The sequence below is a fragment of the Laceyella sacchari genome, assembly GCF_024927925.1.
Classification (GTDB): Bacteria; Bacillota; Bacilli; order Thermoactinomycetales; family Thermoactinomycetaceae; genus Laceyella; species Laceyella sacchari.
Genome location: NZ_CP103866.1, coordinates 2775464 through 2889626, shown reverse-complemented (window position 1 = coordinate 2889626; position 114163 = coordinate 2775464). Strand labels below are relative to the sequence as shown.

Below are 114163 nucleotides of genomic sequence, written 5' to 3'. Positions count from 1 at the left end.
CCAGTTGGAGAATAAGCTATAATGAGATGGACTATGCCTCGGACCAAACGGGGTCGGGAGGGAAACAGGAATGGAAGTAGTGAAAATCACACCGCGCGGATACTGCTATGGCGTGGTCGATGCCATGGTTTTGGCTCGGCAAGCCGCCAAAAATCTGGACTTGCCGCGTCCGATATACATTTTGGGCATGATCGTTCACAACAGCCATGTCGTGGACGCCTTTGAAGATGAAGGCATCATCACCCTGGATGGAGAAAATCGCTTCGAGCTTCTTGATAAAGTGGACAAGGGGACGGTGATCTTCACGGCTCACGGCGTTTCGCCAGAGGTGCGCAAGAAGGCGCGGGCCAAAGGGCTGACGATTGTGGACGCCACATGCCCGGATGTAACTCGTACCCATGATTTGATTCGCGAAAAAGTGGCTGACGGATATGAAGTGATCTACATTGGGAAGAAGAACCATCCGGAGCCGGAAGGAGCCATGGGCGTCGCTCCGGGGCGTGTGCACCTGATTGAGAAGGAAGAAGATATCGAGAAGCTGGAGCTGAACACAGATCGGCTGTTGGTTACCAACCAAACGACCATGAGCCAATGGGATACAGCTCATTTGATGAATAAAGTGCGCGCCAAGTTCCCGACGGTTGAGATTCACAATGAAATCTGCCTTGCAACGCAAGAGAGACAAGAAGCAGTTGCCGAACAAGCCAGAGAGACAGATTTGGTGATTGTGGTAGGAGATCCGCGCAGCAACAATTCTAACCGCTTAGCACAGGTGGCCAAAGAGATCGCCGGCGTAGAGGCGTACCGGATCAGCGATGTGACGGAATTGAACATCGAGTGGCTGAAAGGGAAGAAAAAAGTGGGCGTGACGGCGGGCGCATCCACCCCGACGCCGATTACCCGCGAAGTGATTCAGTTTCTGGAGCAGTTTGATGAGAACGATCCCAGCACTTGGGTGATTGAGCGCAAAGTGGACATGAAGAAAATCTTGCCGCCAGTGCGAGAGAAAAAGTTAAATCAGCAAAAATAGAAAACCGGGGTAACCCCGGTTTTTTGTTGGATGGATGTGCTTGATTATTCTAACAATTAGGTGAAACGTAAGCATGTCATCTTTGTTGGTAGCGGGTAGCCATGAAGTCGTAGCATTGGTTCATGGTACCGCGGAATTCCACCTGATGATCCTTTTTCATGGGATTATACCAGGCGAAGTAGTTGTCCTCGTGAATGATGGATGGTGGTAATTTTTCAGAATCTCTTATGACATAATACATCTTTTTGAACACACCTCCTAGATGTAGTATGTTCAAAAAGACGAAATTTAACCCGGATTTGCCAAAAAAATTAACTTTTTAGCACGGCCAAGGGGAGAGCGACCAATTCTTCAGTCCCTTCCCAATTCCCCCAAGCCATCACCCCGTTGAGATAATCCACATAGAAGCGGCGCGTTTCTCCTTCCACCGCATACCATTGTTTCGGAGGGATGGTGGCGGGATCGATTAAATACGAGCGGGCCAGTTTGCGTTTTTGGCTGATGATATTTACTTGGCTGTCTAATCCGTGTTCTCTCGCCCACTTCTCTTCCTGTTCCAGCTGGCGAATCGTTTCGGCAAGGGTTTCTTTGTCCATCTGGCTGAAGCGCATCTTCGTTTCCTCCTTTGTATTACAATCACATGTTACAATGAAAAAGACTGGAGGTGAAGGGGATTACTGTTTTCTTGCTATTTGTCGATGGAGTAGGGTTGGGTGACGATGCGGAATACAATCCTTGGGTGACTGAGCCGACGCCGCATATCAGAAGCTGGTTGAGCGGAATACCCCTTAGCCGTGCGTCGGTTGGTGTACATGGAAAAGAAGTGCACCTGATTGCGACGGACACCCGGCTCGGGGTGGAGGGATTGCCGCAGAGTGCAACAGGCCAAGCAGCTATTTTTACCGGTAGAAATGCGCCGCAAGCAATGGGGATGCATATGGCCGGGCTGCCGTTTCGCCGGTTGCGCGAATGGGTTCAGGAAGATAATATCTATAAGCAATTTGCCCGCAAAGGTTGGAAAGCGACATTTGCCAATAGCTACACGCAGGAATATTTTGAGCGACCAGCGACCAAACGTGGCTGGATTTCCGTGTCAACCGCGACGATGCTTTCAGCGCAGATGCCGGTTCGATACCTGCCAGATTTGTTGCGGGGAGAAGCGGTATATCATGATTTGACCAGGCACACGTTGAAGGAGCATTTGCCCGAGGTGGACGAGATTACGCCCGAAACGGCGGCCGAACATCTCACCCGCTTGGGACGCGACCATGATTTGGTGGTGCATGAATTTTTTTTGAGTGATCGCGCGGGGCACAAGCATGATCCTGAGCTGGTGCGGTGGGTGGTGGAGACATTGGACCGGTTCCTGGGAGCCATGCTACGGTTGCGTCAACGCCAAGATACGATTGTGCTGGTGAGCGACCATGGGAATATGGAGGACTTGCGCGTGCGCACCCATACCATGAACCCGGTTCCGACATTGGTGGCCGGAGATATCGGGGCGATCGAAGACGGGCAAGTGGCTGAGTGGAATTTATGCTGTATTGCACCGCTACTGCAGCGGTTGGTGGAACGGTGCCAGAAAGGAGAAAGCTAAGATGTCGACAAGGTATATTCCACAGATTCGGCAGGCAGTCATACCGGAAGACGGAGGATGGGCGGAATTGAGTAACGGCGCAGTGCTGATATTGTCCATTCCGGAATGGACGGAATCGAATCAGGCACTGACCCGGGAAATGCAATCCGTCTGGTTGTATGATCGGGCGAATGACGCTTATTTGTATTGTTTCAAATTGGCTGACGGCCAAGAATATGCAATTGCTTTTGCCAAAGAACACGCCGGGGTGCTGTTGGCGGACGAGCGGACAAAGGAGCCGTTTGCTATGTTGATCACGGCACAGCCATTAGCCGCTGAAGAATATTCCCCTTACTTGCTGATCTCTGACGTGGTGTTGAAAAAACACCCCAAGGCTGGATGGTGAATCAGCGGATGATGACAGTGGTGCCGATCGGAACCAAGCGGGCTAATTCGTTTACATGATGGTTGTACATGCGAATGCAACCTCTGGAAACCCGTTTGCCGATCGAAGACGGGCGGTTGGTGCCGTGAATGCCATAATGGGGCCGAGACAGTCCCAGCCAGTATGTGCCGAAGGGGCTAAGGGGTCCGCCGGGATAACTGTTAGGGTAGGGGACTTTGTTGATGATGCGGTACGTGCCTTCGGGGGTGGCGCTGGCCGCCCGGCCGATTGCGATGGGATAAGATCTGATCAGCTTGCCGTTTTGGTATAGGTATAACCGAAATCGTTTTAATTCAATCACAATCAAATACATAATAAAATCACTCCTTTTCTACAACATACGAAGAAAAGGAGTGATGCATGCTCCTATGATTTTAGCCATCGTCCATGTTGCAGAGGAAACCGTTAAACAACAAGATTTCCCCTTCTCGTTCATGTTCTTCTCGCAAGCGATCCAACAATTTTTTATATTCATTTGCGCGCGGCTCCATCGCCAGCACTTTAATTAGCGCCCGAATGACGATACCTCGCTCTCTGGGGGATAAGTACATCGTTCAGCCTCCTGCGGTGAAGGATGTGCGTATGGGGCGAATTCTGCGAATCCGATTACCCTAATGCCTTATCCTTCCCGTTTCAAAGGATTTTAGACATTCGGGACTAGAGGTGTGTCTGATAAATAGGCCAGCGGCTCCCAAACCATTTTCTTATTTACTTCACTGGTGCATCGGCGCTCCTTCCCCACCAACTTGATTTAACAGACACCTCTTGGAATCAATATAGATCAAACATATTGACGTTGTAGTGCAATTCCTTTAAATACTCAAAGAGTTGGGAACGATGATGGGACAGGTGGGTCAAAATTTCGATCAGCCATTTGGAATAGGAAATGCCTTCCTGGCTGTAAAACGGTTTGCCCGTTTTGTGGACAAAGTCCTCGACGGTTAAGTCCGCCATGTATGATTTTAGGCGGTCTGCGCCGGAGTGCAAGAGATTCAGCAGTTCCACCGCATTGTGGGTAAACAGTTCCTTTTCCAGTTTACGTATGGAGATTTCGTCTTGTTCCTGAATGATGGCTAAATCGACAGTGGGGATTTGGACGAGATGATTGACAACTTCAAGGAGAGTGCGCATCGCGGATTGCGGTTGGTAATGCCAATCCTTGTCTTCGATTTTTTCAATCAATGCAGCAGTGGTGCGAACCATTAAATCCAACTCTTCAAAGAGGTGTTGCCTGATTTGGCAAATGGCGGTCAATGCTCCTCATCCTTTCTGTTGTGTATTGGAAATGGCAAAATGGTTAATCGGATTTATTCTCTGCCAGGAGCATGAAACCCTTTGAAAGCAAACGGCTGAAATGACATTAATTTACAATGAAGACGGGATGAGTGTGTCCATCTGGTTGTGGTAAAAAACGGGGCAGGAGTGAGATCATTTTTGCCTAAAATAACTGTTGCAGTTCATAAAGAGATGTGTTAAGTTAATGATTGTGACATTGAGCTAGTAGGATCCAGGATTCACTTAAAGGGTTGGGACCTCACTGGACTAACCTTCCCCCGTGGTGAACAAGCAGATCCTAGCGGAATTTGGCTCACACCAACTTTTTGCTAGGAAGGGGGCCGAAAGATATGGAATTTTCTACTTTCGGAAGACATGTAGCGATGGACGCGTGGGGCGTTGACTTTGATCTGATCAATGATGTTGCGTTTTTGGAGCATCATATGAAAGAAGCTGCCAAAGCATGTGGGGCGACGATTTTGTCTGTACAATCCCAACAATTTGAGCCCCAGGGGGCCACAGTGCTTGTGATGCTCTCAGAAAGTCATCTGACGATTCATACCTATCCGGAAAAAGGGTTCGCTGCCCTGGATTGTTACACCTGTGGTCACACTGTTGATCCCATGATCGCCATCAAATACATGATCGATGTGCTGAAGCCGACGCAAGCATTTTCGAAAGTGCTTCGCAGAGGTGTAGGGCCGATTGAGGTCATCCAACCAGACGTAGCTACGTTGACTAGAGAAGAAGTGACTGTTTGAACATAGAAAACATGTGGTAGCCGACTAAGGTCTCACGATGGGAGATTTTAGTCGGCTTTACTTAATTTTGCGCATGAAGAAATAAAAAAACCGACTCGCTAGCGAGTCGGTTTTTTTATTTTTATTGTTGGGAATGAATCAGTGCGCGGACTTGATCGCCATCTTCCAACTGAAGGGCTTTGTCCGCCAGCGCTTTGGCTTTGGCGCTGTCGATGAGGCGCACGCGTTGCTTCACTTCCGGAATCGCGGATGCGCTCATGGACAGCTCATGCAATCCGAGACCGACCAAGATTTCCGTCATGGTTACATCTCCGGCCAGCTCTCCACACATGCCTACCAAGATACCCGCTTGATCGGCAGCGTCACAAGTCATTTTGACCAAACGCAACACCGCGGGATGGGCAGCGTCGTACAGATGGGCCACTTGCTCATTGCCACGGTCTGCGGCCAAGGTGTACTGAGTCAAGTCATTGGTGCCGATGCTCATGAAGTCTACTTCTTTTGCCAAGAGATCGGCGGTCACGGCTGCAGCCGGTACTTCGATCATGATGCCGACTTTGATGTCGTCGGCGACCTCTGTCCCTGCACTGGTGAGTTCTTGCCGGCATTCTTCCAACAAGGCTTTGGCTGCACGGATTTCAGACAGGTTCTCGATCATCGGGAACATGATCCACAAGTTACCATGTACGCTTGCCCGCAACAGCGCCTTCAATTGCGTTTTGAAGACGTCTGGGTTGGCTAAGCAATAACGGATGGCGCGGTGGCCGAGGAAAGGATTCTCCTCTTTCGGCAAATCAGCATATGGCAGGTCTTTGTCCCCGCCGATATCCAAGGTACGGATCACCACTGGTCGTCCGTTAAAGGCGGAGAGCACTTTGGCATAAGCTTGGTATTGCTCTTCCTCGGTTGGCCAGTGATCGCTTTCCAAGTACAAGAATTCGGTGCGGAACAAGCCGACTCCCTCGGCATGGTTTTTGACTGCCAGCTCGATGTCATTCAAGCTGCCGATGTTGGCGAATGTTTGAATCCGTTTGCCGTCTGCCGTATAGGCATCAGCTGCTGCCTCTTTCAAAGCGGCTTCCCGTGCTTCTTTTTGGGCGGCGATGAGTTTGCGAGCCTCTTGTTCTTCTGCTTCGCCAGGGTTGAGGATGATCGTACCTTTATCCCCGTTCACGATCAATTTGTCGTCATCTTGAATGTGGTTAATCAATGCACCCAACCCTAGCACTGCCGGAATGCCCAAGGTGCGAGCCATGATTGCCGCGTGCGCGGTTTTGCTTCCTTTGGCTGTCACCATGCCGGCGATGCCTTCCGGAAACTGTGCGGTGTCTGATGGGGTTAATTCTTCGGCGACAACCACATCTCCCGCTTTCAACTGCGAGGGGTCGAACGGCTTTTTGCCAAGCAGGTTCAGCAACAACCGAGAGCCCACATCACGGATGTCGTCGGCACGGGCCTGCATGTATTCGTCATCGAGCGACGCCATCAACGCGCTCATCTCTTCCGTCACTTCTTGGCAGATCGCCTCTGCGTTTTTTTTCTGGCTATGGATGCGGTTTTCCATTTCACCGGTGAAACCGGGGTCGTCCAAAAACGCCAAATGAGCGTCAAACACTTGCGCTTCTTCCTCGCCCATGCGCTCCGCCGCTGTTTGGCGCAAAGTGTTGATTTGCTCTTTGGTTTGATTGATGGCTTGTTTCAACTTTGCCGTTTCCGCTTGCGTGTCGGCAACCGTTTTCACCGTGACTGTGGGTTGCTCTTTGCGCCACCATACAGCGGTACCCAGATTGATGCCCGGTGCGGCGCCTACGCCTTGGATGGTTTGGCTCACTGTGGAATCCCCCTTAATCATTACGAAAGCGTTGCGATGATTTCCGCCAATTTATTGACAGCTGCTTCTGCATCTTCGCCTTCAGCGCGGATCGTAATCTCATCATTTTGTTTGGCAGCCAAGGACATTACGCCGAGCAAACTTTTAGCGTCTACTTCTTTTCCGTTTTTCACTAATTTGATAACGCTTTTGAATGCGGAAGCCTCTTTCACCAAAAGAGCTGCTGGACGTGCATGCAATCCGCTTGCGTTGGTAATGGTTACTGTTTTTTCCATAGGTCTTCACAAATCCTTTCTTACGGTTTATTTGAATGGGGCGTACGGCCTTCCCGAGAATGGCTCGCATGCCTGCCAGAATGGATGCCCCCGTTTGGCGGGAAGATCCGCGATGTTTTTTTCATCTTCTGGCGCTGTTTGTGACAGTTTAAGGTGTCAGATGAAACAGCGTTTTTGTTGTACGCTTTCATTTGTCTGTGTGCCAAAGGCGTTATGGTTCAAGAGGAGAAAGGAATGGGGGCGAGCGCCATTGCTTGCTCCAACACTTTTTCGCCGTTCATGGTGGCGAAGGCTACCGGGTTCACCATGGCCAAGGGGATGGCATGGGCATCCGCCTTTTTTTGCAGGTCACGCTTATGATGTCCGATTTGCGGCTCCAATAAAATCACATCAACCAGCGGCAACTTCGCTTGGCACTCATGGATCCCGACGGCTTCAGCCACTAATGGAACCCCTTTGTCCTGCGCGGCTTCATTGATTTTTCGACAAAGCACGCCGGAAGAGGCGCCCCAACTGCACACAAGCAATAAACGGATGGTGCGACCCATCGGTTTGTCCCTCCCCGGTGACAGGTTTTTTACTTCAAGATGGAAAAACCGTTTTCGGGGGATGGCACCCATATGACGTGCAATTTTGATGCCAACCCTCGTAACGGGCGGTAAATGAAGATGAACCGGGAAAGTGTGCAAAAACAGGTTGCACACTTCACACGGTTCATGAAGAAATGGGTCTGTTTGGTGGTTCAGCAGACAAACGAGCCAGTTCATGCGCGGCGGCGGGCGGAAAACGGACACCCATGTCTTGTTCCAATTGTTGCAGAAAACCCTCCCACAGCGTCAGATGGGCGGTAGGCGGTTTGGGAGCAGGTGGACTTTGGGTGGTCACTTTGGCTTGCGCCCGGTGTAATTGGGCAGCGAGGAGTTGATCCATGTAAATGCCCACGTGCATCCACATGCCCATCTCCCGTTCGGGCGTCCAATCGAACAGTTCCCGAAAGCGGGGCGCTTCTTGCTCAATCAATCGCACCAATCGTTTGGGGTTATAATGGGTTATTGTGTCCAAAAGCCCTTGAAGGATGAGTTCGGGCACCCGTTTCGGCGTCAACGGGATTTCCGATTCTTGCACCAACTGTGGTTTGCGGGTCTTAGCCAAATGGTGCGTCAACTTGCGGAATCCTTCTGGTTGGTACAACTCCCATGCCGGGAAATAAGGGATATCCGTCAAAGCGGGCGGAACCGTGCCTACGATGGCGATCAGGTCATAGGTTTCCTGCAGTTGTACTAACCCTTGGGACCGGCGCGTAAACGGATCGATTTGCGCCGAGCGGATGACCACATCGCTGTCGGCGGCCGGCAGGCGCTTTTTTAACCAACTTTCCAGCGTGGACGCGGCTCCTTCCCCGGTGAGACAGACTGTGGCGATGCACCGCTGTTTGGTCTGATCGGTTTGTCCATCCAGCGAGAAAAAGAGGGCGATCAAGTCCAATTCATATTCAGGCAGGCGCAGTCGGTAATGCTCTTCCAAAGCACGGCCGATTTGCCGCGCTATTTTTTTGTGCAGAGGCAGGACAGGCAAGTCGGATGGCACGGGTTGGGCTGGGCGCCGTTCGGGTTGCCGGATGAAGGCTTGGATGTGCAATGCCAATGCTTTCAAGGGAAATGACTGTGCCGCTTGCGGGAGTTTGTCACGCCACGGTGATAGTGTCCGCTCCAACAATTGGAGCAATTGTGGGTCTAGCGGCGGTTCGCTTTCCTGGGAATCGCCCGGCTTGAATGAGGTGACCAAGCGGCGGATGTAGGAATTGACAGTTTCCTGAAGTTCCCGTTCCATTTCCAGCGGTGTCGCTCCTTGCTGTGACAACAGGGCATGGCGATGCAACAGTTGCTCATAAATATTGTCTGAGGGTACCTGTTTCAAGCGGGAAGCGATGGCCGTGGTCACCGGCCCTTGTTGGCGCAAGTGTGTCGGCAAATCGTTGATGGTGACGATCACTTGGTCTTTGCGGTGACCAAGCTGACGCAAAAAGGCCCTGGCGCAAGCGATTTGAATGTCACTTTTCAATTGGCCGATATTGCCCGGGCAGGGATAAGACAAAAAACGGGCCCGGCATTCCTCTGTTACAGTCAAGGGTACTCCCATTTGGGTTTCTTCCTCTTTTAAGAAAGTGGAGAGTAGTTTCGCCCGTTCTTGTGGAGGGCGTTCACGCAGCGGAGGAATGGTCAGCTTGACTGAAAAACGGCGCATCAATGTGGGCAGTAAGGCGGTATCTGGTGCTTCCGTGGTAGCACCGATCAGGCGGATGGCCACCGTTCGTTCAGCATGGGTCTCCCCTAGCCGACGAAAGCTCCCCTGATCCATTAGGGAGAACAGCATTTCCTGGCCCGATGGGGGAAGGCGGTGGATCTCATCCAAAAAAAGAATGCCGCGATCGGCTCGTTCCACCAAGCCTGGCTTGTCTTCTACGGCTCCGGTGAAGGCGCCTTTTTTCACCCCGAATAGCTGGGCCAGCAAGAGTTCCGGATTTTGGGCGTATTCGGCACAGTTGAAGGTGATAAACGGTGTGCCCGGCGATAAGTGGCCTGCTTCCGTGGCCACTTGAACCAGTGTTTGCGCCATGTGCGTTTTTCCTACCCCCGTTTCACCAGTGAGCAAGATGGGTAATCCGTGTGGGGGATACAATAAAGCCGCCAATGCTTCTTTCAACAGGTCGGCGATCCCGGAATGGGCCGCTTGCATCGGGAATGGAGCCTCTGGCTGGGTTGGACGGTACAAAACTGGTCGTCCGGCAATTTTTTCCGCTAACCCTTGTTTGACAAGTTGGTTGAGGTAACGACTGACGGTTGAACGGTCTAAGTCCAACTGCTTTGCCAACTCTCCCGCAGTGGTTCCTGCTGGCTGTTTGCTCAGTTGTTGATGGATGGCATCAAGTTTTTTCATACTTCTTTTCGCTCCGTGTAAAAGTTGGTGATTTTATCATACACACTTTGCACAGTAATTGTCGATTGGATTCCTTAGGATTGATTGGCAAGTTAAGGGATTAAGAAGCGCTGTTTTCTGCGGAAATCATTTCGAGAGCAGGAAGAATGTCTTATATGAAGAAATTCAATTAAGAATGACCGATTCAGCGCATAAGATAAGAGAGGGAACAAAATGGAAAAGAAATGGCAAGAGTTGAAAAAGCGGCTCAAGGAAATTTATGATTTGCAATCTGTGATCGCACTGTTGGATTGGGATCAAAATACATACATGCCCCATGCGGCAGGAGGTGCGCGGGGTAGCCAATTGGCGACATTGGGGCGAATTGCGCATGATAAGCTGACTGATCCCCGCTTGGGTGAACTGTTGGAAGAACTGGATGGTCAATGGCCGTCTGACTCCCTTGAAGCGGATTTGATCCGTGCGGCAAAAAGAGAAGTTGACAGGGAAACAAAGGTGCCGGCTGATTTTATTTCCCGCTTCTATCAAAATTCCGCCGAAACGTATCAGGCTTGGGTGGCCGCCCGGGAGGAAAATCGTTTTGACAAGGTGGTTCCGCATCTGGAACGGACATTGGAGCTGAGCCGGGAATACGCCCATTATTTCTCCGGGTTTGATCATGTGGCTGATCCGCTGATCGACCGCACCGACTATGGCATGAAAGCCAAAGAGCTACAAGCGTTGTTCGGGGAGTTGCGCAAGCAGTTGGTACCATTGGTGGAGCAGGTGACAGCCGGTCCGGAGGTGTCGCAAGCCTGCATTAAACAGCACTTTGCTAAAGAAAAGCAATTGGCTTATGTGAAGCAACTGATCAGCGCTATGGGATTTGATTTTAACCGTGGGCGGCTTGACTTGTCACCTCATCCGTTCATGATTCGATTGGCACACGATGATGTGCGAATTACAACGCGGGTCAATGAAGAGGATGTGACGGAGGTGCTGTTTAGCACCATCCATGAAACGGGTCACGCCTTTTATGAGTTGGGCATAGACGCTGATTTGGAAGGAACACCGTTGCACAAGGGAGCCTCGTCAGGGATCCATGAAAGCCAATCCCGCTTGTGGGAAAATGTCGTCGGCCGAAGCCGGGCATTCTGGCAAGCGCACTATCCTTCTTTACAAGCCGCTTTTCCCTCCCAGCTGGGGAATGTTTCCTTGGATGACTTCGTGCGGGCGATCAACCGGGCGGAGAAGTCGCTTATTCGCATTGAAGCAGATGAATTCACATACAATCTGCATGTAATCATCCGCTTTGATTTGGAATTGGCCATGCTGGAAGGAAAACTGGAAGTCAAAGATTTGCCGGAGATGTGGCGCTCCCGCTTCCAAAGCGATCTTGGTATCAGTCCGACGGATGATAACCACGGAGTGCTTCAAGATATTCATTGGTACGCAGACTTCATCGGCGGAATGTTTCAAGGATACACCCTTGGCAACATCCTCAGTTGCCAATTTTATGAGGCCGCATGCCGCGTCCATCCGCAGATACCGGACGAAATCGCGGACGGAAACGTATCGACCCTCCATGGTTGGTTAAAGGAGAACGTATACCGCCACGGAAGCAGGTGGACGGCGAAGGAGTTGGTGCGGCGAGCGACCGGTTCTGAGATGACGATTGCTCCTTACATCGCTTATCTGAAGCGGAAAGCAGACGAGTTGCACCTCGGGCGTTAAGCCTCGCCCCATCCCTGCGCATCATAACTCGCGGGGGTGGGGCAGTTTGGTGCTGGGCCGTCTTCGTCTGTGTGCGAAAAATATACACAAATCGTTTAATTGATCGCGAAGGTTGTGAATTGACGCCGCTTAAAATTAAGTTTATCGTGGAAGATAGATTATTGACGGTAATGTTTACAAGCTTGACAATCGGACTTCCACAAGGGGAAAGATAGGTTGATCAATAATGGAGCAGATGAATATAAAAAAGTGGATCAAGCCAGCGGTGGAAGCTCTTCCGTCTAAGCGGGTGATTCTGCTGGCGTTTGCCGTGCTGCTGGTGTTTGTGATGGTAGCTATTCCCTTGTTTAATCGCTTGATGTATCCGCTTGAATATGAAGAGTACATCTTTGATAGTGCACAAGAGACGGGAGCGGATCCATTTCTGGTCATGGCGGTGATCCGCCAGGAGAGCAAGTTTGATCCAGACAAGAAATCGGCGGTTGGCGCGCAAGGGCTGATGCAGCTTATGCCGTCAACAGTCAATGATATCATTCGGGACGGACATTTTTCGCCAGCTGTTCGCGACTATGTGTTTGACCCAGCGACGAATATCCGGTTGGGTAGCTGGTACATCAAGTTTTTAAGTGACCGTTACAAAGGGAATTATGTAGCTGTGATTGCCGCGTACAATGGCGGCTTGGGAAATGTGGACAAATGGATAAGCTCCGGGGTCTGGGACGGGACGAGGCAAAACCTCGATCAGATCAAATACGGTGAGACACGCCATTATGTGGCTCGTGTAAGCTATTACTACGAAAAGTACAAACAGTTGTACAAGGATAATTACGAAGAGTATCTGAGAGAACAGAAGGAGAAAAAACAGAAGCAATAATAAAAATCCGGCTGGGATTCCACCGGATTTTTCCCTTTTCGGCGGAGTGCAGGAGATCAGAGGCAGATGAAAGAAAAGTTATCCCGTCGGCAGGCGATCTTGTTTCTAGCGACCCTTGGGCGGGATGACCCCGGAGAAGCTGCTGTAAGCGGCTTGAGCATTTGGTTGCCGCCGAAGATGGCGACAAAGGTGTCAAAAGGGGAGGAGAAGCCGGTGGATAGGGAGAAGGAGAAGCAACAGCGCGTCAATCGCTTTAACCGGGCTTCGCTCATTTATGACGATTATGCGGAGAGTTACCGGAAAGTCGCTTGCCGTCTGCTGATGCAACTGGATCGCCATGGGTGGCCGCCACCGCGTAGGATATTGGATGTCGGATGCGGGACGGGCCATATGACGCAATTGATTCTGGAGGCATTTCCGGAAGCGGAGGTCGTCGCTCTGGATATCGCTGACCGCATGGTGCGGGCCACCTGTGAGAAGGTGGGGGATGATCGCTCCCGGCTGAAAGTGGTGGTCGGCGATGTGGAGGATGTCGACTTGAGCGGGTTGGGGCCGTTTGGTCTGATTGTGTGCAATGCGGTGTGCCATTGGTTTCGGGAGCCGCTGAAGACGTTTGGCAGATTGGCGGATAATCTGGAAACGGGCGGCCGCCTGCTAGCTTCCATTTACGGGCCGGACAACTGCGCTGAATTGGGTGCGCTGTTTGGCCAAGTGGAGGAAGAATGGAATCTCCCTCGCGAGCAACACTTGTTTCCCACCCGTTCATCGAAAGAGTGGGAAGAGTTATTGACGGCAGCTGGACTTGCCAAAATCGACTCGTGGGAGAGTTGGATGCGCTTGGAATATGCGAACGGCCTTTCCTTTTTGAAAGCGATCAAGGCGGTGGGGGAAGCGGCTGGTCGGACAAGCCATCCCCTTTGGCTTCAACGGCGCATACTTCTGGAGGTGATCCGGCGTTATGAACGGGCACACCGATGTGGAAGCGGAGTGTATGCCACCATACATTTTTTGCAGTTTCTTTTTGAAAAGACAGATGACCCATCAGAGGTAATGCTGTTTAAATAACATGAATTTATGATAGGATTAGGTTGAAAACATCGAAAGGGCTGAAAATGAATGTTAAAAAACATCTTTGCTTCTTTTGGGTTCGGCGCTGCAAAGGTCGACCTGGTATTAGATGATTTTCGGCTGAAAATGGGACAGCCTGTGACAGGGAAAATCGTCTTGACCGGAGGGCAGGTCGAACAAGCCATCGAAGGGTTGGAAGTGGAGTTTCGCTTGGCTTCCGCTTATCAGCGTGGGGACAATATCGTCAATGTCAACGAAACGATCGCAACCATTCCGGTTACCGAGGAAACCTTTCAGGTGGCCCCAGAAGAAACGAGAGAGTATCCATTCACTTTTGTTTGCCCAGAATTTATTCCGGCGTCATCAGTGAATACGCGATATTATTTCCAAACCAATCTGGAGATCAAAAGCGGCATTGATGCGCAGGATCGCGACTTTGTGGATGTTTACCCATCCGGCCTGCAAGAATATTTCTGGGATGGGTTTAACAAGCTCGGCTTTGTGCCGCAAGAAGAAGGTTACACCGGTAAGAAAGGCGGCGGCTTCCAAATCATCCAGTTCCGGCCGACGGAATGGTTGCGCGGCGAATATGACGAGATCGTCTTTATGTTCCAGCCGGCACATACGCAAAACGGGGTGGCTGGCTTTTTCGAGCTGGACAAAAAGGGCAAAGGCTTACTCGGTCTGTTGGCTGATGAATTGGATTTGGATGAAAAGAAGGGACGGTTTGTGTTCACCAAAGCCGATCTCACTTCTGGCGAGTACGCCGCGGAAACGATTCGGCAGTTTATCAATCACCACTCCAAAGACTTGATCGGCTAACTGGCTAAGCGGCCAGCACAAGATGCCGACAGGCGCTGATAAAGACGCAAAAACCAAGCCATGTGAGATCAGGCTTGGTTTTTGCTTTTTTCTACGCCGCTTATCACATGGTATTTTACGTTGTTTGGGAGAGTCATGATGGAAAGGCACCTTGCAAATGGGTGGCTTTTTTGTGCGTATTACGGGACAAGGAAAAGGGGTGATATTTACATCCGTAGCCAAGTGGACGGGAACGAAGATTTCGGTTTGGCTTCCTTAGCTGACAGTACAACACGGAGATGAAATTGTATCTCGCCTACACGGAAGGCACCTGTTTCATTCATGCTCATTTGGAGAGTGGTTGGTTAACGATTGTAAACTTAATGATGTAATCTTGTTGACAATATAGCGGAATCATTTCTATCATTAATGTAAACCTTTTGTTTGTTTTTGGTTTACAAAAAGGGGGATGGTGGCTTGGCGACGTGGAGTTATGACGAGTTGCTGGAGAAAAATCGGCGCTTTCTATGGAATCCATTTACACAGATGAAGGGGTATTTGGAAGATGAGCCCTTGATCATCGAACGGGGAGAAGGGGTTAAGCTTTACGATGTGCGGGGCCGGGCGTATTACGATGGCAATGCGTCAGTATGGCTCAATGTGCATGGCCACGGGCACCCGAAGCTAAATGCTGCGATTCGAGAACAGCTGGATCAAGTGGCCCACAGCACGTTGTTGGGGATGTCAAGTGTCCCCGCGTTGTTGCTGGCGGAGAAACTGGTGCAGTTGACCCCGGAACGGTTGCAAAAAGTGTTTTATTCCGACAGCGGGGCGGAAGCGGTGGAAATCGGGTTAAAAATGGCTTACCAGTATTGGAAATTGCGGGGACGTCCGGAGAAACAAGTGTTCATCAGCATGAAGAACGCTTATCACGGCGATACGGTCGGAGCGGTGAGCGTAGGAGGGATGGATACGTTTCACGCCACGTTTTCCGGGATGCTGTTTCCAACGCTGAAAGTGTCTTACCCATATCCGTATCGTTTTGATGGTTCACCGGAGGCCTGCCGGCAAGCCTGTTTGGATGAGTTGGCTGGCGTGTTGGCGGAACATGGGGACAAAGTGGCAGGATTGATCGTCGAGCCAATGGTGCAGGGTGCGGGAGGCATGATCATGATGCCGCCAGGAACGCTGGCCGAGATTGAAAAGCTTTGCCGGGCGCATAAGGTGTTGTTGCTCATTGATGAAGTGGCTACCGGATTCGGACGGACTGGGCGGATGTTCGCCTGTGAGCACGAAGCGGTGCAACCGGACATCATGATGGTCGGCAAAAAGCTGACTGGCGGATATCTGCCGGTGGCAGCGACACTCACCTCTGATGAGGTGTATGACGCTTTTTATGGCGAACACCATGAAGGTAAAACGTTCTATCACGGACATTCTTATACGGGAAACCAGCTGGGATGTGCGGTGGCGTTAGCCAATTTGGCATTGTATGAAGAAGAGCGTGTGCTGGAGCATGTGGCTAAGGCCAGCCAGCTTCTGGCGGAGTTGCTGGAGCCGATGAAGGCTCTGCCCCACGTCGGAGAAGTGCGCCAACTCGGCTTGATGGTCGGCATTGAGCTGGTGAAGGATAAGGTAACCAAAGAACCGTATCCGTGGGAGGAAGCGATCGGGGCGCGGGTTTGCCGGCGGGCACGGGAACTGGGTCTGATCACCCGGCCGCTGGATCATGTCGTCACCTTTATGCCACCACTAGCTACCCCCTTCGCCGATTTGCAAGCGATGGTTGGGATTCTCGAACAGGCGATCAGGGAGGGGACAGCGTGATTCCGGGCAGCGGCTTGTTTATCACCGGAACGGGAACGGAAGTTGGCAAGACCGTGGTCACGGCAGCCTTAGCGTGGGCTCTGCGGGAGCAGGGACTCCGCGTCGGAGTGATGAAGCCGGTGCAAAGCGGAGGCCGTTTGACAGACCCTGACACGGATGGGATGCGGTTGAAGACGTGGCTGGATCTTTCTGAACCAGTGGATGAGATCGTCTGTTACCACTTTCCCGAACCGGTGGCACCAGGGCTGGCCGCTGAATGGGCCGGGGTGGAGATTACGCGCGAGTCGATCTTGCACAGGCTGGCAAAACAGGTGCGAGCATGCGATGTGATGCTGGTTGAGGGAGCGGGTGGATGGCTGGTTCCGCTTGGCGCGGATTGGACCATTGCCGACTTAGCTGCTGAAATCGGGTGGCCGGTGGTGATCGTTGCGCATGGACACCTGGGAACGGTCAACCATACGGCGTTGACGGCCTTAGCTATTCGCCAGCAAGGTTTGACGCCGGCTGGGGTCATCTTAAACGGCTGGTCTGCGGGGCTGGACGATCCGAGCGTTGCGGACAATCCGCGCCTGATCAGGCAAGTGGCGAAACTCCCTGTCTGGGGAAGTCTGCCTTGGCTTGCGGGGAAGCTTACCGGGGCAGTGCTTAAAGAAGCGGGGTGCGCGAACCTGGATGTCGGACTGGTCATGGAAACGTTAAAAGGGGGAAACACAAATGGGTAATTGGGAACGGCTGGCGGATAAGGCTTTGGCGGGAGAAAGATTGTCGTTGGAGGAAGGGTTGTCGGTGCTAAAAGCGCCGGACGATGAGGTGTTGCCCCTGTTGCAGGCGGCCTTCCGCGTGCGCCGGACGTATTTTGGCAAGAAGGTAAAGCTCAATATGATCATGAACGCCAAAAGCGGTTTGTGCCCTGAGGATTGCGGCTACTGTTCGCAATCGATCGTTTCCACGGCGCCCATCGAGAAGTACACCTTGCTAAAGAAAGATCAGCTGATCGCAGGGGCCAAAGAGGCGCAACGCCGCAAAGCGGGAACTTATTGCATTGTAGCCAGCGGCCGGGGACCGACCAAAGGAGAATTGGAGGAAGTCATCGCCGCGGTGAAAGAAATTAAGCAAGAGATGCCGTTAAAGATCTGCGCCTGCTTGGGAATTTTGTCTGAAGAGCAAGCTCAACAGCTGAAAGAAGCCGGTGTGGACCGATATAATCACAACTTGAATACCAGCGCCGGACATTACGCCAACATTACGACTACCCATACGTATGAAGACCGGGTGCGTACGGTGGAGATGGCCAAAGCGGCCGGAATCTCCCCTTGTTCGGGTTGCATTATCGGCATGGGCGAGACGATGGAACAAGTAGTTGAGATGGCGTATGGGTTGAGGGAGTTGAATGCGGATTCGGTACCGGTCAACTTCTTGCACGCCATCCCGGGTACCCCGCTTGGACATTTGGATGAGCTCAACCCGCTCTATTGCCTCAAAGTGCTGGCTCTGTTCCGCTTCCTGTTGCCCGACAAAGAGATCCGGGTATCCGGAGGGCGCGAATCCAATTTGCGTCAGTTGCAACCGTTGTCTCTATACCCTGCCAACGCCATCTTTGTCGGCGATTATTTGACGACGGAAGGGCAAGCTGTTTTGACTGACCATCAGATGATAAAGGACATGGGTTTTGAGATTGAGGAGTGCGCACAGTGAGCGAGAGTTGGGAGAGCACGTTACGCGAAGAAACGGGGGCGTGGGCGGAGCGGCATTTGCTCCGTACGCTCATCCCAGCACAACAGGCGGGCCAAACTGTTCTCATCCGAGAGGGGCGGCGACTCCTTAATTTTTCTTCTAACAATTACCTCGGCTTGGCCACTCACCCAAAGTTGGGGCTGGCTGTGGCTGAGTCGGCATCCCAAGGGGTTGGCGGGGTGGCATCCCGGCTGATTATCGGTCACAACGAGGAAACGGAGACGCTGGAGCGGGAAATCGCCCGTTTCAAAGGGACCGAAGCGGCCTTGTTGTTTCCCAACGGGTACATGGCTAACCTGGGTTTGTTGTCCGCCTTGCTGAAGCCGTCAGATGCGGTATTCAGCGACCAGTACAACCATGCCAGCATTGTAGACGGGATTCGGTTGAGCGGTGCCCAATCATACCGTTACCGTCACCTGAACCTGGAACATTTAGAAGTTCTGTTGAAGCGGGCCGATGCCAAAGGAGCCAAGCGCAAGCTGATTGTCACCGATTCGGTGTTCAGCATGGATGGCGATGTGGCACCATTATCCGATCTGGTGCAATTGAAGCGGAAGTATAACGCCGCATTGGTGTTGGACGAGGCACATGCTGCAGGGGTGTGGGGACCCGGCGGGGCGGGTATGGCCCACCATCTGGGGGTGGCGGAGGACGTCGATCTGCATATGGGGACCTTTAGCAAAGCGTTTGGCGTGTACGGCGCATATGTAGCTGGTAAAAAGGAGTGGATTCAATATCTAGTAAACCGTTGTCGCCCATTAATCTACACCACCGCCTTGCCACCGGTGTTAGTGGCGGCGATCCGCACGTCCTTGCGTCTGGTTGAAGCGGGGGACAATCTGCGCCGCGATCTGCATGAACGAAGCGCGTGGTTTCGACAAAAGTTGCAAGAGGCAGGCCTATCCATCGGCGGATCGACTACCCAGATCGTCCCGTGGATTGTGGGCGAGAGCGAACAGGCGATTAAGCTAAGCCGGGCTTTAGCTGAGGAAGGCGTGTTGGCTGTAGCCATCCGTCCGCCGACTGTGCCGGAAGGGCAGAGCCGCCTGCGGTTTTCTCTGATGGCCACCCATACGAAGGCAGAGGTGGAACAGGCGGTAGCGGCGATCCGTCGGGTGGCTGAACAGGGGGCGGTGCGATGAATCAACGGGTTCGCTGTGTTTGGCTGGCGGGTTGGTCGGCCGATGAGCGCTGTTGGCAACCAGTCATCGAGCGCTTGCCAGAGGCTGAACACCAGGTGATCTCTTTTCTTGATATGCCGCCCTCTGCGGAGGAGATTGCGCGCCGCCTTCACATTGCACCCCCGTTTGTGCTGATTGGCTGGTCTATGGGTGCTTTTCTGGCGCTCCAGTATGCAGCCGCATATCCGCAACATGTGACGGAGGTGTGCGTGGTCAGTGGTGCAAGCCAATTCATCACACAGAAACGGGAGGCGCGCCTGCTTGAGAGGATGATGCGCAGAGTGACTGAAGACCTGGAGCAGGTGTTGCAGGAGTTTGACGGGCGTTTGTTCACCGCTATGGAAGTCAAGTGCATTTCCGCTACCAAACGAGTGATTCGCGGCTGTGTGCCTGATGCGAAAATGTTGCTGGACGGCCTTGGCTATTTACGGACGGTTTCCGTTCGTAAACTTGCGCCTTGGCTGCCATTTCCTGTTCACTTGCTCAGTGGAGCTGCGGACCCGATTTGCCCTGTGGCTGGCGCAGAAGAGTTGGCGGAACTGTTGCCGCAAGGCGATCTGACAGTCTGGCCGGAGGTGGGGCACGCGCCATTTTTGAGCCAACCGGATCGATTTGTCGCATGGATGAAGGAGAGGTGCAACATTGATTGACAAACAACGAGTCGCCCGCAGCTTTAATGCGGCCGCGGCCACTTACGACCGATATGCGGACGTGCAACGGAAGATGGCTCGCCAATTGCTCGACTCTGTCATACAAGGGGGTCCATCGCCTCAGCGGGTGTTGGAAGTGGGGTGTGGAACGGGGTATTTGACGGCGTTGTTGGCGGAGGTATTCCCGAAAGCAGAGTTGGTGGCGCTCGATTTGGCCGAAGCGATGGTGAGCGAGGCGAAACGGCGGATGGCGACTGATAGGGTTACATTTATTGTGGCCGATGCGGAAACATGGTCGGCTACAGCCAAGGGAAGCTATGACCTGATTATCTCCAATGCCGCCATTCAGTGGTTTACCCAGCCGCAAACGGTGCTTGAACATTGGTTCCGCTTGTTGTGTCCGGGTGGGCGGATGGTTGCGGGCACATTTGGGTCAGATACATTTGTGGAGTTGCACCGCATCTGTGCCACAGTTGAAAAAGAGTGGGGCTTGCCGCTGCAGACGCATGGTTTGCCGCTGTTGTCGGCAGCGCGTTGGAAAGCGTGGCTAGATGGTGCTGGCTGGATGGAGACGGAGGTACGGGAAGAGAGGGTAACAGTGGAGTTCGCATCTTGTCGCCAATTTTTATCAACGTTGAAAAAGACGGGGGCCAGCCACAGCCAATCTCGCTTACCCTTGGCGACCGAACGGCGGTTGCTCAAAGAAGTCATGAACCGGTATGACCGCGAATATGCGGTACCAGACGGGGTGATGGCCACTTATCACGTGTTGCTGTTGGAAGGGAAAAAAATGGATAAAACATGCCAAACAAGCCGGGTGGTGCGTTAAACACTACCCGGCTTGTGTTGTGATAAAAAGGATGATAAAGGCTCGTAATAGGCTGCTGTGATTGCCACTTGCTTTTGCGGAGAAAATTTGTTATTTTATTAAATTGTATTTTGTTTTTCCCTTTTCTTATAAATGTGTTGGAATCGGTGTGAAATTAACGGATTAAAGCAGGAAATCAGTCAAAAACAAAGAAGAGTGTATAGTACTATTTTAAATAATAACTTTCGCATCGGGGTGATCACATGACCTATCTCTTGCTCATCATCCTGACCTATCTGATGATGGCCGCGAATCGCCGATTGTTGGGAATCCCCGGCTTTTTCTATTACAACTGTGTCCGTCCGTTTCTGAAACTGGCCTATCGTGACCGAGTGAATCGGGTGGAAGAGGTGTACTATTGGGATATGGCGGAAGCAGTTGGCGAAAAGGCACAATGGGCCATCTTGCCTTCCTACTTGATTGCGATAGACATCTTGCCGCAGATGGAATGGTGGATACACGCCATTGTTTTTTGTTTGATTCATTATCTGTGGTGGGTCTTTTTGTCGTTTCAGCAAATGAAAAAGTACATCCCACAAACACCTGCCTTGCGGCCGCGGACGTCACCTTCGCGGGTGCAACAAGCGTAAGGAAGGGATTGGATGGGCAGATTCAGGAAAGCGCGCCAGAGAGAGGGGGTCTTACCAAACAGGTAGAACCCCTTTTTTTTGTGCTCTGTTTCCACGCTTGACGCCTTCACGCGGTCCAGCGAAGCAGTGAGCTCATGTGAACAAATCCTCCTCCAAAGCCGGACAATAACAACAAATCCCCTTGTTTCACTTTGCCTTCATCTATTCCCATTTGCAATGCCAGCGGAATCGAAGCAGACGAGGTGTTGCCATAATACTCCGCGCTAAACAGGGTCTTTTCGGTCGGATAATCAAGCCGCCCACAGACGGCGTCAATGATGCGCAAATTGGCGCTGTGTGGCACAAACCAATCAATGTCGTCAAGCGTGTAATCTGTTTGTTCCAACAAGAGCGGGATTTCGCGCGACAAGGTGCTGACGGCGATCTTAAACACTTCTCGTCCGTTTTGGATCATGTATCCGTTTTTGATGATCTCCTGCCCCCGTATATGGGTGGCGAGGTCGCTTTTGTACAAATGGATGCCCGCTGATCCGTCTGTTGTCATGCGGGTGTGGATAAAACTCGCTTGGTCGGCTGGACAGGCTTCAACCATGACTGCGCCGGCGCCATCACCCAGCAGGATGCAGGTGTTGCGATCCGTGTAGTCTGTGATTTTGGTCAGTGTTTCTGCGGCGATGACGAGGATTTTGCGGTGAAGCCCTGATGTGATCATGCCATTGGCGAGGTGAAGGGCGTAGACAAAACCCGCGCAAGCGGCAGAGATGTCAAGGGCTCCTGTGTCGGGCAGCCCATAATGGTCTTGGATCTGGCAGGCGACACTTGGAAAAGTGGTGTCAGGCGTCGCAGTGGCGACCAAGATCAGATCGACCTGGTTCAAGGTGACTGGATAACGTGCCAACATATTGTCCACCGCTTTGATTGCCAGATGGCTTGACCATTCATCAGGTGCCGAGACGCGCCGCTCTCTGATGCCGGTGCGGGGGACGATCCACTCATCAGAGGTGTCAACCATTCGCTCCAAATCGGCATTGGTGAGCCGCTCTTCTGGCACATGTGTACCAATGCCGGTGATTTTCGCTAGGGAATGCATCATGGGGCCTCCTTGATACTTGGTATTAGTACCTTATATTAGTACCAGGTTATAATTTATACGCCGAGTATACCTCATTCCTGTGCAAAGGAAAAGGGGCCTTTCCAAGGTGTGCGACAAGCCGCTAAACCGATAGGAGGTGTGGGATGTTCGTGCTGATTTTACTAGGGCGTGTCTGATGAATAGGTCAGCGCATCAAAACCATGTTCATCATTTTGCCGCTTCTTTCCCGTCCACTTGATTTGCCAGATACACCAAAGAGATGATGTTTTGGGGAAAGAGGATATACCTTCAGCGGCAAGGGTTTTTGTTTATTCAGAAAAGAAATTGGCAAAAAATTTTTATTAGCCCCTTGACGCATGAAAAAAACAGAGAAATAATATTATTAAATGATATAAAATTTACCCATTTCTAAATGATAACGCTTACTCGAAACTCTATCCGGTTGGAGGGGTTTTTTTCAGACCTCTTAATGAATGACTGTTCATTCAGATGAGGGGCGGACTTTGAGAGGAGGAATCATCGTTGGCACGCATCAAAAAAGCGGCAGTCTTGGGCGCAGGCGTCATGGGGGCAGCCATTGCCGGCCATCTCGCTAATGTGGGCATCCCCACCTTGCTCTTGGACATCGTGCCTCGCGAGTCGGTGGAGAGCAAGGATAAGAAAGAACGCAATCGGTTGGCGCAAGCAGGAAAAGAGCGCTTGTTCAAGGAGAAGCCTGCACCGCTCTATACCAAGGACGTAGCGGCACTGATTGAAATCGGCAACATGGAAGATGATTTCGACCGATTGGCAGAAGTTGATTGGATCATTGAAGTGGTTGTGGAGAATCTCGCTATCAAACAGGGCTTATACGAACGCCTCGAAAAAGTGTGGAAACCGGGAACGGTAGTTAGTTCTAACACTTCTGGCATTTCCATCAATAAGATGGTGGAAGGAAGAAGCGAAGCGTTTCGCCGCCACTTTTTGGGGACACACTTTTTCAATCCGCCCCGCTATATGAAGTTGTTGGAGATCATTCCCGGAAACGATACAGATCCTCAGATTGTTGAAGAGATGAGACACTTTGCCGAAGAGGTGCTGGGCAAAGGAGTTGTCCTTTGCAAAGATACGCCAAACTTTATCGCCAACCGCATCGGTACCTACGGCTTACAGATCACCTTGCAAGCGATGGTCGATCTGGGCATGGGGCCGGATGAAGTGGATGACGTAACCGGACGGGCAATGGGCCGTCCCAAGAGCGCCACGTTCCGCACACTGGATTTGGTCGGCTTGGATACCTTTGTGCATGTGGCAGGCAATGTCCATGAAAACGCGAGTGATGAAGAGGAGAAAGCAGCGTTTGAAGTATCCCCCGTCTTGAAACAGATGGTGGAGAAAAAATGGCTGGGTGAAAAGGCGGGCCAAGGCTTCTATAAGAAAGTGAAAACCGAGTCCGGAAAAGAGATTCACGCATTGGATCTGGCGACGATGGAGTATCGTCCGCGCAAGAAGTTGAAAACGCGCTCATTGGAGCAGGCCAAGAAGGCTAAAAGCTTGCCGGAGCAATTGCAAGCACTGGTGTACGCCGACGATGTGGCGGGCAAATTGGCTTGGACCATCACTAAGAAAGTGTTGCTGTATTCCGCCAAGCGCTTGGAAGAGATCGCCGGTGACATCGTCAGTGTGGACCAAGCGATGAAATGGGGCTTCAACTGGGATTTGGGTCCCTTTGAAACCTGGGATGCGATCGGATTGGTAAAATCGGTAGAACGGATGAAAGAAGAAGGAGAGACCATTCCGGCTTGGGTAGAGGCGTGGATTGCGGACGGAAACACCCGCTTCTACGAAGTGAAGGAAGGCAAGCGGCATTCCTTCCATATCGGCGGCAAGTGGGGTGAAGTGGAAGAAAACGAAAAAGTGATTTCCCTCGCTCGCTTAAAAGAGCAAGGCAAGCTTATCAAAGGCAATCGCGGGGCCAGCTTGATCGATATCGGGGACGACATCGCCTGCCTGGAATTGCATCCGCTGAAGCAGGCCATCGGTGCAGATGTGATCTCCATGATCAACGCTGCCGTCAAAGAAGTAGCCGCCAATTACCGGGGATTGGTCATCTCGGCGGAAGCTGCCAACTTCTGCGTCGGGGCCAACATCATGATGATGCTGATGGAGGCGCAAGATCAAAACTGGTTTGAACTCGATCTGATGGTGCGCCAATTCCAAAACGCGATGGGTTCCCTGCGTACCTTGGATCGTCCGGTTGTGGCTGCTCCGTACGGCTTGACGCTGGGTGGCGGTGTAGAAATGTGTCTGCCTTGCGATCGCATTCAAGCGGCGGGAGAAACGTATATGGGATTGGTGGAAGTCGGCGTGGGTCTCATTCCGGGTGGCGGCGGCAACAAAGAGATGTTGCTGCGCTGGACGGAAGGGGTTGATCCGAAAGATCGCATCTCGTTGCAACCGCTGGTTAATCACATCTTTATGGCTATCGGTCAGGCCAAAGTGTCGACAAGCGCCTTGGAAGCGCGGAAGTATAAGTTCCTTCGCGCATATGACGGCATCACCGCCAATCGCGACCATCTCGTCCACGATGCGAAACAAGTCGCCCTGGGTCTATATAAAGCCGGTTACCAAGCTCCGAAGCCGCGCATGATTCCCGTAGTCGGCGAAACGGGGTACAACGTCTTGAAATTGGGTGCTTACGGCCTGCTGAAATCCGGCCACATCTCCGAACATGACTATAAAATCGCAGATAAGCTTGCGTTTGTCTTATCCGGAGGCAACGTGCCGGAAGGAACCTTGGTGAGCGAGCAATATCTGCTTGATATTGAGCGGGAGGCGTTCCTCAGCTTGATCGGGGAGCCGAAAACGCAGGCGCGGATGCAATACATGTTGAAAAAAGGCAAACCGTTGCGCAACTAGAGGGAGAAGGAGGAAAGATTATGCGTGAAGCTGTGATTGTCGCCGGGGCGAGAACGGCGGTCGGCAAAGCGGGGAAAGGGTCTTTGAAACATGCCCGCCCAGATGACTTGGCCGCAGAGGTGGTAAAAGATTTATTGCGCCGCGTCCCGCAGGTGGACCCGAAAGAGATTGAAGATGTGGTGTTGGGGTGTGCTTTCCCTGAAGGAGAGCAAGGCATGAACATGGCTCGGCTCGTCGCTTTGCGTGCCGGATTGCCAAACGATGTGCCGGGGATGACAGTAAACCGGTTCTGCTCTTCCGGTTTGCAGACGATTGCAATCGCTGCGGAGAGAATCATGGCCGGTTTCGCCGACATCATCATCGCCGGTGGCGTGGAAAGCATGAGCATGGTGCCGATGGGTGGCTACAAGCCAGCACCCAACCCTTATTTGATGGAGCACTTGCCGGAGGCGTACATGTCCATGGGACACACGGCCGAGGAAGTGGCGAAGCGGTTTAATGTAACCCGTGAAGACCAAGACCGGTTTGCGCTCGCCAGCCATCAAAAAGCGTATGCGGCCATCCAATCGGGCAAATTCAAAGACGAAATCGTACCGATCACGGTGAAAGAACATTCCTTCGATGCCAAAGGCAAGTTGCAGTTTACGGAGCGAGTGTTTGACACCGACGAAGGGGTTCGTCCGGACACCAACTTGGAAACACTCAGCAAGCTGCGTCCCGTTTTCCATGTGAATGGCACGGTGACCGCGGGAAATGCATCGCAAACCAGTGACGGCGCGGCAGCGGTAATCATCATGTCCCGTGAGAAAGCGGAAGCATTGGGTGTGAAGCCGCTAGCCATTTTCCGCGGGTTCGCTTTGGGCGGAGTAGCTCCGGAGATCATGGGAATCGGACCGGTGGCAGCTGTACCGAAGCTGCTCGACAAAGTGGGAGTCTCCTTGGATGAGATCGACCTGGTTGAACTGAATGAAGCATTTGCTTCGCAAGCGGTAGCGGTGATTCGGGAGCTGGGCATCAATCCGGAGATCGTCAATGTCAACGGTGGTGCCATTGCGTTGGGCCATCCGCTGGGATGTACCGGAGCGAAGCTGACTGTTTCCATCATAAACGAGCTTGAACGGAGAAATGGAAGATACGGAATCGTAACCATGTGTATCGGCGGCGGTATGGGCGCGGCCGGCTTGATTGAACGGGTTTCGTAACACAGACAACCATGCCGGCGCGACAGCACGGCGCCGGCAAACGCCAGCATATCTTATATTCACTTTGACTATGGGAGGATGACAAAAGTGGCGGATAAAAAAGTAAAAGGCGGCGCTTTTCTGCTGGAACAGGCGGACTTGCAAGATGTGTTTACTCCGGAAGAGTTTAACGAAGAGCAAAAGATGATTGCCAAAACAACAGAAGACTTCGTTAAAGATAAAGTGTGGCCAGTGTTGCACGAAATCGAAGAGCACAAATTTGAGCACACGGTGCGCCTCTTGGGCGAAGCGGGCGAATTGGGTTTGCTTGGTGCCGATGTGCCGGAGAAATACGACGGACTCGGCTTGGATAAAATCAGCTCCAGCCTCATTACCGAAAAGATCTCCCTGGGTCGCGCTTTCGGCTTGTCCCACGGTGCTCATGTCGGAATCGGTACGTTGCCGATTGTGTTCTTCGGTAATGAAGAACAAAAGAAAAAATACCTGCCCGGCTTGGCTACGGGACAAAAGTTCGCCGCTTACGCCTTGACCGAGCCGAGTTCCGGTTCCGACGCGCTGGGAGCTAAAACCACTGCAGTGTTAAGCCCGGACGGCAAGCATTACATCTTGAACGGTGAAAAGCAATGGATCACCAACTCCGGCTTTGCTGATGTATTTGTCGTGTACGCCAAAGTAGATGGCGACAAGTTTACCGCTTTTATCGTTGAGCGTGATTTCCCGGGCGTATCCGTCGGTCCGGAAGAGAAGAAAATGGGGATCAAAGGTTCCTCCACGCGGACACTGATCCTGCAAGATGCGCAAGTGCCTGTGGAAAACCTGCTCGGTGAAGTAGGCAAAGGGCACAAAATTGCCTTCAACATCCTGAACATCGGCCGTTATAAACTGGCTGTAGGTACTTTGGGTTCGGCTAAGCGGGCATTGGAGATCTCCGCCAAATACGCTAAAGAGCGCAAACAGTTTAATATTCCGATTGCCAAATTCGGCTTGATTCGTGAGAAGTTGGCGACGATGGCTACCAAAATTTACGCGTTGGAAAGCTTGGCCTACCGGGTGGGCGGCATGTTTGACGCCGGACTGGAAGGTGTAGAAGACGCTGAAGGTGCAGCTGTTGCTGAAGCGATCGGAGAATACGCCATTGAGTGTTCTATCGCCAAAGTGTTCGGTTCGGAAGTGCTGGACTATGTGGTGGATGAAGGGGTACAGATCCACGGCGGTTACGGCTTCATGAATGAGTATGAGATCGAAAACATGTACCGTGACGCGCGGATTAACCGCATCTTTGAAGGAACCAACGAAATCAACCGCTTGCTCATTCCGGCGACCTTGATGAGAAAAGCGATGAAAGGCGAGCTGCCGCTCCTGCAAGCGGGAATGGAACTTCAAGAAGAGCTGCTGTCCATGATGCCATACATCCCAGAAGAAGACGCTCCTGCTTTGGAAGCGGAAGAGCATCTGGTGGAAAACGCCAAAAAGGTCTTCCTGATGGTCGCAGGCTTGGCCGTGCAAAAATACGAGGCCGAATTGAACAAAGAACAAGAGATTCTGCGTGACATCGCAGACATCGCGATTGAGACGTTCGCTATGGAAAGCGCGCTGTTGCGCACCAAAAAAGCCATCTCCAAAAATGGCGAAGACAAAGAGCAAGCCAAAATCGATTTGACTCGCGCGTTCATCTACGAATCGTTCCAGCGGGTGGAATCGTTCGCTCGCCACACCCTGGCAGCGTTGGAAGAGGGAGATGTGTTGCGTACGCAACTGTCTATCCTGAAGAGACTCACACGCCTCGAACCGCTGAACGAAGTGGCGTTGAAACGGACCATTGCTGCGCGCATCTTGGATGCGGAAAAATACGTTGTATAATTGAACGAGAAAAAAGAGCAACCCCTCGGCCCAAGGCTGGGGGTTGCTTTTTTACGGAAAAATTTCTTCCTTTCCGCTCAGACGATGGATCCAGCGGTGAAAGAACCATTCAATCGCGCTATAGATGATGGAAACCGTCAGCGAAAGCTGAAAAAGCGGGATGTTTTGAAGCTTATACAATTGCAGTCCGATGTCGCTATCAAATGTGTAGGTGCCGATCAACCAGACCAAAGTGAAGCTCACAAATAAATCGGAGAGGGTTGAAAACAGATTGCCGATCCGCGGCAGGAGATAGACATCCATTGCATAGCCCGATAAAGTCAAGGCAATGCTGGTGAGCAAAATCCATGCGGTCGGGACATGATAGGCAAAGCCCAATATGAGGTAGAGAATGAGACTGGTATAAATGAATTTCACTAATAACTGAAACGGATGGCTCATCAACCTTCGCCCCTTGCGTTTGTCATCTCCTTCTATCATGCCACGGATGAAAGTACCTTATACCCGTTCCCCAGACAGAATCAATCGCCCAATTCCTCGTCAGCGAGCCAGGCGGTGCATCAGCAGAATCCGCCTATACGCTTTGGCGCTTAAGTTTTTGAACACCAAACCGCCCGGCTTGATATTAATTTCATAGATCCACAGGTGACCATTGCCATCGATGCCTATATCCAGTCCATATTCCGGCCATTTGGGATAACGGGCGGTCATGACCGCAACAGCCCGACGGGATAGCGTGATCATGTCGTCAATGGTCGCCAGCGCGGCGTGGTGTGTGTATCCCATGCCTTTGGTCAGGAGGGGATAGACATGAACAGATTTCCCGCCGCTGTAGGCGTTGGTGGCGATCCGGCGATGGGGTGCGACGCGTCCGACGATCCCTGCCACCACCCACTTGCCGTGCACACGGGACAAGTGCACGCGGATGTCTACCATTTGCCCAGTTAATGTCTGGCTGCGGATTCCGCGCTGAATCAAATAGCGACGGCGCATTTTATGTTTGAGCAGATCAGTGTATAGGGTGTGAAGGGATTGGTAGACACGGGGGCGGTGCTCTTCGCGTGAACGCAAGGCGTAATGGAAAGGGTCGAGGCGGTCGACACGAAATAACCCTTTGCCTTGGCAGGAATTATCCGGTTTCAAATAAACAAAAGCGTACCGTTTTAGCATGTCATCGAGGTTGGACAAAGTGAGGGGGAGCGTCTTGGGTAGGTGGGGAGCCAAGAGAGGGTCTTGTTGCAGCAATCGTTTGTTATGCTGCTTGCTTATGATTTTGTCCATGGCGGTTATGTTCCTCCCCTAAGAGAATATTGGTATTGCTATATCCTATGAGGGGAGGAACATGAAGTGTGGTGGAATGACTAGGGGGCCCGCCTAATTTTCTATTGGGCGGCAACGGGGTTTTTTAATTTCTGATACTTGTGCCAGCTTATGCAGATAATAGCATTCTTCTCTGTACATGTGGTCGGCCATCAGCGGGGCGAGGGTGCCCAACAACTTGTTGCTGAGGCGAAGCTCTTCTACCTCTCGCAAAAATGATTGAAACACTCGGATCTCCAAATCCACTTCCTTGTTAAAACGGGACAAGGCGGGGAAATGAGCCAGCTGGGTGCGTAAATACCCGGTTAACTCGATAGCTTTTATGTAAAATTCCTCAAATTTTTTAATGAAATAGCGTTGTTTGCGTTTAAATTCTTTTTCCGTACCATCCGTATTGATTTGAATCCCTTCCGCGTGTCCGGCCGCGTCGGGCAACCAAAGCAGGTGGTGGTGCAAGGGATGCTCAAGGGGCGGAACTTGATTGTTGATCAGGCATCCCAAAATGCGTAGATACTCATCGATTTCGTTCACCATATGATTGATGAAGGTTGGCGGCAAATGAAAGGTGATGGATTCGGTTAACAAGCGGCGCAAAAGATGGAGTTTCAGCTCTCTCAACGATTGAGCGGCTTCCTGTGACGCGTTTAGGTCAAAGGGGGTGTGGTCAGCCAAATGGGTAAACCGTTGCAACAGCGCCTGCGCTTGGGCGATTTCTTTCTCCTCGGAGGGGCCGAGTGCATCAAGAATGAATTGGCAATGATCCCGCAACACAGCCAGCCAAAACCGCTGTTCAAAATGTGTGGCCTGTTTGATATCGGACATGTTTGTTCCTCCTTGCATGCGATTTCCGTACCATGTTATGCGGAGAAAATGGGCAGTAGTCGCGGGAATAAAGCGAATGTTTATGCAATTTATTGCATGATTATAAAATTTTAAAGACAGATGATAATATTATTTTGTGGAGAGAGCGAATTGGTTTGATGGAATACCGGATGGAGGAAAATGGAATAAGAGGGTGAGTGAAAAGTGGAAGCGACAGCCTTGATGGGGAGCCAGCCTTTTTTATTGATGGGTGCTTAAATTGGAGCGGTCACAGGTTAAAGGAACTCTTACTTTCATTTGGAATTTTATTATTGTATAGTATTAGGTGAAAAGGTCTTTTTATTATATAGTTTGAAATAAAAATAAACAAGGCTCGTTTTGCCCGTCGTTTCATGGTAGGGTGGGTAGTGGGCTACACTATCAAGGAACGATCAAGCTATAGGAGGTTATGAAATGATCGAGTACCGCAACGAACCGTTTACGGATTTTTCCCAAGAAGCTAATCGTCGCGCTTTTGAAACCGCTTTAAACAAAGTGAAGTCTGAGCTGGGCAAAGAATATGACATCATCATCGGCGGCGAGCACATCAAAACCGATCGCAAAGTAAAATCGATCAACCCATCCAATGTGGATGAAGTGATCGGGATTGTGTCCGAAGCCAATACCGAATTGGCTGAAAAAGCGATGCAAACGGCTCTCACCGCTTTTGAAAGCTGGAAAAAAGTGAGCCCGGAAGCACGCGCGCGTGTGCTGTTTAAAGCTGCTGCCATCCTGCGCCGCAAAAAGCATGAATTCTCGGCTTGGATGGTATTGGAAGCGGGCAAAAGCTGGCCAGAAGCAGATGCGGATACAGCGGAAGCGATTGATTTCATGGAGTTCTACGGCCGTGAAATGATTCGCTTGAGCGAACGTCAACCGCTGACCCCATTGCCGGGCGAAGACAACAACCTTTACTACATCCCGCTTGGCGTGGGTGCGATCATTCCGCCATGGAACTTCCCGCTCGCGATCACAGTAGGTATGACCACCGCCGCAGTAGTGGCAGGGAACACCGTCGTGCTGAAACCAGCGACCCCAACCAACGTGATTGCTTACAAATTCATGGAGATCCTCAAAGAAGCTGGCCTGCCTGATGGTGTAGTCAACTATGTACCAGGACCAGGCAGAGAAGTGGGAGAATACTTTGTGACCCATCCGAAAACCCGTTTCATCTCCTTCACCGGTTCCCGTGAAGTCGGCTTGCGCATCAACGAGTTGGCGGCCAAAACCGTGCCAGGCCAAAAATGGATTAAGCGCGTAGTGGCTGAAATGGGCGGAAAAGACTCCATCGTAGTAGACAGTGACTGCGACATCGATTTGGCAGTAGACAGCATTGTGAAGTCGGCATTTGGTTTCTCCGGCCAAAAATGCTCCGCATGCTCTCGCGCCATCATCCACCAAGATGTGTATGATGAAGTGTTGGAAAAAGTGGTTGCCAAAACGAAAGAACTTAACGTTGGCGAAGCACAAACCTTGGGCATTGACTTGGGTCCGGTTGTGGATGACAAAGCATACAACAAAATCCTTGAATACATTGAGATCGGTAAACAAGAAGGCCGCCTGATGGCTGGCGGTGGCAAAGCCGAAGGAAACGGTTATTTCATCCAGCCGACCGTGTTTGCGGATGTGGCACCTGATGCACGGATTGCCCAAGAAGAAATTTTCGGTCCGGTGGTGGCGTTCATCAAAGCGAAAGACTTTGAGGATGCCTTGGCAATTGCCAACAACACCGATTACGGTTTGACCGGTGCCGTCATCTCCCGCAACCGCATGCACTTGGAACGCGCACGCGAAGAATTTTTCGTGGGTAACCTGTACTTCAACCGTAAGTGCACGGGTGCGCTGGTAGGTGTTCATCCGTTTGGCGGATTTAACATGTCTGGTACGGACTCCAAAGCAGGTGGCCGTGACTACCTGTTGCTGTTCACCCAAGCAAAATTGGTATCCGAAGCACTGTAAGCTTGTGCAAAGAACAAGCCGTCGGGCATCGACCCGGCGGCTTATTTGTCGTATCGCCCCGCAATCAGGCGCGCAAGCTTTTTTCCGTCTGTTTTTCTTTCTCCAGCAATCCGGTCAGCACCTTGCGGGCGGTTTCCATCGGTCCCATGGGAAAGCGTCGGAGCCATAAGCAGGCGAAAAGCAGTTGAAACAGGCAGACCGCGATCCAAATGACGATGACCGCAAGTGAGTTGAGATTGCCGCCCAAGCCAAATCCCCATCCGTAAAACAAAATGGAGCACACGATATTCTGCAATACATAACAACTCAAAGACATTTTACCTGTGTTCTCCAAGAAGCCCCACAGAGACAAGGAACGAAATTTGTCTACCAACCACCCGATCAACCCCATGTAACCGAGCGACAGAATCGGGGCGAATAGATATCGCACCGGAAAGTCGAAATAACCGCCAGGAACAAACCACAACATATTGAGAGGCAAGCCGACGAGCAAACCGATTTTCATCAATTTTCTCCGCAGGTTCCGTCCGTTGACGTCATCTTGGAAGGCCCCTTTTCGCATCAATTTGACACCGATCAAAAACAGAAGGGCGTTGTAAGGAATGGCGTAGATCGCTTCGAGGCGCAGAAGCCAAAAATCACTGAGCCGATATTGCACCTGTTCCCACCAGGTTCCGCTTTGATAGAGGGTGAGCACTGCTTGGGGAGTGGACATTGTGTCGGCGTTGACTTGATGAGACAGCACCCCCAAGCTGACGAAGCCGATGAAGAAAGCGTGAATGACCGCGAAGACGATCATGGCGATGCGTATGACTTTTTCTCCCCCCTTGACGATGAAGGCGACTAACATCGCCGTCACGGCATAGGACATCAAAATGTCGTACTCCATCACCAAGGTGAAGTGCAGAAACCCTTCCAACAGCAAAATGAGTGAAATCCATATATACATGCCCGGCCAGGGGCGTCCCAATCGCTGCGCTTGTTGATATTTCAACTCTAATCCGATACCGAACATGATTGCTAACAAACCGAGCAATTTTCCGTTGACCAAAGCAAGCATCAAGATGCGCAAAAACGTGTCTGCTGAGGACCACCATTCGTTATGGGTAAAGGTTAAAAGATAATTTAAGTCACCCAAATACGCAAAGAGCCAGATATTGGTCCCCAATGTGCCTAAGATCGCCAACCCCCGCAAAATATCCAGCGTTTTGATTCGCTTGGCGTGTGCCATCTTTTATGCTTCCTCTCCAATCCTTTGGTTTTATTTCGTACGATAGTACTGAATAAACATTAGCACAATTGTGCTAAATAAATCAAGTATGCTATAATCAGGTCATGCCAAAAAAAGTGGATCACGAAAAACAAAAACAGAAAATCGCGGAAGCTGCTTGGCGGGTCATTCGTAATGAAGGGCTGGAGCAATGCACTGTGCGCAACATTGCCAAAGAAGCGGGATTGCCGGTCAGCTCGATGCGCTATTATTTTTCCAACCAGTCGCAGCTGTTCGTGTTTGCCACCAAGCATCTGATTGACCGCATCGCGCATCGGTTGGAAACCATCCCTTACACGGGAGTTCCCTTCAATGACCTCAAGCTGTTGCTGGAGCAGTTCATCCCATTGGATGAGGACAGGCAATTGGAAGTGGAAGTGTGGCATTCGTTTTCAGCCAAGGCGCTGCATGATCCTGAGCTACAGCCGCTGAATGAAGAGATGTATGAAGACTTGCACCAAATTATTCGGGGAGCGTTACGCTTGCTGACGCAGGTGAACTTATTAAAACCTGATCTTGACCTTGATTTGGAGACAGAGCGGCTGTATGCGTTGGTAGACGGATTAGCAATACATAGCATTCTCCGACCGGACAAGTTTCCGCCAGCCAAGATTGACGCCATTTTGACGCATCATCTGGAACCTTTGTTTCTTTACAGGGACAGCCAGGATCATTTTGTGATGGAGGAGATCTCAAAGGCTTTAAAATCATATCGATTAGGTTTGCTCAACTGAATAAAGAGGAGGGATGGTGACGTTCACATTACGCCTCGCGAGCGACTGGGTTGGCATTGGCATGCCTCCTTCATCACACTGCGGAAGACCCTGAATCTCACCCGTGCAGGTGGGGTTCGGGGTTTATTATTTGCCATGGAAAAAAGAAATGGCGGCGAATTGTAACTTATTGTAGCGATTTGATGTTTTTTGAAGCCTTCAATGTAAGATGAAAGCATAACCGGGTGACCGGAATAAAGGATTGAATATTGCTGCTGTTTTTGCAATGAAGGGGGGATTAGCCATCATCCGTTTTAAGGGAGTGAATAAATGGTATGGCGACTTTCAAGTTTTAAGCGATATCCATCTTGAGATCAAAGCCGGTGAGGTGGTCGTCATTTTGGGCCCGAGTGGTTCGGGCAAAAGCACGTTGTTGCGTTGTATCAATCAGTTGGAGACGATCTCGGACGGAGAGCTGATTGTGGATGGATGCAATGTGCAGGACAAAAAAACGGACATCAATCGCTTGCGCCAAGAAATTGGTATGGTGTTCCAGCATTTTCATTTGTATCCGCATAAAACAGTGTTGGAAAACATTACGTTGGCACCCCGCAAAGTGCGCAAAATGCCCAAAGAGGAAGCGGAACGCATCGCGTGTCAATACTTGGCCAAAGTGGGCATTCCGGAAAAGGCGAACAGCTATCCGTCTCAGTTGTCAGGCGGACAGCAACAACGCGTGGCTATTGCCCGTGGGTTGGCCATGAAGCCAAAGATCATGCTGTTTGATGAACCGACATCGGCACTGGACCCCGAAATGATCGGTGAAGTGTTGGATGTGATGCGAACGCTGGCCAATGAAGGGATGACCATGGTTGTGGTGACACATGAGATGGGATTTGCCCGTGAAGTGGCCGACCGGATTATTTTTATGGACGGGGGCCGTATCTTGGAAGACGCTACTCCTGACCAATTTTTCAATCACCCGAAAGAAGAGCGGACACGAATCTTTTTGAGCAAAATCTTAAAACATTGAGCCACGCGTGGGGCAGGACGTGTTATAGGAACAGTGGAGTGGAGAGAAGGCACATGAAAAGGGGAGATTGGCATGCGCAAATGGTGCGCTCTTTTACTGATCGTCGCCTTGGCGTTGTTTGGCGCCGCTTGCAACGGAACCGGCGGTGGAGGAAAGGGAACCGATGACAACTCGCTCGAACAGATTAAGCAACGTGGAAAGCTGGTTGCCGGTGTCAAATACGATACGTACCTGTTTGGATATAAAGATCCTGCGGACGGACAGGTCAAAGGGTTTGAAATCGACTTGATGAAAGAGTTGGCTAAGCGCATGCTGGGCGATGAGTCCAAGTTGGAGTTAAAAGAAGTGAATTCCAAAACGCGGATCAAGCTGCTCAATGGCGGAGACATCGATCTGATCTGCGCTACAATGACGATTTCGGAGAAACGAGAAAAAGAAGTCGATTTCTCCCGCGTTTATTTCATGGCTGGTCAATCGTTGCTTGTTCCCAACAACAGTTCCATCAAAACAGTGCATGATACCAAAGGGAAAAAAGTGGCCACGGCCAAAGGGGCGACCAGCGGAAATAACCTGAAGTCAGTGGAGCCTGGCGCGCAAATTCAATTGTACGAAAATTATGCTGATGCGTTTACTGCTTTGCGCGCGGGTCAAGTGGACGCCTTGACCACGGATGACAGTATATTGATGGGTATGCAACAACAAGATCCTAATTTCAAATTGGTTGGGGGCCAATTCACCAAAGAGCCTTACGGCATTGGCTTGAAAAAAGGGGCGACTGAGCTACAAGCTTATGTCGATCAATTTCTCGATCAAATCATCGCGGACGGTACCTATGCCAATCTGTACATGAAGTGGTTTAAACAAGCGCCGCCTAAAGATCTGCCCCGACAGGCGGTACAAGCTTCGCCTGGGAAATAGAAGCGGGAGCAAAGGAAGGAAAGGATGTTTTCCAACGGTGTCACTGATCTGTGTTCGGAAAACATCCTTTTCCGCTGAAATGATGTGAAAGTTGCTTTCAGCCGAGCGGGAATGAGAAAGGAGTGGTGTGCAGGTGGATTTCAGTTTTTTGGAGTTTTATCAGCAAGAGTTCTATGATGGGTTGTGGACAACGATTTCCGTTAGTTTGTTCGCACTGGTCTTCAGCCTGATCTTAGGTACGGTGATTGCCGTGTTGCGCATCTCCGGTGTTAAGGCGTTGGCTGGTTTTGGAACGGCGTATGTTGAGTTCATCCGCAACACCCCCCTCGTCGCGCAGATTTTCTTTGTCTTTTTCGCTTTGCCTGCGGTGGGGATCAAGCTCTCACAGTTTGCGGTGGGGACGATTGGATTGTCCATTTACACCAGTTCTTATATTGCAGAAGTGATTCGGGCCGGAATTCAATCCGTGCCGTGCGGACAGATGGAAGCGGCCAGGTCGTCGGGAATGACTTATGTCCAGGCGATGTGGTACGTTATTTTGCCACAGGCGTTTAAGCTGATTGTCCCGCCGCTTGGCAACCAGTTTATCAATCTGGTGAAAAACTCGTCCGTGTTGGCGGTGATCGCGGGTGGAGAACTGATGTATTTCACCGATGTGGCGACGACGGAAGCCGATGTGACGCCCGTATATCTTTTTGTTGCCGTCGTTTATCTGCTGCTCACTGTTCCGCTCAGTCTGTTGGTCCATTTTTTAGAACGACGTTGGCTGGGCAGGAAATCAAGTTAGATGGAGGGGGAAGCGATGGATTTTTCTTTCTTGACGCGCGCCGACATCATGAAGACATTGCTGGACGGGCTGTTGGTCACCTTGGAAGTCGCCTTGTTTTCAATTTTGTTTAGTTTCATCTGCGGCATTGTTTTGGGGACGCTACGCTACACCAAAATACCCGTGTTGTCCCACTTGGCGGCACTATATATTGAAACGGTTCGCAACCTCCCGCTTTTGTTGATCATTTTCTTCGGTTTTTTTGCTTTCAAAGAATGGGGCTGGGAATTGCCGATCACCATATCGGTGATCATCAGCATGACCATTTTCACATCAGCGCTGGTCGGGGAAATCGTGCGCGGTGGCCTAAATTCGGTTGATAAGGGGCAAATCGAGGCAGCGCGGGCTTCCGGTTTGACTTATGTGCAAACCTTGTGGCACATTGTGTTGCCGCAAGCATTGCGACGCATGATACCGCCGATGGTGAGCCAATTTGTCTCATTATTGAAAGATACTTCACTGGCGGTAGCCATTTCATTGCCCGAATTGATGCATAACGCACAAATCGTGTACAGCCGTTATTACAACATGACCGTTCCATTGCTGATTTTTGTGTCGTTGGTCTATTTTGTGATCAATTATGGTCTCTCGCAAGCAAGCAGACAGTTGGAGAAAAAATTAGCAGGATAGACATATTTTGGATATTCAGGTTATTATATAATATACATGAGATTGTCGTGCGGGTTGGGAAGGAGCCGATCGGTAACAAGGCTTTTGTAGAAGGTTGATGATAGAAAAGAGAAGCGTAAGAGAATAACTAAGAGGGTTGGGGCTGATGGTTATGGAGGAGATCAAATCGCTCATCTATGCGGTGCTTGAACGATTAGATGTCCAAGGAGCGAGCGTGGAGCAGTTGAAGACGGACATGAACCGGATGCATGAAGATATGGTGCGGTTGGAACAGCGTTTGGAGAAGTGGGAGCGACATTGGGTCGGATTGGAAAAGGACATGAAGGAGATCAAGCAGGAGATCGCGTCGATGCAACATCGGCAACAAACATTTGATGAACAGCTGGCACGAGAGGAAGAATGGCAATCTAAGATCATGCAAGCGTTGGCGCTCTGCTCGCCGGAGCAAAAAAAGGAGTTGTCCAAGCTGATGGACAAAAGCGTGGGTTGATGTGAAAAGCGCTGTTGGACAGTGCTTTTTTTGTTTAGGTGAAGATTTAAAAGGAAAAGCCCAGTGCGAGGGGAAAATAGGCTTTTCTTTTCTATTGGTGGCAAATAGCTGTATAATACAACTGAGCATGTGCCCGATCTTTTTTGCCGGAAGGAGGGAAATCATGGGCATCAATGGGATCGAGTGGATTCTGATCTTTATCGTGGCCTTGATTCTGTTTGGGCCGAAGAAGTTGCCGGATTTGGGACGAGCCCTTGGCAAGTCGATTCGCGAGTTTAAAAACGCGACCAATGGCTTGATGGATGATGACGACAAAAAAGAGAAGCCTCAGGCAATTGAGGCGACTGTGACGGAACCTGCTTCCGCTAAAGCCGAAGTGAAGAAAGAAGAAGTGAAGAAAGAAGAAGTGAAGCCGCAAACTAACTAAGGGATCTGATGCGCCGGCAAACAAAAAGCCAGACAGCCATATGGCCGTCTGGCTTTTTGTTTAACAGCACCGGCGAATGCTCCCGCCGCCATATTTCTCATCGGTGGCCCGACGATGGAATTCCGCTTCGGTAAGTGGGGTTTCTCCAGGATGATGCTTGTGAAAATGCGCGAGATACCGCTCATAGTCTGGTACCCCGGCCATGCCGTTCAGATAGGATGCCAGCGCTTTCAACATTTTAAGCCAGATTGGGCAAGTCGCTTGTTTCTCCATGACTTTCCCTCCCTTATACTCCAGGTTGGCGTGGGATATAGGGTGCCTCCTTCAGCGGAAGGTTTTCTCGCTTGACCAGCACTTTGTACCAGACGCGCACCGCATCGAAAATGATGATTGCCACCAAGGCCATGAAGAGGATGGTCATCACCGCGTCAATGTGGTTGTTGAACGCGATGCGCTCCATCTCTGCAATGGATTTGGCCGGTGCCAGCACTTGTCCGGAAGCGATTGCCTGCTCGTATTTATCGGCTGCCTGCAAGAAACTGACAGAGGGGGAGTCATGGAATAGTTTTTGCCACCCCGCGGTCATCGTCACCGTTGTGAGCCAAACGAGCGGAACAAAACTAACCCAAGCATACACCGCTTTACCCATTTTGATGAGAATCGTCGTGCCTACCACCAATCCCACAACCGCCAACATCTGATTGGCGATGCCGAATAGCGGCCACAGGGTGTTGATGCCGCCCAGTGGGTCAATTACGCCCTGGTACAAAAAGTAACCCCATCCGGCCACGACCAGACCGCTGGCCATGATGTTGGCGGGATACCAGTCTGTTTTTCCTAACTTGGGATGGAAATGCCCCAGCAGATCTTGCAAAATGAAACGGCCGACCCGTGTGCCGGCGTCAATTGTCGTCAGGATGAACACCGCTTCAAATAAGATGGCGAAGTGATACCAGAAGGCCATGAGTGTCTTTCCGCCGATCACGCTGGAGAAAATGGTCGCAATACCAACTGCCAAGGTGGGGGCGCCGCCCGTGCGTGACAAGATCGACTGTTCACCGATGTCGTTGGCCAAATTTTGCAGGTCGGCCGGTGTGATCGTGAATACTTCGCCGAATTTGGAAACCGTAGCAGCAGCGGAGGCTACGTCGGTGCCGATGATGGCTGCCGGGCTATTCATGGCCATGTAGACGCCTGGTGTGAGCAGGCAGGCGGCGATCAGTGCCATCACCGCGACGAGTGACTCCATCAGCATGCCCCCGAAGCCGATCATCTGCGCATGGGATTCGCGCGTAATCATTTTGGGAGTGGTGCCAGATGACACCAGGGCGTGAAACCCGGAGATGGAGCCGCAAGCGATGGTGATGAAGACGAACGGGAAGAGGTCGCCGGCAAACACGGGGCCAGTGCCGTCGATAAATTTAGTGATGGCGGGCATTTGCAAATCAGGAAGTACAAGCAAAATACCGAAGGCCAGCGCGAAGATCGTGCCCACTTTCAGGAAGGTGCTCAGATAGTCGCGGGGAGCCAACAATAACCAAACCGGGATAACAGAAGCGATAAAGCCGTAAATAATCATGAGCCAAGCGATGGTGGTGCCTTCCAGGGTGAAGTAGGCGGCTAGCGTCGGATGGGTGGACACCCATTGCCCCAGATAGAGAGAAAGTAGGAGCAAGGCAAATCCGATCAATGAGGTTTCCAGCACTTTCCCCGGCCGCAAATAACGCATATAAACGCCCATGAACAAGGCGATGGGGATGGTCATGGCGATGGTGAACATGCCCCAAGGGCTGTCGGCGAGCGCTTTGACGACTACCAAGCCCAGCACGGCGAGTAAGATGATCAGAATGCCGAGAATGCCGATCAGGGCGGTGAAGCCCCCGACGGGCCCGATCTCTTCCTTGACGATGTCGCCGATGGATTTTCCGTTTCTGCGCATGGAACCGAAGAGAACGATAAAATCATGCACGGCGCCACCGATTACGACCCCGACAATGATCCACAGGGTGCCTGGTAGATATCCCATTTGCGCGGCCAAGATCGGACCGACGAGCGGGCCGGCGCCAGCGATTGCTGCGAAGTGGTGCCCAAACAAGACCCATTTGTTGGTGGGGACGAAATCTTTGCCGTCATTGTGAACCTCGGCTGGCGTTTTGCGATTGTCGTCCAATTCAAATACTTTTCTGGCCAAAAAACGGCTGTAAAAGCGGTAGCTGATGGCATAAGAGCAGATGGCAGCCGTCAGTAGCCAGATGGCGTTGACCGATTCACCGCGTTGTAGTGCAAGGATGGCGAAAGCGGCGGCGCCAAGCACAGAGATGCCTGTCCATAGCAGATAAGAAAGCCAACGAGAACGGATCATACCCTACCTCCTCAAGAGAGCAGTGTTAAAATAGAGATTTTATTCTAATTATATATACAATTTTTAAAATGGCAAATCGTATTTGCATCGTAATGATGCATACTGTGAGCGGTAAAGAGAAAAGAGGGAAGGGAAGCAAAGTTAAAAAGGTGGTTTTCGGAACCGATGAGGATGTCACGGATGCCAGAGTCCGCCCACTTGAAGATCGCATTGTTCATAGCGGTTTGAGATCACTTTTGGATAAGTTAAAGCCATGCTATCCACTTCCATTATACGGAATATTTAAACAATTATTTTGCGGTTGCATTATAATGTTTAAATTTATTTATGTTAAACTATTAGTGTTAATAATAGATATCAAAAAAAATCATACACAGGTGATGCTGGGACATGAATATCAGTGATTTGGAAGTATTTAAATCCGTGGCCACCCATAAAAGCATCAGCAAGGCGGCCGTCCGCTTGAATTATGTTCAGGCCAATGTCTCCAACCGGATCAAAAAGATTGAGTCGGTGTTTCAGACACAGTTGTTTTACCGAACAGGTCGGGGCGTGGAATTGACACCGAAGGGAAAAGATTTTTTGGAATACGCCAAAAAAATTCTAGCTCTTTATGAAGAAATGAAACAGTCCATCCATCACCTGCCACCCGCCCCCGATTCTTTGGCTGTTGGTGCGACAGTCATTACATCCAATCTCCACATGTCACCCATCATCTCCCTTTACCATCAATTGCATCCCCAAGTAAACCTATCCTTGTCGACCGGCACCACCGAAGAGCTTACCAATGCCGTGCTTGCCAATGAATTGGATGGCGCGTTGGTGATTGACTTCGACAAAGAAGTGAAGCTCGCCAAAGAGTACATTATCGACGAAGAATTGGTTTTGATTATGAACGCTTCTCATCCCCCGTTGACCTCGTATAAAGACTTGCAAAATCAAACGTTGCTTCTTTTGCGGCAGGGATGTCGATACCGGGCCAAGTTGGAACGGTGGTTGACTGAGGAACAGATCATCCCTCATAAAAAAATAGAATTTTATACGATTGAAAATTTGCTGGGGTGCATGCGCTCTGGAATGGGAGTGGCGCTCGTTTCTCGTTCCATGAGCGACAAATTGATGCAGGAAGGATGGATTCGCATCTATCCCATCCCCAAACAATACCGAAAGGAGAGCATCGTATTCATTTGCAAAGAGGAAGCAGTGGAGACACTGGAGCCGTTTGTGGCGATCATCAAGGACTACTTCCGCCAATACTGAACATAATTTCACAAGCAGACAAGCTTCGTCAAGAAGAGATGGAATATTTCGATTGTTATTGTGTAAAAGGTGAATCAGGCTGTTGCCGACATTCCTTTGCGAGTGTTCAGATGGTAGACAGCCCGCTTCAGGGCACTTTGTCATCCGTCTCGGCACTCCTTAGTGAGTGTTGGCTTTCTTTTTGTGCTATACTGTGAAAAGATTTGACTTATGATGCAAGGTTTATTGTTTGCGGAGGTGAAGAAAATTGTCTATTTCCAAAGAACAAGTGCAAAAAGTAGCGATGCTGGGCCGATTGAAGTTGTCCGAGGAAGAAGCGGAACAATACACCACCCAGCTTAACGATATTCTTCAATTTGTGGAAAAGCTGAACGAGTTGGACACAGAAAACGTGGAACCGACGAGCCATGTCCTGCCCATGCAGAATGTGCTTCGGGAAGATGAGGTTCGGCCTTCGCTTGAGCGGGACAAAGCATTGGCCAATGCGCCGGAGCAACAAGACGGCATGTTCCGTGTGCCAGCTGTATTTGAATAATAGGGGGGAAAGGGAATGTCTTTATTGCGTGACTCATTGAAGGAAATACATAAACGACTTTCCACTCGCGAATTGTCGGCAAGTGACTTGGTTGAAGAGTCCTTGGCGCAAATTGCGAAAGTGGACGGCGACGTGCGCGCTTTTTTGAAAGTAGATGAAGAAGGGGCGCGCAAACAAGCAGCAGAGCTGGATGAAAAGTGGGCTAATTCCTCCACACGCGGCTTGTTGGCAGGATTGCCGGCCGGGCTCAAAGATAACTTGTGCACGGAGGGGCTGACGACTACTTGTGCCAGCCAGTTGCTTGCCAACTACAACCCGATTTACAATGCCACCGTTGTCGATAAGCTTGCTGAAGCTGAATCGGTGACTGTCGGCAAACTGAACATGGATGAATTCGCCATGGGTGGCTCTACGGAAAACTCCGGTTTCCATCCTACATACAATCCTTGGGACCTCTCCCGGGTGCCGGGTGGTTCTAGTGGCGGTTCTGCGGCAGCTGTCGCTGCGGGAGAAGTTTATTACGCTTTGGGCTCTGACACAGGCGGATCGATCCGGCAACCAGCGGCGTTTTGCGGCGTGGTCGGCCTTAAGCCTACCTATGGACGGGTTTCCCGGTACGGTCTTGTCGCTTTTGCTTCATCGCTGGATCAGATCGGTCCGTTGACCAAAAACGTGGAAGACGCCGCTTATGTGTTGCAGGCGATTTCCGGGCATGATGCCAAAGACTCTACGTCGGCCCAAGTGGACGTGCCTGACTTCTTGTCCGCCTTAACGGGCGATATCAAAGGGCTCAAAGTGGCAGTGCCCAAAGAGATGATGGGTGAAGGGATCGATGCGGGGGTTAAAGAGCGCGTTCAAGCGGCGATCAAGAAGCTGGAACAAATGGGAGCGGTGGTGGAAGAGGTGTCGTTGCCTCACTCCGACTATGCCGTGGCTGCTTATTATCTGATCGCTCCAGCGGAAGCATCGTCCAACTTGGCCCGTTATGACGGGGTTCGTTATGGTGTGCGCAAACAAGGGCAAAACCTGTTGGACATGTACCTTGAAACGCGTAGCCAAGGATTCGGCTCGGAAGTGAAACGGCGGATTATGTTGGGTACGTATGCGCTTAGCTCGGGTTATTATGATGCGTACTATTTGAAAGCGCAAAAAGTGCGCACCTTGATCCGTCAAGATTTTGAACGGGTATTCGCTGACTATGACGTCATCGTTGGTCCGACGACGCCGACGACAGCCTTTAAGATCGGAGAAAACATCAACGATCCGTTGACGATGTACATGAACGACATCTTGACCATCCCTGTCAACCTGGCTGGATTGCCCGCGATCAGCGTGCCGTGCGGCTTGGCTGAAGGTTTGCCGGTCGGCCTGCAAATCATCGGCAAAGCATTTGACGAAGCGACCGTACTCCGTGTGGCACACGCGTTTGAGCAAGAAACGGAACGACTGCCTGTTCCGCCGTTGGGAGGGAAACAAGCATGAGCAAATATGAAACGGTGATCGGACTGGAAGTCCATGTGGAGCTTTCCACGAAAACCAAGATTTTCTGCGGCTGTTCTACGGAATTCGGGGCTCCGCCAAATAGCCACACCTGCCCGGTGTGCCTGGGACATCCCGGAGTGCTGCCGGTGCTTAACAAAGAAGCGGTCAACTTCGCGATCAAGGCTGCTATGGCCTTGAACTGCGAGATCGCCGAATACAGCAAGTTTGATCGGAAAAACTACTTCTATCCAGACTCACCCAAAGCGTATCAAATCTCGCAGTATGACCAACCCATCGGGCAAAACGGCTGGATTGAGATTGAGGTGGACGGGGAGAAAAAACGAATCGGGATCACACGCCTGCATTTGGAAGAGGATGCAGGAAAGCTGAACCACCTGGAAGAGGGAGAAGGCTCTCTCGTCGATTTCAACCGGGTCGGAGTGCCATTGATCGAGATTGTATCAGAGCCTGATTTGCGCTCTCCGGCGGAAGCCAGAGCATATCTGGAGAAATTGAAGCAGATCATTCAGTACACCGGCGTGTCCGATGTGAAGATGGAAGAAGGATCGCTTCGCTGTGATGCCAACATCAGCTTACGGCCGGTGGGACAAAAAGAGTTTGGCACCAAAACGGAAATGAAAAACCTCAACTCGTTCCGCAATGTGGAGCGGGCGCTGGAGTATGAGCAAGGACGCCAAGCGGAGATGTTGGATCGGGGCGAGAAGATCACTCAGCAGACCTTGCGCTGGTTGGAAAATGAAAATCGCACCAAGTTGATGCGCAGCAAGGAAGAAGCGCATGACTACCGCTATTTCCCAGAACCGGACCTGGTGCGCCTGCATATTTCAGAGGATTGGAAAGAAGCGATCCGTCGCGAGTTGCCGGAGTTGCCGGATGCTCGTAAGGAGCGTTATATGACAGAATTCCAACTGTCCGACTACGATGCCACGATTCTTACCAATACCAAGGCAGTTGCCGATTATTATGAGCAAGTGGTTGCGGCCAATGTCGACCCCAAATTGGCCTCCAACTGGGTGATTACTGATCTGTTGGGCTACCTCAATGCGGAAGGGAAAGAGATCACGGACATCGTGATGACGCCCGCTCATCTGGCTGGCATGATTCAACTGATCCAAAAAGGGACGATCAGCACCAAAATCGCTAAAAAAGTGTTTAAAGAGATGCTTGAAACTGGTAAAGAACCAAATGTGATCGTCGAAGAGAAGGGCCTTGTCCAAATCAGCGACGAAGGGCAGTTGCGTGAGGAAGTGACCAAAGTGTTGGCGGCCAACCAAGAGTCGGTGGAAGACTTGAAAAACGGCAAAGACCGCGCACTCGGTTTCCTCGTGGGTCAAGTGATGAAAGCGACCAAAGGGAAAGCCAATCCGCAACTGGTCAATAAATTGATTAAAGAAGAAATCGGACTATAAAAGGTTGGGGAGCTCGCCTTTCAAAGAGGCGGGCTCCTTTTAAAAAGGGGGCGACAGAGATGTTGGGCTTTTACCTGATCATCGCTGTCTTGTTTCTCGGCGGAGGGCTTTATCAACTGTTTGTCGCTCAATTGCCCGTCTTTGCCGTACATTCATTTTTGGTAGCACTTTATTTTTATGTCACTTTTTATGAGCTGAGAGGTAAGCCGTTTTCCCGTTATGTGTATTTGATTACAATCGGGTTGCTGGTGGCCGACGGGTTGGTGAATCTATTGCTGGTGTCTGAAAGCATATTGAGCGGGTTGGTTAGCGTGTTTTTCGCTTTTCTCTGCCTGCAATCGTACCGCCGCATTTATCGAAAAAGAGCATAAACAGGCAGTTGAAAACACAGGGGTGAGGCTGGATGGGTAAACGCGGTGTGCTGGTGATCGCGCATGGTTCAAAAAACAAAGATTGGGTGCACTTGGTTGACTGTGCTGTGTCCCAAGCGGCAGTAGATGCTCCGCTGGCGACCAGTTTTTTGGAGTATGTGCCTGGACGGTCGGTAGCGCAAGGGATCGCGTCGCTGAAACAGCAAGGGGTGACTGACCTTGCCGCGGTGCCACTATTCGTTTCCTCTGGAAGCACCCATATAGAAGAGATCCGTCACCTGCTGGGCATGGGGGGCGAATCTCACAAGGAAATGATTCAGCAGGCGGTGCCAGGCGATCTGGTTGTTCGCTTGTGCCCAGCCATGGATGATCATCCGTTGATTGTGGAGGTACTGGCCGAACGGGCGGGTTCTCTATCTACCCAGCCAGCAGAAGAAGCGTTATTATTGGTGGGGCATGGGAGTGACCAGAATGGTTTTCAGGAACGGTGGCAGGCGATGATGGAGAGTTTGGCTCGGCAATTGCAAGCCAAGCTGGGATTTGCCGCTGTTGCCTGTGCGACCTTGTTGCCAGACAATGTACGACAGCAGCTTTTAGCGTTGTCAACAAGGTACCGGGTGTTGGTTGTGCCCCTCTTTTTGAGCGAGGGCACTTTTACCCGGAACAAGTTGCCAAAGCGACTCAGTGGCGCCGAGGTGCTGTACACGGGGCAAGCTTATTTGCCCAGCCCTTTGATTCCGCGCTGGATCGAGGCGGTTGTGCAGGAAGTATGGGCAGTGAAACCGATAAGCCCCCCTTGACTATAAGGGGGGCTTCAGACTATGCTACTCTCTAATGATTTCAAAGCAAAAGGACAACACCCGAGGTGCATAGGCGTATGAACATTTTCGCTAGTTGGGCAAATGCCTTCGTTCAAACGTGATATAATCGTGAGTATGTTTGACAAGGAGTGATGCCGATGCAAAACGGGTGGTGCAGGTGGTTGACCTTCGTCCTGGCCTTATTTTTGTTATTGCCTGTGCATCAAACGTCCGCCCATCCGTTGACCATTGTGTCGACGAAAGCCTCGTTGCAAAAGACATCTCTCACCGTGGAGATGTTGGTGGAAGCAGCCTTACTGGCGCGGATCGATGGGATTCGATTGCAACAAAATGAACCATTGTCACCTGAAACCAAATCCAAACTGGAGCGCGTAATCCGTCAATCTTTTAAGATCAGCAATGAAGATCAGCCGATGCAGATGCGCTTAATGGCTACAGAGTGGCAGAACCATGCGCATGTGGAACTGAAGTTGGTTTATTCATCCAATCAAAAATTGGGCAAGCTATCCTTTGTAGACGACCTGTTTTTTGACGTAGCAGGTAAACAGCATCAAAATGTGCTGACCCTCTTGGAAAATGGAACGAAGAGCACATTTGTCTTCAGCGAGAGTGTCAGGGAGTTGACGGTTCATGCCGGAACGGCTCTGTCTTGGTGGGTGGCCGCGCAAGAATTTTTCCAGCTGGGCGTGGAGCATATTTGGTTTGGGTTTGACCACTTGGCTTTTTTGCTGGCGCTTCTACTGGTGCGCGATCATTGGCGGGAGATGCTTAAGGTGGTTACTTCGTTTACCGTCGCGCATTCCATCACATTGTTCTTGGCGATGATGAATATCTTGGTTGTTCCGTCTAAATGGGTGGAAGCGTTGATCGCCCTCAGCATTTTGTTCGTGGCGTTGGAAAATGTTTGGTTGGCCCAAGGGAAACCATGGGTAAAGCGCTGGGTGCTGACGTTTTATTTTGGATTGATTCATGGTTTGGGATTTGCGGGTTCTTTGGCGGATATCCAGTTGCCGAAAAACCATTTGTTGACGGCATTGTTTTCGTTTAACATTGGGATAGAAGTGGGACAAATCGTCCTAGTCGCTTTGGTGTGGCCCTTGCTGACTTATGCCTGGCGGTACAAGCCATCTGTCCTTGTGGCACGTGGCTTAACCATCGTGATCGCCTTGTTCGGGCTGGCTTGGTTTGTGGAACGGGCGTTTGCATGGGACATTCCGATGTTTGATTTGTAAAGCCTCACGGTAGATTGACACCGATGAGGCCAATGTGATGAGAAGAAAGGGTGGAGCCTGATGGCGAAAAGTGATATTGGCGTAATCGGCCTGGCAGTCATGGGCAAAAACTTGGCCTTGAATATTGAGAGCAGAGGATATACCGTGTCCTTGTTCAACCGGTCACCGGAAAGAACAAAACAAATGCTGGAAGAGCATGCAGGACGCAAACTGGTCGGCACATACACGATGCAAGAATTTATCAATTCGTTGGAACGTCCGCGACGGGTTTTGTTGATGGTGAAAGCGGGCAAGCCGACGGATGATATGATCGCCCAGTTGAAAAAGTATCTGGAACCTGGGGACATCGTGATCGACGGTGGGAACACGTTCTATCAGGATACGGTTCGCCGCAACAAAGAGCTGTCTGAAGCGGGCATTCACTTTATCGGCGCGGGTGTATCCGGCGGTGAAGAAGGGGCGTTGAAAGGGCCAGCGATCATGCCAGGCGGACAGCGTGAAGCTTATCAGTTGGTGGAGCCGATTCTGACGGCCATCTCCGCCAAAGTGAGTGGGGAGCCCTGCTGTACATATATCGGTCCGGACGGAGCAGGTCATTATGTGAAAATGGTTCACAACGGCATTGAGTATGGGGACATGCAGTTGATCTGTGAAGCATACTTCTTGATGAAACACCTTTTGAACATGGATGCCCGGGAACTGCATGAAGTGTTCGCCGAGTGGAATCAAGGCGAATTGGACAGCTACCTGATCGAGATTACTGCTGACATTTTCGCCAAAGTGGACGAAGAGACCGGCGAGCCGTTGGTGGAAAAGATTTTGGACACCGCTGGCCAAAAAGGGACAGGCAAATGGACCAGCCAAAGTTCGCTGGACTTGGGTGTGCCTTTGACTATCATCACCGAATCGGTGTATGCACGCTTTTTGTCAGCGATGAAAGATGAGCGGATCAAAGCGAGCAAGCTGCTCTCTGGGCCGAAACCGGGCTGTACCGTAATTCAAGACCGCAAAGCGTTTGTGGAGTCGATCAGAAAAGCCCTTTACGCGAGCAAAATCTGTTCTTACGCACAGGGATTCGCACAGATGAAAGCCGCTTCCGACGAGTTTGGTTGGGATTTGAAGCCGGGTGAAATCGCGATGATCTTCCGTGGCGGTTGTATCATCCGTGCTCGCTTCCTGCAAAACATCAAGGAAGCGTATGACCGCGATCCCGGCTTGACCAACCTGCTCTTGGATCCCTATTTCAAAGGCATTGTGGAAGAATATCAAGAAGCATGGCGTGAAGTGGTTGCCGCAGCGGTGCTCAACGGCATCCCGGTACCGGCGTTTGCCAGCGCACTGAGCTATTATGACAGCTACCGCTCTGAGCAGCTGCCTGCCAACCTGTTGCAAGCACAACGGGATTATTTTGGAGCGCACACTTACCAGCGGGTGGACAAAGAAGGCGTGTTTCACACCCAATGGCTGGATAAATAATCGGCAAAAGAACGAAAGCGAAAACAGCACCTTTCCTTATCAACTGGGGAAAGGTGCTGTTTTTTTGCATGGTTTGGGAGGGGAGGATGCATCCTGTTATTGACCGGGTTAGCACAGATAGAAAAATCACCCATTGAAAAAAGATTAAAAAACGAATAATATTGTTGTTGTGATGTTTAATATTCGTGTTTCGGAGGAACTCATTCATGTTTAATATCAAAAAAGCTGGCTCGACTGTACGAAATGAAATCGTCGCCGGTCTGACGACGTTTTTCACAATGTCATATATTATTGTGGTCAACCCGATTATTTTGAAAGATGCCGGTGTTCCGTTTGAAATGAGCTTTATGGCTACGGTAATCGCAACGATTGTCGGTACCCTGATCATGGGATTGTTCGCCAATTATCCGATTGCGATTGCGCCAGCGATGGGGTTGAATGCTTATTTTGCCTATTCTGTGGTGCAGGGGCACAAGGGATTGGGGTATGAGGCTGCGTTTGCCGCTGTTTTCGTCGCGGGAGTGCTGTTTGTTCTGCTGTCCTTGACTCCTCTGAGAACCAAACTGATCGAAGTGATTCCCGGCAATTTGAAAAGCGCCATCACCGCCGGAATCGGTTTGTTCATCGCGTTTATCGGATTGCGCATGTCAGGGTTGGTGGTAGATCATCCAAGCAACTTGGTTGCACTTGGCGATCTGCACTCCCCTTCGGTGATTCTCACCTTGATCGGTTTGGCGATTACTTTGATCTGCCTGGCACTAAACATCAATGGTGCTCTGTTTATCGGGATGCTGGGCACGGGAATCATCGCTACCTTGATGGGGAAATTGTCATTTGACAAAGGAATCGTGTCTTTGCCTCGCATACCTGAACAGTTGGCGGTTTCCAATCCGGTCACCGCTGTGCAGGATGTGATTGATTTCGGCTTGTATGCAGTCGTATTTTCCTTTTTGCTGGTGACGCTGTTTGACACCACCGGCACCGTGTTGGGAGTGGCTAAACAAGCGAAGCTGATGGACGGGGATCACCTGCCGCGCGGGGAGCGGACCATCCTGGCCGATTCGCTGGCAACTCTCATCGGTTCGATTTTTGGAACGAGCCCAACTTCTGCTTACATTGAATCGGCATCAGGTGTAGCGACAGGAGGACGGACAGGATTGACGGCGGTTGTAGTGGCTTTGCTGTTTGCGGTGTCCGCTTTCTTCAGCCCGTTGATCGGTGCCGTGTCAGGGCTGTCGGCAATCACCGCACCCGCACTGATCGTGGTCGGTTCACTGATGATGGGGCATGTGGCCCATATCAAGTGGGACCGCATTGATGAAGCGTTTCCTGCTTTTCTGGTGATTCTGAGCATGCCATTGACCTCCAGCATCGCTACCGGTATCGCGTTGGGCTTTGTCTCCTATCCGTTGATGAAGCTGTGCAAAGGAGAAGGTAAGCAGGTTCATCCACTGGTTTATATGTTTGCTGTGCTGTTCTTGTTCCAACTGGTTTACTTGCCACACTGATTGAAACATGTGTCCTGGCCTTTTCCCGGCTATTTGGCTACGGGAAAAGGCTTTTTTGCGCTCATGATAACGGGGAGTTGGCAGTTGGCGGGGGAAATCGACACAGGATTGTTCGATCTGAATGTGAAGTCGGGGTGGAAGTTGGGTAAACTAAAATCATAATGGAAGCATCCGTGAGAGCATACAGGGGGGTGGCAGTGAAATGAAACGCGCTCGCCTGATTTATAATCCAACTGCGGGTCGGGAATTGGTCGTCAAGCAATTGCCACAGCTGCTGACCAAATTGGAACAAGCCGGGTTTGAAACCTCTTGCTATGCAACGACCGAACGTTGGACGGCAGCGGAGGAAGCGCGCCAGGCGGCGGAACGGAAGTTTGATGTCGTGATCGCTGCGGGAGGGGACGGGACGATTCATGAAGTGGTCAATGGCTTGGCCGGATGTGAGCATCCACCCAAATTGGGCATCTTGCCAGCGGGAACAACCAACGATTTGGCGCGGGCGTTGCGGTTGCCACGGGACATTTTGGCAGCATGCGATGTCATCACTGGGAGCCGAACCACCTTGGTTGATGTGGGCAAATTCGGTGAGCGTTATTTCATCAACGTGGCCGCTGCGGGAAGAATTACCGAAGTTACTTATGAAGCGCCCAGCCGCCTGAAGACCATGATGGGTCCTTTCGCTTATTATGCAAAAGCGATTGAGAAGCTGGGAACCTTGCATAAGCCATTTCCGTTGCGTTTGCAGACTCCGCGCGGGGAGTGGGAAGCGGAAGTCCTGCTCTTTATTATTGCCAACAGCGTGTCGGTAGGCGGTTTTGAACGGTTGGCGCCCACGGCCGATATCAGTGATGGTCTGTTTGATGTATTGGTAGTGCCCAAGACCAACATGACCGATCTCCTGCAATTGGCAACATTGGCCATGAAGGGGGAGCATGTGCATGATTCGCGGGTGGTTTATTTCCAAACGGAACAAATCGACGTAGACTCGCCTGAAACATTGAAGCTGAATTTGGATGGGGAACATGGCGGCCATTTGGTGGGAAGGTTTGAGATTATGCCGCGCCGTCTCGAGATTTTTTGCCCTTAGCGTTCATCATACAGCGGTGGACGTTTTTTTCATGAATGGATAAAAGCCGCACGTCCCATCGGGCCTTGTAGCAGGCGGAACGGTATAGAAGATTATGATAGCTAATGGAGGAATGACTGTTGGTTGTGCAGCCAGGACAAATGATTGAGTTAGAGGTGACGGGACAGGCTCATGACGGAGCCGGTGTGGGCAAATATGAGGGATTCGCCGTTTTTGTCCCTTTGACTGTGCCCGGTGAAACTGTGCGGGTACGGATCGAATCCGTCAAAAAAAATTACGCGCGCGGCAAGCTGTTGGAGCTGGTGCAAGCCCATCCCGATCGGATCGAACCGGTTTGCCCCGTCTATGAGGCTTGCGGTGGCTGCCAGTCCCAGCACCTTTCCTATGAAGCGCAGTTGAAGCACAAACGGCAACAGGTGGCTGACCATTTCAAACGGATTGGCGGGATGGATGATGTGCTGATCCATCCGGTGTTGGGAATGAGTGATCCGTGGCGCTATCGCAATAAAGCGCAAGTGCCGTTCGGGCGGCGGCAGGGAAAAGTAGTCGCCGGCTTTTACTCACCGGGGTCTCATAATATCATTGACATGGAATCGTGCGTAATCCAGCACGAATTAAATGATGCGGCTATTCGCTTCGTCAAGGCGCAGGCCGAGGAGTTGGGCATCCCCATCTATAACGAGCAAAAACATGCGGGGGTGTTGCGCCATGTCATGGTGCGAATCGGTTCCAACACCGGAGAAATGATGATTGTGCTAGTCACAAACGGAGAATACCTGCCCAAGCGCAAGGAGTTGGTTAAACGGCTGGTGGCGGCGTTTCCAGAGCTGACATCGTTGGTGCAAAACATCAATAGCAAGCGGACGAATGTGATCTTGGGTCCCAAAAACAAGCGATTGTGGGGAAAAGAAGTGATTCACGATACCATTGGCGATGTGAAATTCGCCATCTCTCCCCATTCCTTCTACCAAGTGAACACCAGCCAGACCAAAGTGCTGTACGATCAGGTTTTGCGCTATGCCGCCTTGACCGGAAACGAGACCGTCATCGACGCTTATTGCGGCATCGGCACCATCGCCCTGTACTTGGCTAAACATGCCAAACAGGTGTACGGCGTGGAAATTGTGCCAGAGGCGATTCGCGACGCCAAAGCTAACGCCCGATTGAATGGGATCACTCACGCTCATTTCGCTGTCGGAGCCGCGGAGGAAGTGATGCCCAAATGGTTGGAAGAAGGGATTAAACCGGATGTGGTCATTGTTGATCCACCGCGCAAAGGGTGTGACCCTGTGTTACTTAAGACGGTGGCTGACATGCGTCCGGAGCGGTTGGTTTATGTTTCCTGCAACTCCGCCACCCTTGCCCGGGATGCCAAGTTGCTCCTGGAATTGGGATATCGGGTGCAGGAAGTGCAACCGGTAGACATGTTTCCACAAACGGGCCATGTGGAGTGTTGTACGCTGTTGGTGAGGGAGCCTCGCTCATAACCAGTGGCAAGCATGTGAAAGAAAGTTTTTTTTGTTTTTGAGGTCTTTATTATTTTTGTATACTTAGTTACTATAATATAGTAAAATGAGTTTAACGAGTTATTTTTTATGAAAGGTGGAAATCGCTCATGACACAATCGACAGCGGCGTCGGCTATCGAAGTGATGCTAGCTCGCGGCAGTGTGCGCAAGTACCAAAAAGGAGTGGAAATGCCACAAGCGGATCTGGAGGAAATCCTTACACTGGCGGCCAAAGCCCCTTCATCCTGGAACTTGCAACATTGGCGGTATCTCGTCATCTCTTCGCCTGAGCAAAAGCAAAAATTGTTACCGATCGCTTACAACCAAGAGCAAGTGGTTGACTCTTGCGTCACGATAGCGGTGCTGGGGGATTTGGAAGCGAATAAAACGGGGCATCAGATCTATGGCGAAGCGTTGAAAGAAGGGCACATCACCCAACAAATCCACGACAACATGATTTCGCAAATTGATGGCGCGTATACCAACAACCCGCAATTTGCGCGCGATGAAGCGATAATGAATGCGTCGTTGTCGGCTATGCAACTGATGTTGGCAGCGAAAGCGAAGGGGTATGACACTTGTCCCATGGGCGGTTTCAACCGGCAGGCGCTGATCGAGGAATTTAACATTCCCGCACGGTATGTACCTGTTATGTTGATATCTGTGGGGAAAGCCGAAGCTCCGGCCCGTCCGACCAACCGGTTGCCGCTCGATCAATTGGTGATTCAAGACCGTTTTTGACGTGACGGGTTTTTAAGGCGATGTTCCAAGTGGAATGTCGCCTTCCTTCTTTTCCGAATCGGCCCGCTCCACGAAAAAAGAAAAAGTTTGGCGTGGAATGGTGTTTTGGTATAGTGTAAGACGGGAACTAATGGATAAGACGACGAGGAGTGGAGAATGGTGAGTCGTGAGGTGACATTGTGGTGTTAGTTTGCTTAGATCCGGGACACGGTGGTGCGGATTACGGAGCGGTTGGGAATAAATTATCGGAAAAAGAGGTGTGCTTAAACATCGCCCGTCACATCCGCAGGCAACTGCTTCGCTATGATGGCCTTCAGGTGACGATGACACGCTCGATGGATGTCACGACCAGTACAGAGGAGCGCATTCAATGGGCCAATCAGTGCGGTGCGGATTTATTTTTAAGTATCCATACCAACGCTTCCCTTGATCCGAAAGCATCGGGCTTCGCTTCCTATGTCAGCGTGGTCGCCGGATGCGAAACACGCCGGATCCAATGTTGGCTGCATAATCAAATCGCCTTATTCATGCGCAAGCACGGGGTGGCGGATTTGGGAAAGAAGAACGACACGGAGTGGATTGACGGACAGATGTTGGAGCTGAGACAAGTGAAGATGCCGGCGATTGCAGTCAAATCATTATATATCACCCATGAAGAAGACAATCACCTGTTATCCCATGAATCATTTTTAGAAGAGTACGCCAAGTGCATCGCTGATGGCATTGCCCGCATTTATAAATGCAGACGGAAAGAAGAGGCGAGTGTTTAGTGATTTTTCAGCTAAAGAATTGAAATAGACTGCTAACCTTGATTAGGGTAGCAGTCTTTTTGTTGGGTTTATTCTTCCCATACTTCTACGTTTTTCATTTTTTCGCCTTGTTTCATGCTGGTTACGTATTCCATGCCGGATGTCACTTGACCAAATACCGTGTGGACCCCGTCCAAATGAGGCTGGGGCTCATGCACGATGAAGAATTGGCAGGAACCTGTGTCTGGGCCGCGATGGGCCATGGATAGCGCACCTGGTACATGGCGGTGTGGGTTGTTTTTCGTTTCGCAAGGGATGGTGTATCCTGCGTCTCCCGTGCCGATGCCATGGGGGCAACCGCCTTGGCTGACGAAGCCGGGGATGACCCGGTGGAAGGTGAGTCCGTTGTAAAACCCTTCGTTCGCCAATTTTTGGAAGTTCTTCACGGTGTTAGGTGCAGCTTCGGGGAAAAAGTCAATCAGAATTTGGCCCCCGTTTTCCAGTTCGATACGGCCTTTGATCGCCATGTGAAACTCTCCTCTCTTCGCAATACGTTTCTCATTCTACCTTACCTGTTTCTCGGATTCAAATGTCTTTACACAGGGGCGACCGATGGAATGGTACTCCAACGGGCAAGACCCGGCTAACATCTTGATTTCTTGAATGGAGAATAGGTTGCACCCATCAAATAAGAGCGGTTCTTTAGGTAATTCACACATGCGTTTCCAATTAATGGCGCGGAAATCGGGCCAGTCCGTCAGAATGACGATGGCATCTGCGCCTTGCATGCAGGTGTATGGATCAGAAAATAATTCCACTTGAGGATAAGGAAACGCCTTCACCAATGGGTCGTGCGCAACGATGTGGGCCCCCTTGGCCAAGGTGATCTCGGTGAACCGAAGGGAGGGGGCTTCTCGGATATCGTCAGTTCCCGGTTTGCAGGAGAGTCCGAACAAGGCGATGCGTTTATCGGCTAGCGCGTCCAGACGTTGTTCGATTCTTTCCACGAAGCGCGCCATTTGCCAAGCGTTGACTCGGTCAGCCGCTTCCAATAGCGGCAAGGGGACTCCCTCCGCCCGAGTCGTCTGAATCAGTGTGTGGATGTCTTTCGGGATGCATGAACCGCCATAGCCGATACCCGCTTTGAGAAAATGCGGGGCCATGTGGGGATCGTTTTCAATGCTTTGCGCGATATCAGTGACATCTGCGCCAAACGTCTCGCAGAGTTGGCTAAACATGTTGATATAGGAAATCTTCATCGCCAAAAAAGCGTTGGCCGCATAATTGATAAGTTCGGCGCTGGTACGCCGGCAAAATTGAATGGGCGTTTGATTGAAATGATACAGTTCGTTAATCAAAGGAATGGTCGATTCGTTTTCGTAGCCGACAACGATGCGGTCAGGGGAAAGGAAATCGTCCACCGCCCGCCCTTGTTGCAAAAAATCTGGATTGTGGACCACATCGAGAAATTGGATGTGATGGTTATTGGATAGCCGTTCGGCGAAGGCATCGGTTGTCCCGACCGGAACGGTGCTTTTGATGATGACCAACTGCCCCGCTTGCCCGTAAATGGCTAGCTGGTCACATATTTCCCACACTTGGCTGAGGTCGGGCGAGCCATCTGGCAGGGAAGGCGTTTCCACCGTCACAAACAGGACGGTAGATTCTTTGATGGCATGTGCGATATCCGTCGTGAAGCGGATTGCGCCGCCGGACTGCGCTTGGCGCAACAGCTCTGCAAGCCCTGTTTCGTAAATGGGTGGTTTTCCGTTTTGCAACTGGTCGATGGTGGCTTGCGCGACGTCCACGCCGATGACCCGGTGCCCTTGAGTGGCCAGGCAAACCGCAGTCACCAATCCGACATAGCCTAATCCGATAACTCCGATGTGCATGTTTCTGCCTCCCTTGCAAGTTGAGCCGTTCTTTTCAAACATGGTTCCATCAACCCGGCGACACCCCGTCCGATGTGTGATTGGCGCCCTCTCTCAGGCATCCGTCGACGGTACTCGTTTCATCGAAGAGGGAATCAAACAATCAGGATACAGAAAAAAGGGAAAACTCGCGAAAGAGCGACTTGATCGACGACATGTTCGCCTTTATTGACTTCAGGAGCGAGGAGCTGGATGATGCCCCTTTGGCCGTGAAGGTGATGGACGAGGCGGCGCAAGCCTGTCATCTCCATTGAAAGCAAAAATTCCCTATATTTTATATTAGGTGGCTTTTGTAAAAAATGGGTTGAGGAAGGATGAAAGGTTGATTTGATTTATTTATGCCGAAACCGGCGAAGCCTGGCCGCTCCACACGGAAGAGCGCCTGCTGCTTCCGGTCTTTGCTGACGCAGTGGATTACTTGAACTCTTGTAGCTCTTATGTTTCACCTTGATACACAAACCATCACCTCGTTTCGTCAGTGGAAACTCTTTCCTCCATTGTACCAATTGTGCATCATGGTGCGCATCTTTCGCCCGTGAATAATTTTTCAGCCACCTATGTCGAGCAGATCAGTGGCATCGGGGATGATCGCAAAAGACGTGCCAAAAACAAGTAGTTCTTGTATACTGTAAATGGACACAGACAGAAAGCGCTTACTCTTATGAATAGTGGGGCTTCTGCCGACTGTTCCCACCCACGTGCGGTAAGCTGCACATGCGGAGGGGTCAGGGCATTTGGTTGAAAGGGAATAGGACAAAAATCTTTTCACACATGAAAGAATGTGTTACTTTAAAGAGTAAAAGCTATAAGCCCTCGCCATGAGGAGGAAAAAGGATGCAACTCAACAAGTTGAATAAAAAAGAAGTCGAGCAATTGTTCAATGCAGTACTTCATCTAGAGAATATGGAAGATTGCTATCGATTTTTCGAAGATCTCTGTACCGTGAATGAGATCAAATCCCTTGCGCAACGCTTGGAAGTGGCGCGCATGTTGGAAGAGGGTTACACCTACAACCAGATTGAGACGGAGACGGGAGCGAGCACGGCTACGATCTCCCGCGTCAAACGGTGTCTTCATTACGGCACGGATGGGTATAAGCTCGCTTTGGATCGCCTGTATAAAGAGGAAGGCAACAAAGCCTGATCGCAGGCAAGAAGGCCGGTACCCCGAAGAGCGATCGTGGCAACAACTGCTTTTTTCGCTGACGTGACCGCGGGAGGCAAGCGCGCAAAAAACGGTTCCGGCCCTTTGTCACCAAATAGTCCCCGCTTATTCATATAGGCGGGGTTTTCTTTTGCCACAATACCCAGTGTATAATAATGCTTGTAGGTTTGGGGGCGAGATGAGCAATGACAATATTGAGAGAGCGGGCCGCCAGGTGGCGGCATGTGTTTAAATTAGACCCGAACCGGACGATTTCCGATCTGGCCCTCAAGCTGGTATGCAATGCGGGGACGGATGCGATTATCGTCGGCGGGACGGATGGGATTACGTTTAAAAACACAAGGGATTTGCTCCATCGTGTCCGTGAATATGGAGTTTTGTGTGTGCAAGAGGTTTCGGAGATCAATGCGGTGGTACCGGGATTTGACGGATATTTGATTCCCACCGTTATCAATACGAAGGAAGCGCGCTGGATTCACGGTGCGCATGTGGATGCCTTGCGCAGGTACGGAGACCTGATCCCGTGGGACAAAGTGCTGTTATTGGGGTATACGGTGCTAAATCCGGAAGCCAAAGTGGCGCGCCTCACGCAGGCGGAGACGGCTTGCACGGAGGAGCAAATGGTCGCGTATGCGCGTTTGGTCGAACATTTGTTTTGCTGGCCGGTGCTGTATATCGAATACAGCGGACGATTTGGTGATATGGCGTTGGTGGATGCTGCACAACGTGTATGCAGGAAAAGCCGTATCTTTTACGGCGGTGGTATCACCACAAAGGAGCAAACGGTGGCAGCGGCTGAGCTTGCCGACACCGTCGTCGTCGGCAATTTGATCTACACCCATGCAGAACGGGCGGCTAAGACGGTCAAGTGGGTGAAAGAGACGAATAGAAAGGGTGATCAGCGTGTTAAAAACCGGTGAGGAACTTCTGCGGGGACTAAATCCGATGCAGAAGCAGGCCGTGGAAACAACCGACGGGCCGGTTCAGATCATTGCGGGAGCGGGCAGTGGCAAGACCCGCGTGCTGACACATCGCGTGGCGTATTTGTTAGCGGAGAAAGGGATTCATCCTTGGAATGTGTTGGCGATCACATTTACCAATAAAGCGGCGCGGGAGATGAAGGAGCGCATTGGCCAGTTGGTGGGCCCGATGGCAGAAGAAATCTGGATCTCCACATTTCACTCCATGTGCGTCCGCATGTTGCGCAGAGACATCGACAGGCTGGGTTATTCCCGCAATTTCACTATCCTGGACACATCTGACCAGTTGACGGTGATCAAACAAGTGTTAAAAGAGCAAAACCTTGATCCCAAGAAGTTTGAGCCGCGCACTTTGCTGGGCAAGATCAGCCATGCCAAAAATATGTTGTACGAACCGGGTGACATGAAGGCGCATGCCCAGACGTTTATGGATGAAGTAGCGGCTGACGTGTATGAGAAATATCAAGACAAACTGCGCACCAACGAATCGCTCGATTTTGATGATTTGTTGATGGTGACGGTGAAGTTGTTGCGAACCCAACCCGAAGTAAAAGATTATTACCAGCGGAAGTTTCAATACATCCATGTTGATGAATACCAAGACACCAACCATGTGCAGTACATCCTTACCAAGATGCTGGCCGAAAAACATCAAAACCTTTGTGTTGTGGGCGATTCGGATCAGTCCATTTATCGGTTCCGCGGTGCAGATATCACCAATATCCTCAATTTTGAACGCGATTATCCCCAAGCGACCGTGATCAAATTGGAACAAAACTACCGTTCAACCAAGAAGATCTTGGCCGCCGCTAACCATGTGATTGCCCACAACATCGGGCGCAAGCCGAAAGAGTTGTGGACGGACAATGATGAGGGAGAAATGCTTCACCTGTTTGAGGCGGGGACGGAGCATGAGGAAGCGCACTATGTGGCCGAGCATATCTTACAGGGTCGCAAAGAAGGGCAACCTTATAAAAACTTCGCCGTTCTCTACCGCACCAACGCCCAGTCGCGGGTGTTGGAGGAAGTGATGATGAAGGCCAACATCCCCTATTCGATTGTCGGCGGAATCAAATTCTATGAGCGCAAAGAGATCAAAGACGTGCTCGCTTATCTACGCCTTATCGTCAATCCACATGACGATCTGAGCTTGACGCGGATCATCAATGTGCCCAAGCGCGGCATCGGCGCAGCGACATTGGACAAGATTGCGAGTTATGCCCGTGAACACGGATTGTCGCTGTTTGGTGCTTTGTTGGAAATGGAGGAAATCGGTCTGACGCAACGCACATTGAAGCCGCTCAGCGAATTTGTGGACTTGGTGCGCCACCTGCACGCCATGATCGAGTACTTGTCGGCGGTGGAGATCACGGAAGAGGTCTTAAAGCGTAGTGGTTATCGCGAGGAATTGAAACGGGAAAACAGCTTGGAAGCTGCCAGCCGGTTGGAGAACATCGACGAGTTCCTATCGGTGGCCCAAGAATTTGAGAAGCACAATGAAGATAAGTCGCTGGTTGCATTTTTGACCGATTTGGCACTTATCTCCGATTTGGATGCATTGGGGGACGAGCAGGAAGAGGCGGACAAGGGGGATTCAGTGGTGCTGATGACCCTGCACAGTGCCAAGGGGTTGGAATTTCCCACCGTCTTCTTGGTAGGTATGGAAGAGGGGATCTTCCCGCATATGCGCTCGTTGGATGACGAAGACGAGATGGAAGAAGAACGCCGGCTCGCCTATGTGGGCATCACACGGGCAGAGAAAGTGTTGCATCTGACGCGCGCCCGGACGCGAACGATCTATGGACAAACCACCTCCTACTTACCTTCACGTTTTTTGAAGGAGATTCCGGCAGAGTTGGTGGAAGAAGTTGGTAGCAGGCAATCGGTCAGCAACGCCACCCCGCGCAGAGTCGTGCGGCCGACCCCCAATGTGGTGGCCGATTGGCGGGTGGGAGATAAAGCCGAACATGCCAAGTGGGGCTTGGGAACAGTGGTAAAAGTGCAAGGGGAAGGCGAGGACTTGGAATTGAACATCGCATTTCCGGCGCCGATCGGCGTGAAAAAGCTGTTGGCCAAGTACGCCCCGATCAAAAAAGCGTAAGGCGTCATGTGGCCTGTGTTTACCCACTCACATGCAGTCCTTAAGTTTAGGAGGATGAAACGGATTGAATTTGGAACAAGCCCAAGCACGCGTACAAGCGTTACATGACATACTGAATGAACACAATTACCGGTATCATGTGTTGGATCAACCGACCATATCTGACGCGGAATACGATCAATTGCTGCGGGAATTGATTGAGTTAGAGCGCGAGTTTCCGGAGCTTTCCACTCCTGATTCGCCGACCCAGCGTGTAGGTGGGGAAATCCTGCCCCATTTTGAGAAGGTGGAGCACCTGTCTCCGATGCTCAGTCTGGGTAATGCCTTCAACGAACAAGACTTGCGGGAATTTGATGAGCGGGTGAGAAAAGCGGCCGGAGACAAGCCGGTGCGGTATGTATGCGAGTTGAAAATCGACGGTTTGGCTGTCTCCCTGCGATATGAGGATGGCCGGTTTGTGCTCGGCGCTACTCGTGGGGACGGAACGGTGGGGGAGGATATCACGCAAAACCTGAAAACGATCCGTTCGTTGCCGCTTAAGTTGCGTCAGCCAGTCAGCTTAGAAGTGCGCGGGGAAGCGTACATGCCGCGAGCTGCGTTTGCGCGTCTGAATAGCGTGCGGGAGGAGCGCGGGGAAGCCTTGTTTGCCAATCCGCGCAATGCTGCTGCCGGTTCCCTGCGGCAATTGGACCCCAAGCTGGCCGCAGAACGGACATTGGACATTTTCTTATACGGAATTGGGCAGAGCGAGGGACTCTCTTTTACGACCCATACTGAAGCGTTGGCATTCCTGTCCGAACTCGGATTTAAAGTAAACCCCGAACGGCGGACGGTTGAAGGTGTCGAAGAGGTGCTCCAGTACGTGCAAGAATGGCAGGAACGCCGTCCTGACCTGGCGTATGATATCGATGGCATCGTAATCAAGGTGGACGATTTAGCGTTGCGGGAAGAGATGGGCTTCACTGCCAAAAGTCCGCGCTGGGCGATTGCCTACAAATTCCCCGCCGAAGAGGCAGTCACCCGGTTGGAGGAGATCGAGCTAAATGTGGGGCGCACCGGCGTCGTCACGCCCACCGCGGTGCTAAAGCCGGTTTCGCTGGCGGGAACGACGGTCAAACGGGCTTCGTTGCATAATGAAGACATGATTCGGGAAAAGGGTTTGATGTTGGGAGACCATGTGATAGTGAAAAAAGCGGGTGACATCATTCCGGAAGTGGTGGCTGTGCTCACCGATAAGCGGACAGGGGACGAACGGCCCTTCACCATGCCGACGCACTGTCCGGAATGCGACAGCCGGCTGGTCCGCTTGGAGGGGGAAGTGGCCCTGCGCTGTATCAATCCCGCATGCCCGGCGCAAACCCGGGAAGGGATCATCCATTTTGTGTCGCGCGGCGCGATGAACATCGAGGGTCTGGGCGAAAAAGTGGTCACCCAACTGTTTGAGCGGGGGTTGGTGCGCAGTGTGGCCGATCTATACTATCTGAAAAGCGAAGATCTGTTGCGTTTGGAACGCATGGGCGAAAAATCGGTGGCCAATCTCCTGCGCGCCATTGAAGCGAGCAAATCCAACTCGCTGGAGCGGCTGTTGTTTGGCTTGGGCATTCGCTTTGTGGGGGCCAAGGGCGCCAAGATCTTGGCGCAACATTACGGCTCCATGGACGCGTTGCTTTCGGCGACGGAGGAAGAGTTGACCCAACTGGAAGAAATCGGTCCGAAGATGGCGGCTAGCATTACCACTTACATGAAGAAGCCAGAAGTGCGTGAGACGCTGCGTCGTTTGGCAGAAGCGGGCGTTAATATGCATTATACCGGCCCTGCACCTGTCCGAGCTGGGGATGGAGCGGAGGAGAGTCCGTTTGCGGGCAAGACCGTGGTCATCACTGGTACGTTGGAGCGCATGTCGCGCAAGGAAGCATCTGAATTGCTGGAGTCGTTAGGCGCCCAGGTGACTGGCAGTGTGAGCAAGAAAACTGACCTGCTTATCGCTGGAGAGAAGGCAGGCTCCAAATTGGATAAGGCGAATAAGTTGGGGATCACGGTCTGGGACGAAGAAACATTTTTAGCTCATTTGCCGAAGTGACGAGATGAACGGGGCGTGAGGCGGGACTTCATGCCCCGTTTCATTTGACGGAGGAGAAACCATGCAGAAGAGATTGCGCAAGAAGTGGATATACATCAGCGTGGGGCTTGTCTTGTTGTTGCTGGGGCTGGTGGGATTATCATGGAAACTCAATTTCAGCCCGGAAGTCGATGCGGCGATCATCTCCAGCCTGTTTTCGACATTATTGTTTTGCGGTACCATAGTAGTGAATACGGTGCTCACTTCGGAAGCGTTGAAGTTGGGGCCCAAAACGCAACTCTTGATGCAGGAGCGATTGGCGTTGTACAAGGAATTGAGCACCATTATGCATGATCTCAATCAGGCATTGCTTGCTTACTTTTTTCTCAAGAAGCAAGAGTATCGCTCGCAGATCATTGAGTCGCACTTTCGGTTGCGCACTTTTCGTCGCAAATCGATGTGGATTCTGCCGGAAGACATTTTGGCGACGCTGTCCAAAATCCAGAGCCTCTTCTCCGTTTCACAGACAGGAGGGATTTTGTTTAATCCGAAATGTTTGGAGACAAGAGAAGTGGCGATTCAATTTTCCAATTTGTATCAGTCACTGGTTAACCAGATGCGGGATGAATTGGATATCCAGACGATCAGCGATGTGATTAACCATAAAGTTTACAAGATGAACCAACCCGTGGAAGGCATCGATTCGGCAACCGTCGCGGTAGGGGGAAAAGGGATGGTTCGCAAATAATCTTTTCTGAGTTGTTTTAAATATGTGATGAGAAGTGAAAAAACACGTTTGTCCGAAGAGCTTGACCGAAAAGAATGACGGAAAGGCCGGAGAGCGATGAACATGAGATGGATAGTGACCTGTTGCGCACTGCTGACAGTTTGTGTCATTGGCATGGCTACATATGAGGAGGGGGGATTCGCCCCTGACAAATGGGTGTCGTCCGCGTTAAAGAAGCCAACGCTTCAAGAGCTTATGGAAGATGAAAACAAACGGCATAGTAACGAGGAGATCACCTTAGAGCCTTATGCCAAAAAGATGGGAGCCACCTTAAACCAGCCTGCGCACAATCAGATGCATGTGGACACGATGTTGCCTGTGGCGGGAAAAATCACCCAGTATCAAAGTCTGTCCCAACCATACGTATGGATACACATTAAATACATGGGCAAGGGAGGGAACCCCGACCTTCCTGATGAACAGGATGTTTACGCACCCGTCAAGCAGGGACAGTTTAATGAGAAGATTCGCCTGTTTCAAGGCAAAGGGGAATATCGGGTTACACTGAGATTGCCAAGCGAGGAACAGGAAGATACTTATTATTTGATGGCTTCGTTTATCGCCGCGAATCTGAACGATGTTGTGGAGCGGGATGTGTCATACAGCGTCGCGGCCGCAAAAGCGAAACTCAAACTGGATGAGCCGGTCATGGGATACAGCGAGAAGCGGGAAGCGGTCTCCTTAAAAGGGCGTATCCGTTCCGACGTGCGTACCGTATTGGTGCAGTTGAAGCGGGGGGCACGGGAAACGCGCCGGGTCGTCTCTGTGGAAAAAGGGCAGTTTGAAGAACAAATTCCCCTGACTTACGGGCAAGGGGTTCATCAGCTGAAAATATTGGTGCCTGACAGCAAGCGGAAAGGAACCTATCTGGACGGGGCCACCTTGTATGTGAATCACCCGCTGGCGGAGGAGAAGGAACCCATACGCTTCACCAGGCTTTACGCCGAACGGGGGATTCACCTGACAGCACCGCTGGTGGGTGGCGAGCATGCCGACCTGACTTATCGTATCGCGGGCCGCATTGATGAATCTGCACCTTTTGCCAAACAAACGACGCACATGATTGTCCGCATACAGAAAGGCAAGGACAAAGCGACCTACTTCCTGCCTGTGGGAGGCTATCAATTTGACAGCAAGATTTGGTTACGCTTTGGAGCGGGAGAATACAATGTGACGTTGTACGCGCCGGAGATCACCTCACAAAACCGCGATTACTTCCGCTTTTTCACAGTGGCGACCTTTCGCGTGACCAGCCGGGCGCAAATGGATGGACGTGATCTTTTGCCAGGCCGCGGGATTCAATCCGATCATCCGTTGATCGTCGATTTGGCCAAAGAGATCACCGCAGGCAAATTGACCGACCGCGCGAAAGCCCGCGCCATCTACACCTATGTAGCCAAAAATATGACTTATGACATGGATAAGTTTCGGAATAACCGGTTCTCTTGGAACGACAGTGCGATTAAATCGTTGTCCACTCGCAAAGGAGTGTGTCAGGATTATGTGTTCTTGACTCTCGCTTTGCTAAGAAGCATAGACATCCCCAGTCGCTTTGTGGAAGGCGAGGCGGGTGGGCAACGTCATGCTTGGGTAGAAGCCAAGTTGAACGGACGTTGGGTGACGATGGACCCGACTTGGGGTTCCGGGCATATTACACCGGATGGCCGCTTCGTAAAAAGACTGGATATGCAGTTCTTTGATCCGTTACCTGATGAATTTAAACGGACACACAAGCGGACTGGCGTTTCCTATTAAATATACCAATCCCCTGCGCATGTTGCTGTGCAGGGGATTGGTATTGTTGGTGTGATACGGTGTTTGAGAGCAAGAAAAAGCGGGGAGAAAGCTTTACGTTCGCAGCATTTTCCCGCTTTTTTCATTTCCTAACCGAGCAACATCGTTTCAAGCTCCCGTTGCAATGCCAACCATTCCTTCGTACCGCGCCGTTCATAACGGGCCTGTCCGCGTGCAAAAGGCACTGGCACTTCCCGTATAACCTTCATCGGCGACGCGCTTAACACCAAGATGCGGTCAGACAGCAAGATCGCTTCCTCAATGCTGTGCGTGATAAACAAAATGGTGCGCTTCTCTTGCTCTAAGAGACGTAAGAGCCAAGTTTGCATGCGGGTTCGCGTGAGTGCGTCCAAGGAACCGAACGGTTCGTCCAGGCAAAGCAAGTCGCGGTTGCTTGCCAACGCGCGGATAAAAGCCGCCCGTTGCTGCATGCCTCCGCTCAGCTCGTGCGGATAGCGGTCGGCGACCTCGGCCAATCCAGCCCCACGCAACAAATGTGTGAGTTGCGTGGGGTTCTTGAGCCCGCTCAGTTCTTGGGCCAAGCGCACATTATCAAGAATCGTGCGCCACGGCATCAGCGAGGGCTGTTGTGGCATATATGCCAAGTGACCACGCTCACCGTTGATCCGTTGGCCGTCCAGAAGTATGTCTCCCGCTTGCGGGCAGTGCAGGCCTCCCAGCAAATAAAACAACGTGCTTTTGCCACTCCCGGATGGGCCGATCAACGAGACGAACTCCCCTTGACGCACAACAAAATGCAGGTCATCGATCACAGGACGTTGTCCATAAGCGAAGGAAAGGCCATTAACTTCCAACTTCATCGGGGTGCCCCTCCCTTCACTTGCGGGCGCCATCGAACCACCAGCCGCTCGATGAGACAGATGGCGGCGTACAGAAGCAAGCTTACTCCGGCGATGAAAAACATCGCCAAAAACACCCGGTCCGTGCGGAAAGAGGCGGAGGCGAGTTGCATCATGACGCCGAGCCCTTCTTTGGCTCCCAGCCATTCGGCGATCACGGCGCCCATCACGCTGTATGTGGCCGCCAGTTTAAGGCCGGAGAAAAAGGCAGGCAAGGCGGAAGGCCATTCCAGCTTGCTAAAGCGTTGCCAGCGTGTGGCCCCGGCCATTTCCATATAGATGAGCAGGGTGCGGTCGGTCTGTCGGAATCCATCCATCGTAGATACGGCGATCGGAAAGAAGCAAGCGATCGCTACCACCAAGATTTTGGGCATGATGCCAAAGCCTAGCCACATGATTAAGAGTGGCGCCAAGGCGATCATCGGCACATTTTGCGACAATACCACCAGCGGTTGGAACATGGCGCGCAACAAAGGTGACAGATGAAAGAGCGTGGCGAGGAGCAGTCCAGCCACCAGACCAAAGCCCAGTCCGCTCAAGGCGATCTCCACTGTCGCCCCAAGGTGTTCCAGTGTCCGATCCACAGATGCCGTCCAAGCCTCATATACAGCGGAGGGTGACGGCAACAGCCACGCTTCCACCTGTTTGGTGCGGACGGTTAGTTCCCATCCGGCTAACAGCAACAAAATCATGCCGAATGGGGCCAACGCTTTACTGTTTTTCATCATATTTGCCTGTCAACCCGCGGATCGATGCGCCGGCGGGATTAAAGTAGATTTTCACCTGATGCAACACGCTGGGACAGCCCATTTCGATCATGGCCTCATTCATGCGCTCGATAATCGCCAACAACTCAGGCAATTCCCCTTCCATCGTCGTTTCCAACGGGCCGACGCGGTAAGGTACCCCTGCTTGCTGAATGATTTCGATCGCTCTGTCCACATAGGGGATGACGCTTTCTCCATTTGGGGTGTGCGGCAGGATCTGCACGCTGACTAGCGCTTGTGCCATTTTCATTTACCCTCCTCAGGCAGAAAGGCGTTGGTAAATGCTTGCTCAGGTTGAAACGAGCCTTCCAGCAAGCCGTGTTGTTTCATCCATTCAGCATAACCCGACCACACTTCTTTCTTTTGCACTCCCCACGCGGGAGCATCTCCTTGGTAACGCGGGCTTAACCAGGCTTGGCTCTTCTGCACCAGTTTCGGGTCGAGGTCAGGCTCTGCCCGGCTCAGGATGTCGGCCGCTTCCTTAGGCTGTTTGATCGCAAATTGGTACCCTTGGCTGACTGCTTTCATGAACGCTTTCACGGTTGCGGGGTCCTGTTTGGTTTTCTGCTCGTTCGTGATGAGAACAGGGGTGTAATAATCTAGCTCTTTGGCATAATCAGTGAGATAGATCATATTCAGTTTTTGGCCCTTCAACTCCGCTTCGATGCCGGTCCATCCATAATAAATCCACATGAAGTCCACATTTCGTTTTACCGCAGTGAAGAAGTCCGTGTTTCCGGTGTTGATGATATTCACTTTGTTCACATCAGCCTGCTCCCGTTGCATCAATGAAGCAAGCATTTGCTTTTCCACTGGCGAGCCAAATCCGCCGTAGGTTTTGCCTTCAAAATCCTTCGGTTTTTGGATGTTTTTGGAAACAGGAGACGCAAAGCCAGACGTATTGTGCTGGATCACTGCGGCGATTGAAACAATCGGCACCTTTTGCACGCGGGCTTGTGTAACGGCTTCTTGGTAGCTTACGCCGAAATCAGCTTTGCCGCCGGCCACCATTTGCTCCGCTCCGCTTTCACCTGGTTGAATGATGTCCACATCCAATCCGGCTTGTTTGAAATAACCTTTCTCTTTGGCCACATAAAGACCAGTGTGGTTGGTGTTGGGAGTCCAATCAAGGACCAAGGTGATCTTCTTTCCTGTGTTTTGCTCGTCTGTCGTCCCGGACGATGCGGGGTTGCCGCAAGCCACGGCGGACAGGCAGAGAGCAATGGTCAGTCCGATCTTCCACCATTGTTTCTTCATTAACAACCGCTCCTTTTCTTTTCACCAGGCTCCCTGATGCGCCCATGGAGGTGGATATAGCGTTTTCATGCATTGGCCAACGCGCGCGTAACAAAAAAACGCCCCCTGACCGGGAGGCGTTGGTTTAGCCAGACAGATATGTCCATCAATCCAAATCCCTACGCCGGCATTACCCGGATCAGGTGAAAGGGTCTGTGTGTCGGCACACACTCTCAGCCGGCCATTATCCAGCTCCCCCATGGGTTTGTATGTTGTTTCGGGCTCATTATACGGAAACTAACCCTGCTTGTCCATAGGGATTTATGTGCAGAGACAAGAAGAGGCGCGTTTCGTTTCCAAGGTGGGCGTGATATACTACATCCATCAGCCAACCTCCCCAAGGCGGCCGCGGATCACCATCAGCCACTTGAGGAGCGATCGACTCATACTCTGAGATGAAGGATTGAATCGGTTCATGAAACAAGAAAACAAGGCTTCATTTACACACACTGTCACGTTAGAGGAAGACGGCCTGATGCTTCATCAAGTGTTGCGCCGCCAATATCGCTTTTCCAGGCGCTTTATGACGCGGATGAAGCTAAACCGCCTGGTGACGGTAAATGGGGAGTTCATCTATTTTACGGCTCGGGTTAAGGCCGGCGATCAGATCGTGATTCGCATGCAAACGGAAGAGACGGATCATATCCCGCCTCAGCCCGTCGATTTTACCGTTGTTTACGAGGATGAGGATCTCATCGTGATTGACAAACCGCCTGGCTTGGTGGTTCATCCGACCCGGGGGTATCCAGACGGAACCTTGGCCAACGGCTTGATGAAGTATTGGTCTGAACGAGGGGAGAAACACCGTATGCGTCCGGTCACCCGGCTGGACCGTGACACTTCCGGCTTGTTGGTCGTTGGTAAACATGCTTATGCCCACGCTTTTTTGGCCGAGCAGATGGCGGAAAAACGATATGAGCGTGTTTATCTGGCTTGCACACATCACCGCTTTGCCAGTGACCGAGGCACGATCGACAAAGCGATTTACATCGATCCCGAACAAAAAATCAGCCGCACGGTCAGTGAGTCCGGTGAAGGGTATCCGGCGGTGACCCATTATGAAGTGGTGGAACGGATGGCTGCGGCCACCTTGGTGCGGCTCTCACTGGAAACGGGTCGGACGCACCAAATCCGCTTGCATCTCGCTTCCATCGGCCATCCGATCATCGGTGATGAAGTATATGGCACAGGTGGGGATCAAGATTTAATCGCCCGGCAAGCTTTGCATGCCACTTACTTGAAATTGTTTCACCCCCGTCAGAAAGAGTGGATGGCTTGGGAATCTCCATTGCCTGCTGATATGCAACAACTCGTGGAGCGGTTGCGGCAAACGGATTGCAGGAGTTGAGGAGTGTGGGGATTCCAACACGGTTCTCCTATGTGTTCAGCATGACGAGGTAAACGCCAGTCTGACACACCCATCTGGGGTGGTCAGGCTTTTTTGGTTTATTCGTTCTGAATAAATTGATTATTTAAATTAATTAATGAATATTTTATGTAATCTTTATAGAATTAATGTTTTTAATATTATACAATTGGATTGGATGCGCTTATCTCAGCACCGTTTTTGTGTTCAAGCAAGAAATCATTGTTATTTTACCTTTGTTACGAGCAGGGTTGATTGAAAATTTATGGAAATTTTACAAAAGCAACAAAGGGGATAAGCGGATACCGTTTTCATTAAAAATGGAGGGATGTTACATGCGAAAGCGCCGGCAGGTGTGGTTGATGTTGCTGATCAGTGTGCTACTGATTATGCCATACCAAACAGTTGGAGCAACCGGGAAAATTCCTGATCCGCAACCGATGGGGCAAGTCTCCTTCGACGGGGCACAAATGGAAGCGCTACCAGCGCCGGGCAACAGCACCACTCCGGGAACTTGGTTCATCGGGGCTACCCCGGCCAATGCTGACCTCAGCAAACCACCGATTGTTTTTGTGCAAGGCTTGCACAGCAGGGCGCAAAGCTGGTGGGAAGAAACCAACTACCACGGTGTAAATGATATGTATGAAACCGCATACAACAAAGGGTATCGGACGGCGTTCGTTCAGCTGTACGACGCACCCGGCGGTGATGCGGCCACTCCGATGGACAACGGGCGCCTGCTCGCCGGTATGCTGGAGAAAATCTATAATCACTTCGGCCAAAAAGTGAATATTGTCGCCCACAGCAAGGGCGGCCCCGATTCTCAAGCCGCTTTGGTCCATTATGGCGCTTACCGCTATGTCAACAAAGTGGTCACCTTGGGTTCACCCCATGAAGGCTCCCATTTGGCCGACTTGGCGTACAGCAGCTGGGCCGGATGGCTGGCAGCTTTGCTGGGCAAACAAGATCCGGGTACGTACTCCCTGCAAGTAGGGGAGATGGCCAAATACCGCGCACAGACGGATAACCACGCCAACGCTCGCCTGAACAAGTATTACACCGCTGCTGGAACCAGCTGGGGGCCGACTTTCTCCGCTTTGGCTTTGGGTGGAGTCTATCTATCCCAATACGGGGAGAATGACGGGTTAGTCAACGTATGGAGCACCGACCTCCCTTATGGAACCCATCTATTTACTGCCTCTGACCTCGACCATGATGAGATTCGCATCGGCCGTGCTGTGTTTAGCAAGATCGAGTCTGTTTTAAGCACAGCGACAGCTGCGGCTGAGACTGAGCCGAAAGCTAGCCAACCATCGGCGGCAGTAAACAGCACCGACAAACAAGAAACCTTTGTCCGTGGTGGCGCATTGCCTATCAGTAAACAACATGTTCAGCAAGTTCCTGTGGAACCGGGTGTGAAAGAAGCTATCTTCACGGTGCGTACCAAAGCTGCTGACACTCAGGTGACGCTTGTTTCTCCTTCCGGCAAAGTGCTGAAGCGAGTGTTAAAAAGCAAGGATCAGGCGTTCTTCCGCGGCGCCACAGTGCAAGTGATCCGTGTCGCCAAGCCAGAAGCGGGCAATTGGCAGGTGAAGCTACTTTCCAAACAGAAAGACGCATACCTGCTGACAACCCATTTTATCGGCAAAACCACAGTTGAACTGGATCTGCCGGCACTGAACAAACAGTCTTCGGCAGAATTGAAGATAAAGGGCTTAGAGAGCGTAGACCTCGCCTCCTTGACTGGCAAGATCAAGGTTGTTGATCCCCAAGGACAAGTGAAGGAAATGGCGTTGAACAAAAGCAAAAAAGCGGACGCCGCCTTGACTGGTGCGGTGTCGGGATCGCAAGCGGGTGTGTATAACATCACCGTGGAATTGAGCGGAAAAACGAAAGATGGGCAAGCGTATGCCCGCACATTGGTCAAATCAGTATATATCGATAAGTAAATGAAACAACCCCGGATCATATCAAGGTGATCCGGGGTTGTTCTTGTTCATGCGCCTGATGCCAACTGCCGCCAGAACTTGGCCGTGCGGCACCGCTTCTAATATGAAAGAATACTACATAAATAATAGACATAGACCCCGTGGCCGGTGAGCAAACAGGGGAGGTAAAATGTGATCAATCATCGACAAGGTGTCGAAATAGAATATAAAAAAGTAGAGTGTGTCGAATGAATTAAAGTAGGCCCTTGAAGCAAATCAGACCGGTTCATCGCCACTTATGTTCGGTGGTCTAGCGTTTAGCCGTCTAATGAGGCGGGAATGGAATTCATGGGCCCCAAGGGCTGGCGGCATCGTTGCCCATTTGCTTCTCGTATGATGAGGCACTTATCGGAAAAGGGGCTTTGTTATTTCTCATCTACGTAATCGCGAGACACGACCCAGAAGCGGGCCAAACGATGCAGTTGATTTCCTCTTCGCCCGCTCTGTGCCAGTGTCATGGTTGGTTCCGCATGCCAATAACCGGGGGTTTGACTATCAGGAGATTTCATGTAAAATCTACATAAGTCATTGTAATATTACTGTAATATTTTTTAAAAATGACAAACCATTTCAATAGGCTTTCCGTTATAATGGAATGTGTTATTTTATCGCAGACCCTGCGCGTCGTTGAATCCACCACGCCAAGGCAAACCAGAAACAGGAGCTGACTAAGCCGGCAATGAAAGAGGGGAGTCCGCTGACTTTCCATAAGAATAAGGAAAACAGCAGCCCAACCACTCCGGTGAAGCGACACGCAAAAATAGCGGCTCGCTCGTGCATTTATCCCTCACCTCCCGCTTCACTATAGCACAAGTGCGGAGGCAGGAACTAGCCGACAAAAGCCGAAAAAGAAGTTGTTAATAGAAGGAAAATCCAGACAGGTAGAGATACTGCGATGAACGATCAGTATTTCAGGAGGTAGACGCGATGGACGATTTTCGTAAGGTGAGCATGAAAAGCGGATACAGCCCCATGCCACCACGGACTCGCAGTGAACGCGCCGGATCCCGTTCCCGCTCTAGCCGTAGCGGCGGCCCCAGGGGCACCGGCGGACGCGGCCCGCAAAAGCAAGGGTGGCAACGGTTTTTTAACTGGAAATGGATGATGCTGGTCTTATTGACTTCGTTATTGATTATGGTCGGTGGCTGTACCGCGGTGATGATGTCGGCGGAAACGTTGGATTTGGAAAAAGCGAAAGATCCGACGAAAATGCCGACCAACTCCAAACTTCTCGATAGCAATAATAAAGTAGTAGCTGTGTTTGGCAACGAATATCGGGAATGGGTAGAAATTGAAAAAATTAAGAAAGTGAATCCGGAGTTATTGACAGCCTTCGTCAAAGTGGAAGACCGTCGTTTTTATGAGCATAACGGGATTGACTATGAAGGCTTGGGACGTGCGATAATCAAAAACATTATCGCGATGGGTAATGCCCAAGGGGCGAGTACCCTTACCCAGCAGGTTTGTAAAAACATTGTACTGGGTGATTTTAATAAAACCTATACCCGGAAGATTAAAGAGATTGGCTGTGCGCTAAACTTGGAGAAAGAACTGGGTGAAAAGCGCAAAGATAAGATTCTGGAAGCATATTTAAACTTTATTGATTTTGGTGGCGTCAATGGTATCAAGCTTGCTTCCGAGGTATACTTCGGCAAGGATCCTACACGGGATCATTTGGAAATCGAAGAGATTGCCTTGTTAGCAGGGATGCCGAAAGCACCATATAAATATAATCCACTAAAAAACCCGGAAGCTGCCAAAGAGCGGCGCAATGTGGTTTTAACTCAAGTTTTGCCGGTCGATGATGTGATCCCGCCGATTGTGGATAAACAAACGGCTGAGGAGAGAGCCAAATTGCCGGTCAAGACATGCCCGAAAACAGAGTGTTGGAATCAAAAGCTAAGAGCGGGCAAATACGATCATTATAAAGCTTTTGTACAAGAAGAACTGAAACGAGATTATGGTATTAACCCGGAAAAACTTGGGAAAAGCGGATATGTGATTAAAACGGCTCTTAATCAGCAAGCACAAACGGCCGTTGAAAAAGCATTGCAGGACAAATCGCTTTTTGTGAATAAAGGCCAGTATATGAAAGACGCGGATGCAAGTATAGTGATGCTAAACCCGAAAAACGGGTTGATCGTCGCAGTCGGAAACGGTCGCCAGTATCAACCGGGATATGACAAGCGCGCCCTGTTGCCCGTGCAACCGGGTTCGACCATTAAGCCGTTAACTGTATACGCTCCAGCAGTGAATGATCATGATTACAATGAGTACTCGATTGTAAAGGATATTACTGTTGACTTTGCGGGAGATTGGAATCCGTCTAACTATGGTGGTATGCCGCCGCAGGGGAATATTCCTATGCTGACAATGGTTAAGAAGTCGCTTAACAAATCGACCGTGCGGCTGTTACATGAAGTGGTTACCCTGAATAGTGCTTTCGATTATGCGCAAAAGCTGGGATTGAACTTGAAAGAGGCAGACAGGACGTCGTACGCGGCTCTGGCGCTTGGCGGTGTAAACGGCGGCGTTAATACAAAACAAATGGCGCAAGCTTATGCCGTGTTTGCCAATGAAGGTAAATATTATCAAGCGCGCACGATTGTGAGTGTAACACAAAACGATGAAGTCGTGGAACCTAAAGATCCGGATAAATATAAACAACCGAAAGAAGTGTTCAGCAAAAAAACGGCTTGGTATATGACACGGATGATGAAGCATGTCATCTCTGATGATGATGGAACGGGTCATAATGCGCGACTGAAAGACGGTCGGGATGTGGCCGGTAAGTCCGGGACGATCCAGGGTGAAAAAGCAGCTTGGTTTGTTGGTTACACCCCTGATCTGGTGGCAGCAGTCAATGTCATGTATCCAATACAAGGCGCAGAGATTGTGAAAGTGACAGGTGGTAGTGTGCCGGCTAAAATCTTCAGCTATGTGATGTCTGAGGCACACCAAGGAATTCCACCACACTCATTCAAAAAACCGCCGGGTGTGGAAGAGCCGAAACGACCATTCGAATTGCAAGCACCACACTTGTCTTATGAATCGCATCCAGACGGTGTTCTGTTGAAATGGCAACAGCAACCAGAGCAAGTGACTTACCAAGTCTTCCGTGCCGATGGCGGCAATTTCGTGAAAGTAGCTGATCTGCCAGCTGGCTCCACCTCCTGGAAAGACCCGTCTGCCTTGCCTCCGCAAGATGACGGCTTTGACCTGGGCGACCTCTTTGGTGGCGGCGGCGAGAAGAAGAAAGTCTACCGCTACAAAGTGGTGGCAATTGACACGCAGGCGACCGATCCGGCCAACAAAGAGAAATCAAGTGAAATCACCGTGGAGCTTAAGTCCGGGAAGAAAGAACAGAAGCCGAAATTCGATAAAAACAATGATGGCATCGATGACCGCGAGCAAGATAGCGATGGTGACGGCGTCAATGACCATGAGGACAAATTCCCGAACGATCCGACCCGAACGGGTAAGGAACAAGATGGCGGCGGTAATGGCGACCACGGCAATGGCCGTCCCGGAAGAGGCGATGGCGATAACAATGGTGGAAACAATGGCAATGACAATGGAAATATCGGTGGTTGGCCGTTTTAATGAGTCAGCGCCGTAAGTGAACGAAGAGAGACTCCAGCTTTCATGCTGGGGTCTCTCTTTTTCGTATTGGCTGTAGACACTTTTATATCGCGCTCATATTCATTAGCGATGACTGGGTTAGGTTCTATTCCCGAGCTTCCTCCCATAGACTAGTCCTAACAGAAGGACAAGAAGGGACGTGTGTTGGGGATGGAGCGGTGGGTGCTCGCCAGTCGCATCGGCTTTACTTATATTGGGACAGTGGTGGGCGCGGGCTTTGCTTCTGGGCAGGAGATCATGCAGTTTTTCACGTTGTTCGGGGAGCGGGGCGTCTGGGGTGTATTTGTGGCCGCGGTGTTGTTTGCCTGGTTGGGGACACGGATGATGCTATTGGGATGTCGGTTGCAGGCGCGGTCGTATGAAGATTTTAACCACTATTTATTTGGAGAGCGCTGGGGACCGATGATGGCGGCAATGATCAGTGTGATGTTGCTGGGAGTCACGGCGGCGATGATGTCGGGGACGGGTTCGCTGTTTGAAGAGCAGTTGGGGTTGTCGTTCCATGCTGGCGTGATTTTTACGGTGGCTTTTTCCTTTTTTTTTATCTTGCGAGGGATCGATGGAGTGTTGTCGGTCAATTCGTTGGTGGTACCAGTCATGTTTTTGTTTATCGTGATGGTGGCATCTCATGCGTGGCAGGCGGGTGAGCTGGCATCTGTGGCTTCGCTGATTCCCGAGCCCCGGTACGCCCACTGGTTGCCGTCGGCCTTGGTATATGTGTCGTTCAACCTGGTGTTGACGCAGGCGGTGTTGGTGCCGCTAGGGGCGGAAATCGCCGATGAGCGGACGATCAAGTTGGGGGGCTGGATCGGTGGGATTGGGTTAGGGATTATGCTGTTTGCTTGCAATCTGGCGTTGCAGTTGCACTGGCAGGAAGTGTCGCGGTTGGATATCCCCATGGGCCATGTGATTAGCACACTTGGCGTAGGCGTGAAATTTTTCTTTTTGGCGATGATGTGGGCAGAGATTTTCACATCGCTCATCGGCAATGTCTACGGACTGGCTGCCAATCTGAGTCAGGTGGTGCCATTGCGCAAGCCGCTGATCATGTTGTTGATATTTGGGATGGGGTATGTGTTTTCCTTGATCGGCTTTCCCACGTTGGTACATTATCTGTATCCCCTGTTTGGCTATTGCGGCTTGGTCGTGCTCGGCTTCATGGTCTTTCGTCGGATGCCGGCGGGATAGGGGAGGAAAGCGGACATGACTTGGTTACTCGTCTTGGGCTTAGCTTATGTGATAGGGGCTTTGCCTTGCCATTGGTGGGCATTGTCCCGCTCCCATTCAGAACAACATGGGGTGGGATATACGCAACTTCCCCTCAAAGAGGCGTTTCTGCTTTTGGTGATCGATCTGGTGAAAGGGATGGCAGCCACTTTGCTCGGAATTGCGCTATTGGGCTGGGTGGGTGCTTATCTGGCGGCGATCTTGGTCGTGGTAGGCAGTGTGTATTCTTGTTTTCTCGATTTCCGTGGCGGAACCGGCTTAGGCGTGGCGGCGGGCGCGCTGTTGATCTTAAGCCCCATTTTGGTCGTGGTGGGAGTGCTGATCTTCATATTGGCGTTGTTGTTGATGCGAAGCTTGGTTGTGGCGACACTGTTGACAGGGGCCGCGTTGTTCTTGTTTGGGATGGTGCTGGCGACGCATGTGATGGTGTGGTTGATCGTGTTGGTGTTGTGTGTGGTGATCTTGTCGCGATGGTGGGGAAAAACGCCGCGCAACCACTCTAAATATAAGAAACCGCCATGGCGCAAGCGGTGGTGAGGGAGACAAGGAGAGCGTTTATATGAACAAAAAAAGAAGCCGAACGAACGGCTTCTTTTTCGCTTGTAAAACATGGCTTGGTGCCGATGATTGGTTTACACCGCGAATGCCACTTTGTACCCGGCATGCTTGCGCACTTGAAAGACACCCGTGTCCAAAATGAGATATTGCGCTTTCACCCCGATCAGTTTGCCGCTGATGGTTGCTTGTTTATCCAAGCTGAGAGGAGTGATTTTCTCCAAAGTGGACAAGGATGGATAAGTGAGCGGAACAATTTCAGGATCGGGAATAAGATAAGCATGATAAGGTTCGGGCAACTTGGTGATAAGATCTTCCCGGATGGCGAGCAAGTCGCAATCGGCGATTTCGTTCTTTAACATTTTGCGCCAATTTGTTTTGTCTTTGACGTATTGGGCGAGGATAATCTCGATGTCTCCAGCGTCCTTGCGGCTGGGTACTTCCATGATCGCCACAGCTTGTGAAGCGCCCTGGTCGATCCAGCGCTTCATCATGTTGGTTTTGCGGGTGATGCCGACCTTGACGTTACTGCTCAAAGCCAGATAAACAATGTGGGGTTGCAGGCAATGAAGTTCGCCAAAAGTTGCATCTCGGCAAGTGCCTTGATGATAGTGGCACAACTCCGGCTTGACGATGCACAAGTCGTTTTCAGGCAGATCGCGGTAACAAGGATAGCAGGAATTGTTTTTGCCGTAAAACTTTTTGGTTATGCGCCCGCAGTAAATGCATTGAAGCTCGTCCAAGAAGGAGAGCTCAATCGATTGCCCCAACAGTTCGTTGAGGGCGATCTTCTCATCGTCGAGCCGCAACTGATATTCGATCGGATCAGCCGGCTCGTGTTCCAGTGCTTGCAAAAATCCGATATGTTTCAAGGGAATGTCTCCTTTGTGCCTTTCATCTGTAGTGAAAAATGTGGCCGTCGCATTGGAATGTGCTATTTATCGAGTGAAGGTATTCAGAAATTGCGACAGGTTTGATTCTATCATTCATCAAGTCTAGCAGAAGGTCATTGGGAGGTGCAAGGTTGGAGAAACTTGGAAGAAATGATAGAATGAAATATTCATTTTTTTGTGACACTTTGTTTGATCCATTGTGAGGGAGGTTCGCTTTATCCCGGATATGGCGCTGAAAGGAAAAGTTTATGCTACACCTCCATGTCAACTGTCTGTATCTTTTGGATATGGTGTGCATATAGTATAATGTAATTAGTGTTGCTCACGAGGTAAGGAGGGTAGATGATGATGTTTCACGCCCTGTTGGCAGCCAGAGATGAGCTGTTGTCCAAACGCCATAACAACCAAGAGAACGAGTACGAGATGTTCGCCAAGTCCGTACAGAAGCTGAAGAAGGACATGGAAGTGCTGGGGATTAAGCCCAGTAAGGAGAAGTTATATGGCAGACCTTTTAGAGGGGAATAGATTATCGAAGTGAAGGAGACTACCAATCTATGAGTCAACTTCATATGCCGAAGCAAACGCCTTTGTTCCATGCTATCCATCGCGATCGCTATGAGCGGCAGGAGCTGATCAAAGAGATCGAGACGGTGACGGGGCGCAGGCTGTTGGTGTACATTGCGAATATCACACATCCGGAAAGTGCCATCACCCGGGAGGATATTGCGCCATTTCATGAGATTGTAGCTTCTTTGGAAGATGATTGCAATGTGGATTTGCTTATTGAAAGTCCGGGCGGGGACCCGAATGCGGCGGAGACGCTGGTGCATACGTTGTTGTCCAAGACGAGTCATTTGCGCGTGATTGTGCCGCAAGCGGCGAAAAGCGCAGCGACGTTGATCAGCCTCGCCGGTGATGAGATCGTGATGAGCAACACTTCGGAATTGGGGCCGATCGATCCGCAGATTTCCATACCCACGGCTTTTGGGTATCAGTATCGACCGGCTCAAGCTTTTTTGAACGGACTGGAAATGATCAAGCGGGAGCATGCGGCCGGACAACCTCTCAATGCGGCGTATCTACCGTTTTTGCAAGGCGTTGATGCCGCCCTGATCGATTTTTGTTATAAATCGATTGAACATTCAAAACGTTTAGCCGTCAAGTGGCTGTCCCGGTCCATGTACAAAAACAACCCGCTCGCCGCTAAGCGAATCGCCGAAACACTGACCAACATCGAAAAGTACCCTAATCATGGGTCGGTGATCAATTACCAAGAAGCCATGGCGATCGGGCTGAAGATCACTTACATGCCGTACAATGATGAAGTGTGGCAGGCCATTTGGCGTTTGTACACGAGGTACCTTGTTTACATGCGAGAGAAAACGGCGATCAAAATTTTTGAAAGTACCAGCTCTTCAGTGATGTTTTAATGAAAATACATTTTTATAATGAGAGTTTTATGTTATAGTGAGGTGGAGATGCACACGCATGTGAATACGCCATAACCCCTATCGCATAAAAGACCGGAGCTTTCTGGGCCGGTCTTTTTGTTTTGTATTTATTTCGGTAATCTAAAATATACATACACAGGTTCATTTATTAAAATAGAACAGGGAGTAGATTAGATAAAGGGGGAACATGGGCGATGGGAACCATTCAATCATACTTAAGGGAACGTGCTGAGCTCACACCGGAAGTAGAAGCAGTAGTCGGAGGAGCAGAACGGTTTACCTATCGGCAATTTTATGAGCGGGTTAACCAATTGGCGCACTACTTGCTCGAACTGGGTGTGGAAAAAGGGGATCGGATTGGCATCTTGTGCAAAAACCATCATCCTTTTCCAACAATCCTGTTTGCCGCCATTCGGGTGGGTGCGGTGGTGATCCCCTTGAATTGGCGATTGACGGCATATGAACTGTCTAACATTATGGAGAGCGCTGAACCAAAGGTTTTATTTTATGATGAAGAGTATGCAGATGCGTTGCAATTTGTGAAAGAAAAAGCCACCGTGCCGCATGTGTTACCCGTGGGTAAAGGTTTGTCGTTGGTGGAGAGTTTTGCGGCAGTGTTCACGGAGTATCCGGTTACGGAACCGCCTGAGGTTCAGCCGGCTGATGATGATCTCGCTTTTATGCTGTTCACGTCGGGAACGACGGGTTTGCCTAAAGGCTGCATGATTGCACATAAGGGAGTGGACGCTTACTTTAGCGCCGAACAGATTCGGCAGAACTTTCCACCGGGAATAAAGTTTTTGGCCGTGCATCCGTTGTTTCACATGAGTAGCACCATGATGATGGTCAGCAATGTTAAGCATGGCGTTACCATGGTATTTTTGGCCGATGATCGTCCGGTTGCCATCTTGGATACGATCGAGCGGGAGAAGATCAACGTTATGTTCGCGTTTCCGGCGGTATACCGCTACATGCTGGAGGAGTTGAAGCATGGACACCGGGATTTGTCTTCCTTGCGCTTTCTCTCCTCCGGTGGGACACATGTGCCCGCTTCGCTTATCAAAGAGTATTGCCAACTGGGGTTGGTGATGGGGCAAGGTTATGGTAGCACGGAAGCATGGGCCATCAGCGGGTGGAATCCGACCATGGGTCTGAACAAAGCTGATTCAGTCGGCAAACTGGCCCCGGGCGTGGAATTGAAAATTGCCGATCCCGAAACAGGCGCGCCGTTGCCGCCGGGTGAGATTGGGGAGGTCGTGGTCAGAAGTCCATATCTGTTCCAAGGGTATTGGCGCAATCCAGAGGCAACGGCCAAGGTGTTGCGCGATGGTTGGTTTCATACGGGCGATGCTGGTTATGTGGACGAAGAAGGCTTTTTGTATATATCGAGCCGCTATAAAGATGTGATCGTGTATGGTGGGGACAATGTGTACCCCGATGAAATCGAAGAAGTGATCCATCAGTTGCCAGATGTGTTAGAAGTGGCGGTAATTGGCGTTCCGCATGAAGTGATGGGAGAAGCGCTATGCGCATGCATTATTAAAAAATCGGGTAGCGCGCTTGCAGCAGAAGAGGTGATTCATCTGTGCCGCGAGCGGTTGGCGGCTTACAAAGTGCCGGAAGTGATGTTTGTGGAGCAGTTGCCCAAAAACGGTTTGGGCAAAGTAATGAAGCATCGATTAAAAGAACAGGTGTTACGCCGTTTATAATGGGGAAAGCAAACCGTCCTCGCGGGAGGGCGGTTTGTTGTTTGTTGAAGGATATATCACCTAACATTTATAACTATTTTAAATCAATTTTGTAAGTATATAAAAATCCAGGAAAATCCTGGCTGGTGATGAGAAAGCTGATTTTAATGAAATGAGTATGTTAGGGAGTTGATTTAATATTGCAGATCGTTTTGGGAAAAGCATTGTTACTGGAGCTTTAATCAAGTGGAGAACTGAATGCAAAAGTTAAAACGGTAGTGCTTTGTCTAGATTGGAGTTTGTCAATAAAAGAGCTGTGTCAACAAACGAAAGCGGCTTGCTTCTTTTAGCGCAAGCCGCTTCGTTCATTTCATCAGTTTTTTTACGGTGGTGAGCAGTTCCTCAATCACTTCTGTGTCTCCTTCTTGGAGACGTTCCGTGACGCAACTGCGCAAATGCCCTTCCAAGAGGATTTTGCCGACACTGTTCAATGCAGATTGTACAGCGGAGATCTGATTAAGCACATCATCGCAATACGTATCATTTTCAATCATTTTTTTGATCCCGCGCACTTGTCCTTCGATCCGGTTTAGGCGGGAAGTAAGGTTGGTTTTCACTTTCTCGGAATGATGGCTTTTCCGTTCGGTTGGGTTGGCACAGGCGGGATGCTCTTCCGATTGACGCGGTTCCATTCATATCACCCGCTTCCTGTAGTTAAGCCGTTGGGCCGTCTCCTTGACTTGTTCACGGCGGTGAGTCCATGGCCCTTCCTATATATTAGTCTACCCGTCCTGCTTGGCAAGCGCAATTTTGCGGACTTGGTAATCCCAACTCATCCTTGTTTTTCCAATTGCTGCGTGAAGAATTCGGCGGTGACCCGGATTGCTTCTTCCAGCGCGGGAGTCACCCCGGCAAACGGATGTACAGCGCCCATGGTGTGGTTAGCTTCTGGGATCACATGCAGTGTTGCTTGTGGTGCGGCTTCAGCCATCCGCACGGCTCCTTCATATAAGCCGGGCAGGTCTTGTCCTCCTTGCACCAGCAACAGCGGTTGGGTGAGTTGAGGCAATCGTCCCAAAAGATTAAAACGGTCGCGGTTCGCTTCAATGTCATCCAAGACTTCGCGCCGAATCGGCAAGCGTTGACCAGTCCGGGCATTCATGACATGGGTAATGCCTTTGTTTCGCAATTCTTCCAGCAGTTCAGGTTGGAAAAAGTCAACGCGGTGAATACTGTTCCAGACGACAGCCGCTTTCACCTCTTCGGAATGGTCCAATGCGTACAGCAAACTATTGCCGCCGCCACGGCTGTGGCCCATGATGCCCAATCGCGTCAGGTCGCATCGTGTTGCCTGTGGGATCTCTCCTTGCCGCAACGCTTGCACAAGGCGGACCAAATCCTCCTGTTCGCGGCTAAAGGTGTTTCGTGAGAATTTATCCAACTCAGTGAAATGCTCGAGGTCTTTGCCAACGCCATTCATGGAGAAGTTGAACGTGATGGCCGCCAATCCGGCTTCCGCCAGTTTTTGCCCCAACTCAGGAAAAAAGCCCCAATCTTTGAACCCTTTAAATCCGTGACAGACGAGTACGGTAGGAGCGGGTCGACCGGTGTCTTCCGGCAGAAACAAGTCTCCGCGGATGACGCGTTCTTCTTTGCCCAGGTCGAGCGCAAATGATATGCGGTTCATAACATTCCTCCTGTGATGGTCGAATGAGATAAGATGCCTGAATTTGCAAAATTGCAACGGGTTTCCCTTTCCATTATAATGATAACGAACGAAGTGAATAGGGGAAAAGGTCTTTCTTATATAAGAGAGCGAAGAGGGAAGACCGGTGCGAATCCGGCGCGGTCCCGCCACTGTGAAGGGAGAGGAAAACTGCAAGCGTATGCTGGCCACTGTCGCTTCGTCGATGGGAAGGCGCAGTTGGACGATGAACCCTAAGCCAGGAGACCTGCCTTTTCCATACGTCCACTTGCGTTCTCCTTCGTGGGTTAAGGAGAACCGCGTGCGTGGCGGGTCAGTGTCCCGCGTTGTTTCGCATGCCTTTCTCCAGCCTGTGCCCTCAAAGGAAGCACAGGTTTTTATGTGTGCATCAAGAAAGGAGCGGAAGACATGAGTGTGAAGTGGAAAAAACGATGGGGACTGCTGTGCCTGAGTCTGTTGCTGGTGCTTGGTGCAGTGGGTTGCGCGCCATCCGGTGGGACGGAGGGACGCCTCAACACGCCAGTGAAACCGGCAGCGGTGAAATATCCGGTAGAGGTGGCCGACCAAGCGGGCAACAAGGTGACTATCAAGCAAGAGCCCAAACGCATTGTTTCACTGATGCCCAGCAACACGGAAATCGCTTATGCACTTGGCCTTGATCAAAAAATGGTCGGTGTTACGACTAATGACGATTATCCGGCCGCAGTGAAGAAATTGCCCAAAGTGGGCGACTTTAAGATCAATGTGGAGAAAGTGGTCAGCTTGAAACCGGATTTGGTGCTGGCCAACGGCGCCAATGACAAAGCGACGCTGGAGCAGTTGAAAAAACTGGGCATTCCTGTTTTGGTATTGGACGCTAAGAGTTTTAAAGACATTTACCGTTCGATTGCAATCATCGCCACAGCGACCAATACGGCGCGCGAAGCAGACTTGTTGATCGCCAAAATGCAGAAAGAGCATCGCGACATTTACGGCAAAGTGGTCAATGTACCCAAGGATCAGCGGGTGAAAGTGTTTGTGGAGTTGGACCCGACACTGTACACTGTCGGCGGTGACACATTTATGAATGAATTGGTCACAACCGCAGGTGGTGAGAATGTGGCGGCCGGGTTGAAAGGATGGCCCCAAGTGTCGGCCGAACAAGTGGTCAAATGGAATCCTGATATTATCATTTCTTCTTATGGAAGCACAGACCAAATCCTGAAACGCCAAGGCTGGTCGACGGTGAATGCCGTCAAAGGGAAACGCGTCTATGTGGTTGACCCGAATCTGACCAACCGCCCCGGTCCGCGGATCTTCCAAGGGGTGAAGGAAATGGCCGAGCAATTTTACCCTGAAAGATTCGGTGAACAGAGGTGAGTAAGGGGCAAGCGTTAGTTTGGGGCGGAGGATTGTTCCTCTGCCTTCTTTTTTCGTTGGCCGCCGCCGTGTCGGTGGGAAGCGCGGAGATCGGAATCGGCACAGTCTGGCGGGTGATTGTCGATCATGTTTTAACAGGAAATGGCGCAAGCATGGAGCCGGATGCGGTGATCATATGGGAATTGCGGTTGCCACGGGTGATTTTGGTTGCGTTGATCGGTGGAACGCTGGCTGTTGCCGGCACCGTGTTTCAAGGGATTTTGCGCAACCCGCTGGCTGATCCTTATGTTTTGGGGGTTTCGTCTGGAGCGGCGGTTGGCAGCGCGCTCATTGTGATCACGGGATGGGGGCTGTCCTTGTTGGGCAGTTGGTCGTTGCCGCTGGCAGCATTTTTCGGAGCCGCAATCTCTGTATTGCTGGTGTTGCGCTTGGCGCAGATTAGAAAGCATCTTCAGGTGACTTCGCTGATTTTGGCGGGGGTCGTGGTGCAGGCGTTTTTCGGCGCGGTACTCACCTTGATCATCTCGCTGTCCCCGGAAGAGCTCAACCGGATTCAATTTTGGTTGATGGGGAGTTTGGCGCTCCGTGAGTGGCAACATGTAGAAGCAGTTTTGCCGTTTTGCGTTGGTGGTTTTGTGCTGTGTTGGTTGTTCAGCAGGGAGTTGAATTTGTTTGCACTGGGCGATCGTTCGGCCACGCATTTGGGACTGTCTGTCAGTCAAGTTCGTTTGGGATTGATTTTGCTCGCGTCGCTGATGACAGGTGCGGCGGTTTCAGTGGCGGGAATGATTGGATTTGTTGGGCTGGTGATCCCCCATATCATGCGGATGCTGACCGGAGGGGATCATCGGACGCTGATTCCACTCTCCCTGCTGGCGGGGGCCATCTTCCTCATTTGGGCGGATGCGTTGGCCCGGGTGGTTCTGGAGCCGCGCGAATTGCCGTTGGGTGTCATCACTGCATTTGTGGGAGCTCCATTTTTTGCGGTGATACTGCGCAAGCACCAACATAAATGGCATGGCTAAGAGAGGAGGGATGATCGTGTTATTGCGGGCGGAAGGGCTTGGCAAGCGCTTGGGTGGTCGCTGGGTGCTCCATGAAATCAGTTTAGAAGTGGCATCGGGGGAGATGGTCGGCATCATTGGCCCCAATGGAAGCGGCAAAAGCACCCTCCTTTCGTGCTTGGTGGGGGAGAAAAAAGCTGACTCCGGACAGGTGTGGCTGCGAGACCGGCCATTGGCGGAGATGGGAGCCAAGGAGCGGGCGCGGCAAATTGCGGTTTTGGCCCAAGAAGAGGTAGGGGAAATCTATTTCACTGTCAAAGGAATAGTGGAGATGGGGCGGCATCCCCATCTGGGACACTGGCCGTGGCTCGGGGAACGGGATGAGCGTATCGTGGCTGATGTGTTGCGTCAGACCGATAGCCAGCATTTGGCCGAGCGGATTTTTGCAGGCCTTAGCGGGGGCGAGAAACAACGGGTGTCCTTAGCACGGGCGCTGGCACAGGAGCCGGTGTTGCTCGTGCTGGATGAGCCCACGGCCTATCTCGATCTGAAATACCAGTTCGCCTTGTTGAATTGGATTAAACAGTGGCAGGCGTCATGCGGGTTGACCGTGATTATGGTCTTGCACGATTTAAATCTGGCCGCGCAATATTGTGACCGCCTGCTGGTGTTGAAGCAGGGACGAATCGTGCGCCAGGGTACTCCGCACGAGGTGATTGAGCCGGAGATGGTCGAAGCGGTTTATGGCATGTCTCCCATTGTGGTGGAACATCCGTTGCTCGGGGTTCCGCAAGTGTTATTGACTGCGATGCAAGCACAGGAGAGCGGGGAGGAGCGCGAACGATGAAAATCTATACCCGGACGGGTGATGAAGGCAAGACAGGAGTCATTGGCGGACGTGTGTCGAAAGATGATATCCGCGTGGAAGCGTATGGTACGGTGGATGAGGTAAATGCGTTTGTCGGTGAGGCAATCGTCAGGTTGGACCCGGCAATCCATGCCGATTTGCTCCAAGATTTGACCGAAATCCAGCATGAATTGTTTGATGCCGGGGGAGACTTGGCTCAAGCGGGTAAAAATCGTCGCTATATGGTGACAGCGGAGATGGTGACCCGGTTGGAGGCATTGATTGATCGGTATGAGCAGGAATGCCCACCACTGGAACGATTTATTTTGCCCGGGGGCTCCCCGTTGTCGGCCGCTTTGCATGTATGCCGCGTGTTGACGCGCCGGGCAGAACGGCTGGTTGTCAGCTTGTGCCGGGAGCAAGAAACAAACGTCGAAGTGCGGCGTTATCTGAACCGGTTGTCGGACTTCTTCTTCACTGTGGCGCGGGTGGCCAATGTGCGGGCAGGAATGGCGGATGTGGAATATAAGCGTGGCGTGCGGGTGTTTCACACAGACGAGAAAAAGGACCAGGGCACAACGTGATGTTAAACTGCAGAGTGCGCGAAAGTGAGATGTGAGGAGGAAACGGGTATGGCGTTAGTGATGTATTGGTATCCCAAATGCGGAACGTGCCGCAAAGCGAAAAAGTTTTTTGAGGAACACGGAGTGGCGGTGACAGAGAAACATATCGTCGAAACGCCGCCGTCCAAAGCTGAGTTGGCAGATTTGGTTAAGAAAAGTGGACTGCCGATCCAAAAGTTTTTTAACACCAGCGGCCAAAAGTACCGCGAGTTGGGCTTGTCGAAGAAATTAAAAGAGATGAGCGACGATGAGAAGCTGGACTTGCTTGCTTCCGACGGGATGCTGATCAAGCGCCCGATCGTCACCGATGGGGAGAAAGTGACCGTCGGCTTTAAGGAAGAGCAATTTAAAGAGACGTGGGTGTGAATAACTAGCAGACCGACCTTCCCTTCTGTACAGGTGGGGAGGTCGGTTTGTTCGTGTAAGGGATGACGAAAAATTAAGACATATGTGGAGGTAACGATGGCCACATTCGCTTCCCTTTTGTATCGGCGCTCCAGCTACACCCCAGTCAGGTAGCTTGCTCAAGTGTTAGTACAAGCGCCGGTTTCGATGACATAGCGGTAGCCATAGCCCGGCTCTTTAGCCCTTTCTCCAGGCGCAATTGCAGGATAAATCGGTAAGGAAAGGAAATAAATAGTTGGGAAGCAAAGCGGACAATCGATAAATATTATTACTTTATAATTACTATAAAATAGTATTGACTATAATCTAGGGGCATGGTATGTTAAATATGTGCCAAGCATTGCCACCTACTGTTTTAAGACCCTTCTATGATGGGCAAGGTAAAGAATGTGGCATGAAATAGTAATGGCTAGTTTCATAACTTGAGGAGGTTGTTCAAGTGGCTCAACGTCTTGTAGGGTTGCCAGCTCCAGATTTTGAAATGGAGAGCACCAAAAATCTGGAAACATTGGACGAGAAAGTTTCTCTTTCCGATTACAAAGGAAAATGGCTGGTTCTGTTCTTCTACCCACTTGATTTTACATTTGTCTGCCCAACCGAGATTACAGCTTTGTCTGACCGTTATGAAGAGTTTCAAGATCTTGATGCAGAGATCCTCGGAGTGAGCACCGACAGCAAATACTCCCACCGTGCTTGGATCAATACGCCTCGTAGCGAAAACGGTTTGGGTGACATCAACTTCCCCTTGGCTGCTGACACCACTCATAAAGTAAGCCGTGACTACGGTGTGCTGATTGAGGAGGAAGGCATTGCCCTGCGCGGTTTGTTCATCATCGATCCGGACGGCATTTTGCGTTACCAAGTGGTAAACGACAACAACATCGGTCGTGACGTGGATGAAACGCTGCGCGTACTGCAAGCTCTGCAAACCGGCGGCTTGTGCCCGGCCAACTGGAAACCGGGGCAAAAAACGCTTTAAGATAAGTGAGTAGAGGGCCTAACGTCCGTCGCGTTAGGTCCTTTCTTTCCATATATGACAGGAGGATGGAGAACATGGCGCTTCGATTACGCACAGAAATGCCTGAAATCAATGGTGTGACGGAATGGGTCAATCAAGAGGTGACCAAGGAAGAATTGAAAGGAAGCCCTGTGCTCGTTCATTTTTGGTCGATCAGTTGCCACATGTGCAAAGAAAGTTTGCCTGAACTCAATAAAATGCGGGAGGAAATCCCCAAGCTGAAACTGGTTGGGATTCATATGCCGCGCTCGGAGAAAGATACAGATGTGGACGCGGTGAAAGAAACCATAGTAAAATACGAACTGAAACATCCACAAGGCATCGACAACGAACATCGTGTGGTGGATGCGTTCGAAAACGAATTTGTGCCTGCATTTTACTTATTCGATGCAAACGGCCTGCTGCGTCACCGTTCAGCCGGCGAGAAAGCGCTCTCGATGCTGAAACGTCCGCTGGAACGGGTGCTGGCTGAAACAGAAGCTTAAGATCCGGAGGGAATCGACATGAACTTGCCAAAAGAGCTACGTTATTCCAAAGAACATGAATGGGTAAAAACGGAGGGCAACTTGGCCCGTATCGGGATCACCGACTTCGCGCAATCCGAATTGGGTGACATCGTATTCGTAGAATTACCAGAAGTAGGAACCGAACTTGTCGTCGATGAACCATTCGGCAGTGTTGAGTCTGTGAAAACCGTTTCGGAGTTGTATGCTCCAGTCAGCGGAAAAGTCGTGGAAGTCAATGGAGAGCTGACCGATTCTCCGGAGAATGTGAACGATTCACCGTACGAAGAAGGCTGGATGATCGTTGTCGAAATGTCAAATGAGGCTGATTTGGAAAAGCTTCTGCCAGCAGAAAAATATGAAGAAATGATTAGCGAGTAAAGTGTGAAGCCGGTCCCCCTCTTTGCATATCGCCTCTCGGTCCGAGACAGACTATGGACAATTAAAAAAGGTGCAAGGAGGGGGATGTTTTTTATGGGATGGGCTGATATCAGCGATAAAGTGACGGGTCGCTTGGAAGACGGTCGGTTGGTCTTTTATCACAACCACCAACCGGTAGGCGAAATGGATTTGCGAACCAAAGAGATGAGCATGCGCGAGGGGTACATGATGGATGGCGCGCAAATTTTTGCCGCAGATAATAAAACAAAATTACAACCGCGCTATGCAGATGATTGTGATGTAGATTGGTGCCAGTGAGAGATAAAACATAGCGGAGTAAGATTCGCTATGTTTTTTCTTTTGGTCTTATGGTTTGGATTACTCAGATTTGTGGTAAAATATATACACAAGCTTCTTTGTTTTTCCATCAAATGTCCTAAAACATGTGGTCGATTATGAGTGGGAAGAGGAGGGAAAGCCCATGGGTTACTGCTGTGGCGCCTCCATGATTGGATTAATTGGATCTTATCGGCAGCAGTCCATCATGGTGCATCAGGTTCCGTTAATGTTTTGTCCAGTCTGTCATTCGATGGAAGTGCATCCTGCGGTTAAGGAAGAATTTGAATTGGTGATTGAATATGCGCTGGAAGACCGTGTGAGAGAGGTCACCCTCCGTGAAACGATCACTCCGGAAATGATCGCAGAATGGAAAGAGGCTGGGATCAGTTTCCAAGAAACGGATGATCTGGAGCCGATCCTACGCGAACAAATCGACCATTCACTCGATCTCTTGAGAGTATCCAAAGTGTTAAATGATAAAGAGTGGGGCGAAGAATTGAAGCACCGCCTCAGCGTGCTGACCACACAACTCAAAAAATTAGAACAACAAAAAGAAGAAAGCCGATAAATGTTGGCCCGGCACAGTTTCGCTGCCCGGGCTTTTTTGTGCGGTAGTTAAACTCCGGTGCGCTTGATCTCATCGGTGATGCCGTCCCATAGCCGGAGGCGCGCTTCCAACGCCGATTGTGCAATCCGGTAGGCTTGTTCTCGTTTCAAGGGGTCGTTGCCGCACAAGGATTGCAGCAGTTTTTCAGCAAGCGGGCCATTGCGCCTGCCGTCTACGGCGAGATGGCGTCGCAAATAAGAGGTGAACCGATTATGGATTCCCTGCTGTTCCAGAGAACGCAATAAGGTTGCGAACATATCAGGGATCAGATCATCACGCCCGAAAATAAACCAAGCGGCGACTTCATGGGGTTTACCGTTCAGCGATAATTCCAGGCTCTGTCTGACGAAGTCGGCAACAGTGGGGGGGATTTCGCTAGAGTATAAGGATTCAAGCGGATGGTATCCCGCGATGATCATTTCCACATACTGCTGTATCGGGGTGATGTCAGCTCCAGCTTCATCCATGGCTTGTATGTACATTTCAAAGTGGCTGGCGTAGCCTCCTTGCCCGTCCTCGTCAGCTTCTTCCGTCAGTACCATCTCGTTGATATAGCGGACATACTCGGCATGCGCCCGCGGGATCCACGGGATGGAGAGGGAAGTTAGCTGCCGTTGGAGCCGTTTGAGCACATTCATATAATCCCAAACGGCAAAAACATGGTGTTTCATGAAGATTTTGATACGTTCGGGCGAATTGACCATCGTATAAACCGGGTGGGTAAGAAGATCTTCCCGTGTGGTTTGAATCGTTTCTGAATATATGGCATTCACCATAAATTCCTCCTGTTTTGGAAAGAATTATGAAATAAACTATCGCTTATTTTACTGCATTCCCCTGGTGAAAACAAGAACATTATTCTTAAATTTTTGAAAACAGGAGGCCGGAAACAAGAAAAATCTTCCAGGACATCGACTCCTGGAAGACTGGTCAACGGGTATTGGCTGTGTGCAAATACATACGGATGTGGTTAATCAAAAGATTGATGGCGACTTGGTTGTGTCCGCCTTCGGGAATGATCAAGTCAGCGTAACGTTTACTCGGTTCGATAAACTGCAAGTGCATGGGACGAACGACGTTAAGATATTGATCCATCACCGATTGGAACGTGCGACCCCGTTCTTTGATATCCCTTTCAATCCGGCGCAAAATGCGTACATCGGCATCTGTGTCGACAAAGATTTTGATGTCCATCATATTACGCAAACGCTCATCGTCTAAGATGAGAATCCCTTCCAAGATGATGACGTCCTTCGGTTCAAGCCTCACCGTTTCCGGCGCTCTCGTATGCTCAGTGTAATCATAGACCGGCTTGTCGATGGATTTGTATTGGAGCAGCTGCGACAACTGTTCGATCAACAGGTCGGTGTCAAAGGAGAGTGGATGATCGTAGTTTGTCTTTTGGCGCTCCTCAAGGGTTAAATGCGATTGGTCTTTGTAATAGGAATCTTGTTCGAGATAGACGACAGAATCGGCGAATTGCTCCACCAGTTTGCGCGCGACAGTGGTTTTGCCGGAACCCGATCCGCCCGCCACGCCGATCACTACAGGTTTGTTCATGGCATATGCTTCCCTTCATGCTGTCATTGCTCCGTGCGGTTTCACTTTCGTGATGATACCAATATTATTGGTCGTTTTCAAGTGAAACATCATGGAAATGGCTTCTTGCAAAGAAGAAGCCCGGCTCTTGGAGCCGGGCTTGGGATGAGGATAGTAGTGTCAGGCTTAGCGGATGGGGCCTGCTTGCTTGATTGCTTCGCTAATGCCAGTGAATTTGTCGAAGTGTCGATGGAAACGTTCGGCCAACTCGCGCGCTGCTTGGTCATAAGCAACCGGATCTTGCCAGGTGTGCCGCGGATTCAAAAGTTCGGCAGGCACATCGGGGCAAGAAGTCGGTATATGCAAGCCAAAGATGGGATCAGTCTCAAAGTCGGCTTGTTTGAGCGAACCATTAATCGCTGCACGTACCATGGCGCGGGTATAGGCCAGGTTCATGCGTTGGCCTGTACCGTAAGGGCCTCCGGTCCATCCGGTATTGACCAAGTAGACGTCCACTCCATGTTGCTCGATTTTCTTACCGAGCATGTCAGCATAGACATGGGCCGGACGTGGCAAGAATGGAGCGCCAAAGCAAGTGGAGAAAGTCGCCTCCGGCTCGGTGACACCGCGTTCCGTACCGGCGAGCTTACTGGTGTAACCAGCCAAGAAGTGATACATTGCTTGTTCCGGTGTCAATTTGGCGATCGGTGGCAAGACGCCAAATGCATCTGCAGTCAAAAAGAGGATGACGTTAGGATGTCCAGCCACTCCAGGAATCACCGCTCCAGGAATGTAATCGATCGGATAGGCGGCTCGGGTGTTTTCCGTCAGGCTGTTGTCTTTGAAATCCGCTTGGCGCGTTTCATCCAGCACCACGTTTTCCAAAACGGTGCCAAACCGGATCGCTTCCCAAATTTGCGGCTCTTTTTCTTTGGTTAAGCCGATGCATTTCGCGTAGCATCCACCCTCGAAGTTGAACACCCCATGGTCGGACCAGCCATGCTCGTCATCACCGATCAGGCGGCGTTCAGGGTCAGCTGATAACGTGGTTTTGCCGGTGCCGGACAGACCGAAGAACAGGGCGACATCCCCGTCTTCTCCCACATTGGCAGAGCAGTGCATCGGCATCACACCGTATTCCGGCAATAAATGGTTCATCACGCTGAAGATCGATTTTTTCATTTCACCAGCGTATTCAGTGCCGGCAATGATAACCATCTTATGCTCGAAGCTGATGGCGATCAGCGTGCTGGAGCGGGTGCCGTCTTGTTCGGGATCGATTTCGAAATGCGGCACGCAAACGACGGTGAATTCCGGTTGGTGGTTGGCCAATTCTTCCTTCTCTGGACGAATGAACAATTGGCGCACAAACAGGTTGTGCCATGCATATTCATTGATCACGCGGATTGGCAGGCGGTAGGTCGAATCGGCTCCGGCGAATCCATCAAAGATGAAAAGCTCTTTTTCTTTCAAATAAGATTGTAAGCGTTTTAGAATGTGGGCAAATTGCTCCGGCGCCATCGCCTGATTAACCGTGCCCCAGTCAATCTTATCCGTGATCGTCGGTTCGTTGACAATGTATTTATCTTTGGGGGAACGTCCAGTGAATGAACCCGTGGTTGCCCGCAAGGCTCCTTCTTTGGTCAAGATGGCTTCTCCGCGGGTGACGGCGTGTTCAACCAGTTCCGCGACGGACAGATTCATGTGCACATGTTGGCTGCGCAACAGTTGAAGTGCCGGTTTCTCTGTAGGAATGACGATACTCATTCTTAAGCATCCACCTTTTTTTCTGGGGAGTGAGCTTACAAAAGGGGTGTCTGGTAACCATACATATGGGATGAAATGGCAGGTTTCACTGGTAGCTAAAGCAAACACGACCCGATTGTAAATAAACTCATTCAAACCCCGAATTAATTTTTCGTTCATATGTGGTGTATCAATCGTTAAAAAGTATAACATAATTAATTGTCGTTCGTGAAGGAGGTTGGTATAAATGATTAAATATGCAGGATTCATTATGAAAATTGAGTGATTTGCAAACATCGAGCAATGGTTCATGGCGTTGGCGAAAACGGGTTACACTAAAGGAAGGGCGAGGGTAGAGGCATATTTCCCGCCTATTTTCCCATATATTGTTCGTAGGAGGAGTGGGCACGAAGCCTTGATAACTCTACGAATCATATTCTTTGCTGGGATAAATACCCGTTGACTTTTCAAAAAATAAATGGTACTTTTGTACAGAATGAATTCCACTTCGGGAGTGTTATAATGAGCGAGTTAAAGGAAGGGGCCGTCGTACAGGGAGAAGTGATTTCCACTAAACCTTTCGGAGCCTTTATTAAATTAGAATCAGGAGAAACAGGTTTAGTTCACATCTCTCAAATTTCGACAAAGTATGTAGAAAAAGTTGAAGATGTATTGCAAGTAGGTGCTACAGTAAAAACGAAAGTGTTGTCCATTGATCCGTCAGGCAAAATCTCCTTGTCGATCAAAGCACTGAGCGATGATCGGCCGCGCGAGAAAAGGGGCGGGGACCGTCGAGGTGGCGGCCGCAACAAAAACTCGGGCGATTTCGAGGACATGATGAAAAAATGGATGAAGAGCAGCGAAGAGCGCTTGAGTGCACTTGCGGCAAAACAAAAACGGAATCGTTAACGCGACGGCAGTTCAATATTTGAACATAACATCTTCCAAATGGGAGATGTTTTTTTGTGCATTTAGTGGCATGAAAAGCTTGCGTGGATTGAGCCCAAGCAGGAAAAAAGGGTGATGGTCAAGAAAGACCGTCACCCCTTTTTTTCACGTGTTTTTTTTCGATCAGTAGCAGGGAAGGTGCTTGGTTTCGGTTGATGGTTTGTTGCCACATCACTTGATAGGCGTGGGCGGGGAGGGAACGGGCCCAATCGATGACAGCGCGTGCTTCTTCCTCCCCACCGGGATGGCCGGTGTACAGGGCTACGCTGAGAATGCCCCCTGTTGCCATCCACGAGGTCGCTGCTTCCAACGCGTGTAAGGTGGTGTGTGGCTGGGTGATTACCTGTTCATCTCCGTGCGGGAGATACCCTAAGTTAAACATGAAGGCGCGAACATGGCCGCGTGTATCTTCGGGCAGTTGCTCCGCCAAGAGGTGGTGGCTGGTATGGAATAAAGTGACCCGTTCGCGTCGGCCGGCTTGTTGCAATCGGGCGTGGGTACGCTCGATCGCCGCCTGTTGGATATCAAATCCATAAACATGGCCGGTGGGGCCTACGCATTCGGCCAGGAATAAGGTATCATGGCCATTGCCGATCGTGCCGTCCACGGCGATGGAGCCGGGAGGGCAGGCGGCTTTCACCGCAGCGTGGGCGCTGGCCAAGATGGAAGGTAGGATCATAGTTAATCACACCCTGTTCGGATGAAGCCGCTCAGCGTTGCGGGGTTTGGCTTTTTTGCCTTGCCAGGAGTTACGCCGTACCAGCTCGGCATCGATTGCATTGAGCACTTCCCACTTTTTGCGACTCCACATCGGGCCGATCAACAAATCAGGCGGGCCATCCCCGGTCACGCGATGGATCACCACGTCAGGGGGCAGCATTTCCAAGGAGTCAGCTACGAGCCGAACATATTGGTCTTGCTCCAAAAATTGGACTAGCCCCGCTTCGTACTGCTTGACCATGGGGGTGTTTTTCAACAGATGCAACAAGTGGATTTTCATGCCCTGAATATCCATGTTGGCGCAAGCTTCCACTGTCTGGAGCATCATTTCTTCTGTTTCGCCCGGCAAGCCGTGGATGATGTGGGCGCATGTACGGATGCCGTGCTTGCGCAACTTTGCTACGCCTTCCAGGAAACATTCGTAATCATGCCCGCGGTTGACCAGTTTAGATGTCTCTTCGTGGATCGATTGCAGTCCCAGCTCAACCCACAGGTAGGTGCGCTGATTCAGTTCGGCCAGATATTCGACCACATCGTCCGGCAAGCAATCGGGGCGCGTGGCAATCGACAAGCCGACTACCCCTTCTTGCTCCAGAATCACTTCGTACATCTCCCGCAACTCTTCCACCGGTGCGTACGTGTTGCTAAACGCTTGAAAATACCCGATGTACTTTGCATCAGGCCATTTGGTATGCATGCGCTCTTTTACATCGTGAAATTGTTTGAGCAAGTCATCACGGCGGTTTCCCGCGAAATCACCCGAACCGCGGGCGCTACAAAAGGTGCATCCTCCGATAGCGGCCTTGCCGTCGCGGTTGGGACAGGTAAACCCGCCATCTAAGGACACCTTGAAGATCTTTTCGCCAAACACTTGGCGCAGGTGGTGGTTCCATGTATGAAAACGTTTATCTCCCCACAGGCGGGGAGTTTGTTGTTCTGTCGTTTGCATTGCACTCATCCTTGTCCATTAAAGGTCTGTCCCTATTATACACAATTTGCCCGGCCCATGCGGTTTAAAACGATGAAGCACATCGGCTCCTGACAGAATGGAAAGATTAAAAGCGCGATGAAGCTGTTTAGTCGGAATGAAACAAGGGAATGAAACGCTTGTTATAAAGAAGGGAAAGGGTGGATGGTATGGTGAAGTTAATCGCCATCGATATGGATGGCACCCTGTTGGATCATGAAGGGCGGGTAAGTGAGGTCAATCGGCAAGCCATCGCCGCAGCGCAGGCCAAAGGCGTGGTGGTGGCCATTGCGACGGGCCGCTCCTATCATGGTGCCCGCAGAGTGTTGGATGAAATCGAATTTACAGGACCGCTCATTTATTTGAATGGCGCCTGCACGCAGTTGCCTGACGGTGAAATGGTTGAAGAGATCTTCATGTCCCCGGGCAAAGTAGACGAACTGGCACACTTGCTTAAAGATGGTGGGACATATTATGAGTTTTACACTCGAGATGGGATTTATCGCAACCGTGACGGGATTGAGATCATCAAAGCGGAAATGGACAAGCTTGAACAGGTTGACACCTCATTGCACCAATGGTTGGAGAGTTTCACTGAACGCAGGCGCAATCGGATCGAAGATCGGGTGAAAGGGCGGTACGCCGAAGACATTCTGGCTGATCCCTCGATCGGCATCTATAAAGCAGTGGCGCTGTCGAGTGATTTAACCAAATTGAAGAGAGTCAGGCAGCGTGCCGAAGCCGTTTCAGATGTAGCGGTATCCGCTTCTTCTGTCTACAACTTTGAAGTAAACGATCAAAAGGCACAAAAAGGGATCGCGGTGCAAAAGTTGGCGGAGCGTTACGGTGTGCCGATGCAAGAAGTCATGGTGATCGGTGACAACCAGAATGACCGATCCATGATGAAAGTGGCAGGTGTTCCGGTGGCGATGGGCAATGCTGAGGACGAAGTGAAGCAGATTTGCCGTTTCGTGACTAAACCAAACACGGAAAACGGTGTGGCACATGCGATTCGTAAGTTTGTTGGGGACTGAACATACCTTGGGAAAAGGTGATATAATACAGAGAAAACATATTTTTTCGCGCTCTTAGGAGGAGAACTTGATTGGAAGACGTGATAGAACCGCTTCTTATGATGTCTTTGGTAGTGTTTTTTGTATTCCTTAACGGATTTTTTGTTGCAGCCGAATTCGCCATAGTCAAGGTGCGATCGACACGAATCGCCCAATTGGAAGACCGGCGCGGCCGGGTTGCGCAGAAAATCCTGGCCAATCTGGACGCCTATCTGTCGGCGACGCAACTGGGGATTACACTGGCTTCCTTGGCGTTGGGTTGGATTGGGGAACCAGCCATCGTCAAATTGATATCGCCGCTGTTCATCTATCTGGGTATGCCCGAATGGATGATTCATGCGGTGGCGGTGATCGTTGCCTTCACCCTCATCACGTTTTTGCATATCGTCTTGGGTGAGATGGCACCAAAGTCTTGGGCGATTCGCCAAGCGGAATCCATTACCTTGTGGACGGCCATGCCGCTCAACTGGTTTTATGTCGTTTTCCGACCCTTTATCTACGTCCTGAACAATGCGGCCAACTTGTGTTTGAGGTGGTTTGGCGTCGAATCCAATGAAACCCACCAGGCGCACACCGAAGAGGAAATTCGGATGCTCATCGCGCAAAGCCATAAGAGCGGCGTGATTGATCAAACCGAGTTGACCCTGTTTGACAACGTGTTTGATTTCACGGAACGGGTTGCCCGGGAAGTGATGGTACCGCGCGTTAAAATCGTTTGTCTGTATGAGAATGAGCCGTTTCATGCCAATCTGGAACGGATCAAACAGACGCCGCATACGCGATTCCCATTATGCGGCCGGGACAAGGACGACATCAAAGGGATTGTGCATATTCGCGACGTGTATCAGCTGATGACAGAAGGAAAAGAGCCGAATCTCTCGGAGTTGGCCCGGCCGGCTACAGTTGTGCCAGAAACGATGGAAGTGAAGGACATCTTGCGCCAATTGCAAAAAAATCGCGCGGGAATGGCGATTGTCGTTGATGAATATGGCGGAACGGCCGGCATTTTGACTACCGAAGATATCATAGAGGAGATTTTCGGTGAGATCCAAGACGAGTTTGACAATGAACGGCCTCATATCTTGCGGAAGGGACGTAATGCGTCTATTGATGCAGGGTTGTTGATTGAAGATGTGAATGAATTGCTTCATATTCAGATTGAAGACCAGGATAATGACACGATCGGTGGTTGGTTGTTTTCGGAACTGGAGAAGGTGCCGAGCGTGGGGGATCAGGTCGCTTTCGGAGACTGGCTGTTCACTGTGGAAGAAATGGATCAGTTGCGGATCTCCCGAATTATGGCGTCACCGTTGACGCAGGAGGATCAACCGCCCGATGAGAAGTTGTTGCCAACTTCATCCTAGGGGGAGGTTTGGAACCCAATTTGGGTTCCTTTTTTTATGCCACGTAAAATAATAAACTCAGGAAGGTTCCTGAGTTTGGCTTGGTAATTATTGGGGAGATGGCGCTGATTGGCTACACCCGTTCATTTATTGGTTTAACTACTTGGAGGGTCTGCTTCTAAAATAAAATTCATCTAACGTCACCTCTTTTGCTGCGAAATACATCCATTATGTCTTTGTTATGTAATTGTACTTCAATTCGAAACAAATTTTCAATATAATTAGTAAATGCATTTTACATAGCGATAATCCATTTTTCTAATTATTTCTTCCTCGCACAAATATAATTAGAATATTCTTATTAATCTGCATTTATTTTTCTCTGCGTTTATGCGAAAATAACGAAGCGCTTTAAGGAAGAATAAAAGAGCAGGGAATCTTTTATGGTTGGTAAATTTATTCAAGAGGGTGGAACAGAAAACAGTCAGTTCATGATTTAAAAGTTTAATGAGCATCTTAAAGGAGAAAGGTTGATTGACAAATTTTTTATGAGTTGTATTATTGAATTATGAGCGTTTGTTTCAACAGGGGAAATTGAAGCATAGCAATTGATTTCCGGAGCGATCCTCATCCTGTACTAAAACAGATTGCGGTTATAGTTATAACAGTGAAACGTTTTCACTGAGACTTATAAAATGGGGTGATACCATGGCGAAGACCAAACAACGCAACATGTTTGGAAATGCTGAAGTTCGGTTACAACCGATTGAGCCATTTGCCGTTCTGTCTGTAGAAGGTAAAGTGGTGAATAAAGATGCAATGCCAAAGTTGAGCGACGAGCAACTGCGGGAATTGATGAGACGCATGGTGTTTACCCGCGTCTGGGATCAGCGCGCGGTTAACTTGGCTCGCCAAGGGCGTCTTGGTTTCTATGCGCCTGTGTCGGGTCAAGAGGCGACGATGATCGGTAGTGAATTCGCGCTTAACAAAGACGACTTCATCCTGCCGGGCTATCGTGATATTCCACAATTGTACTGGCACGGTTATCCGATGTATCAGGCGTTCCTGTGGTCCAAAGGGCACATCCATGGCGGACAAATTCCTGAAGATGTGCATGTGCTGATGCCGCAAATCATCATCGGTGCACAATACGTGCAAACCTCCGGTGTAGCGATGGCTTTCAAACAACGTGGTGAGAAACGTGTAGCCATCACCTTCACCGGAGACGGCGGTAGCTCGCAAGGGGATTTCTATGAAGCAATGAACTTTGCTGGCGTCTATAAACTGCCTGCGATCTTTGTGGTGCAAAACAACGGTTATGCGATCTCCACACCGTTCAAGAAGCAAACGAATGCCGCTTCCATCGCGCAAAAAGGTGTAGCCGCCGGTGTTCGTAGCATTCAAGTAGACGGATTTGACGTGCTGGCTGTGTACCAAGCTGTGCACGATGCAGCAGAACGCGCCCGCAACGGCGAAGGTCCAACATTGATCGAAGCGATCAACTATCGCCTTGGACCGCACTCGATGTCGGGTGACGATCCAACCCGCTACCGTGCCAAAGATGAGCCATCTGAGTACGACGAGAAAGAACCGCTGGTTCGTTTCCGCCGTTTCCTCGAATCCAAAGGTCTGTGGACGGAAGCGGATGAAAACCAAGTGATTGAAGAAGCGAAACAAGCTGTGACAGATGCGATCAAGAAAGCCGAGTCTTATGAGAAGATGACGGTGGATCAATTGATCGATGCGATGTACGAAGTTACTCCTCCGCATCTGGAAAAACAGAAAGCAGAGTTCGCAAAGGAGGGTAAATAAACCATGCCACAAATGACAATGGTGAAAGCGATCAATGATGCCATGCGCGTGGAACTGAAGCGCGACCCAAACGTCATGGTATTTGGTGAAGATGTGGGAACCAACGGCGGCGTTTTCCGTGCAACCGACGGTTTGCAAAAAGAGTTTGGTGAACACCGCGTGCTTGACACCCCGCTGGCGGAGTCGGGCATCGGTGGTCTGGCTGTGGGTCTGGCTGTCCAAGGTTTCCGTCCGATTGCTGAGATTCAGTTCATCGGTTTTATTCCAGAAGCATTTGACTCTATCGCGGTGCAAGCTCCGCGGATGCGTTACCGCTCCGGTGGTCGCTATTCCGCCCCAATCGTCTTCCGCACGCCATTTGGCGCAGGTGTGAAGGCGCCGGAGTTGCATGCCGACAGCTTGGAAGCGTGGTTGACCAAAACGCCGGGGATCAAAGTGGTTTGCCCATCCAACCCTTATGATGCCAAAGGATTGTTGATCTCGGCGATCCGCGACAACGACCCGGTCTTCTTCATGGAGCATTTGAAATTGTACTTCGCATTGAAAGGTGAAGTGCCAGAAGGCGAATACACCGTACCGATCGGCAAAGCCAACGTTGTGCGGGAAGGTTCAGATATCACCGTGATCACGTACGGTGCGATGGTGCATACGGCGATGAAAGCGGCAGAGCAAGCGGAAAAAGAGCGCGGCACGAAAGTGGAAGTGATTGACTTGCGCACCCTGAGCCCGCTGGATGTTGAAACCATCGTCAGCTCGGTTGAAAAAACCGGCCGTGCCATCGTCTTGCAAGAGGCGCCATACTCTGCTGGTGTGGCCGCAGATGTGATTGCACTGATCAACGAGCACGCTATTCTCAAATTGGAAGCACCGGTAAAACGCGTGACACCGCCGGATACGCATTTGGCTTACCAATTGATTGAAGATGAGTGGGTGCCGGATGCCGCACGCGTCGTGAAGGCGATCAACGAAGTGCTCGACTTCTGATGAGATTGGAACGGACAACCTGTGTACTGTTGCATGTTTGGCATGGTACATAGCAATGAGCGGTGGTCATACCCGCCACGAAAAAGGTGGTCGGGTCACCGCCTTCTTTTTCATGACCAGATTGAACAAAACTAGGTAGCTTGAGTCAGATAGGAGGTTGCTCTCGTGGCATACGAATTTCAATTGCCTGATGTTGGTGAAGGAATCCACGAAGGTGAGATAGTAAAGCTTCATGTCAATGTGGGAGACAAAATCGAAGAGTTTGACGTGTTCGCAGAGGTGCAAACCGACAAGGCGGTAGTGGAAATCACTTCACCAGTTACGGGCACGGTTCGTGAACTGAAAGTGAAAGAAGGGGATATTGCCCTCGTTCATTCTACCATCGCTCTGATCGATGTGGAAGGCGCCGAACCGGCTCCGGCAACCGAAGCGCCTGCTAAAGAGGAAGCGGCGCAAGCGGAAAAAGCACCGGCTGAACCGGTTCAAGTAGAGTCGGCCAAAACGGAAGCGCCGGCTAAACGCGGCAATGTGTCGGCGATGCCGTCTGTGCGTAAGCTGGCGCGCGAATTGGGCGTAGATATCACACAAGTGCCCGGAACGGGCAAACATGGACGCATCTTGGCTGAAGATGTGCGCAACTTTGCGGCTGGCGGCAAACAAGCAGCTGCTCCGGCAGAAACCGCTGCTGAAGCGCCTGCGACCAAAGCGGCATCTGGTGTGGCACCGTCCAAAACAGCCATCGAGACCGTCGGCACGGAAGAACGTATCCCATTGCGTGGTATTCGTCGCACCATCGCAACACGCATGGTGGAAAGCAAGCACACTGCACCGCATGTGCACATCATGGATGAATTTGATGTCACCGAACTGGTTGAGTTGCGCAACTGGGGCAAAAGCATCGCGCAAGAGCGCAACATCAAATTGACCTATCTGCCGTTTATCATGAAAGCAGTCGTTGCGGCCCTGCGCGAGTTCCCAACCTTAAATGCTTCGATCGATGATGAAAATCAAGAAATCGTCATTAAGCATTACTACCACATCGGTATGGCTGCGGCGACCGACAATGGCTTGCTGGTGCCAGTGATCAAAGATGTGGATCGCAAATCCATGTTTGACTTGGCGGAAGAAACGGCTGACAAAGCGAGCCGCGCGCGCCAAATGAAGCTGGATGCAAGTGAGATGAAAGGAAGCACCTTCACCATTTCCAGCTTGGGTAATCTGGGGGGCCAATTGTTCACCCCGATTATCAACTATCCGGAAGTGGCCATCTTGGGTGTCGGAGCGATCAAAGAAAAGCCGGTTGTGCATAACGGAGAAATCGTCGTTCGTCCGCAACTGCACGTTTCCTTGGGCTTTGACCACCGCCTGATCGACGGAGATGTCGCTGCCCGGTTCTTAAGCCGTTTGAAACAGCTCTTGGAAAATCCAAAACTCTTGATGATGGAGATGAGATAAGATGGTAGTAGGTGATTTGGCACAAGAAGTAGATGTTCTCGTCATCGGTTCCGGCCCAGGAGGATATGTTGCGGCCATTCGTGCGGCCCAGCTGGGACGTTCCGTAGCGATTGTAGATAAAGATACGGTTGGCGGCGTTTGCCTCAACCGCGGTTGTATCCCTTCCAAAGCGATTATTTCCGCGTCTGAGCGGTATATGGGGATCAAAGAAGCGGGTGAGATGGGCATTGAAGTGTCCGGCGACGTCAACGTGAACATGCCGAAATTGATCGAGTGGAAAAACGGTGTGGTTAAAAAATTGACCGGCGGCGTGAACAGCCTGCTCAAAGGCAACGGAGTGGAGATCATCAGCGGGGAAGCTTATTTCAGCGGACCTAACTCCCTGCGTGTGGTGAGCGAAGATGCTAGCCAAACATATAAGTTTAATGATGTGATCATCGCTACCGGTTCCCGTCCGGCCGAATTGAAAATCCTGCCTTTTGACGGCAAACGGATCCTTTCCTCCACCGAAGCGCTCAACCTGCAAGAAGTACCGAAACGCTTCATCGTGGTGGGTGGCGGCTACATCGGTTTGGAGCTGGGTACCGCTTATGCCAAACTTGGTGCTGAGGTAACGATTCTGGAAGGAACCAAATCGTTGCTGCCGGGCACGGATGAAGCCTTGACCAAAATGGTTACCCGCAAGCTGAAAAAGCTGGGTGTTACCGTGATCACCGAAGCGATGGTGCAAGGTGGGGAAAACACTGGTGACGAAGTTGTTGTCCGCGCAACCGTAAATGGCGAAGAAAAAACATTCTCTGCTGACTATTGCTTGGTTGCCGTCGGCCGCAAACCCAACACCGATGAATTAGGTTTGGAATTCGCGGGAGTAGAGACGGACGAACGCGGCTTCATCAAAATCGACAAACAATGCCGCACTAACGTAGAGCACATTTACGCGATTGGCGATTGCGCAGGTGGTGCACTGTTGGCTCACAAAGCGAGCTATGAAGCGAAAATCGCGGCAGAAGTAATGTGCGGAATGAACAGCGTGATCGATTATCAAGCGATGCCGTTTGTCATTTTCAGCGATCCGGAAATCGCTTATACCGGTCTTACTGAGGCACAAGCCAAGGAGGAAGGGTATGAGCCGGTGGTAAGCCGTTTTGCCTTTGCGGCTAACGGTCGGGCTCTGTCCATGAACCATGCGGACGGCTTCGTGCAAATCGTGGCGGACAAAGAAACCAAGCAAGTCTTGGGTGTGCAAATTGTTGGTCCGGAAGCATCCACTCTGATCGGCGAAGCTGTGTTTGCGGTGGAGATGGGTGCAAACGCCGAAGACATCGCACTGACCATCCATGCTCATCCGACTCTGCCAGAGACGATCATGGAAGCGGCGGAAGGTGTGTTGGGACACGCTATTCATATGGTGAACAAGAAATAACACACACACGCCAAACCAAGCCCCCAACCCGTCTTGGGGGCTTTTTCCTTTGCACATTTGACGAAAATTTAAAAATAATCCCCCGTTCCTCTTATTGGAAAGGTTTTCAGATATAATAATAAAATGAACAGGGAAAAAATTCAGCCTCCCTGTTCGTTTTAACTTAACGCAAATCAACGAAAACAATGAATACATCGGAATGAATAAGCGAAGCGGATATTGAGGCAAAAAGACAGGGCGAATAAAGCGGTTGCCGTCGGCGTCCCTTGCATTTGTCATTTTCATTCATCCGGGGTCGACTTGGCAGCCGCACATTTCATTCGCAAAGAGATGAAGTAAATGGTGACATGGTTTTCGGTTTTATTATAGGGGGCATCCATAATGAAAATGAGGGAATTGATTCCATCGTTGAAGAAGTTGAATATTAAAGTACAATCCATCAGCACAATGGAATTAAATCCTGACCAAATGCATACCGTTTTTCACATCATCAATGAAATCGCAGACCACCAACCTGAGACGGACATGTTGTTGCATGGAGAATGGTCGCGTTATCGGCAAAGCTTTTTGAAGCAACGGCTACTGCATGGTTGGCGCAAGATTCGAATGGCTTTCTACTTGGAGCGTCTGGCGCCGCATGATGCGTATGCGGAGTTGGCCGGCCTATTTGAGGCTTGTTTCCATGAGGAGTACCATGAAGTGGGGTTGGAAATGAACATTTTCACTTTGCGGGCTTTTTTGTGGAACCAAGAACACCTGACAGAAAAGATGGGGGCCCATCGCGACCGGCAAGGATGGGTGGAATTGCTTGATTTGCTGGATGCATTGGAACAGGCCGGATACGAGTGAGAAGCGAGCAGCGGAGGCATGCGATATGAAAACGGCGATTCAAATCGAAGTTCGTCCAACGGAGATTGATGTGATGGGGCATGTGAACAATGCCAAATACCTGGAATACATGGAGTGGAGCCGGGAAGATTGGTACAACCGGGCGGGCTTGCCCTTTGATCTTTTATCGGAACAGAATGTGGGCACAGTCACGGTCAACATCAACATCAATTATCGAAAAGAGGCGAGGTTGGGCCAGAAACTGACCATTAGCACCGAGCCGATCCGCAAAGGGCGCACCAGCTTCGTGCTGAAGCATGAGATTGTGAATGAGCGTGGAGAATTGGTTGCTGATGCAGAAGTGATCAGTTGCACCATCGACTTGATAGAGCGTAAGGCAGTGCCGTTGCCGGATGCCTTGGCGCAATGCTTTGCCTAAAATGAAATAGATGGAATAAACCCCTCTCCCAAACCGGTTAGCGGTTGGAGAGGGGCTTTTCTTAACGGTTCGCGCACCAATGGTGTGAAAAGCGGGGCTATTTGTTTTGTTTCAGATCTCGCAATTCGTCCAAGACGCCTTCGATCTCCATCATGGATAATCGGCCCTGTTTTTTTTCAATCATGCGATAGATGTCTAGCAATTCCTCGTATTGTTCCAGCTTGAAGTCATCCGCGGTGATGATTGCGGCGTTGACGATTTTCAGGCTGTCTTTAATCTTGTTGACGATGTGTTCAAGATTTTCGCGCGTGGCTGTTTCCAAATTCACGTAGACGCCATCCTTTCTGTCGTTCACTTATTATCTATTCTAGCGGAAGCGTGGGCAAAAACATAGGAGCAATTGGCGGTTGCTCCCACGAGAGGTGAACAGATGGCTTATCCGCAATTGTATATTGATTTTCTTTATTATTTTAACGTGGAACAAGATTATTATGAGTGCCATGAAGTGTTGGAAGAGCTTTGGCTGGAGGAAGGACGGGAACGGTTTTACCAAGGGTTGTTGCAAGTGGCTGTCGGTCTGTACCACCAACGCAACGGAAATCTTGGAGGGGCGGTTAAGTTGTGGACGGCAGCGCTGGAAAAGCTGGCGGCGTATCCTGAGGAGTGGATGGGAATTGATATGGCTGCGGTAATAAAAGAGACCGAAGCGCGGTTGGCGGCAATCAAAGAAGGACGTCCTGGCACAGGTGGTTTGATGCAAATCCGCATCGTTGATGAGAGGTTGCGGACCGCAGTAAGACAACGCTCCATGGCGGAGAAAGACGAGTGACGAATGTGGAAAAACGCGGGGATGGAACCCGCGCCAAGCTCACATCCGCAACAGTTTCTGCTTAATTAAGGCTAGGCATTCACGCGCTTTGTGGTAAGGTGTGAACAGCACTTGGGAATGAACCGGTGCAGGAGTGGCGCGTACCCCCGCTTGCCGTGCATAATTGAGGGCGCGGTACATGTGGTAATCATGGGTGATGAGGGCAACTTTTTCCCCTTTTGATTGTTTCAGTAATTCGGCGGAGTATTTCAAGTTTTCCTTGGTGTTGTTGGATCGGTCTTCCAATATGAGGTGGTCAGCATGCACACCGCGTGCGATTAGGTAGCGCTTCATGCCTTCCGCCTCGGTGATCCCGCTCACGCCCAATCCTCCAGATAGCAAGAGATAATCCACCCGTTTTTCTTTGTACAGGCGAAGTGCCAGATTTAACCGCTCTTTGAGGGCGGGGCTGGGCTGTTGATCCCAAAGGGCGGCTCCCAGGACAACGGCGATGCGGTGATGCTCTGCACTAGGTTCTGCATGGTCATAACGCGAGACGAGGTTCCACAAAGTGCAAAACGGGAGGAGTAAGACGATGAGCGTAATCACTCCGCCGATCATCCATTTATTGGCCAGCATCTTTTTATCCACTCCTATTTGACATCTGTTGACGGGGAATAGCGAACTGTTGGCCAGGCCGCATCCCTTTCTATTTATTTCATTCAAATGGGCACGAAGACATGAATGAAGGGTGGGGATGATAAATGGAAAATTTGCCGTTTTCCCGATTGAGGTCAATGACCAAGCCATCCATCCACTTGGCATCTTGCGGCAGCCATGCGAACAGGACGCCGTCGATACGTTTGGTCTGAAAGGCAGGTGTGGGTTCGGTCATTTCCAAGGCAAACGTTGGTGCACCGCAACCCGAGGTCAGGGAAATGACCCGGAACGCCAGCGGGGCCGTGCTTTGTTCTTGCCAGATCAGCCATTTCATCTTTGCCAATGCCAATTCGCTCACTTGGATATTCATTCCGGTATCGCTCCCCTTTAGATCACTTTCTTTGTCACTATAGCATGGATGAAGAAGAATGAAAAATGGGGGAGCAACAGGCATGTTCAAAGAAAAAGTGGATATCCTGTAGATGAAATCAAGTGGGGGGGAATCCGCCTGGGGTGGGGGATTTTCCTGATCTCGGCCTCATGGTAAGATGGAGACGAGCCAAAAAAAAGGAGGCTATATACCATGACGATTGAACGCCAAGCAGCAGTGACCTTTAAAGGAAACCCGGTGACCCTGTTGGGACCGGAATTAAAAGTAGGCGACAAAGCGCCGGACTTCACGGTGTTGGCCAATGATCTGAGCCCGGTGACACTGGACAGCAGCAAGGGTTCTGTACGTATCATCAGCGTTGTTCCCTCCGTGGACACGGGCGTGTGCGATATGCAAACACGCCGTTTCAATGAAGAAGCTGCCAAATTGGATGGGGTAAAAGTGCTGACCGTCAGCGTTGATTTGCCATTTGCCCAAAAGCGTTGGTGCGGTGCGGCTGGAGTGGAAAACGTCCAAACCCTGTCTGATCATCGGGACCTCTCTTTTGGTACCGCATACGGTGTAGCGATTAAAGAACTGCGCCTGTTGGCTCGCGCAGTATTTGTCGTTGACCGCAACGATCAGATCGTGTATGTGGAATATGTACCAGAGGTGACCAATCATCCTGATTATGAGGCGCCTGTGTTGGCGGCTAAAAAAGCATTAAATGCATAATCTACATATGCACCCAAAGTCCAGCTACCCGCATAGCTGGGCTTTGCTTTTAAAAAGGAGGGAAGAGAGATGAAGGAAGCATCCACTGAGCGGTATTTTGTGGCTTTGCCCATCCCGGCGGCGCAACGAGCCGGATTGAAGGCGTGGGTATGCGAAAAGAAGGAAGAATGGCCGTTTACCAAATGGGTGCACGAGGCGGATTATCATCTAACCCTTCAATTTTTGGGAGATGTTGCGGCGGAGCAACTAAATCAAGTCAAAGAAGCGTTAACGCTGTTGGCACAGGAAACCGTTCCGTTTCGGCTGGCAATGGAGGGGATCGGAACGTTTGGGCGTCCAGATCGCCCCCAGATTTTATGGGTAGGTGCAACGGGTGAGCTGGAGCGCTTGCATGCTCTGCAATCACTGGTGACAGCCAGGATGCGTCCACTCGGCTTTAAGCCCGATGATCGTCCATACCGCCCACACATCACCTTGGCCCGCAAATATCGACAAAGTCGGTTTCCCTATGATCGACTGAACGAAATAAGCTTGTCTCCAGAGATTGAACAGCCTTGGTTGGTAGAAGGCGTGGTCTTGTACCGCTCCCACTTGGGTCGCATCCCCATGTATGAGGCAATCGGCTGGTATCCATTTAAACATAACAAAGAAGAAACGCCGTAGTCAGCGTTTCTTCTTTGTTGTTGGCAGGTTATTGGTATAAAGAGGAACCTTTCTCTTTAAATTCCTCCGCTTTTTCCTTCAAGCCTACTTCCGCTGCTTCGGCCAGACTTAACCCGTTTTGCTCGGCATATTCGCGAATATCTTGTGTAATTCGCATGCTGCAGAACTTGGGGCCGCACATGGAGCAGAAATGGGCTGTCTTGGCCGGTTCCGCTGGCAAGGTTTCATCATGGTATTCCTGCGCCCGTACGGGATCGAGCGAGAGGTTGAACTGGTCGCGCCAGCGGAACTCAAACCGCGCTTTGGACAAGGCATCGTCCCGTTTTTGGGCGCCAGGGTGGCCTTTCGCCAGATCGGCGGCATGAGCGGCGATTTTGTACGCGATTACCCCTTCTTTGACGTCTTCTTTATTAGGTAATCCCAGATGCTCTTTCGGGGTGACATAACAAAGCATGGCGGTCCCGAACCAACCGATCATTGCCGCGCCGATGGCTGAAGTGATGTGATCGTAGCCTGGCGCGATGTCAGTCGTCAATGGGCCCAGGGTGTAGAAGGGAGCTTCTTGGCACACTTCTTGTTGAATGTCTACATTTTCTTTGATTTTATGCATCGGCACGTGGCCAGGCCCTTCAATCATCACTTGCACATCGTATTCCCAAGCGATCTTGGTCAGTTCACCCAAGGTATACAGTTCAGCCATCTGCGCCTCATCATTGGCATCTGCAATCGATCCAGGACGCAATCCATCTCCGAGAGAAACGGAAATATCATAGCTCCGCAGGATCTCGCAGATTTCCCGGAAATGCGTGTACAAGAAGTTTTCCTGGTGATGGGCGAGACACCAAGCTGCCATAATCGAACCGCCGCGAGATACAATACCTGTTGTACGGTTGGCAGTGAGCGGAATGTATCGCAACAATACACCCGCATGAATGGTGAAATAGTCAACACCTTGCTCGGCTTGTTCAATCAGCGTGTCGCGGTACATTTCCCAAGTGAGCTTGGCCGGATCGCCACCAGCTTTTTCAAGTGCTTGGTAAATAGGTACGGTGCCCACTGGTACGGGTGAGTTGCGGATGATCCATTCCCGGGTGTTGTGGATGTTTTTCCCTGTGGACAGATCCATGATCGTGTCAGCACCCCACAGGGTAGCCCAAGTCATTTTTTCCACTTCTTCTTCAATGGAAGAAGTTACGGCGGAGTTACCGATGTTGGCATTGATTTTGACGTGAAAATTTTTGCCGATAATCATCGGTTCCGCTTCTGGATGGTTGATGTTGCTCGGGATAATAGCGCGTCCGCTGGCCACTTCTTCCCGAACGAATTCAGGCGTCACATTTTCACGGATAGCGATGAATTCCATTTCCGGCGTGATGATGCCCTTACGCGCGTAGTGCATCTGGGTTACGCTTCGGCCAGGGCGCGCGCGCAATGGGCGTGAACCCGTTTGGGGAAAGGTGCGGAAGAGATTTGCTTTTTCCTCGGATTTGAACCCATTGTCAATCGGTTGCACCTTGCGGCCTTCGTATTCCTCCACATCCCCGCGTTCCAGAATCCATTGCCGCCGCAGTTTGGGCAAACCTTGCTCCAAATTGATTGAAGCGTCTGGATCGGTGTACGGGCCGCTGGTATCGTAGACGCGCACCGGTTCATTTGGGGTTTCTCCCTGAGAATGGGTGGTCGGAGACAATTGGATCTCCCGCATTGGCACCTGAATGTCCGGGCGTGAACCGGGTACATATACCTTGCGGCTATTGGGAAAAAAATATCGTTCCATGTCACAACACTCCTTGCGCTCTTGTTCGGACGGTCATATGGACAGGAGTTTGGCGCGCAGGGGCAAACAGAGGCGATGGTCGGGGTGATTAGAAATGGGGGCGCGTGCAAGCGCAACCGATATGTGCGGTGTGTCGATGCGCCGTGAGGAGAATACGGTGGTGTGTATGTGTGCATAGAAAAAGCCATACGCCCAGCGCGTATGACTTGAATGGTCAAAGTGTGAAGGAGCGCATCATAGCAGAAAATCCGTCGACAAGTGTCTTGTTCGACAAGGTTCCGCAATGAAGCGGTTCCAACCCATCCCTACGCTGGCATTACCCAGATCAGGTTAACCGGTCGGCGGCAGAGTGCTCCGCCCTCTCAGCCTGGCTTACTCCAAGCTCCCGTCTTTCACATATGAAGGTGTCCAGAATTTAAAGTATCATGACAATAATTTTCTGTCAACAAAGAATAGGTATGCCGTTCACATATTTGTCATTATTTTGCGAAAAAAGCGGGTTGGTGCCTGATTTTATCAAGCTATACTTAAATTGTAAGTAGTTGGAGAGTGAAATTTATTCTGAGATTAGAACATTAACATACACAATCATACATGGAATTTCAGCGTAATTGGGTTAGGAAGGGATGGGTGAATCATGCGGATTGAATGGTCTCATATCAGAAAATGTTATGAAATATCTGATGCACGGACCCGCCCAGCTCGGAACCAAATGAAGAACATCGGCTTACTTGATTTTTCAGCATCAGTCAGTGAAGGGATCACAGTGGTTCTAGGGCCACGGGGAGCGGGCAAGTCCACTTTGCTCCGAGTGACAGCGACAGTGATGGTACCGGATGACGGCAATGTGCTGTATCAACTGACAGACAAAGAAATGGTAGAATGGTCGCGGGGATGCTTGATGGCATCGGGAATATCCAGTGTGTCGCCGCTCAAACAAATCATTAGCTATATACCGCATGCTAAGCAACTTGACAATGATATGACCGTGGAACAGTCGCTGATCTTGCAAGCGCGTAGCAAGCGGGTGTTGCGGTCTCGCAAACGGGCGATGGAATTGCTGACGCGTTGGGGATTGGCCGGTGTGCGCCATACACCGTTGTACCAACTGCGCGGTGGGGCGCTGAAGCGCTTTTTATTGGCGCACGGATTGATCGGCAAGCCGCGCATATGGATTTTGGATGAGCCTACAGAGGGGTTGGACCCATTGGGGCGGGCTTTGTTGTGGCAAGAATTGCGGCACCCGTCCAAAGACCGGATTACGCTGATTGCCACAGAACGGGATATGGCCTTGGCTGAACTGGCTGATCAATTGATTTTGATGGAATGTGGCCAATGCCGGCGTCACGGCAAGCGCAAATGGCTGACTGCTGGCGTTAAGGAAGGCACGGTTAGTGCGTGGTATCGGACGATGCAGACTTTTTCCTATCAACAAGAACGATAACGGGATGAGGGAACCAGTATGACAGAATTGGAATTAAGGCTGGCAGAGACGGATGAGGAAAGACAGTGGCTGGAGGCGTTATGGCAAAAGGAATGGGGTGGAACAACGATGATCACCCGCGGCCGTAGCACCGCTTTGGCGGATGTACAGGCAGTGATCGCCTACAGTGGCGGGGAACCCGTGGGAGCGGTTACTTGGCGCATGGACGAACAAGATGCCGAACTGATGAGCCTCAATGCCTTGCGGGAAGGCCAAGGCATCGGTGGGGCGTTGCTGGCGCGCGCTGAGCAGGAAGTGAAAGCCATGGGAACGACGCGCCTGTACCTGATCACTACCAATGATAATCTGCATGCGCTTGCTTTTTATCAAAAACGGGGCTATCGGTTGGTGCGCCTGTTTCCAGGGGCTGTCGATGCCGCACGCCGGATGAAGCCGACCATTCCGGTCATCGGGTACCATGGGATTCCTTTGCGTGATGAGTTAGAGTTGGCGAAGGCATGGTGACGGCGAATATGCAAGGTATGGCAACGCCCCCTCTTGACGGTGTGCGTGAAGGGGGGGTGCCTTTTTGACTGGAGACGTGTCTCGCGCAAGAAAGCAAGCTGGATTTCCATAGCGAAGGTTGTTCACATGAACAGCAATGAGAGGAGATTACTCATCGCCTCGATGGTCATGGGGATCGCATAGTTGAACATTGGTCCAAAGACAAATTGGCCAAGCGGTGTGATGGCCAAGATAAGGAATACAAAGATGCCCCACTGTTCATATTGTCCCATCTTGGCTCGTAGGCGGGGAGAGACCAAGTCTTCCACTATGCGATAGCCATCCAGCGGTGGGAACGGATAGAGATTGAAGAAGAACAACAACACATTGATATGGACAATGGTCCCAAACAAGGTGTTGACGATATAACCGGCTTGCGAAGATATTCCATCCATTAAGCCAGCGGCGGTGGCTACCATCCAGAGCGCCATGGTGACCAAGGCGACAAGAAGATTGCTGAATGGGCCCGCAAAGGTGACGAGAATGCTGTACAGTCGCGGTCGACGAAAGTGACGGCGGTCGACCAAGACGGGTCTGGCCCAACCGAAATGGAAGAAGATAAAGAATAATGTTCCCATCAGATCGAGATGGGCGGCCGGATTCAGAGTCAGGCGTCCATCGTTTCGGGGGGTTGGGTCCCCGAAGCGGGTCGCTACAAAAGCGTGAGCGAACTCATGCACGGTTAACCCGATCAATACCGCTGTCAGCAAAAACGGCAGTTGATTGAGCGTGGCTGAGAAATAAGACAAAAAATCCATGGTTATCACCTGTCATCTCAAATGGATTGCATATAGAAAAGCAGTGCCATGTTGGCACTGCTTTTATCATAGCATTTGTATCATCTCAACGCGATTCCCAAATGGATCGCGAAACTCCATGGTTATGCTTTGCTCTCTTCTTGGTTGGCCAGGATTTGGCGCAATACTGTTTGCAAAATGCCGCCATTGCGGTAATACTCAATATCCACAACACTGTCCAGGCGCACAGTTACATCAAATTGGACAGAAGAGCCATCTGGTTTGGTTGCGGTCACAGTGAGCGTTTGACCT

At 50.9% G+C, this 114163-nt stretch carries 114 protein-coding genes and 3 riboswitches (1 of these 117 only partly in view); of the genes, 79 read left to right on the top strand and 35 right to left on the bottom strand.

Annotated elements, in window-relative coordinates:
* Positions 1 to 70 precede the first annotated feature (70 nt).
* Together NYR52_RS14155 and NYR52_RS14150 are read left to right on the top strand one after the other, a co-directional pair.
* Positions 71 to 1030 carry a 4-hydroxy-3-methylbut-2-enyl diphosphate reductase gene (locus NYR52_RS14155; protein WP_259435872.1) on the top strand — a complete coding sequence of 320 codons (960 nt, stop codon included), beginning with the start codon at positions 71 to 73 and terminating at the stop codon, positions 1028 to 1030.
* Between the two features lie 73 nt (positions 1031 to 1103).
* Positions 1104 to 1241 carry a hypothetical protein gene (locus NYR52_RS14150; RefSeq protein WP_158283282.1) on the top strand — a complete coding sequence of 46 codons (138 nt, stop codon included), beginning with the start codon at positions 1104 to 1106 and terminating at the stop codon, positions 1239 to 1241.
* Between the two features lie 100 nt (positions 1242 to 1341).
* Here the strand turns inward: NYR52_RS14150 and NYR52_RS14145 are convergent, their stop codons facing one another.
* Entirely contained in the window at positions 1342 to 1641 is a 300-nt protein-coding gene (locus tag NYR52_RS14145) for a DUF1811 family protein (protein WP_132221213.1), read from the bottom strand.
* Positions 1642 to 1715: 74 nt separating this feature from the next.
* Between NYR52_RS14145 and NYR52_RS14140 the strand changes: the two genes are divergently transcribed.
* Positions 1716 to 2627: an alkaline phosphatase family protein gene (locus tag NYR52_RS14140; protein WP_259435871.1), complete on the top strand. Its 912-nt coding sequence runs from the start codon at positions 1716 to 1718 to the stop codon at positions 2625 to 2627.
* 1 nt (position 2628) lies between these two features.
* Entirely contained in the window at positions 2629 to 3012 is a 384-nt protein-coding gene (locus tag NYR52_RS14135) for a hypothetical protein (protein WP_022737095.1), read from the top strand.
* Between the two features lies 1 nt (position 3013).
* On the opposite strand, the gene NYR52_RS14130 is transcribed toward NYR52_RS14135, so the two are convergent.
* From NYR52_RS14130 to NYR52_RS14120, 3 genes are all read right to left on the bottom strand, one after another.
* Positions 3014 to 3364, bottom strand: a complete 351-nt coding sequence (locus tag NYR52_RS14130; RefSeq protein WP_132221209.1) for a L,D-transpeptidase — start codon at positions 3362 to 3364, stop codon at positions 3014 to 3016.
* 61 nt (positions 3365 to 3425) lie between these two features.
* Positions 3426 to 3602 carry a hypothetical protein gene (locus NYR52_RS14125; RefSeq protein WP_259435870.1) on the bottom strand — a complete coding sequence of 59 codons (177 nt, stop codon included), beginning with the start codon at positions 3600 to 3602 and terminating at the stop codon, positions 3426 to 3428.
* Positions 3603 to 3822: 220 nt separating this feature from the next.
* Complete coding sequence (locus NYR52_RS14120; protein WP_259435869.1) at positions 3823 to 4305, bottom strand: DinB family protein; 483 nt, start codon at positions 4303 to 4305, stop codon at positions 3823 to 3825.
* 371 nt (positions 4306 to 4676) lie between these two features.
* On the opposite strand from NYR52_RS14120, the gene speD reads away from it, so the two are divergent.
* The gene (gene speD / locus NYR52_RS14115; protein ID WP_022737091.1) at positions 4677 to 5087 is read left to right on the top strand and encodes an adenosylmethionine decarboxylase; all 411 of its coding nucleotides are present in this window, start codon (positions 4677 to 4679) and stop codon (positions 5085 to 5087) included.
* Between the two features lie 121 nt (positions 5088 to 5208).
* Here the strand turns inward: speD and ptsP are convergent, their stop codons facing one another.
* From ptsP to NYR52_RS14095, 4 genes are all read right to left on the bottom strand, one after another.
* Positions 5209 to 6918: a phosphoenolpyruvate--protein phosphotransferase gene (ptsP, locus tag NYR52_RS14110; protein ID WP_259435868.1), complete on the bottom strand. Its 1710-nt coding sequence runs from the start codon at positions 6916 to 6918 to the stop codon at positions 5209 to 5211.
* 20 nt (positions 6919 to 6938) lie between these two features.
* Positions 6939 to 7193, bottom strand: coding sequence for an HPr family phosphocarrier protein (locus tag NYR52_RS14105; protein ID WP_022737089.1), 255 nt, complete (start codon positions 7191 to 7193; stop codon positions 6939 to 6941).
* 218 nt (positions 7194 to 7411) lie between these two features.
* Complete coding sequence (locus NYR52_RS14100; RefSeq protein WP_259435867.1) at positions 7412 to 7741, bottom strand: PTS sugar transporter subunit IIB; 330 nt, start codon at positions 7739 to 7741, stop codon at positions 7412 to 7414.
* Positions 7742 to 7907: 166 nt separating this feature from the next.
* A complete protein-coding gene (locus NYR52_RS14095) occupies positions 7908 to 10130 on the bottom strand; it encodes a sigma 54-interacting transcriptional regulator (protein ID WP_259435866.1) in 2223 nt (740 codons plus the stop codon).
* A gap of 213 nt (positions 10131 to 10343) precedes the next feature.
* On the opposite strand from NYR52_RS14095, the gene NYR52_RS14090 reads away from it, so the two are divergent.
* The 11 genes from NYR52_RS14090 to NYR52_RS14040 all read left to right on the top strand — a co-directional run bounded on the left by NYR52_RS14090 (position 10344) and on the right by NYR52_RS14040 (position 21436).
* On the top strand, positions 10344 to 11843 hold the full coding sequence (locus tag NYR52_RS14090; protein ID WP_259435865.1) for a carboxypeptidase M32: 1500 nt from the start codon (positions 10344 to 10346) through the stop codon (positions 11841 to 11843).
* 226 nt (positions 11844 to 12069) lie between these two features.
* Positions 12070 to 12717: a lytic transglycosylase domain-containing protein gene (locus tag NYR52_RS14085; RefSeq protein WP_054096239.1), complete on the top strand. Its 648-nt coding sequence runs from the start codon at positions 12070 to 12072 to the stop codon at positions 12715 to 12717.
* 66 nt (positions 12718 to 12783) lie between these two features.
* The gene (locus tag NYR52_RS14080) at positions 12784 to 13782 is read left to right on the top strand and encodes a methyltransferase domain-containing protein (RefSeq protein WP_259435864.1); all 999 of its coding nucleotides are present in this window, start codon (positions 12784 to 12786) and stop codon (positions 13780 to 13782) included.
* Positions 13783 to 13833: 51 nt separating this feature from the next.
* Entirely contained in the window at positions 13834 to 14607 is a 774-nt protein-coding gene (locus tag NYR52_RS14075) for a sporulation protein (RefSeq protein WP_132221193.1), read from the top strand.
* A 456-nt stretch (positions 14608 to 15063) separates the two neighbouring features.
* On the top strand, positions 15064 to 16413 hold the full coding sequence (gene bioA / locus NYR52_RS14070; RefSeq protein WP_259435863.1) for an adenosylmethionine--8-amino-7-oxononanoate transaminase: 1350 nt from the start codon (positions 15064 to 15066) through the stop codon (positions 16411 to 16413).
* Positions 16410 to 17135, top strand: a complete 726-nt coding sequence (bioD, locus tag NYR52_RS14065; RefSeq protein ID WP_259435862.1) for a dethiobiotin synthase — start codon at positions 16410 to 16412, stop codon at positions 17133 to 17135. Before bioA ends, bioD begins: the two co-directional genes overlap by 4 nt.
* Positions 17128 to 18108 carry a biotin synthase BioB gene (gene bioB / locus NYR52_RS14060; protein ID WP_259435861.1) on the top strand — a complete coding sequence of 327 codons (981 nt, stop codon included), beginning with the start codon at positions 17128 to 17130 and terminating at the stop codon, positions 18106 to 18108. The genes bioD and bioB overlap by 8 nt, the downstream gene beginning before the upstream one ends.
* A complete protein-coding gene (gene bioF / locus NYR52_RS14055; protein WP_132221185.1) occupies positions 18105 to 19289 on the top strand; it encodes an 8-amino-7-oxononanoate synthase in 1185 nt (394 codons plus the stop codon). The genes bioB and bioF overlap by 4 nt, the downstream gene beginning before the upstream one ends.
* The gene (locus NYR52_RS14050) at positions 19286 to 19978 is read left to right on the top strand and encodes an alpha/beta fold hydrolase (RefSeq protein WP_259435860.1); all 693 of its coding nucleotides are present in this window, start codon (positions 19286 to 19288) and stop codon (positions 19976 to 19978) included. The genes bioF and NYR52_RS14050 overlap by 4 nt, the downstream gene beginning before the upstream one ends.
* Positions 19971 to 20807 carry a malonyl-ACP O-methyltransferase BioC gene (gene bioC, locus NYR52_RS14045; RefSeq protein WP_259435859.1) on the top strand — a complete coding sequence of 279 codons (837 nt, stop codon included), beginning with the start codon at positions 19971 to 19973 and terminating at the stop codon, positions 20805 to 20807. The genes NYR52_RS14050 and bioC overlap by 8 nt, the downstream gene beginning before the upstream one ends.
* 242 nt (positions 20808 to 21049) lie before the next feature.
* On the top strand, positions 21050 to 21436 hold the full coding sequence (locus NYR52_RS14040) for a hypothetical protein (protein ID WP_022737075.1): 387 nt from the start codon (positions 21050 to 21052) through the stop codon (positions 21434 to 21436).
* A gap of 106 nt (positions 21437 to 21542) precedes the next feature.
* Here NYR52_RS14040 and NYR52_RS14035 read toward each other — a convergent pair whose 3' ends face one another.
* The gene (locus NYR52_RS14035) at positions 21543 to 22526 is read right to left on the bottom strand and encodes a ketoacyl-ACP synthase III (RefSeq protein WP_375163206.1); all 984 of its coding nucleotides are present in this window, start codon (positions 22524 to 22526) and stop codon (positions 21543 to 21545) included.
* Positions 22527 to 23051: 525 nt separating this feature from the next.
* Between NYR52_RS14035 and NYR52_RS14030 the strand changes: the two genes are divergently transcribed.
* The 3 genes from NYR52_RS14030 to NYR52_RS14020 all read left to right on the top strand — a co-directional run bounded on the left by NYR52_RS14030 (position 23052) and on the right by NYR52_RS14020 (position 28489).
* The gene (locus NYR52_RS14030) at positions 23052 to 25427 is read left to right on the top strand and encodes a 3-hydroxyacyl-CoA dehydrogenase/enoyl-CoA hydratase family protein (RefSeq protein ID WP_259435857.1); all 2376 of its coding nucleotides are present in this window, start codon (positions 23052 to 23054) and stop codon (positions 25425 to 25427) included.
* 20 nt (positions 25428 to 25447) lie between these two features.
* Complete coding sequence (locus tag NYR52_RS14025) at positions 25448 to 26629, top strand: acetyl-CoA C-acyltransferase (RefSeq protein ID WP_132221175.1); 1182 nt, start codon at positions 25448 to 25450, stop codon at positions 26627 to 26629.
* A 78-nt stretch (positions 26630 to 26707) separates the two neighbouring features.
* The gene (locus NYR52_RS14020; RefSeq protein WP_211341906.1) at positions 26708 to 28489 is read left to right on the top strand and encodes an acyl-CoA dehydrogenase FadE; all 1782 of its coding nucleotides are present in this window, start codon (positions 26708 to 26710) and stop codon (positions 28487 to 28489) included.
* A gap of 51 nt (positions 28490 to 28540) precedes the next feature.
* Here the strand turns inward: NYR52_RS14020 and NYR52_RS14015 are convergent, their stop codons facing one another.
* The 3 genes from NYR52_RS14015 to NYR52_RS14005 all read right to left on the bottom strand — a co-directional run bounded on the left by NYR52_RS14015 (position 28541) and on the right by NYR52_RS14005 (position 30631).
* A complete protein-coding gene (locus NYR52_RS14015) occupies positions 28541 to 28930 on the bottom strand; it encodes a DUF2512 family protein (RefSeq protein WP_054096248.1) in 390 nt (129 codons plus the stop codon).
* A 99-nt stretch (positions 28931 to 29029) separates the two neighbouring features.
* A complete protein-coding gene (locus NYR52_RS14010) occupies positions 29030 to 29770 on the bottom strand; it encodes a YheC/YheD family protein (protein ID WP_259435856.1) in 741 nt (246 codons plus the stop codon).
* 93 nt (positions 29771 to 29863) lie between these two features.
* A complete protein-coding gene (locus NYR52_RS14005) occupies positions 29864 to 30631 on the bottom strand; it encodes a DUF2935 domain-containing protein (RefSeq protein WP_022737068.1) in 768 nt (255 codons plus the stop codon).
* A 453-nt stretch (positions 30632 to 31084) separates the two neighbouring features.
* Here NYR52_RS14005 and pruA point away from each other — a divergent pair, with 453 nt between their 5' ends.
* Positions 31085 to 32629: an L-glutamate gamma-semialdehyde dehydrogenase gene (gene pruA, locus NYR52_RS14000; RefSeq protein WP_132221170.1), complete on the top strand. Its 1545-nt coding sequence runs from the start codon at positions 31085 to 31087 to the stop codon at positions 32627 to 32629.
* 64 nt (positions 32630 to 32693) lie between these two features.
* Here pruA and NYR52_RS13995 read toward each other — a convergent pair whose 3' ends face one another.
* Positions 32694 to 33860, bottom strand: a complete 1167-nt coding sequence (locus tag NYR52_RS13995; protein ID WP_259435855.1) for a DUF418 domain-containing protein — start codon at positions 33858 to 33860, stop codon at positions 32694 to 32696.
* 104 nt (positions 33861 to 33964) lie between these two features.
* On the opposite strand from NYR52_RS13995, the gene NYR52_RS13990 reads away from it, so the two are divergent.
* From NYR52_RS13990 to NYR52_RS13960, 7 genes are all read left to right on the top strand, one after another.
* Positions 33965 to 34633: a TetR/AcrR family transcriptional regulator gene (locus NYR52_RS13990; protein ID WP_132221166.1), complete on the top strand. Its 669-nt coding sequence runs from the start codon at positions 33965 to 33967 to the stop codon at positions 34631 to 34633.
* 265 nt (positions 34634 to 34898) lie between these two features.
* Positions 34899 to 35645, top strand: coding sequence for an amino acid ABC transporter ATP-binding protein (locus NYR52_RS13985; protein ID WP_132221164.1), 747 nt, complete (start codon positions 34899 to 34901; stop codon positions 35643 to 35645).
* A 72-nt stretch (positions 35646 to 35717) separates the two neighbouring features.
* Positions 35718 to 36563, top strand: coding sequence for a transporter substrate-binding domain-containing protein (locus NYR52_RS13980; protein WP_132221162.1), 846 nt, complete (start codon positions 35718 to 35720; stop codon positions 36561 to 36563).
* A 127-nt stretch (positions 36564 to 36690) separates the two neighbouring features.
* On the top strand, positions 36691 to 37350 hold the full coding sequence (locus NYR52_RS13975; RefSeq protein ID WP_375163154.1) for an amino acid ABC transporter permease: 660 nt from the start codon (positions 36691 to 36693) through the stop codon (positions 37348 to 37350).
* 15 nt (positions 37351 to 37365) lie between these two features.
* Positions 37366 to 38019 carry an amino acid ABC transporter permease gene (locus tag NYR52_RS13970; protein WP_132221158.1) on the top strand — a complete coding sequence of 218 codons (654 nt, stop codon included), beginning with the start codon at positions 37366 to 37368 and terminating at the stop codon, positions 38017 to 38019.
* Positions 38020 to 38164: 145 nt separating this feature from the next.
* Positions 38165 to 38509, top strand: coding sequence for a hypothetical protein (locus tag NYR52_RS13965; protein WP_022737059.1), 345 nt, complete (start codon positions 38165 to 38167; stop codon positions 38507 to 38509).
* Between the two features lie 163 nt (positions 38510 to 38672).
* Complete coding sequence (locus NYR52_RS13960) at positions 38673 to 38936, top strand: twin-arginine translocase TatA/TatE family subunit (protein WP_259435853.1); 264 nt, start codon at positions 38673 to 38675, stop codon at positions 38934 to 38936.
* Between the two features lie 60 nt (positions 38937 to 38996).
* Here NYR52_RS13960 and NYR52_RS13955 read toward each other — a convergent pair whose 3' ends face one another.
* Positions 38997 to 39209, bottom strand: a complete 213-nt coding sequence (locus NYR52_RS13955; protein WP_022737057.1) for a YbdD/YjiX family protein — start codon at positions 39207 to 39209, stop codon at positions 38997 to 38999.
* A 13-nt stretch (positions 39210 to 39222) separates the two neighbouring features.
* Positions 39223 to 41298, bottom strand: coding sequence for a carbon starvation CstA family protein (locus NYR52_RS13950; RefSeq protein ID WP_259435852.1), 2076 nt, complete (start codon positions 41296 to 41298; stop codon positions 39223 to 39225).
* A gap of 104 nt (positions 41299 to 41402) precedes the next feature.
* Between NYR52_RS13950 and NYR52_RS13945 the strand changes: the two genes are divergently transcribed.
* The 14 genes from NYR52_RS13945 (at position 41403) to NYR52_RS13880 (ending at position 55518) form a co-directional block, all read left to right on the top strand.
* Positions 41403 to 41702, top strand: a complete 300-nt coding sequence (locus NYR52_RS13945) for a hypothetical protein (protein ID WP_132221150.1) — start codon at positions 41403 to 41405, stop codon at positions 41700 to 41702.
* Positions 41689 to 42558 (top strand): LysR family transcriptional regulator, encoded by an 870-nt coding sequence (locus NYR52_RS13940; protein ID WP_259435851.1) that lies wholly within the window; start codon positions 41689 to 41691, stop codon positions 42556 to 42558. Before NYR52_RS13945 ends, NYR52_RS13940 begins: the two co-directional genes overlap by 14 nt.
* A 247-nt stretch (positions 42559 to 42805) precedes the next feature.
* Complete coding sequence (gene gatC / locus NYR52_RS13935; protein WP_022737054.1) at positions 42806 to 43093, top strand: Asp-tRNA(Asn)/Glu-tRNA(Gln) amidotransferase subunit GatC; 288 nt, start codon at positions 42806 to 42808, stop codon at positions 43091 to 43093.
* A gap of 15 nt (positions 43094 to 43108) precedes the next feature.
* Positions 43109 to 44575: an Asp-tRNA(Asn)/Glu-tRNA(Gln) amidotransferase subunit GatA gene (gatA, locus tag NYR52_RS13930; protein WP_132221146.1), complete on the top strand. Its 1467-nt coding sequence runs from the start codon at positions 43109 to 43111 to the stop codon at positions 44573 to 44575.
* A complete protein-coding gene (gatB, locus tag NYR52_RS13925) occupies positions 44572 to 46005 on the top strand; it encodes an Asp-tRNA(Asn)/Glu-tRNA(Gln) amidotransferase subunit GatB (RefSeq protein ID WP_022737052.1) in 1434 nt (477 codons plus the stop codon). Before gatA ends, gatB begins: the two co-directional genes overlap by 4 nt.
* Positions 46006 to 46064: 59 nt before the next feature.
* Positions 46065 to 46376 (top strand): hypothetical protein, encoded by a 312-nt coding sequence (locus NYR52_RS13920; protein ID WP_132221145.1) that lies wholly within the window; start codon positions 46065 to 46067, stop codon positions 46374 to 46376.
* Positions 46377 to 46408: 32 nt separating this feature from the next.
* Positions 46409 to 47176 carry a sirohydrochlorin chelatase gene (locus NYR52_RS13915; RefSeq protein ID WP_259435850.1) on the top strand — a complete coding sequence of 256 codons (768 nt, stop codon included), beginning with the start codon at positions 46409 to 46411 and terminating at the stop codon, positions 47174 to 47176.
* Between the two features lie 158 nt (positions 47177 to 47334).
* Positions 47335 to 48429 (top strand): HupE/UreJ family protein, encoded by a 1095-nt coding sequence (locus tag NYR52_RS13910; protein WP_259435849.1) that lies wholly within the window; start codon positions 47335 to 47337, stop codon positions 48427 to 48429.
* A 60-nt stretch (positions 48430 to 48489) separates the two neighbouring features.
* Entirely contained in the window at positions 48490 to 49905 is a 1416-nt protein-coding gene (gnd, locus tag NYR52_RS13905; protein ID WP_259435848.1) for an NADP-dependent phosphogluconate dehydrogenase, read from the top strand.
* A 206-nt stretch (positions 49906 to 50111) separates the two neighbouring features.
* On the top strand, positions 50112 to 51413 hold the full coding sequence (locus NYR52_RS13900; protein ID WP_132221137.1) for an NCS2 family permease: 1302 nt from the start codon (positions 50112 to 50114) through the stop codon (positions 51411 to 51413).
* Positions 51414 to 51615: 202 nt separating this feature from the next.
* The gene (locus NYR52_RS13895; protein ID WP_132221135.1) at positions 51616 to 52500 is read left to right on the top strand and encodes a diacylglycerol kinase; all 885 of its coding nucleotides are present in this window, start codon (positions 51616 to 51618) and stop codon (positions 52498 to 52500) included.
* Between the two features lie 125 nt (positions 52501 to 52625).
* Positions 52626 to 53987 carry a 23S rRNA (uracil(1939)-C(5))-methyltransferase RlmD gene (gene rlmD, locus NYR52_RS13890; RefSeq protein WP_259436772.1) on the top strand — a complete coding sequence of 454 codons (1362 nt, stop codon included), beginning with the start codon at positions 52626 to 52628 and terminating at the stop codon, positions 53985 to 53987.
* A 128-nt stretch (positions 53988 to 54115) separates the two neighbouring features.
* Positions 54116 to 54748 carry a nitroreductase family protein gene (locus NYR52_RS13885; RefSeq protein ID WP_132221133.1) on the top strand — a complete coding sequence of 211 codons (633 nt, stop codon included), beginning with the start codon at positions 54116 to 54118 and terminating at the stop codon, positions 54746 to 54748.
* Between the two features lie 182 nt (positions 54749 to 54930).
* Positions 54931 to 55518 (top strand): N-acetylmuramoyl-L-alanine amidase family protein, encoded by a 588-nt coding sequence (locus tag NYR52_RS13880; protein ID WP_259435847.1) that lies wholly within the window; start codon positions 54931 to 54933, stop codon positions 55516 to 55518.
* A gap of 68 nt (positions 55519 to 55586) precedes the next feature.
* On the opposite strand, the gene NYR52_RS13875 is transcribed toward NYR52_RS13880, so the two are convergent.
* Both NYR52_RS13875 and NYR52_RS13870 read right to left on the bottom strand, forming a co-directional pair.
* A complete protein-coding gene (locus tag NYR52_RS13875; protein ID WP_259435846.1) occupies positions 55587 to 56024 on the bottom strand; it encodes a peptidylprolyl isomerase in 438 nt (145 codons plus the stop codon).
* 36 nt (positions 56025 to 56060) lie between these two features.
* Positions 56061 to 57389, bottom strand: a complete 1329-nt coding sequence (locus tag NYR52_RS13870) for a UDP-glucose dehydrogenase family protein (protein WP_259435845.1) — start codon at positions 57387 to 57389, stop codon at positions 56061 to 56063.
* A gap of 873 nt (positions 57390 to 58262) precedes the next feature.
* On the opposite strand from NYR52_RS13870, the gene NYR52_RS13865 reads away from it, so the two are divergent.
* The 6 genes from NYR52_RS13865 (at position 58263) to NYR52_RS13840 (ending at position 66274) form a co-directional block, all read left to right on the top strand.
* Positions 58263 to 58571, top strand: coding sequence for a YerC/YecD family TrpR-related protein (locus NYR52_RS13865; protein WP_132221127.1), 309 nt, complete (start codon positions 58263 to 58265; stop codon positions 58569 to 58571).
* A gap of 206 nt (positions 58572 to 58777) precedes the next feature.
* Complete coding sequence (pcrB, locus tag NYR52_RS13860; RefSeq protein ID WP_132221125.1) at positions 58778 to 59512, top strand: heptaprenylglyceryl phosphate synthase; 735 nt, start codon at positions 58778 to 58780, stop codon at positions 59510 to 59512.
* On the top strand, positions 59496 to 61673 hold the full coding sequence (gene pcrA, locus NYR52_RS13855) for a DNA helicase PcrA (protein WP_259435844.1): 2178 nt from the start codon (positions 59496 to 59498) through the stop codon (positions 61671 to 61673). The genes pcrB and pcrA overlap by 17 nt, the downstream gene beginning before the upstream one ends.
* Positions 61674 to 61737: 64 nt before the next feature.
* On the top strand, positions 61738 to 63753 hold the full coding sequence (gene ligA / locus NYR52_RS13850) for an NAD-dependent DNA ligase LigA (RefSeq protein WP_259435843.1): 2016 nt from the start codon (positions 61738 to 61740) through the stop codon (positions 63751 to 63753).
* A gap of 61 nt (positions 63754 to 63814) precedes the next feature.
* A complete protein-coding gene (locus NYR52_RS13845; protein ID WP_132221121.1) occupies positions 63815 to 64480 on the top strand; it encodes a hypothetical protein in 666 nt (221 codons plus the stop codon).
* 102 nt (positions 64481 to 64582) lie between these two features.
* Complete coding sequence (locus NYR52_RS13840; protein ID WP_259435842.1) at positions 64583 to 66274, top strand: transglutaminase domain-containing protein; 1692 nt, start codon at positions 64583 to 64585, stop codon at positions 66272 to 66274.
* Between the two features lie 128 nt (positions 66275 to 66402).
* Here the strand turns inward: NYR52_RS13840 and NYR52_RS13835 are convergent, their stop codons facing one another.
* Genes NYR52_RS13835 through NYR52_RS13820 form a run of 4 tightly spaced genes read right to left on the bottom strand, consistent with a single transcriptional unit; the run spans position 66403 to position 69197 of the window.
* The gene (locus NYR52_RS13835; protein WP_132221117.1) at positions 66403 to 67134 is read right to left on the bottom strand and encodes an ABC transporter ATP-binding protein; all 732 of its coding nucleotides are present in this window, start codon (positions 67132 to 67134) and stop codon (positions 66403 to 66405) included.
* The gene (locus tag NYR52_RS13830) at positions 67131 to 67901 is read right to left on the bottom strand and encodes an ABC transporter permease (RefSeq protein ID WP_132221115.1); all 771 of its coding nucleotides are present in this window, start codon (positions 67899 to 67901) and stop codon (positions 67131 to 67133) included. Before NYR52_RS13830 ends, NYR52_RS13835 begins: the two co-directional genes overlap by 4 nt.
* The gene (locus NYR52_RS13825) at positions 67885 to 68184 is read right to left on the bottom strand and encodes a thiamine-binding protein (RefSeq protein WP_029071908.1); all 300 of its coding nucleotides are present in this window, start codon (positions 68182 to 68184) and stop codon (positions 67885 to 67887) included. The genes NYR52_RS13830 and NYR52_RS13825 overlap by 17 nt, the downstream gene beginning before the upstream one ends.
* A gap of 2 nt (positions 68185 to 68186) precedes the next feature.
* Positions 68187 to 69197 (bottom strand): ABC transporter substrate-binding protein, encoded by a 1011-nt coding sequence (locus NYR52_RS13820; RefSeq protein WP_132221113.1) that lies wholly within the window; start codon positions 69195 to 69197, stop codon positions 68187 to 68189.
* Between the two features lie 138 nt (positions 69198 to 69335).
* Positions 69336 to 69445: riboswitch (TPP riboswitch) on the bottom strand.
* A gap of 206 nt (positions 69446 to 69651) precedes the next feature.
* On the opposite strand from NYR52_RS13820, the gene NYR52_RS13815 reads away from it, so the two are divergent.
* The 5 genes from NYR52_RS13815 to NYR52_RS13795 all read left to right on the top strand — a co-directional run bounded on the left by NYR52_RS13815 (position 69652) and on the right by NYR52_RS13795 (position 77996).
* Positions 69652 to 70584, top strand: a complete 933-nt coding sequence (locus NYR52_RS13815; protein ID WP_132221111.1) for an RluA family pseudouridine synthase — start codon at positions 69652 to 69654, stop codon at positions 70582 to 70584.
* Positions 70585 to 70937: 353 nt separating this feature from the next.
* Positions 70938 to 72551 carry an esterase/lipase family protein gene (locus tag NYR52_RS13810; protein ID WP_259435841.1) on the top strand — a complete coding sequence of 538 codons (1614 nt, stop codon included), beginning with the start codon at positions 70938 to 70940 and terminating at the stop codon, positions 72549 to 72551.
* Between the two features lie 966 nt (positions 72552 to 73517).
* The gene (locus NYR52_RS13805; RefSeq protein ID WP_132221107.1) at positions 73518 to 76193 is read left to right on the top strand and encodes a transglycosylase domain-containing protein; all 2676 of its coding nucleotides are present in this window, start codon (positions 73518 to 73520) and stop codon (positions 76191 to 76193) included.
* Positions 76194 to 76382: 189 nt separating this feature from the next.
* Positions 76383 to 77420 (top strand): YkvI family membrane protein, encoded by a 1038-nt coding sequence (locus NYR52_RS13800; protein WP_158283271.1) that lies wholly within the window; start codon positions 76383 to 76385, stop codon positions 77418 to 77420.
* A 15-nt stretch (positions 77421 to 77435) separates the two neighbouring features.
* Positions 77436 to 77996: a glycerol-3-phosphate acyltransferase gene (locus tag NYR52_RS13795; protein ID WP_132221103.1), complete on the top strand. Its 561-nt coding sequence runs from the start codon at positions 77436 to 77438 to the stop codon at positions 77994 to 77996.
* Positions 77997 to 78091: 95 nt separating this feature from the next.
* Here the strand turns inward: NYR52_RS13795 and NYR52_RS13790 are convergent, their stop codons facing one another.
* Complete coding sequence (locus NYR52_RS13790; protein WP_259435840.1) at positions 78092 to 78886, bottom strand: DUF2797 domain-containing protein; 795 nt, start codon at positions 78884 to 78886, stop codon at positions 78092 to 78094.
* 363 nt (positions 78887 to 79249) lie between these two features.
* Between NYR52_RS13790 and NYR52_RS13785 the strand changes: the two genes are divergently transcribed.
* The 3 genes from NYR52_RS13785 (at position 79250) to NYR52_RS13775 (ending at position 82067) form a co-directional block, all read left to right on the top strand.
* Positions 79250 to 79432, top strand: coding sequence for a hypothetical protein (locus NYR52_RS13785; RefSeq protein ID WP_145958369.1), 183 nt, complete (start codon positions 79250 to 79252; stop codon positions 79430 to 79432).
* A gap of 29 nt (positions 79433 to 79461) precedes the next feature.
* Entirely contained in the window at positions 79462 to 80337 is an 876-nt protein-coding gene (locus tag NYR52_RS13780) for an SDH family Clp fold serine proteinase (protein ID WP_259435839.1), read from the top strand.
* A gap of 215 nt (positions 80338 to 80552) precedes the next feature.
* A complete protein-coding gene (locus tag NYR52_RS13775; RefSeq protein WP_259435838.1) occupies positions 80553 to 82067 on the top strand; it encodes a class I adenylate-forming enzyme family protein in 1515 nt (504 codons plus the stop codon).
* Between the two features lie 344 nt (positions 82068 to 82411).
* On the opposite strand, the gene NYR52_RS13770 is transcribed toward NYR52_RS13775, so the two are convergent.
* A complete protein-coding gene (locus tag NYR52_RS13770; RefSeq protein ID WP_022737019.1) occupies positions 82412 to 82738 on the bottom strand; it encodes a metal-sensitive transcriptional regulator in 327 nt (108 codons plus the stop codon).
* A 140-nt stretch (positions 82739 to 82878) separates the two neighbouring features.
* Positions 82879 to 83733, bottom strand: a complete 855-nt coding sequence (locus NYR52_RS13765; protein WP_132221095.1) for an alpha/beta hydrolase family protein — start codon at positions 83731 to 83733, stop codon at positions 82879 to 82881.
* Positions 83734 to 83823: 90 nt separating this feature from the next.
* Positions 83824 to 84020: riboswitch (cobalamin riboswitch) on the top strand.
* 139 nt (positions 84021 to 84159) lie between these two features.
* Between NYR52_RS13765 and NYR52_RS13760 the strand changes: the two genes are divergently transcribed.
* From NYR52_RS13760 to NYR52_RS13715, 10 genes are all read left to right on the top strand, one after another.
* On the top strand, positions 84160 to 85110 hold the full coding sequence (locus NYR52_RS13760; RefSeq protein ID WP_132221093.1) for an ABC transporter substrate-binding protein: 951 nt from the start codon (positions 84160 to 84162) through the stop codon (positions 85108 to 85110).
* On the top strand, positions 85107 to 86135 hold the full coding sequence (locus tag NYR52_RS13755; RefSeq protein WP_259435837.1) for a FecCD family ABC transporter permease: 1029 nt from the start codon (positions 85107 to 85109) through the stop codon (positions 86133 to 86135). Before NYR52_RS13760 ends, NYR52_RS13755 begins: the two co-directional genes overlap by 4 nt.
* A 10-nt stretch (positions 86136 to 86145) precedes the next feature.
* Positions 86146 to 86961, top strand: a complete 816-nt coding sequence (locus tag NYR52_RS13750) for a heme ABC transporter ATP-binding protein (protein ID WP_132221089.1) — start codon at positions 86146 to 86148, stop codon at positions 86959 to 86961.
* A complete protein-coding gene (locus NYR52_RS13745) occupies positions 86958 to 87545 on the top strand; it encodes a cob(I)yrinic acid a,c-diamide adenosyltransferase (RefSeq protein WP_132221087.1) in 588 nt (195 codons plus the stop codon). Before NYR52_RS13750 ends, NYR52_RS13745 begins: the two co-directional genes overlap by 4 nt.
* 48 nt (positions 87546 to 87593) lie before the next feature.
* Positions 87594 to 87950, top strand: coding sequence for an arsenate reductase family protein (locus NYR52_RS13740; protein ID WP_022737013.1), 357 nt, complete (start codon positions 87594 to 87596; stop codon positions 87948 to 87950).
* Positions 87951 to 88428: 478 nt separating this feature from the next.
* Positions 88429 to 88968: a peroxiredoxin gene (locus tag NYR52_RS13735; RefSeq protein WP_022737012.1), complete on the top strand. Its 540-nt coding sequence runs from the start codon at positions 88429 to 88431 to the stop codon at positions 88966 to 88968.
* 74 nt (positions 88969 to 89042) lie between these two features.
* Entirely contained in the window at positions 89043 to 89492 is a 450-nt protein-coding gene (locus NYR52_RS13730; RefSeq protein WP_022737011.1) for a TlpA family protein disulfide reductase, read from the top strand.
* 18 nt (positions 89493 to 89510) lie between these two features.
* Complete coding sequence (gene gcvH / locus NYR52_RS13725) at positions 89511 to 89891, top strand: glycine cleavage system protein GcvH (protein WP_022737010.1); 381 nt, start codon at positions 89511 to 89513, stop codon at positions 89889 to 89891.
* Positions 89892 to 89984: 93 nt separating this feature from the next.
* Positions 89985 to 90209 (top strand): DUF2553 family protein, encoded by a 225-nt coding sequence (locus NYR52_RS13720; RefSeq protein ID WP_022737009.1) that lies wholly within the window; start codon positions 89985 to 89987, stop codon positions 90207 to 90209.
* A gap of 163 nt (positions 90210 to 90372) precedes the next feature.
* Positions 90373 to 90798 carry a hypothetical protein gene (locus NYR52_RS13715; protein WP_022737008.1) on the top strand — a complete coding sequence of 142 codons (426 nt, stop codon included), beginning with the start codon at positions 90373 to 90375 and terminating at the stop codon, positions 90796 to 90798.
* 47 nt (positions 90799 to 90845) lie between these two features.
* Here NYR52_RS13715 and NYR52_RS13710 read toward each other — a convergent pair whose 3' ends face one another.
* The 3 genes from NYR52_RS13710 to pckA form a co-directional block, all read right to left on the bottom strand.
* Entirely contained in the window at positions 90846 to 91613 is a 768-nt protein-coding gene (locus tag NYR52_RS13710; protein WP_246026891.1) for a DUF3050 domain-containing protein, read from the bottom strand.
* 154 nt (positions 91614 to 91767) lie between these two features.
* The gene (udk, locus tag NYR52_RS13705) at positions 91768 to 92397 is read right to left on the bottom strand and encodes a uridine kinase (protein ID WP_022737006.1); all 630 of its coding nucleotides are present in this window, start codon (positions 92395 to 92397) and stop codon (positions 91768 to 91770) included.
* Between the two features lie 165 nt (positions 92398 to 92562).
* The gene (pckA, locus tag NYR52_RS13700; RefSeq protein WP_259435836.1) at positions 92563 to 94143 is read right to left on the bottom strand and encodes a phosphoenolpyruvate carboxykinase (ATP); all 1581 of its coding nucleotides are present in this window, start codon (positions 94141 to 94143) and stop codon (positions 92563 to 92565) included.
* 501 nt (positions 94144 to 94644) lie between these two features.
* Between pckA and NYR52_RS13695 the strand changes: the two genes are divergently transcribed.
* Entirely contained in the window at positions 94645 to 95031 is a 387-nt protein-coding gene (locus NYR52_RS13695; RefSeq protein WP_022737004.1) for a S1 RNA-binding domain-containing protein, read from the top strand.
* 118 nt (positions 95032 to 95149) lie between these two features.
* Here NYR52_RS13695 and mnmM read toward each other — a convergent pair whose 3' ends face one another.
* Positions 95150 to 95749, bottom strand: a complete 600-nt coding sequence (gene mnmM, locus NYR52_RS13690; RefSeq protein WP_132221079.1) for a tRNA 5-(aminomethyl)-2-thiouridylate-methyltransferase MnmM — start codon at positions 95747 to 95749, stop codon at positions 95150 to 95152.
* Between the two features lie 6 nt (positions 95750 to 95755).
* On the bottom strand, positions 95756 to 96739 hold the full coding sequence (gene mnmL / locus NYR52_RS13685) for a tRNA modification radical SAM protein MnmL/YtqA (RefSeq protein ID WP_375163153.1): 984 nt from the start codon (positions 96737 to 96739) through the stop codon (positions 95756 to 95758).
* 188 nt (positions 96740 to 96927) lie between these two features.
* Here mnmL and NYR52_RS13680 point away from each other — a divergent pair, with 188 nt between their 5' ends.
* The 8 genes from NYR52_RS13680 to NYR52_RS13645 all read left to right on the top strand — a co-directional run bounded on the left by NYR52_RS13680 (position 96928) and on the right by NYR52_RS13645 (position 106114).
* On the top strand, positions 96928 to 97791 hold the full coding sequence (locus NYR52_RS13680) for a Cof-type HAD-IIB family hydrolase (RefSeq protein ID WP_132221075.1): 864 nt from the start codon (positions 96928 to 96930) through the stop codon (positions 97789 to 97791).
* Positions 97792 to 97871: 80 nt separating this feature from the next.
* Complete coding sequence (locus NYR52_RS13675) at positions 97872 to 99194, top strand: hemolysin family protein (protein ID WP_310795348.1); 1323 nt, start codon at positions 97872 to 97874, stop codon at positions 99192 to 99194.
* Between the two features lie 711 nt (positions 99195 to 99905).
* Positions 99906 to 100985, top strand: a complete 1080-nt coding sequence (gene pdhA, locus NYR52_RS13670) for a pyruvate dehydrogenase (acetyl-transferring) E1 component subunit alpha (RefSeq protein WP_246026911.1) — start codon at positions 99906 to 99908, stop codon at positions 100983 to 100985.
* 3 nt (positions 100986 to 100988) lie between these two features.
* Positions 100989 to 101969, top strand: coding sequence for an alpha-ketoacid dehydrogenase subunit beta (locus tag NYR52_RS13665; protein ID WP_132221071.1), 981 nt, complete (start codon positions 100989 to 100991; stop codon positions 101967 to 101969).
* A 165-nt stretch (positions 101970 to 102134) separates the two neighbouring features.
* Positions 102135 to 103424, top strand: coding sequence for a dihydrolipoamide acetyltransferase family protein (locus tag NYR52_RS13660; RefSeq protein WP_132221069.1), 1290 nt, complete (start codon positions 102135 to 102137; stop codon positions 103422 to 103424).
* 1 nt (position 103425) lies between these two features.
* The gene (gene lpdA / locus NYR52_RS13655) at positions 103426 to 104847 is read left to right on the top strand and encodes a dihydrolipoyl dehydrogenase (RefSeq protein ID WP_022736996.1); all 1422 of its coding nucleotides are present in this window, start codon (positions 103426 to 103428) and stop codon (positions 104845 to 104847) included.
* A 381-nt stretch (positions 104848 to 105228) separates the two neighbouring features.
* Positions 105229 to 105696: a hypothetical protein gene (locus NYR52_RS13650; protein ID WP_106342241.1), complete on the top strand. Its 468-nt coding sequence runs from the start codon at positions 105229 to 105231 to the stop codon at positions 105694 to 105696.
* A 25-nt stretch (positions 105697 to 105721) separates the two neighbouring features.
* Positions 105722 to 106114, top strand: a complete 393-nt coding sequence (locus NYR52_RS13645) for an acyl-CoA thioesterase (RefSeq protein WP_246026889.1) — start codon at positions 105722 to 105724, stop codon at positions 106112 to 106114.
* Positions 106115 to 106211: 97 nt separating this feature from the next.
* Here the strand turns inward: NYR52_RS13645 and NYR52_RS13640 are convergent, their stop codons facing one another.
* Entirely contained in the window at positions 106212 to 106442 is a 231-nt protein-coding gene (locus NYR52_RS13640; protein WP_158283269.1) for a DUF1128 domain-containing protein, read from the bottom strand.
* A gap of 102 nt (positions 106443 to 106544) precedes the next feature.
* Between NYR52_RS13640 and NYR52_RS13635 the strand changes: the two genes are divergently transcribed.
* Positions 106545 to 106943, top strand: a complete 399-nt coding sequence (locus NYR52_RS13635) for a DUF309 domain-containing protein (protein WP_132221065.1) — start codon at positions 106545 to 106547, stop codon at positions 106941 to 106943.
* Between the two features lie 39 nt (positions 106944 to 106982).
* On the opposite strand, the gene NYR52_RS13630 is transcribed toward NYR52_RS13635, so the two are convergent.
* Together NYR52_RS13630 and NYR52_RS13625 are read right to left on the bottom strand one after the other, a co-directional pair.
* The gene (locus NYR52_RS13630) at positions 106983 to 107561 is read right to left on the bottom strand and encodes a YdcF family protein (RefSeq protein WP_259435834.1); all 579 of its coding nucleotides are present in this window, start codon (positions 107559 to 107561) and stop codon (positions 106983 to 106985) included.
* 79 nt (positions 107562 to 107640) lie between these two features.
* Positions 107641 to 107952 (bottom strand): hypothetical protein, encoded by a 312-nt coding sequence (locus NYR52_RS13625; protein ID WP_102993253.1) that lies wholly within the window; start codon positions 107950 to 107952, stop codon positions 107641 to 107643.
* Between the two features lie 213 nt (positions 107953 to 108165).
* Between NYR52_RS13625 and tpx the strand changes: the two genes are divergently transcribed.
* Both tpx and thpR read left to right on the top strand, forming a co-directional pair.
* Positions 108166 to 108687: a thiol peroxidase gene (tpx, locus tag NYR52_RS13620; RefSeq protein WP_022736989.1), complete on the top strand. Its 522-nt coding sequence runs from the start codon at positions 108166 to 108168 to the stop codon at positions 108685 to 108687.
* A gap of 69 nt (positions 108688 to 108756) precedes the next feature.
* A complete protein-coding gene (gene thpR / locus NYR52_RS13615) occupies positions 108757 to 109350 on the top strand; it encodes an RNA 2',3'-cyclic phosphodiesterase (RefSeq protein WP_132221061.1) in 594 nt (197 codons plus the stop codon).
* A gap of 28 nt (positions 109351 to 109378) precedes the next feature.
* On the opposite strand, the gene thiC is transcribed toward thpR, so the two are convergent.
* Complete coding sequence (gene thiC / locus NYR52_RS13610; RefSeq protein WP_259435833.1) at positions 109379 to 111127, bottom strand: phosphomethylpyrimidine synthase ThiC; 1749 nt, start codon at positions 111125 to 111127, stop codon at positions 109379 to 109381.
* 285 nt (positions 111128 to 111412) lie between these two features.
* A riboswitch (TPP riboswitch) is annotated at positions 111413 to 111526 on the bottom strand.
* 238 nt (positions 111527 to 111764) lie between these two features.
* Here thiC and NYR52_RS13605 point away from each other — a divergent pair.
* Both NYR52_RS13605 and NYR52_RS13600 read left to right on the top strand, forming a co-directional pair.
* Positions 111765 to 112571: an ABC transporter ATP-binding protein gene (locus NYR52_RS13605; RefSeq protein WP_132221057.1), complete on the top strand. Its 807-nt coding sequence runs from the start codon at positions 111765 to 111767 to the stop codon at positions 112569 to 112571.
* 18 nt (positions 112572 to 112589) lie between these two features.
* Complete coding sequence (locus NYR52_RS13600) at positions 112590 to 113075, top strand: GNAT family N-acetyltransferase (protein ID WP_132221055.1); 486 nt, start codon at positions 112590 to 112592, stop codon at positions 113073 to 113075.
* 122 nt (positions 113076 to 113197) lie between these two features.
* Here NYR52_RS13600 and NYR52_RS13595 read toward each other — a convergent pair whose 3' ends face one another.
* Together NYR52_RS13595 and acnA are read right to left on the bottom strand one after the other, a co-directional pair.
* Entirely contained in the window at positions 113198 to 113872 is a 675-nt protein-coding gene (locus tag NYR52_RS13595; RefSeq protein ID WP_259435832.1) for a site-2 protease family protein, read from the bottom strand.
* Between the two features lie 122 nt (positions 113873 to 113994).
* Positions 113995 to 114163, bottom strand: the 3' portion of a protein-coding gene (gene acnA / locus NYR52_RS13590; RefSeq protein WP_132221051.1) for an aconitate hydratase AcnA. It continues 2555 nt past the right edge of the window; the window shows 169 of its 2724 coding nt (coding positions 2556-2724); its start codon lies beyond the right edge, outside the window; it ends in the stop codon at positions 113995 to 113997.

What these genes read in the sequence shown, in the direction of transcription:
- NYR52_RS14155 (WP_259435872.1), top strand. Translation starts at nt 71, where the DNA reads ATGGAAGTAGTGAAAATCACACCGCGCGGATACTGCTATGGCGTGGTC.
- NYR52_RS14150 (WP_158283282.1), top strand. Translation starts at nt 1,104, where the DNA reads ATGTCATCTTTGTTGGTAGCGGGTAGCCATGAAGTCGTAGCATTGGTT.
- NYR52_RS14145 (WP_132221213.1), bottom strand. Translation starts at nt 1,641, where the DNA reads ATGCGCTTCAGCCAGATGGACAAAGAAACCCTTGCCGAAACGATTCGC.
- NYR52_RS14135 (WP_022737095.1), top strand. Translation starts at nt 2,629, where the DNA reads ATGTCGACAAGGTATATTCCACAGATTCGGCAGGCAGTCATACCGGAA.
- NYR52_RS14130 (WP_132221209.1), bottom strand. Translation starts at nt 3,364, where the DNA reads ATGTATTTGATTGTGATTGAATTAAAACGATTTCGGTTATACCTATAC.
- NYR52_RS14125 (WP_259435870.1), bottom strand. Translation starts at nt 3,602, where the DNA reads ATGTACTTATCCCCCAGAGAGCGAGGTATCGTCATTCGGGCGCTAATT.
- speD (WP_022737091.1), top strand. Translation starts at nt 4,677, where the DNA reads ATGGAATTTTCTACTTTCGGAAGACATGTAGCGATGGACGCGTGGGGC.
- NYR52_RS14105 (WP_022737089.1), bottom strand. Translation starts at nt 7,193, where the DNA reads ATGGAAAAAACAGTAACCATTACCAACGCAAGCGGATTGCATGCACGT.
- NYR52_RS14100 (WP_259435867.1), bottom strand. Translation starts at nt 7,741, where the DNA reads ATGGGTCGCACCATCCGTTTATTGCTTGTGTGCAGTTGGGGCGCCTCT.
- NYR52_RS14095 (WP_259435866.1), bottom strand. Translation starts at nt 10,130, where the DNA reads ATGAAAAAACTTGATGCCATCCATCAACAACTGAGCAAACAGCCAGCA.
- NYR52_RS14090 (WP_259435865.1), top strand. Translation starts at nt 10,344, where the DNA reads ATGGAAAAGAAATGGCAAGAGTTGAAAAAGCGGCTCAAGGAAATTTAT.
- NYR52_RS14085 (WP_054096239.1), top strand. Translation starts at nt 12,070, where the DNA reads ATGGAGCAGATGAATATAAAAAAGTGGATCAAGCCAGCGGTGGAAGCT.
- NYR52_RS14080 (WP_259435864.1), top strand. Translation starts at nt 12,784, where the DNA reads ATGAAAGAAAAGTTATCCCGTCGGCAGGCGATCTTGTTTCTAGCGACC.
- NYR52_RS14075 (WP_132221193.1), top strand. Translation starts at nt 13,834, where the DNA reads ATGTTAAAAAACATCTTTGCTTCTTTTGGGTTCGGCGCTGCAAAGGTC.
- bioB (WP_259435861.1), top strand. Translation starts at nt 17,128, where the DNA reads ATGGGTAATTGGGAACGGCTGGCGGATAAGGCTTTGGCGGGAGAAAGA.
- NYR52_RS14050 (WP_259435860.1), top strand. Translation starts at nt 19,286, where the DNA reads ATGAATCAACGGGTTCGCTGTGTTTGGCTGGCGGGTTGGTCGGCCGAT.
- NYR52_RS14040 (WP_022737075.1), top strand. Translation starts at nt 21,050, where the DNA reads ATGACCTATCTCTTGCTCATCATCCTGACCTATCTGATGATGGCCGCG.
- NYR52_RS14035 (WP_375163206.1), bottom strand. Translation starts at nt 22,526, where the DNA reads ATGCATTCCCTAGCGAAAATCACCGGCATTGGTACACATGTGCCAGAA.
- NYR52_RS14025 (WP_132221175.1), top strand. Translation starts at nt 25,448, where the DNA reads ATGCGTGAAGCTGTGATTGTCGCCGGGGCGAGAACGGCGGTCGGCAAA.
- NYR52_RS14020 (WP_211341906.1), top strand. Translation starts at nt 26,708, where the DNA reads ATGACAAAAGTGGCGGATAAAAAAGTAAAAGGCGGCGCTTTTCTGCTG.
- NYR52_RS14015 (WP_054096248.1), bottom strand. Translation starts at nt 28,930, where the DNA reads ATGAGCCATCCGTTTCAGTTATTAGTGAAATTCATTTATACCAGTCTC.
- NYR52_RS14010 (WP_259435856.1), bottom strand. Translation starts at nt 29,770, where the DNA reads ATGGACAAAATCATAAGCAAGCAGCATAACAAACGATTGCTGCAACAA.
- NYR52_RS14005 (WP_022737068.1), bottom strand. Translation starts at nt 30,631, where the DNA reads ATGTCCGATATCAAACAGGCCACACATTTTGAACAGCGGTTTTGGCTG.
- pruA (WP_132221170.1), top strand. Translation starts at nt 31,085, where the DNA reads ATGATCGAGTACCGCAACGAACCGTTTACGGATTTTTCCCAAGAAGCT.
- NYR52_RS13995 (WP_259435855.1), bottom strand. Translation starts at nt 33,860, where the DNA reads ATGGCACACGCCAAGCGAATCAAAACGCTGGATATTTTGCGGGGGTTG.
- NYR52_RS13990 (WP_132221166.1), top strand. Translation starts at nt 33,965, where the DNA reads ATGCCAAAAAAAGTGGATCACGAAAAACAAAAACAGAAAATCGCGGAA.
- NYR52_RS13985 (WP_132221164.1), top strand. Translation starts at nt 34,899, where the DNA reads ATGAAGGGGGGATTAGCCATCATCCGTTTTAAGGGAGTGAATAAATGG.
- NYR52_RS13980 (WP_132221162.1), top strand. Translation starts at nt 35,718, where the DNA reads ATGCGCAAATGGTGCGCTCTTTTACTGATCGTCGCCTTGGCGTTGTTT.
- NYR52_RS13970 (WP_132221158.1), top strand. Translation starts at nt 37,366, where the DNA reads ATGGATTTTTCTTTCTTGACGCGCGCCGACATCATGAAGACATTGCTG.
- NYR52_RS13965 (WP_022737059.1), top strand. Translation starts at nt 38,165, where the DNA reads ATGGTTATGGAGGAGATCAAATCGCTCATCTATGCGGTGCTTGAACGA.
- NYR52_RS13960 (WP_259435853.1), top strand. Translation starts at nt 38,673, where the DNA reads ATGGGCATCAATGGGATCGAGTGGATTCTGATCTTTATCGTGGCCTTG.
- NYR52_RS13955 (WP_022737057.1), bottom strand. Translation starts at nt 39,209, where the DNA reads ATGGAGAAACAAGCGACTTGCCCAATCTGGCTTAAAATGTTGAAAGCG.
- NYR52_RS13950 (WP_259435852.1), bottom strand. Translation starts at nt 41,298, where the DNA reads ATGATCCGTTCTCGTTGGCTTTCTTATCTGCTATGGACAGGCATCTCT.
- NYR52_RS13940 (WP_259435851.1), top strand. Translation starts at nt 41,689, where the DNA reads ATGAATATCAGTGATTTGGAAGTATTTAAATCCGTGGCCACCCATAAA.
- gatA (WP_132221146.1), top strand. Translation starts at nt 43,109, where the DNA reads ATGTCTTTATTGCGTGACTCATTGAAGGAAATACATAAACGACTTTCC.
- gatB (WP_022737052.1), top strand. Translation starts at nt 44,572, where the DNA reads ATGAGCAAATATGAAACGGTGATCGGACTGGAAGTCCATGTGGAGCTT.
- NYR52_RS13920 (WP_132221145.1), top strand. Translation starts at nt 46,065, where the DNA reads ATGTTGGGCTTTTACCTGATCATCGCTGTCTTGTTTCTCGGCGGAGGG.
- NYR52_RS13915 (WP_259435850.1), top strand. Translation starts at nt 46,409, where the DNA reads ATGGGTAAACGCGGTGTGCTGGTGATCGCGCATGGTTCAAAAAACAAA.
- NYR52_RS13910 (WP_259435849.1), top strand. Translation starts at nt 47,335, where the DNA reads ATGCAAAACGGGTGGTGCAGGTGGTTGACCTTCGTCCTGGCCTTATTT.
- gnd (WP_259435848.1), top strand. Translation starts at nt 48,490, where the DNA reads ATGGCGAAAAGTGATATTGGCGTAATCGGCCTGGCAGTCATGGGCAAA.
- NYR52_RS13900 (WP_132221137.1), top strand. Translation starts at nt 50,112, where the DNA reads ATGTTTAATATCAAAAAAGCTGGCTCGACTGTACGAAATGAAATCGTC.
- NYR52_RS13895 (WP_132221135.1), top strand. Translation starts at nt 51,616, where the DNA reads ATGAAACGCGCTCGCCTGATTTATAATCCAACTGCGGGTCGGGAATTG.
- NYR52_RS13885 (WP_132221133.1), top strand. Translation starts at nt 54,116, where the DNA reads ATGACACAATCGACAGCGGCGTCGGCTATCGAAGTGATGCTAGCTCGC.
- NYR52_RS13875 (WP_259435846.1), bottom strand. Translation starts at nt 56,024, where the DNA reads ATGGCGATCAAAGGCCGTATCGAACTGGAAAACGGGGGCCAAATTCTG.
- NYR52_RS13870 (WP_259435845.1), bottom strand. Translation starts at nt 57,389, where the DNA reads ATGCACATCGGAGTTATCGGATTAGGCTATGTCGGATTGGTGACTGCG.
- NYR52_RS13865 (WP_132221127.1), top strand. Translation starts at nt 58,263, where the DNA reads ATGCAACTCAACAAGTTGAATAAAAAAGAAGTCGAGCAATTGTTCAAT.
- pcrB (WP_132221125.1), top strand. Translation starts at nt 58,778, where the DNA reads ATGACAATATTGAGAGAGCGGGCCGCCAGGTGGCGGCATGTGTTTAAA.
- NYR52_RS13845 (WP_132221121.1), top strand. Translation starts at nt 63,815, where the DNA reads ATGCAGAAGAGATTGCGCAAGAAGTGGATATACATCAGCGTGGGGCTT.
- NYR52_RS13840 (WP_259435842.1), top strand. Translation starts at nt 64,583, where the DNA reads ATGAGATGGATAGTGACCTGTTGCGCACTGCTGACAGTTTGTGTCATT.
- NYR52_RS13835 (WP_132221117.1), bottom strand. Translation starts at nt 67,134, where the DNA reads ATGAAGTTGGAAGTTAATGGCCTTTCCTTCGCTTATGGACAACGTCCT.
- NYR52_RS13830 (WP_132221115.1), bottom strand. Translation starts at nt 67,901, where the DNA reads ATGATGAAAAACAGTAAAGCGTTGGCCCCATTCGGCATGATTTTGTTG.
- NYR52_RS13825 (WP_029071908.1), bottom strand. Translation starts at nt 68,184, where the DNA reads ATGGCACAAGCGCTAGTCAGCGTGCAGATCCTGCCGCACACCCCAAAT.
- NYR52_RS13820 (WP_132221113.1), bottom strand. Translation starts at nt 69,197, where the DNA reads ATGAAGAAACAATGGTGGAAGATCGGACTGACCATTGCTCTCTGCCTG.
- NYR52_RS13815 (WP_132221111.1), top strand. Translation starts at nt 69,652, where the DNA reads ATGAAACAAGAAAACAAGGCTTCATTTACACACACTGTCACGTTAGAG.
- NYR52_RS13810 (WP_259435841.1), top strand. Translation starts at nt 70,938, where the DNA reads ATGCGAAAGCGCCGGCAGGTGTGGTTGATGTTGCTGATCAGTGTGCTA.
- NYR52_RS13805 (WP_132221107.1), top strand. Translation starts at nt 73,518, where the DNA reads ATGGACGATTTTCGTAAGGTGAGCATGAAAAGCGGATACAGCCCCATG.
- NYR52_RS13800 (WP_158283271.1), top strand. Translation starts at nt 76,383, where the DNA reads ATGGAGCGGTGGGTGCTCGCCAGTCGCATCGGCTTTACTTATATTGGG.
- NYR52_RS13795 (WP_132221103.1), top strand. Translation starts at nt 77,436, where the DNA reads ATGACTTGGTTACTCGTCTTGGGCTTAGCTTATGTGATAGGGGCTTTG.
- NYR52_RS13785 (WP_145958369.1), top strand. Translation starts at nt 79,250, where the DNA reads ATGATGATGTTTCACGCCCTGTTGGCAGCCAGAGATGAGCTGTTGTCC.
- NYR52_RS13780 (WP_259435839.1), top strand. Translation starts at nt 79,462, where the DNA reads ATGAGTCAACTTCATATGCCGAAGCAAACGCCTTTGTTCCATGCTATC.
- NYR52_RS13775 (WP_259435838.1), top strand. Translation starts at nt 80,553, where the DNA reads ATGGGAACCATTCAATCATACTTAAGGGAACGTGCTGAGCTCACACCG.
- NYR52_RS13770 (WP_022737019.1), bottom strand. Translation starts at nt 82,738, where the DNA reads ATGGAACCGCGTCAATCGGAAGAGCATCCCGCCTGTGCCAACCCAACC.
- NYR52_RS13765 (WP_132221095.1), bottom strand. Translation starts at nt 83,733, where the DNA reads ATGAACCGCATATCATTTGCGCTCGACCTGGGCAAAGAAGAACGCGTC.
- NYR52_RS13760 (WP_132221093.1), top strand. Translation starts at nt 84,160, where the DNA reads ATGAGTGTGAAGTGGAAAAAACGATGGGGACTGCTGTGCCTGAGTCTG.
- NYR52_RS13750 (WP_132221089.1), top strand. Translation starts at nt 86,146, where the DNA reads ATGATCGTGTTATTGCGGGCGGAAGGGCTTGGCAAGCGCTTGGGTGGT.
- NYR52_RS13745 (WP_132221087.1), top strand. Translation starts at nt 86,958, where the DNA reads ATGAAAATCTATACCCGGACGGGTGATGAAGGCAAGACAGGAGTCATT.
- NYR52_RS13740 (WP_022737013.1), top strand. Translation starts at nt 87,594, where the DNA reads ATGGCGTTAGTGATGTATTGGTATCCCAAATGCGGAACGTGCCGCAAA.
- NYR52_RS13730 (WP_022737011.1), top strand. Translation starts at nt 89,043, where the DNA reads ATGGCGCTTCGATTACGCACAGAAATGCCTGAAATCAATGGTGTGACG.
- gcvH (WP_022737010.1), top strand. Translation starts at nt 89,511, where the DNA reads ATGAACTTGCCAAAAGAGCTACGTTATTCCAAAGAACATGAATGGGTA.
- NYR52_RS13720 (WP_022737009.1), top strand. Translation starts at nt 89,985, where the DNA reads ATGGGATGGGCTGATATCAGCGATAAAGTGACGGGTCGCTTGGAAGAC.
- NYR52_RS13715 (WP_022737008.1), top strand. Translation starts at nt 90,373, where the DNA reads ATGGGTTACTGCTGTGGCGCCTCCATGATTGGATTAATTGGATCTTAT.
- NYR52_RS13710 (WP_246026891.1), bottom strand. Translation starts at nt 91,613, where the DNA reads ATGGTGAATGCCATATATTCAGAAACGATTCAAACCACACGGGAAGAT.
- udk (WP_022737006.1), bottom strand. Translation starts at nt 92,397, where the DNA reads ATGAACAAACCTGTAGTGATCGGCGTGGCGGGCGGATCGGGTTCCGGC.
- pckA (WP_259435836.1), bottom strand. Translation starts at nt 94,143, where the DNA reads ATGAGTATCGTCATTCCTACAGAGAAACCGGCACTTCAACTGTTGCGC.
- NYR52_RS13695 (WP_022737004.1), top strand. Translation starts at nt 94,645, where the DNA reads ATGAGCGAGTTAAAGGAAGGGGCCGTCGTACAGGGAGAAGTGATTTCC.
- mnmM (WP_132221079.1), bottom strand. Translation starts at nt 95,749, where the DNA reads ATGATCCTACCTTCCATCTTGGCCAGCGCCCACGCTGCGGTGAAAGCC.
- mnmL (WP_375163153.1), bottom strand. Translation starts at nt 96,739, where the DNA reads ATGCAAACGACAGAACAACAAACTCCCCGCCTGTGGGGAGATAAACGT.
- NYR52_RS13680 (WP_132221075.1), top strand. Translation starts at nt 96,928, where the DNA reads ATGGTGAAGTTAATCGCCATCGATATGGATGGCACCCTGTTGGATCAT.
- pdhA (WP_246026911.1), top strand. Translation starts at nt 99,906, where the DNA reads ATGTTTGGAAATGCTGAAGTTCGGTTACAACCGATTGAGCCATTTGCC.
- NYR52_RS13665 (WP_132221071.1), top strand. Translation starts at nt 100,989, where the DNA reads ATGCCACAAATGACAATGGTGAAAGCGATCAATGATGCCATGCGCGTG.
- lpdA (WP_022736996.1), top strand. Translation starts at nt 103,426, where the DNA reads ATGGTAGTAGGTGATTTGGCACAAGAAGTAGATGTTCTCGTCATCGGT.
- NYR52_RS13650 (WP_106342241.1), top strand. Translation starts at nt 105,229, where the DNA reads ATGAAAATGAGGGAATTGATTCCATCGTTGAAGAAGTTGAATATTAAA.
- NYR52_RS13645 (WP_246026889.1), top strand. Translation starts at nt 105,722, where the DNA reads ATGAAAACGGCGATTCAAATCGAAGTTCGTCCAACGGAGATTGATGTG.
- NYR52_RS13635 (WP_132221065.1), top strand. Translation starts at nt 106,545, where the DNA reads ATGGCTTATCCGCAATTGTATATTGATTTTCTTTATTATTTTAACGTG.
- NYR52_RS13630 (WP_259435834.1), bottom strand. Translation starts at nt 107,561, where the DNA reads ATGCTGGCCAATAAATGGATGATCGGCGGAGTGATTACGCTCATCGTC.
- NYR52_RS13625 (WP_102993253.1), bottom strand. Translation starts at nt 107,952, where the DNA reads ATGAATATCCAAGTGAGCGAATTGGCATTGGCAAAGATGAAATGGCTG.
- tpx (WP_022736989.1), top strand. Translation starts at nt 108,166, where the DNA reads ATGACGATTGAACGCCAAGCAGCAGTGACCTTTAAAGGAAACCCGGTG.
- thpR (WP_132221061.1), top strand. Translation starts at nt 108,757, where the DNA reads ATGAAGGAAGCATCCACTGAGCGGTATTTTGTGGCTTTGCCCATCCCG.
- thiC (WP_259435833.1), bottom strand. Translation starts at nt 111,127, where the DNA reads ATGGAACGATATTTTTTTCCCAATAGCCGCAAGGTATATGTACCCGGT.
- NYR52_RS13605 (WP_132221057.1), top strand. Translation starts at nt 111,765, where the DNA reads ATGCGGATTGAATGGTCTCATATCAGAAAATGTTATGAAATATCTGAT.
- NYR52_RS13600 (WP_132221055.1), top strand. Translation starts at nt 112,590, where the DNA reads ATGACAGAATTGGAATTAAGGCTGGCAGAGACGGATGAGGAAAGACAG.
- NYR52_RS13595 (WP_259435832.1), bottom strand. Translation starts at nt 113,872, where the DNA reads ATGGATTTTTTGTCTTATTTCTCAGCCACGCTCAATCAACTGCCGTTT.